A 113,351-nucleotide genomic window follows, 5' to 3' on the forward strand; every position below is an offset into this window, starting at 1 on the left:
GCGTGGGACAACGACCGGCTGCACCTCTCGCCCGAGGGCCACACCCGCGTCGCCCTGCGCGCCGCCCAGGTCCTCGGCCACGACGTGCCCGCCGACCCCGACCAGCTCTGGCCGCCGCAGGCCCAGCGCAGCCCCTTCGACGAACGGCGCGACAACATCCAGTGGGCCCGCGAGTACCTCGTGCCCTGGATCGGCCGACGGCTGCGCGGAGAATCCTCCGGCGACCACGTCGAGGCGAAGCGCCCCGACCTGCTGCCGCTGTAGCGGTCAGGGCTCCAGCAGGGGAAGCGCACGCCGGGACGGGCTCGGCACCACGAGCCCGTCCGGCGGCGTGCCCGCGTCCAGGGGGTGTCCTGCCGGTATCCGCTCCAGGACACCGCCCGCGAACACGTCGTACAACGGCAGCGACTCCAGATGCACATAGCCGATGTGGCAGTCGCACACGGCGAGTGGACAGGCCCGCGGGCCGAGCGCCCGGCGGTAGCTTCCGTCGTAGAGATTGCCCAGCTCCGCCTTGACGAAGTGACAGCGCCGCACCGTGCCGTCGCCGTCCACCGAGATCACCGACTCGCCCGTCCGGCAGGGCAGCCCGGCGGAGCGGTGCGGATCACGGCTGTAGGGGAAGAGCGGATCCAGCTCCGTCCACCGCGCCGCCTCCTCGTCGGTGTACGTGTGCCCCTCGGCGGCGTTGATCCAGAGATAGACCTCCTCCGGCAGCGCCGCCCGCAGCCGACGGGCCTCCTCCAGATGGCCGTCGAACCCCACCACCCCCACGCTGTAGCGGATCCCGAGCCCGGACAGCTCCCGGCACCGGCCGAGGAACCGCTCGTACGGGGTCTGCCCAGGGTGGTACGTGCACCACAGCGCGATCCGCTCAGGATCGGCGTCCGCCAGCCAGCCGGTGCGGCAGCTCAGGTTCGTCTGGATCGCCACCCGGCCGATGTGCGGCAGACGCGACAGCTCGGTCAGCGCCCGCCGGTACCAGGAGCGCACCAGCCCTTCGCCCCACGGGGTGAACAGCACCGACAGCCGGTCGCCGGTCCGCTCCGCCGCCCAGCCCGTGAACCGCTCCAGCGCCTCCCGGTCCGCCGTGAGCTGCGCGCGGCTGTCCCGCCGCTTGGCGAACGGGCAGTACGGACAGTCGTAGTCGCAGGAGGCCAGCGGGCCCCGGTAGAGAATCGTCAGGTCCATGGCCCTGTCACTTCCGCTCGTACGCGGCCATCGCGGCCCGCACCCCGGGGGAGAACAGGGCCGGACCCAGCGCGTCGGAGTGGGCGAGACCCGACGGGGACAGCCGCAGCAGCCCCTCCGGCGCCGATGTGTCCAGCCAGCCCCGGGCCGCGAACCCGGCCAGCTCGGCAGGGAAGTCCGCGCCCGGCTCCGTGCCGAACCGCGCCCGGTAGTCCGCCACCGGCAGCCCCGCCGCCTGGAGCAGCGACTGCAGCAGATGCCGCCGGCGCGCCTCGCCGGCGTCGACGTACCGGCCGACCTCGGCCCGGGAGAAGTCCTCGGTGGCGGTGAAGCGGTCGATGATCGACCGGATCTCCCGCATGTCCACCGCGTAGTCGAAGGAGTAGTGCAGGGCCGCCGTGTACGAACGGGCCCCGCAGCCCAGGCCGATCATGCCGTCGGTCTGGCAGGCGTGGTCCTCCGGCCCGTCCCGCGACTCCCGCGGGGCGTCGGTCCGCCGGAACATCCGCATCGACACCTGCTCGTAGCCGTGCGCCAGCAGATGGTCCCGCCCCACCGCGTAGAGCCGCAGCCGCTGCTCGTCCCAGGCGGCGTCCTCCCGTGCCTGTGCCTCCGCACCGGCCGCGGCACCGAGGCGGTGCAGGCCGGTGAGCGGGCGGACGTACAGCGGATACAGATACAGCTCCTCCGGCCGCCAGGCCAGCGCCGCGTCCAGCGAGGCGCGCCAGCTGCGCTCGGTCTGTCCGTCGATGCCGTAGATCAGGTCGATGTTCAGCACCGGGATCGCCGCCTCGCGGATCCGGCCGAGCGCCGCCTCCACATCGGCCCGGCGCTGCGGTCGGACGGCCGCCCGCGCCTCCTCGTCCACGAAGCTCTGCACACCGATGCTGATCCTGGTCGTGCCCCGGTCGGCCAGCACCGCCAGCCGGTCCGCCGTCGCCGTGGACGGGGAGGTCTCCACCGAGAGCGGCACGGCGCGCAGTTCGGCGCCCATCCGCTTCTCGGCTATGTCGCAGAGCCGTTCCAGCTCCCCTGCGGTCAGGAAGGTCGGCGTTCCTCCGCCGAACGCCGCAGCGGCGAACCGCACCGGCCCCTCGTCGCCCAACGCGCTTCGGGCGGCCACGGCCTGCCGCTCCAACGCGTCCAGGTAGCGCGTCGTCAGCTCCTCGGGCGCGCCGATCCGGGTGAAGAGGTTGCAGAAGCCGCAGCGGACCTCGCAGAACGGTATGTGGAGATAGAGGGAGAGGGCGTCCTTCGGCTCCGCGGCCCACAGCGCGCGCAGTGACGGGCGGTCCTCCAGCGGGCGGTAGGCCGTCTTGTGCGGATAGGCGTAGACGTAACTCTCGTACGGCCGGACGGGAGGAAGCGGGGCGGTGGAGGTGGTCATCGGGCGGCCCCCGGTTCGAGCGGATCAAACTGTGCGGGTGGTGCGAGTGGTGCGGGTGGTTCGAGGAAGAAGTGGGCGTACGGGACGGTCCAGACGGCCGGGTGGCCGAGCCGGTGACCGGTGTAACCGTCGTCACCGTAGGCGGTGCCGTGGTCGGAACAGACGATGGCGAAGCACCGGCGGCGGCTGCTCGCCGCGGCGAAGAGCCGACCGATGTGCCGGTCCACGTACTCCAGGGCGGCCGCGTGGGTTGCGCGGGAGTCGCCCGCCTCACGGGTCGCTCCGGGCAGATGGAACCAGTTCGGCTGATGCAGGGCGGACACGTTGACGAAGAGGAACAGCCGCTGCTCCCGGGGGAGCGCCGCGACGACCTCCTCCGCCCTGGCCACCTGCTCCTCGAACGAGGTGGGCGAGGCGACACCGAAGCCGGGCTCCCAGTGGCTCTCCTGGAACATCCCGGGCAGCACCGAACCGAGCGCCCCCTGACGGTTGAAGAACCCGACCCCGCCGACGCACACCGTGCGGTAGCCCTCGGCGGCCAGTCCCGACACCAGATCGGGGGTGTCGAACACGAACGTGCCGTCCGCCGTCGTCTCACTGCCCGCGAACCGCGCCGCGAACAGCCGCGGATGCGGCCCGGGGGAGGCGGGCGTCGGCAGGAACCCGGCGAACATGGCCTGGTGCGAGGCGTAGGTGAAGCTGCCCGGAGCATGCCGCTCCTCCCAGCCGCCCCCGGGCAGATGCCGGGCGAGGTTCGGGATGCGCCCGGCGGCCGCCAGCTCGACGGCGACGTCGTGGCGCAGGGTGTCCAGGGTGACCAGCAGCAGGTCGTGGCTGCCCACGACCTCGCCCATGTCGGGCCGGCCGGATCCGCCGGGCGCGTGGGACGGGTCGGGGTCAGGAAGCGGTGACGGCACGGTGGTTCCTCGCTCGGTCCAGTACGGCGGCGACCTGCGCCGCATAGGTGTCCAGGCCCTCGGCGCCGCTGCCCGGCAGACCGGTCAGCCCGGGCAGCAGATCGCCGAAGGCGTTGACCTCGCCGACGGCGAAGCGCCGCCAGCCGGCCGTGGGCAGCAGATCCACGCCCACGCAGGGCGTCCCGGGGAAGCAGGCCGCCGCCTGCTCGCACATCGCCAGTGCCTCGCGCCAGCAGCCGCCCGCCGCAGCCACGGCGGCCCGGACCTCGTCGAGGTCACCGCGCGCACCGCCGAGATGCAGATTGGTCATGGGGCTCGTACTCGTCCGCACCACGGCGTGCGTCGCCCGACCGCCGACCACCAGGATCCGCAGATCCGCGGCCCGCCCCCGCTGGGACGCCTTCGGCAGCCAGCGCTCGATGTGCAGCCCGTCCGGGGCCAGCGCGTCCACGACCGCGCCGACCTCCCGCTCCGAGGTGTAGCGCCGGACCCGCAGCGAGTTGAACAGCCGCCCCGACGCGTCCCGTTCCACCGAGGTGCTCGCCCGGACCCGGCCGGGGCCCGCCGTCTCCACCGCCAGCACCCCGGAGGCGGAGGAACCGTGCGCGAGCTTCACGAACACCCGGGGCATCCGGTGCTCGCGCAGCAACTCCCGTACGTCGGACCAGCCGCGCACCGGCGCCGCCCCCGGGCCGGACGTCGGCGAGGCGGGCACGGAGACCCCCGCGCGGTCGAGAAGCCCGTGGCACAGCCGCTTGTCGAAGAGCACGGAGATGTCGCCGGGGGAGCCCAGCACCTCGGCGCCCGCGGCCGAGGCCGCGCCCGCCACCGCGTCCACCGCCGCGGTGAACCGTGCGTACCACCGGGCGGAGCCCTCCACCCGGGTCGGGTCGTCGACCCCGCGGAGCAGCCGCTCCACCTCGGCGTCCTCACCGGGCGAATCGATCCGCACGCTCTCGCCGGCACCGAACACCGCCTCGCCCCGCAGCACCTGGAGCCAGGGCACGACCCGGGCCGGCGGCAGACCGGCGGCCCGCACGGCCGCCTCGAAGAAGGCGACCCGGCGGTTGTCCGGAATGCCGACGACCGCGAAGCGCGGGACCGGCCCGTCGCCGGCGCTATTCACTGACGGCGACATAGCGCTCTGGTTCGTCGTCCGGGTCCCCGTAGTCCTCCTCGGCCTCGCCGCCCTCGACCACGGCCGGAGCGCACGCGGTCCTGATGCGGTCCAGCACCGGGGCGGTGAGGTAGTGGTGGCGCAGGTCGAGTGTGGACAGGTGGTTCAAGGGCTGCCCATGGAGCAGCGCCTCGCCGCCCGCGTCGCTCAGCGTGCCCATGGACAGCGCCAGGGTCTCCAGCTGGGCGACGGCGGGTGCGGAGGCCACGGCGGTGGCGATCTCGTCCTGGATCTCGCTGTTCTGCAGACCCAGATGGCGCAGCCGGGGGAACACGCCGCCCGACAGGACCGGCCGGATGTCGTCGACGGTGGCATCGCCGCCGTACCACGAACTGCCGAACCACAGGTCCAGCCGCTCCAGCGCGGGCAGTTCGCTCGCGGCGACCGCCCGCACCACCTCGCCGGACAGGCCGCCGGACTCGAAGCGCAGCGACTTCAGCGCCGTATGGCGCAGCGGGCGCAGCCCCAGCCCCTCCTGGCCGCAGCCCCGCACGGTGAACTCCTCCAGCAGCGGCAGCGCTTCGAGCACCGGGGTGATGTCACACATGCGCAGCCAGGACACCTCGCACTCCTCGCCCACCACATCGGCGAGGAACAGGGCGCGCAGCGCCGGGAAGCGGTCCGCGTGGGCGACGATCAGCTCCATCACCGGGGCGAACGGTGTGTAGTCGTCATTCCACCAGGGGCCGATGACGAGCGCCCGGACCCGCGCCGTGTCCACCGTGTCCAGGAAGTGCTGCCACAGGGCGGCGAACTCCATGTCCTCGCCGTAGTCGCACTCCAGCCGCCAGGCCACGGAGCCGGCGGCGGGCAGGACCGTGGACGACGGCACCGCAGTGTGCACCGGCAGCCCGTGGAAGACGTCGACATGCTTGATACCGATGGAGGTCATGACGCCTCACTCCGAAACGGCGGTGTAGCGGCCCTCGACGCCGCGGCCGCCCCACGGCTCGTTCCGCTCGGACAGGTCGACCCGCACCCCGTGCGGCTCCAGGACCGAGCGGACACGCTGCTCCATCGCCTCGGAGAGGAAGTGGTGGTGGAGGTCGAGAGCGTCGAGATGGGTGAGCGGCTGTCCTTCGAGGAGCGCGGCAGCGCCCTCGTCCCCCAGCGTCCCGTTCGACAGGTCGAGCACCCGCAACTGGGCGACGACCGGAGCCGAGGCGATGGCCACGGCGATCTCGTTCTGGATCTCGCTGTTGCGCAGTCCCAGGTGGTTCAGCCGGGGGAAACGGGTGCCGGAGAGCAGCGGGGCCAGGTCGGCGACGTCGGTGTTCCCTTCGTAGGCGGACACACCGAGCCAGAGGTCCAGCCGCTCCAGCGCGGGCAGTTCGCTGTCCAGCACGCCGCGCACCACCTCGACGGGCAGCCCGCCCGCCTGAACGGTCAGCGAACGCAGCCGCTCGTGCTTCGTCGGCGGGAACAGCAGGCCGGTGCCGCCGCGCACTCCGAACTCCGTCAGCGCGGGGAACGCGGCCAGCAGCGCCGTCACGTCCGACTGCTCGATCCAGGTGATCTCGGCCTGCTCCGCCTCCAGATCCCCGACGAACACCGCCTCCAGCGAGGTCAGCCGGTCGGCGGCGGCTATCACCAGGTCGATCGGCACGGAGGAGTTCTCCTCGTACGCCTCGCCCCACTGGCCGATGATCAGGGCCCGGACGCCGGCCGGGTCGACCTTGTCGAGGAAGTCGGCGAACTCCTCCTCCCACGGCCGGTCGTCGTCGTACGGGTCGACGGAGACACGCCAGGCCACGGAATCCGCGGCGGGTCGGGAGCCCCCGTCGGTCGTGTGCTGGAAGTCGACGGCCGAAAGGCCGCCGAACTCGTGCAGATGCTGCGCACCGTACATGGCCCTGAGCTCCTGATCCTGGGGACGGCTGATGTCCGCAAGGTCTATCAAGCCGCACTGACAACGCCGCGACCGGGACCCGTCCACGGCCGTCGCGCCGGTCCGTTGTCAGACCCTGCCCTTAGCGTTTTTCCCGTGGCCGGCACAGCGGGTGCCGCGACCGAGGGGAGACGTCTGTGTACCGGCAGGGCGATGTACTGATCATGGAGCTGGAGGAGTCGGCGGTGCCAGACCCCTTCCTGGAGGCTCCGGGCGAACTGCGCGACGGGCGGGGGCGGCTGGTGCTCGCGCTGGGGGAGGTCACGGGACACGCGCACGCGGTGCAGGGCCCCGGCCGGCTGATCCGGGAGGCGGGCCGGTTCGGTCCGATGCTGCTCCATCTCCCCGAGGGCGGACGGGTGGTGCACGAGGAGCACGCGGTGATCCCGCTCCCCAAGGGCTGGTTCCGCGTCGTGCGCCAGCGGGAGTACGCACCCGGCGCGATCCGCATCGTGGCGGACTGACAGCTCCGGCATGCCGAAGCGAGCACAGCCATCCAGAACGAGCAAGCGAACAAGCACCGCAAGCAAACACAGCGGACAAGCACAGCGAATGCGCACAGCAGGGGACGGGGACAACCGATGCAGAACGTGAATTCCTGGCGGAGCGTGGCGGCGGCGACCGGCCGGGCGGACCGGGCGGCGGCCGAGGCCGGTGTGCGGCGGGCCTACCGCACCGCCGGCCTGGCCGAGCCGGACCGGATCATCTGGGCCGCATCGCCCCGGGCCGCCGTCGGGACGGTGGAGAAGCTGGCCGACGCCGGACGATCGGTGCGTGAGGAGGTCCGCACCCGACCGTGGGCCGAGGAACGCCGCCGGATGTACGACGAGCTTGGCCCGGCGGGCTGGTCGGCGCTCTGGTCCGCCACCGGAGCCCAGCTGTGGGAGACCACGGCCGCGCTCGCCGACCGGATACGGGCCGGTGTCGTCGCCGACCTGGCGCCCCGGCCCGAGGACGAGGCGGCCGTGCGGCTGGTGCTCCTGGACGCCGTGCTCGGCCAGCACGACGCCGCCTGGCTCGCTGCCTTCGACGGGCGCGGCGACCGGCTGACGGGCCTCGCGGAGGTGGCCCGCAACGCCGGCTGGTGGTGGCCCTACGAGAACGTCGTGGTCATCAGCGAGCGGCCCGACGTCCTCCACCGCGACGAGGCGGGCCGGCTCGACCACGGCGAGGGTCCGGCCCTCGCCTACGGGGACGGGTTCGCCCTGCACGCCTGGCGCGGCATGCCGGTCCCCGCCGCGTTCCTGGCCGAGCTGTCCTCGCTCACGCCCGAGCGGATCCGAGCCGAGGAGAACGCGGAACTGCGCCGCGTGATGCTGGAGTACTACGGCTACGACCGCTATCTCACCGAGTCGGGCGCCGAGCCCGTCCACCGCGACGAGACGGGCATCCTCTGGCGCATCGCCCTCGACGGCGACGAGGACGTGGTGATGGTCGAGGTGGTCAACTCCACCCCCGAGCCGGACGGCACGCACCGCACCTACTGGCTGCGCGTGCCGCCGGCCACCCGGACGGCGAAGGACGGGGTCGCCTGGACGTTCGGACTGGAGGGGGCGGCCTACGCGCCGGTGCGCCAGACCTGACCCGAAGGGCGGCGGGCCGGGGAGAGGCTGGGGAAGGACCCGGCGCGACCGGTGAGCGGGAGCGTTCGGGTCAGCCGTCAGCCGTCAGCCGTCAGCCGTCAGCCGTCAGCCGTCTGCCGGTCGCGGAAGGGGCGTTCCCTGGGCGGCGGCCGGCGAACCGGTCAGCTCCGCGAGGTCGATGCCCAGCTCGCGGGCGAGCGCCTCGTCGGTCCACCGCAGCATCAGGGTCCGGGAGAGCGGCCCCGCGTACGAGGTCATCTGCACCGCCATCCCGTCCAGCATGGCGGTCAGCCGCCAGGCCACCGACCGGGGGTCCTCGCACCGGAACTCTCCGGCGCCGGTGCCCTCCTCGATGACCTGGGCCAGTTCCGCCTTCCACTGCTGGTCGAGGTCGCCCGCGACCTCACGGAGGGCGGGGTCGCGCAGGGAGGCCGCCCAGCCCTCGATCCACAGCCGCCAGCCCTTGGCCTGCCCCGTCGGCGCGTACCACCGCACGGCCGCCCGCAGCCGTCGTACGGCGGTGGTGCGCCGGGCCAGCAGCTTGCGGAGATGGGCGAGGTCGGCCTCGGCCGCGTACGTGAACGCCGCCGCGACCAGCTTCTCCTTGGTCGAGAAGTGGTAGAGGACGAGCGCGTTGCTCACGCCCAGCACCGAGGCCACGTCGCCGATCCGCACGGACGAGACCCCACGGACCTCGATCTGCCCGACCGCAGCGCGCAGCAGCTCCTCACGCCGCTCCGCCACGTTCAACCGGACCCTTGCCACCGGGCCACCCTAACCACTGCTCCAGGTCAGCGACGGTGGGACGGCGGCCGACGGATACGCGGGGCGGGCGCGGCGCACCGGAATCCCCGGGCCCGCCCGAACGTTGCATCCTGCATGACGCGAATCGAACCCGCACAGGAAGCGCTGCTCCGCCTCATCGGTGAGCACGACGGCGGTGTTCTGGTCACCCTGAAGCAGGACGGACGCCCTCAACTGTCCAACGTCGATCACGCCTTCCATCCCGAGGAGCGGGCGATCCGCGTCTCGATCACCGAGGGCCGGGCCAAGACCCGTAACCTGCGGCGCGACCCCCGGGCGAGCTACCACGTCACCAGCGACGACCGCTGGGCCTGGACCGTCGCCGACGGAACCGCCGAGCTGACCCCGCCCGCCGCGGCGCCGGACGACGCCACGGTGGAGGCCCTGATCACGCTCTACCGGGACGTCAAGGGCAAGCACCCCGACTGGGACGACTACCGGCGGGCCATGGTCGAGGACCGCAGGGTGCTGCTCACCCTGCACATCGACCACGTCTACGGGCGACAGCGTGGCTGACACCGCCACCGGCCGGATCGCCTGCCCCGTTCAGCATCTTCTGGTCGCCCTGTCGCACAGGCTGACCATAATGAGACGACACCGACTCCCTCAGGAGATGTTGTGACCGGCGCTGACTACTTGCTTCCGCTCCGCACGAAACTGCGCTCGATGCGCACCGAGTCCTTCGGGGCCGATCCGGCCGGAGCGCGGATGGAGCGCATCCGCCGCTCGCCCCATTTCGTCGACGGGGTCTTCCAGAACCCGGTGGGGGCCCGCACCAGGCCCTCCGGGTCCACGGTCGAATTCGCCAAGATCTACTTCCATAAGGAGCAGCGGGCCCGCAGGATGCCGACGGGCACCGTGCCCGTCCACGCCACGACCCTCGCCGACCTGGCCGCACCGCCCGCCACCGGGCTCCGGCTGACCTGGATGGGCCATTCCAGCGTGCTGGCGGAGATCGACGGCCGGCGGATCCTGTTCGACCCGGTCTGGGGTGAGCGCTGTTCCCCGTTCCCGTTCGCCGGGCCCAAGCGCCTGCACCCCACTCCGCTGCCGCTGGCCGCGCTCGGACCCGTCGACGCGGTCGTGATCTCCCACGACCACTACGACCACCTCGACCTGCCGACGATCCGCGCCCTGGCCGGCACCGACACGGTCTTCGCCGTGCCGCTCGGCGTCGGGGCCCATCTGGAGCGCTGGGGCGTCCCCGTCGACCGGATGCACGAGCTCGACTGGAACGAGACCGCGACCGTCGCCGGAATCCGTCTCACCGCCACCCCCGCACGCCACTTCTGCGGTCGCGGGCTGCGCAACCAGCAGCACGCCCTCTGGGCGTCGTGGGCCGTCGCGGGGCCGGAGCACCGGATCTACCACAGCGGGGACACCGGCTATTTCCCCGGCTTCCGGGACATCGGGGCCGAGCACGGGCCCTTCGACGCCACCATGATCCAGATCGGTGCGTACTCGGAGTACTGGCCGGACATCCACATGACGCCCGACGAGGGCATGCGCGCCCATCTGGATCTCCAGGGCGGCCGCCCGCACGGCGTGCTGCTGCCGATCCACTGGGGCACCTTCAACCTGGCGCCGCACGCCTGGGCGGAGCCGGGCGAGTGGACGAAGGACGCCGGCGAGGACGCCGGCCAGGCAGTGGCGTTCCCTCATCCCGGCGAGCCGTTCGAGCCGGCCGGAGCCCTTCCCTCGGAGCCGTGGTGGCGACCGCTGTCCCCATCGCTCGCCCGCCCGTGGCGCCGCACCAAGGAGCAGGCGGGCCCCGGCCCGGGCCCCGCAGCGGCGGCACGGGGCGATCTCGACCTGGCCGGAGACCGCTGACCCCGCGCGGAGCGCGGGGGGGCCCGCCGACCGCCCGCGCCGCTCACGGCTGAGTGCCGCCGCCGGGTCGTCCGGCGGCGGCCCGGTCGCGGTCAGGGGTTTGCCCCGTCCTTCCGGCGGTCAGGCGAGCCGGGAGGCCGCGTACGCTTCGATGGCGTCGCGCTGATACGCGGCCAAACCCGGGGCGATGGCCTCGTACGCGGCGTACCACTGCTCGTTGTCCACGCAGGAGCGCCCGATCGCGCGGTACTCGTCGGCGGACACGGGGTGCAGTGCGGTGAGTGCCCGGTACTGCGCGTCGATCTCGGCCTGCACGGGCTCGGCGTCGGCCGGGGCGCCCGCGGCCATGTGCTCCGCCAGCCGGATCATCAGCGCCGTGCGCTCACGCTGTCCGGCCTCGGTCTCGGCCGGGGTCATGGCGGCGGCCCGTCGGCCGGACGAATACCGGCTCGTCGTCATGATCCTTGCTCATGTCCGGGAGCCTAGAGTGTGTCTCGTTCGTGCCCGATGCCGTCCGCGACGCAACGATCGGCCCCCGATGTGCGTCTCATCGGGCGTGATGGATCTTCCCGAGCCCTCGGAACCCGCCGACTCCCATGACGAGGACGCGAGCGTGCGTCCCGGCCCGCTGTGGCGCCATGCGCTCTGGGTGGCGGGCGTCACCGCCGCCGGAGTGGCGCTGGGATGGGTGGGCGCTCTGTTCCGCATCGGCCCCGAGGAGTACGGCATGCCACCCGCCGCTCCGGGAGCGCTGTGGCCCTATCTGACCGCCTGGACCGTGATCGGCCTGGTGCTGGCCGTCCTCCTGCGGTCCGTGGCGAGCCACGGTTGCGGTCTACTACCCGGAAAAGGCCGCCATCGGTCTCGTCCTGATCGGTACGCGCCTCACCCTCGGCTGGCGTCCGGAGCCCCTGGAAGTCGCGGGCCTGGCTGCGGCCGCGCTGCTCCTGGTGGCCGTCTGGTGCGCCGTCGCGCTGCGCGGGGCGGCCGTCGTACGACGGTCCGAGGGCGCTCCCGATGTCGCTTAGGGTGCGCGGCGGGCCGGGAGCGACCGCGTACGACACGCCGCCCGCTCCGGTGCCGGTGCCGGGAGACACGCCCGGCGCGCGGGGCACACTGGGGCAGCCCGGATTCCGTACGAAGGAGTGTGCAGTGGCCCTCACCCGTGAAGAGCGCGAACAGTTCCTCGCCGAGCCCCATGTCGCCGCACTGGCCGTCGCGTCGCGGGACGGTGACCGGGCCCCGCTCAGCGTGCCCATCTGGTACCAGTACGCACCGGGCGGCGATGTGCGCATCCTCACCGGCCGCACCTCGCGCAAGGCCGAACTGATCGCCGCCGCGGGCCGGTTCACGCTGCTGGTCGACCGGCTGGAGCCGACCATCCGGTACGTCTCCGTCGAGGGGCCCGTCGTCGACACCCGCCCCGGCACGCGCGCGGACCTGGAGGAGGTGTCGGCGCGCTATCTCCCGGCCGAGAAGGTCGCCGGTTACGTGGACTTCGCCTGGGAGAACCACGGGGAGCTGGTCGAGATCACCCTGCGCCCCGAGCACTGGGTCAGCTCCGACCTCGGCCAGGTCTGAGCCCCTGCTCCACCACCCACCCCGAGTCATCCGTCCCCACCGGCCCGTCCGGTGGGGGCCCGGCACGTGTGGCGACGCGACCACGGGGGAGGCGTGCCCCCATGCACTCCTGGACTCCTGACGACATGCCCTGCCCCGGCGGCACCACCGCCGTGGTCACCGGCGCCAACAGCGGCATCGGCGCGGTGACCGCCCTCGTCCTGGCGCGCTCGGGCGCCCGTACCGTTCTCGCCCGCCGGGACGAGCCGGCCCGGCCGACGGGACCGGACGCCTACGCCGTGTGACACGTACCGGGGCCACCGAAAACACGTCGTGCGGCCCCGGGGGACGTTGGTAGGAAGGGGCGATGGACACCGATGCGATGGATCCGCCGGAACCCCTGGACCGTCTGATCGCCGAGCGCGCCTGCGAGCGGCTGGTCGTCGAGTTCGTCCGCACCCTCGATCTGGGTGAACCCGGCGACGTGGCCGAGCTGTTCACCCCGGACGGGGTCTGGGTATGGGCCGAGGGGGACCGGCGGATCGAGGGCCGGGACGCCCTGCGCGCGTACTTCGGGGCCCGTCCTGCCGACCGGCTCTCGCGCCGGCTGTGCACCAACATCCTGGTGACCCTGACGTCCGCCTCGACGGCGACCGCGAGCACGTACTTCACGACGTACCGCGTGGACGGTCACACCGGCGGCATGCTGCCGCCGCGCCTTCCCGTGCAGGTCGGGCACTACGAGGACAGGTTCCGGAAGGTCGACGGGCGGTGGCTCCTCGCCGAACGGGCCCTGTTCCTCGACTTCGGCGGACCGACCGAACGACTGGAGCCGGCCGCCCCGCGCTGAGGCAGACGCCGGGTGCCCGGCAGGAGGACCTGCCGGGCACCTGGGACGTACGTACCGAAGAGCGTGCCGGGGTCAGACCGCCGGGGCCGGGTAGGTCGGGTACTCCACCCCGGAGACGTGCTGCACGACGCGGATGACCTGGCACGAGTAGCCGAACTCGTTGTCGTACCAGAGGTAGAGGATCGCGTTGTCGCCGTCGACCTTGGTGGCGCCCGCGTCGACGATCGAGGCGTGGCGCGAGCCGATGAAGTCGCTGGAGACCGCGTCGGGCGCGCTGATGAAGTCGATCTGACGCTTGAGCGGCGAGGCCAGCGACACGTTGCGGAGGTAGTCGAGGACCTCTTCACGGGTGGTCTCGCGCTCCAGCCGCAGGCTGAGGATCGCGATCGAGACGTCCGGCACCGGGACACGGATCGAGCTGCCGGTGATCGGCGCGTCGAGGTCGGGCAGCGCCTTGGCGACGGCCGAGGCCGCACCGGTCTCGGTGATGACCATGTTGAGCGCAGCCGAACGGCCACGACGATCCGAACCGTGGTAATTGTCCAGCAGGTTCTGGTCGTTGGTGTACGAGTGGACCGTCTCCACGTGCCCGCGCAGCACGCCGTACTCGTCCGCCATCGCCTTCAGCGGCGGCACGATCGCGTTGGTCGTGCAGGACGCGCAGGACAGGATCCGCTCGTCCGGCTTGACCGTGTCGTGGTTGACGCCGTGCACGATGTTCGGGACGTCGCCCTTGCCCGGCGCGGTGAGCACGACCTTGGCGATGCCCGGCTGGAGGTGCTTGGAGAGGCCCTCGCGGTCGCGCCACCGGCCGGTGTTGTCGATCAGGATGGCGTCCTTGATGCCGTACGCCGTGTAGTCGACCGTCGTCGGGTCGTCGGAGTAGATCACCTTGATCTCGTTGCCGTTGGCGATGATCTTGCTGTTCGCCTCGTCGACGGTGATCGTGCCCTGGAACTGGCCGTGGATCGAGTCGCGCCGCAGCAGCGAGGCGCGCTTGACGATGTCCTGGCCGGAGCCCTTGCGGACGACGATGGCCCGCAGGCGCAGGCCGTTGCCCGAACCGGCCTTCTCGATGAGCAGACGGGCCAGGAGCCGGCCGATGCGGCCGAAGCCGTAGAGCACCACATCACGCGATGCGCGGCGCTCGATCTTGTTGTCGCCCGTCGCCCCGGCGACGGCCTCCGCGGTGAACTCCTCGACCGAGAGTCCGCGGCCGTCGGCCCGGTACGTCGCGGCCAGCATGCCTATGTCGATCTGGGAGGGGCCGAGATCGAGCGTCGTCAGAGCCCGCAGGAACGGCATCGTCTCGGTGACCGAGAGTTCCTCACCGGCGATCTGCCGGGCGAAGCGGTGGGTCTTCAGGATGCTGACCACCGACTTGTTCACCAGGGAGCGGCTGTGCAGCAGGACATTGACGTCCTGCTCGCGGTGCAGCTTCCCGATGATCGGGATCATCGACTCCGCGATCTCCTCGCGGTGCATCCAGTTGGTGAACGAGTCGTCATTGACAGTCACAAGTTTATCTTTCGAGCTAGGCGGCGCTCATATGGTAACCGGCCGCGTCCGCGCCCCTTCAGGCGGTGCCCTACCTGCGGGTGAACCCGGAGCCGGCGCCCGGTGCGCGACCCCGGCGCGCTCGAAGTGTCCAGCATGTGGGCGGTCGTCGGCGGTGCGGGGCGATTCGGGGTCAAGGCTGCGAAATCGGGCGCACGTGCGAGAGGTCATACCAGAGTGGGACGGATGGCGGGCAAGTTCGACAACTGCCCGTCGCGCATACGCCTTCGACGACTACCGTGTGTGGCCGGTGATCAACGGTGGGCTCATAACGTTCGGGCCTGCCCGACCGATGACCCGAGCCTGACCGACCACCGTAGGGGCCACCGCATGGACGCCGGCACGACCGCCGGCCCCCGGTGCCCCCTGTACCGAGGACGCTGATGTCTCAACTTCGCGCACCCGAAGCGCGACCGGACCGCCGTGAGGGCGGGCGGCACGGCCGCCCCGGTACGCGCGCCCACTCGGCCACGAGCAGGCCGCGTGCCGCAGGGCCTCCCCTCGACGCCCGCATACGCCCCCAGCTGCTGCGGACCGCGCTGCTCCCGGCCATCGCCGCGGTGCTCAGCGGCGCCGCCGCCGTCATCTTCACCGTCCGCGCCGGAGCCGTCGGCTCCTCACCCAGCCTCTGGGCGGCGCTCGGCGGATCGGCCGCCCTGGCCGTCGCCGCCGTCACCGCCGCCTACCTCGGCGCCAACCGCGTGGCGGGCCAGGTGCTCGACCGGGCCCTCGCGCTCCGCCGCGCCAGCGCCCAGGGCCAGGCCGAGCTGCAACGGGTGGTGGAACAGCTCCGCAACGGGGAAACCGTCGCCGCACGTCCACCGGCGCAACCCCCCGCTCCCGGAGCCGACGCCTTCGAGCTGCTCGGGCAGGAGATGGCACGGGCCCAGGAAGCCGCGGTCGCCGCCGTCGTCCAGGCGTCCCAGCTCTTCAGCAGCACCGGCAACGAACAGAAGGTCGAGGTCTTCGTCAACCTCGCGCGACGGCTGCAATCCCTCGTCCACCGCGAGATCCAGATCCTCGACGAGCTGGAACACGAGGTCGAGGACCCCGACCTCCTCAAGGGCCTCTTCCACGTCGACCATCTCGCCACCCGGATCCGCCGCCACGCGGAGAACCTCGCCGTCCTCGGCGGGGCCGTCTCCCGGCGGCAGTGGAGCAACCCGGTCACGATGACCGAGGTGCTCCGCTCGGCCATCGCCGAGGTCGAGCAGTACCCCCGGGTCAAGCTGGTCCCGCCGATAGAGGGCACCCTGCGCGGCCACGCCGTCGCCGACGTGATCCACCTGCTGGCCGAGCTGGTCGAGAACGCCACCGTGTTCTCCGCCCCGCACACCCAGGTCCTGCTGCGCGTCCAGCACGTCACCGCCGGACTCGCCCTGGAGGTGGAGGACCGAGGTCTCGGGATGCCGGACCACGAGCAGAAGCGGATGAACGCCCTGCTCTGCGACCCCGACCAGGTCAACGTCGCCCATCTGCTCCAGGACGGCCGGATCGGCCTGTTCGTCGTCTCGGCCCTGGCGCGCCGCCACGGCATCGCCGTCCGGCTGCAGAGCAACATCTACGGCGGTACGCAGGCGGTGCTGGTCCTCCCGCAGTCGCTGCTCGGGACCGACCCCGACGCCCCGCCGTCGCCCGACGCCGTGCCCGTGCCGCCCCCCGGCGCGGTGCACCGGCCGCCCGTCGAGGCCGGGACCCCCACCGCTCCGCAGCACACCGGCACGACCCGGCCGGCGGCTCAGGCCCGGACGTCCACGGACGGCTCGCACCAGCGGCCCGGCCACGGGCGGAACGGCGGCCCGCGGACGCCGGCGGGCGATCACGGGCAGAACGGCCGGCCGCGACCGCCCGCGGGCGAGGCCCCGCCCCTCCCGCTGCGCGCCGAGCGCATCGACCGCCCCACACCGCCCGCCTCCCCGCCCGAGCGCGGCGGCCGGACCGTGCCGGCACCCGTCCACGAGCGCGGCGACCGTACCGCGCCGGCACCCGTCCACGAGCGCGACCCCCTCCCGGCCCCGTCACCCGCCCGCCCCGAGCTGCCCAAGCGGACGAACCAGGAAAGCCTCGTCCCGCAGCTGCGCGAAGCACCCGCCCCGCGCGTCGAGGACGAGCACGCCCTGCACGACCCGGGACTCATGGCCGCCTTCCGGCGCGGCGTCGGCCTCGCCGAGGCCCGGACCGCCCAGGAGGATGGCCCCGACGGCGGATACGGGAGCCCCGGCGCAACGGGCACCGAGGGGCAGACCGCGCTCGACGCCCCCCTGGAGTCGCTCTCGCCCCTTCCCGTACGCGGAGACACCACCCCGCCCGACCGCCGTGGCCCGGCGCAGACACCGCGGCCGGACCACGCGCTGCCCGCGGCCGGACTGCCCGTACCGGACAGCTACCCGCCCGCCGCGTACCCGCACGACAGCGCCGCCTACCAGCGCGGCACCTACGCCGAGGGCGACCCCGACCGCAGAGCGGGCGAGTCCGGAGCGCTCGCGGCCGAGTCCTTCCTGCCGGGCCGGGCCGTCCCGGAACCCCGAAAAGACACCACCTTCAAGGAGTAGACACCATGACGAGCGATATGCCGTCCGGTCAGGTCTCGGACCTGGACTGGCTGCTGAGCGGGCTGGTCCGACGCGTGCCCTACACACGCAGCGCGGTCCTGCTCTCCGCGGACGGCCTGGTGAGATCCGTGCACGGCATGGACCCCGACAGCGCCGACCACATGGCGGCCCTGGCCGCCGGTCTGTACTCGCTGGGCCGCAGCGCCGGGGCCCGCTTCGGGGACAACGGGGACGTCCGGCAGGTGGTCGTCGAACTGGACTCCACGCTCCTGTTCGTCTCCACCGCCGGCTCCGGTACCTGTCTCGCCGTCCTCTCCGGGCGGGAGGCGGACGCCGCGGTGCTCGGCTACGAGATGGCGATGCTGGTCAAGAGCGTCCGCCCGTATCTGACGACCCCGCTGCGGCAGCCGGCCGGGGCGCCCTTCACCCCGGGGCTGTGAGGATGCCGGCCCCGCAGGACGGGCCCCTGCTCGACGACGCGGCCGGCCGGCTGATCCGCCCGTACACGATCAGCAACGGCCGCACCCGGCCGTCAACCGCGTTCGACCTGCTGTCCCTGGTCATGGCGACCGGCATCGAGCCGGACATCCCGCTCGGCCCGGAGCACACCGTGGCCCTCGGCATGTGCGAAGGGCCGATGTCCGTCGCCGAGATCGCCGCACACCTCCGGCTGCCCGCGGTCGTCGCCAAGGTCATCCTCTCCGACCTGGTCGCCTGCGGCGCGGTCACCGCGCACGCTCCCGCTTTCCACGACATGCCCACCGACCGATCCCTGCTGGAGGCAGTGCTCGATGGTTTACGACGACAGCTCTGACCGCACCGGAACCTCCGAGTTCTTTCCCGTGGCCCTCAAGGTCCTGGTCGCCGGCGGATTCGGCGTGGGCAAGACGACGCTCGTGGGCGCGGTCAGCGAGATCGCCCCGCTGAGCACCGAGGAACTGCTGACCCAGGTCAGTGTGGGGACGGACAATCTGGACGGCGTCGAGTCCAAGACGGCCACCACCGTCGCCATGGACTTCGGTCGCATCACCCTCTCCGAGCAGCACGTGCTCTATCTCTTCGGCACACCGGGCCAGGAACGCTTCTGGTTCATGTGGGACGAGCTCTCCCAGGGCGCGCTCGGAGCGGTGGTGCTGGCCGACACCCGGCGCCTCGCCGAGTGCTTCGCCGCGGTGGACTTCTTCGAACGGCGCGGCATCGGATTCATCGTCGCCGTCAACGAGTTCGACGGCGCCTACCGCTACGAACCGGACGAGGTCCGCGCCGCGCTCGACCTCGGGCCCGAGGTGCCCGTCGTCCTGTGCGACGCCCGGATCGCCAGCTCCGGCACGGGCGCCCTCGTCACCCTCGTACAACACCTCATCAACGCCACCTCGGCGCCCGCCCCACTCCAGACCTTCGGAGCTCACCCGTGACGTCCTTCGCCACCGGCCGGATGCTCCTGACGCCCACCGACCGGCACGGCCCGGCCCGCGCACAGCGGCTGCGCAAGCTGGATCTCGGCGAACGCCCCGACGCCTCCTACGACAACTTCGACGCCTTCGCCGACAAGGTGGCCGAAGTCACCGCCACACCCTTCTCGATGGTCAACTTCATCGACGAGAACCGGCAGTTCTTCGCGGGACTGCACACCCCGGCCGGCAACCGCGGTGGCCGGGACCTCGGTTCGGCCGCGGCTGGCAGCAACCGCAGCAGCCGGTACCTGGCCCGCGACCACGGCTACTGCCCGCACGTCCTCGTCCGGCGCAAGGCCCTCGTCCTGGACGACGTCTGCGACTACCCGCGCTTCGCGGGCAATCCGGTGGTGGACGACATAGGCATCCGCTCCTATCTCGGGGCGCCGCTGATCGACCGCACCGGCATCGCGCTGGGCACCGTCTGTGCCGTCGACACCGTGCCGCGCCCCTGGGGGCGGGCCGGGCTCGACACCATCAAGTCGCTCGCCCATGAACTCGTCCGCCAGATCGGCGACCGGGAGGGCCACCACCCCCTCTGACACCGCCCCCGCCCCGCAGGCGGTGCGGCGCTCAACACCCGGGCGGCACGCCGGTGCCGCCCTGCGGCGGCGCACATCCGCGACCTGCTGGGCGCGGTGTCCGCGCACGACTGAGGCGGCCCCGAAGGGCGAGGAAGCGGTACGTGCCGGCGGGCTCCCCTGCCCGGCACAACCGCGTCGCGGGGAGCGGCCGTGCCGCCGTGGGCCCGGTCACGACCCTCCGGAAGCACCGTGCGGCCGCACCGCTTCGGCCGCGACGCCGACTGCACGCAACCTCCGTGCCAGCAGGTCGATCTCGGGCCCGGTGCCGTGATGGCGACCGCTGACCATCAGCTCCAGCAGCGTCTGCGCCTCGGGGAGCGTGAGCCCGCGGTCGGCCCGCAGGACGCGGAGGATCGGCAGCCGCCGGACAGTGGTGTCCGACAGGGCCAAGCGGGCCGCGCCGTGTTCGGCGAGCATCCGGGTGCGCAGGTGATCGGGAAGGGTGTCGCCGCACACCAGCACCGTCGACCCGCAGCCGGCACACCGGTGCTCCTCGTCCCAGCGCAATCGGTCGCCCACCACGGCCTGCGTTCCCGAGCAGTGCAGAGTTGCCCCGCAGGCATCGCAGGCGGCCGACCAACGGATCGTTGCGACGTTCACCGCGACAGCACCTCTCGACAGGCGGGCTCATTCTCGTCAGGGATTTCAACCGGGGGGACCCGCACCTCACACCTGCGGCCGGAACGCCCCGCCGCAGGTCGCGATGATCACGGTAGGGGCTCCGTCGCGGCAAATCCGGTATCTGTCATGGCAGTTGTGCATACGTCTCCGCGATCGGGCGTCCGCCCGAATGCGGTTCTGCTGTGCGGACTTGAGGGGAGGGGGCTGTCAGTGCCCGACGCCGGCCTGGCCTGGCCTGGCGCTGACATTGCCCGGGTCATGCCCCCAGATCCTCCGTCACGGGCAGGCACTCGGCGAGCAGGTCGACGACGTCGCGCCAGGCGCGCTGCGCGTGCCGCGGGTGGTGGCCGACGCCGGGGACCACAGGGTGGCCGACCGGCGGGTGGTGGAAGGCGTGCAAGGCGCCGCCGTAGACCGCGAGGCGCCAGTCGACGCCCGCGGCCTGCATCTCGGCGGCGAACGCGTCCCGTTGCGCGGGCGGCATGATCGGGTCTTCCGATCCGACCCCGGCCCACACCGGGCAGCGAATGCGCGCGGCCTCGCCCGGTCGGCCCGTGGTAGTCGCGTTGACTGTCCCGATCGCGCGCAGGCTGACGCCGCCGCGGCCGAGTTCCAGCGCGATGGCGCCCCCGGTGCCGTAGCCGACGGCGGCGATCCGGTCGGGGTCGGTCCGTGGTTCGGTGCGCAACACGTCGAGCGCCGCATGGCCGATGCCCCGCATCCGGTCGGGATCAGCGAGCAGCGGCAGGCAACGGGCCAGCATCTCCTCGGGGTCGCCCAGGTAGCGCCCGCCGTGAAGGTCGAAGGCCAGCGCTGTATATCCCAGTTCGGCGAGAGCATCGGCCCGGCGGCGCTCGACGTCGCTGAGCCCCATGCCCTCTGGTCCGAGCAGCACCGCGGGCCGGCGGTCGACGCCGGCCGGGAGTGCGAGGTGCCCGATCATCGTCAGACCGTCGGCCGGATACTCGACCGTACGCGTCGATATCGTCGTCATGAGGCTGGACTGTAGTGATCGTCGAGCCCGGTCCGGCTGGTGTTCTGCCGCTGGCAGAACAGCGTGGGTATCTTTCTGAGAAACGGCGAGGGGCTCACGAGAACCGTCATGAACCTCGTCCCCACGGCAGCGCTATCGGATCACCCGCCCAGGCCACGGCGTTGGCGGCCGACCCTCACAGCAGGATTCCGGGGTATACCGGCCCGCTCCCGTGAAGGGCGTCACCAGCTGGTTCACCTCCCGGTTCAGGCGGCCTGGCCGAGGCCGGGGTGTGGTCAGTTCCTGGGCTCAGGACCCACACCCGGGGGTCGGTGCCGCCCTGGGCCCGCAGCCCCAGCACGGTCCCGACGGCGAGCGGCAGCCCGTGCCCCCGGGGACCCGCTTCCGATCTCCGAGGTGAGCCAGGTCCGGGCGGTCGTGGGCCGGTGCGGTGGTCGTGTTCGTCATGGCACCGAGCGTTCAACGTCAACCGCGCTTGAGGTCAAGTGCGGAATGGTGTTGGTGACCACCTACTGGAGTGCGGTATTGTTCTCATGCGCGTTCAGCCAGGGGAAACCCCAGGTCAGACGGGCAGCGGGACGTGGCGCAGCTTGGTAGCGCACTTGACTGGGGGTCAAGGGGTCGCAGGTTCAAATCCTGTCGTCCCGACTTTTCGAAGTCGCAAGTCAGGGGTCGTTTCAGAGAGATCTGGAACGGCCCCTTGATCGTTTCTGGGGGCCGGTCGGGGGCCGACTCGCCCTGACGGGTCAGCGCGGGCTTCTTCGACGAGCCGAGACGAACCGGACCGGCGGCCGCTGACCACCGTGCCCAGAGTCGGCCCCGTGCCGTCCTGCCGCGCTCGGCGTCACCCGGATCACCAGCTGGGGAATCGTCTACCACGCCTTTCCCGTCCTGCTCTTCCGTATCACCGCCGACACCGGCTGGGCCATCGCGGCGACCACCGGCGCGTTCTCCCTTGCCTTGCTGGTCCCGGCGGTGGTGGGCTCCACGATCGGCCGGTACCACCCACTACGGCCTCGCCGGTGCTGCCGACGGAGGCGCGTGAGCGGACGAGATCTGCATGTCACCGATATGGACGTGGACGAGGGCACGCTCGTGTTCGACCAGTGGCGGCCCCGGGCGACGGCGGGTCAGCAGACGAACCGTGCTCTAGGAGAGGGCGCTGCCGACGGCGGGCAGGGCCTGTTCGGCCCAGATGACCTTGCCTTCCGGCGTGTACCGGGTGCCCCAGCGCTCGCTGAGCTGCGCCACCAGGAACAGTCCGCGGCCTCCCTCGTCCGTGGTGGCGGCGTACCGCAGGTGCGGGGCGGTACTGCTGCCGTCCCACACCTCGCAGGTCAGAGTGCGATCGTGCAACAGGCGAACGCGAACCGGCGCGGCGCCGTACCGGATGGCGTTGGTGATGAGCTCGCTGAGGATCAGTTCCGTGGTGAAGGCGAGTTCCTCCAGGCCCCACTCGTCGAGTTGCTCGGCCGCGAGGCCGCGCATGGCGCCGACCTCGCTCGGGTCGAACGGTACGTCCCACTCCGCGACCCGGCCGGGGCCCAGAGTCCGTGTCCGGGCGATGAGCAGCGCGATGTCGTCGGAGGGCCGGCTGGGGAGCAGGGCGTCGAGTACGGCGCGGCGACTGGCTTGCGGGTCGCGGTCGGGGTGGCTCAGCGCCGTGCGCAGCCTCTCCAAGCCCTCCGAAATGTCCCGGCTCCGCTCCTCGACCAGCCCGTCGGTGTACAGGACGAGCTGACTGCCTTCCGTCAGGCGCATTTCCACGGTCTCGAACGGCATGCCTCCCAACCCCAGCGGGGGACCGGCCGGCAGTTCCGAGATCGTCGTCGTGCCGTCCGGGGCGACCACAAGCGGTGGCACGTGCCCTGCCCGCGCCATGGCGCAGATCTGGGAGACCGGGTCGTAGACGGCGTACAGGCAGGTCGCGCCCAGGACGCCGCCGTCCGAGGCAGCGCTGTCGCCCTCCTGGTCCATGCGCTGGACGAGGTCGTCGAGACGGGCGAGGAGTTCGTCGGGCGGCAGGTCCAAGGCGGAGAAGTTGTGCACGGCCGTGCGCAGCCGCCCCATGGTGGCCGCGGCGTGCAGGCCGTGCCCGACGACGTCTCCGACGACGAGCCCCACGCGGCTGCCCGGCAGCGGGATCACGTCGAACCAGTCCCCGCCCACTCCGGACTGGGCGGGCTGATAGAAGTGCGCGACGTCCACGGCACTCTGCTCGGGCAGCTCCCGCGGCAGCAGGCTGCGCTGGAGCGTCACAGCGAGATTGTGTTCGCGGGTGTACCGGCGGGCGTTGTCCATCATGACCGCGGCGCGGCCGACAAGCTCCTCGGCCAGGGACAGGTCGTCCTCGTCGAACGGTTCCGGCTTCTGCGACCGCCAGAAGTTGACCACCCCGAGCACGACGCCCCTCGCCTTCAGTGGAGCCGCGATGAGCGAGTGGATCCCGTAGCCGACGATCGCCGATGCCCGCGACGCGTCCTGCGCGTGCCAGCCCGGCGCGTCACGGAGATCGGGCACGAGTTCGGGTGTGCCCGTGCCGTATCCGCGGGCCTGCGGCGTGGACGGCAGGAATTCGATCAGGCTGCCGAGCGGGTACAGCGGGTGATCGGAGCGGATGCCGCTGACCGCCGTGCGCCGCATGTCGGCGCCTGGGCCGGGCTCGTCGCCCTTCAGCACCGGGTCGGCCAGGTCGACCGTGACGAAGTCCGCGAACCGGGGAACGGCGACGTCGGCCAGTTCCTCCGCGGTGCGCACCACGTCGAGGGTGGTGCCGATGTCACCTCCGGCGTCGTAGAGCAGCTTGAGCCGCCTGCGGGCCGTCTCCGCCCGGCTGCTCAGGAGCTGCATCTCGGTGGAGTCGCGGATGGTGACCGCCGAGCCCCGTGGCAGGGTGGGCCGCTGATTGACCACGAGCAGCCGGTCCCCGGCCTCCAGCACCTCGTCGGTGGCCACCCGGCCGGACAGCAGCAGTTCCGCCATTCGGCTGTCCATGCCGACTTCGTCGACGGGGTGTCCTTCGGCGTCGTCCGGCAGGCCGAGCAGCCGTCCGGCCTCGTCGTTCGCCAGGAGCAGTCGTCCGTCGCCGTCGGTGATCAGCACCCCTTCCCGGACGGCGTGGAGCACTGCGGCGTGGTGCTCGTACATGCGGGTCATCTCCTGCGTGCCGAGCCCGTGGGTCTGGCGGCGCAGTCTTCGGCTGATCAGTGCCGTGCCGACGGTGGCCAGAGTCAGACCGATGGCGAGGGCCAGGAGGATGACCGGAAGCTGACGGTCGGCGATGCCGGTCACGCTCTCCACCGTCAGACCCGCCGAGACCAGGGCGACGACCTCGCCCTCGGGCGAGGTGACCGGGACGACCGCCTGGATCTCCTTGCCGAGCGGCCCCTCCACGCTCTCGGTGTGCACCTGGCCGGCGAGTGAGGGCTCGATCGTGCCGACGAACCGCTCTCCGATGCGGTCGGGCTGGGGGTGGCTGTAGCGGATGCCGTTCGTGTCCATCACCACGATGAAGTCCACGCCTGCGTCCCTGCGCGTCTTCTCGGCGAGGGGTTGCAGGATCGCGGACGGGTCGGGAGACCTCAGCGCCTCCCGCAGGCCCAGGGAGTTCGCGAAGGTCTGAGCCACGGAAACCGACCGGTTGCGCGCTTCACGGTCGATGTCGTACCGCGACTGCAGGACCAGGGCCAGCAGGGCGCCGGCCGCGAGCAGCACCACGATCGCCACCTGCAGGATGAAGACCTGTCCGGCGACGCTTCCGAATCTTCTGCCTAGGTTCGACCGCACCGGCACGCCGGGCGCGAGAGACGAGACGGGCTCACAACCTCAGTTGTAACACCTTCTCCCGGCTTGGGCTCCCGGCATACACGGTACGCATCGGTGCCAGGACACAACGTCCCCTCCTTGTGGGTCGGGGAGAGGGCTTGATCCATGATCTGGAAGACGAGGGCGTCCAGGCCGAGGTACTCGCCGTCCACCGAGTCACGGGCAGGCGCGGGGTGCCGGGGACGACTGTGGGCCGGTACGGCACTCATGGCACGCGGCGAGCTCTCATGCACGGGTCTGGAACGTGGTCTCCACCTCCAGGCGGAGCGATCGGGCCACTTCCGGGTCGAACGGCTCGGTGCTGGGGGTGAGCATCGCCGCGGCGGCCACGGCCACCCCCAGTGCGCAGGCGTTGACGGGATCGTCGCCGGCCGTCAGCCGTGTGGCGATGGCGGCCACCATGCCGTCTCCCGCCCCGGCGTCGCTCAACGGCTCGCCGGGCAGCGGTGGCGCGTGCAGCTCGGTGTGACCGTGGCCGGTCGAGCACACCGCGCCCAGCGCTCCCACCGTGGTGACGGCGACTTCGGCGGCTCCCGTGGTGAGCAGGTGCTCGTTGACGGCTCGGGCGTCGTCGAGGCTGAGGACGTCCCGGCCGGTCAGGCTCGCGGCCTCTGTCCGGTTGCACCTGAGGAGGAAGACGCCTTCCGCGAGTGCTTCGCCGAGGGCTGGCCCGGAGGTGTCCAGAATCAGCCGGGATCCGGCTTCCTTGAGACGGTGTGCGACGACGGCGTAGAAGTCGGCGGGCAAGCCGCCGGGCAGGCTGCCGCTGGCCACGACGTACGGGCAATTGCCGGCGGCTCGCTCCAGTGCGTCGAGGCACCGCAGTCCCTCGTGTTCGCGCAGTCGTGGGCCGGGCGGCACGATGTGGTAGCAGTGACGCGATGCGGTGTCGAACAGCACGAGTGCTTCGCGGGTCTCGTCCTCGATGCCGACGGCGACATGGTCGACGCCTTCTTCGTCCAGCAGCCGGTTCAGGCGCAGGCCGACCTCGCCTCCGGACGTGTGGACGGCGGTGGCCCGTCCTCCGAGCCGCACCACACCACGGGCGACGTTGATCCCTCCGCCCCCGGCAGCCACCGGTCCCACCCGGGCACGGTTCTTGCCGATGCCCGTCAGATGCTCGACCTCCCAGGCGAGATCGACGGTGGGGTTCGTCGTCAGGGTGAGCACCGACGGCACGGCGGCCGTACTCCGAGGGCCCCTCGCATCGCCGGTCTTCCCGGCTGGGGTGGGGGTCGGTGGCGAGGGCGCGCTCATCGTGGTATCCGGGCGATCGCGCCCATCCGGGCTCGGTGTAGCCGCCTGCTGGACATCGCCTTGCGTCATCGCGCCCACCTCCGCGGACAGGGAGACGACTCGCTTCCCATGCTGGGGCAGCGAGAGGTCACCCGCATGCCGGCCCAGCCCGGTCCGCACCGCCCTGTATCCGGTACTGAGAGCCCCGACCCCGGAGCCGGGAAGGCGGACCGTCGCGGACTGTCGTCCGGGCGGGTGCCGTTCAGGCGCTCGGCCGTGCTGTCGCCGGGCTGGTGGTCGAGCCCGTGGCAGGCGGTCAGTTTGATGCGGTCGTGAAGGGAATCCAGAGCAGCGGGTGGGCCCATACGCCTGCCGCGTGCCCAGCCGAGCGAATGGTCCCTTGGCTCGACGGCGCACAGGTGCTCGAACCGGGGTCGTGTTTCCTGTGACCTGTTCCCCGTGACCGCGTGGCCCGGCGTCCGGCAGCGGATTGCGCTGACCGGTGGAAGCCCGCTGGCCGCCGACGCCATGTCCGGTCACGCTCGACACAGGTGAGGGAGCAGCGTTGAAGCCGCTCACCCACAGCTCACCGTCGACGAGTGGGACGAGACGCGAACCAGGAGACGCCATCATGGACATGCCTGTCGTGAACGAGTGCGTGGTCGAGGACTGCGCCTACAACCGGGATCACGCTTGCCACGCCTTGGCCATCACCGTGGGAGACCCCGAGCCCGGGCACGCACACTGCGACACCTTCTTCACCGCACCGTCCAAGGGCGGAGACCCGACCGCCACCGGCCGTGTCGGTGCCTGCAAGATGTCCGACTGCCGGCACAACGCCGACCTCGAATGCCGTGCCCCGGGTATCACCGTCGGCTACCAGCAGACCGCTGTCGACTGCCTGACCTACGCACCCGCCTGAGCCTGCGACACGGCCGTCGAGATGGAGCGCGGTGCCGATCGGGCCCTCACGGCCTGTGGCTCTGGCTCGTATCGTGAGATGCCTGGGGCGAAGACCCTCTCACCTTGCCCCTGGCGTTCGGGTCGTCCAGGGGCACGAGCGGTCTCCTGGGAAGGGGAAGGAACAGTGGGAGCTCTGATCACCCCTGTCGCCCGACCTCAGGGTCCCTACGGCCGTGAGGCCGAGTGGGACAGGCTTGTCGCATGCGTCGACGATCCGCGTCCCAGGCCGGTGATCGGTGTCGTCCTGGCGACGCTGAGCGTGGGCTCGCTCCGGACGACCCGCCCCGGCCCAGGCCGAGGGAAGAGCGGGGGTGGAAGTCCAGGCGATGAACACCATCCCTGCCCCGAGCCGAACCGGACACGGAGGAAGCGCCATGGTTTCCGTGCGGATCCTGTACGCCTCCGAGCATCACTCCACGCAGGAGATCGCCTCGCGGATCGGCAGTCGGCTGAGAACCCACGGTCACCGTGTCGAGGTGCGGGCGCTTGACTCGGACCCTGGGAGGCCGTGGCTCCATCAGGCTGACGCCCTCGTGCTGGGGAGTGCTGTTCATGACGGGGCTTGGCTGCCCTCTGCGGAAGCCGCCGTCCGTGCCAGGACCGAGCGGTTGCGTGAACAGCCGGTGTGGATGTTCAGTGTCGGCATGTCCGCCGCTCTGCCCAAACCGTTGCGCCTACTGGCCGACCGTGCGGTGCAGCCGCGTATCGCCGCCCTCGTCGACGTCGTCCGCCCCCGGGAGCATCGGCGGTTCTCGGGCGTGATCCGGCGCGAACACCTGGACCGCAGGGGGGCCGTGCTCTTTCGTCTGCTCGGCTGTCGATACGGAGACCACCGGGACTGGGCGGCGGTCGAGGCTTGGGCGGACGACATCGCCGGGCAGCTCAAGGAGCTGCCCGGCCACGGGCCCGTACAGTGACGCCCTTCCACGGCCGTTCCCCGCGGAGGGCAGGCTGCCCTGCACGGCGTCCCGGCCCCTCGCGAGGACGCCGCCTACTCCCAGGACAAGGTACGGGCCGTATCGAGCGTTCGCCCTGGCCTGCCGATCGCCCGAAGAGGCGGCCGACGGACTGGAGACGCTGGACTACGGCTTCGAGCTGCTCTCCGACGCCGGATCGGGCGAAGGGCAGCGACTTGTGCCGCTCGGAACCCGCTGCGGGATACCGGATGGCGTAGGCGCATCCGCGGTCCGACCTGATCGGAAGCCGTCCGGTCGTATCGGGCCGGCAGCCGCAGCCCGGTCCATGGGGGCGAGGAACCGATCGTGGAAGAGACGCAGCAGGTCCTGGCACGGACGGTAGGCGCGGTGATGCGCCCCGCCGTGCGGGGGCACGGGGCTTGCCCGCCTGGTACCGCTCGGGGGCGTCAAGGGATGAGCAGCCGGGCGTCCCGCTGTCATGCCCCGCGTGAGCGGGGGTCCGCAGAGGGCGGCCCGGGTGGTTTTTCCAGGATGCTCCAGGCGACCGGGCCGAGGAGGTCGGCCAACCGCTGGAAGACGTCGATGAGCATGTCGTCCACGGTCAGGACGCCCACGACCCGGTGACCGTCCAGGACGGGGAGGCGACGGAACCCGGACCTGCGGAGGGTCCGGTAGGCCACGTGGATGTCATCGGTGACGTCCACCGTGATCACGGGCGAGGTCATCACCGAATCGATCGTCTCGTCCGCGTCGAGACCCCTGGCGAGAGCGCCCAGCGCGAGGTCGCGGTCGGTGACGATGCCACGAAGGGCGTCGTCCTCGGTGACCATCACGGAACCGACCCCGTACTCGGCCATCTCCCGGGCGACTCGTCCCAGCGGTGTCCCCGTGGGCACGGACACCACCGGACGGCTCATCGCTTCGGAGATCTTCATCAGCCTGGTTCCTACAGTCCCTGGGACAGGAGCAGCTCGTGTGCCAGCCGGGCGCCGCGAGCCGCCTGCTTCTCCCTGTCGGTGTCCTTTGAGGGGATGTCCTCCAGTCCTTCGATCAGCGCTCTCACAGCCTGCGCCAGGACCTGCACCTGAGCCTCCAGGATGCGCAGCCTCTCATGCTCGTTCGGGGCGATGTTCTCGGTCATCACGCGTCCTTCTCGTGGGGGAACGGGGGAGCGGGCTCTCCCGTTCGATGGGGTGAGTCGTGCTGTGGGACGGTCGCGTCGGTGTCTTTCGAAACACGCCCTAACCCGGCTCCATGTAGGGGCGGCGGAAGACGAGGGGTCCGGTGTCGTGCGGGCGTACGGCTGTCAGCGCTTGGGAGACCGCGGCCTCCAGTGGACCGCTGGTGTCGACCGAGACGGCCTCTGTCCATGGCGGCTCCCGCTCTGCCATGGCGAGCGCCACGTCGAGGTCGGCGTCGGAGGGTCCGGCGGTGCGGCTTTCCAGGCGGGCCGCCGTCATCCCGTCCGGGACTCGGCAGTGCAGGGCCACGAGGTCGGCGCTGGTTCGTTCGGCCATATGCCGGGCGGCTTCGCGCTGCCCGGCGTTCGACCAGGTGGCGTCGAGGACGACGGACTCGCCGCGGGACAGCAGGGTGGCTGCGCGTTCCAGCAGGGCCGCGTAGGTCCTGGCGGTCCACTCGGGCGTGTACAGGCCCTCGCCGTAAGGGGCCGAAGCGGGCCGGTCCGCCGGGAGGCCGGCGAGTTCTTTGCGCAGACGGTCGCTGCTGAGCAGTGTGACGCCCAGGCGGTCGGCCAACGCACCGGAGAGGGTGGACTTTCCGCTGCCGGGGAGTCCTCCCACGAGGGTCAGGCCGACGGCGGAGGCCCGCAGGTGACGCAGGGCTGTGCTGATCAGCCGCCGTGCGGCGAGGCCCGCGTCGGGCGCACCCTGGACGGCTTGGATCAGGGAGACCTTGGCACGGACGAAGGCACGGTAGGCGACGTAGTGATGCCGCAGCGAGGGCGGTGCGGGATCGCCGGAGTACTCGCTGTACCGGGCGAGGAAGAATGCCGCCAGATCCGGGGCGTCGAGCTGCTCCAGGTCCATGGCGAGGAATGCGGCGTCGTCGAGACCGTCGACGAAGCGCAGATGGTCGTCGAACTCCAGGCAGTCCAGGACACGGGGCCCGTCGTCGAGGCAGAAGATGTCCTCGGCGAGCAGGTCGCCGTGGCCGTCGACGATCCGGCCCTGCTCGATGCGCGTCTCGAACAACTGCTCACGTCCGGCGAGATAGCGGCGGACCAGCTGCTCGATCTCCTCCACGCCCTCGGCGACATCGCCGTCCTCGGCCAGCGCACGGACCTGCGCGAAGCTCGCCTCCCAGCGCGACGACAGAGCGTCCCGCGTCCCCTGGGCGTCCACGTCCGGGGTGCGGGGCGCGCTCGCGTGACGGGTGGCGAGCAGCCGGGCGACCGACCGCAGGGCGTCGTCGACAGCCGCGCCTTCCCGTACGAGCCGAGACAGGCGGCGCTGCGCCGGCATGCGGCGCATCACCACGAGAGGTTCGTGGGCCTCGGTCTGCGGAACGTGGATCTCGCCCACACCCACGTACACGTCGGGGGCGAAACGACGGTTGAGAGCGACTTCCCGCTCGCATGCGGCCCGCCGTGCCTCCAGGGTCGTGTAGTCCAGGAACGTCATGTCGACCGGCTTCTTGACCTTGTAGGCGCGGTCGCCGAAGAAGAACACGACCGCGGTATGGGTCTCGCACACCCCCGCCCGCGAGAACGGGTGGAGGCCAGGGGTGACCCCCGTCCGGAGCACGGACGCCTCGTCGTGATGTACCGAGGTGATCGGCTCCCCGGGGTAGGCCGGCTCAGTCATGGGGGACGACGGCGACAGGGCGGCGCGCGTGGTGCACGGCGGCATGGGCTACGGGGCCGAGGCGGGGCGCGAGGGCGGGAAGGCGCTTGCGGCGGCCGACGACAGGCAGTTCGGCCCCCTCGGCGGCGCGCACGACAGCCTCTGCAGGGCTGTCGAGGCGGATGGTGTCGGCCGGCTCCACTCCGGGGACCTTCCCGCGCCAAGGGCGAAGGAACTGCCCCAGCTGCTGCGGCGCATCCTCCGTGATCTCCTTGGTGACGCTGTGATCCACGCCCCAGGGAGTGCGCGCATGGATCGGCAGGCTTCGGCCATGGACGACCTGGAGGGGCACGCCGCGCGCTGCGGGGGTCTCGAAGGCGAAGGCGAGCAGGCCGTCGCAGGGGCCGTGCGGTTTCAGCGCCACCACGACGCCCCGGGGCGCGGGGGACCGGCCTCCTTCGCGTCCCTTCGGACGGACCAGAACAACGGACCGCGCGGCCCGTGCCACGACGGCCATGCTTTCGGGTGAGCCGTCGAGGCCGACCGTGACGACTGGCTCCATGGCTGTTGTCTCCGTCTCGTACGACGCCGGTAGGACGGACGGGGATGTCGGCACAAGACGGCCGAAGCTCCCGTTCCTCATCTCCGAGGAGTACCGCAGATCGTCCTGCCTCGCATGCGGGCGGCGTTGCCACCCGGCTCGGAGGCACGGTGGGCCCGATCCCTGCGCCGCCCGAGCCGCGGGCGAGCGGGAACAGTCGCAGCGAGCAGTCGGGTGCTGGGACCGCGCGTCCCGGCAACGCGAGTACCCGGACGAGACCGCCGGCCTCTTCGGTCCCGTTGCTGTGCTGCCTTCCGTGGCGTGCGTGGGTGCCTTCGACTCCGCGCCGCTCGACCCGGCGATGGACCGTTCCGCCCTCGTCGTCGCCTGGTTCCAGCCGGCACCGGAGATACCGGCGGGTGAGTGCGCTGATCTCGCGCTGCGCGGCATTCGTTGGGAGGAACTGGCCCAGGACCACGAGCTGTGGCGACGTGCGCTGATCGCAGCCATCCGTTGTGGGTGTGAGGAGGGCAGAGGCCTCGTGGCGAACCGGGGGGCTTGCCGTACGGGTGGCAGCAGCCCCGGCCGCACGTGAGGTGAGCTCGGTCTGGCTCACGCGCTCGTTGCCGTGAGACGGGGCCACCCCTGGGGTGGCCCCCTGCCATGGGCCCTCAGCTACGACCACCACGCTGCCAGCGCTGGGACGTGAGCGACACCGGCCCGCCGGCGAGCCGGTCCGCCAACGGCTGGACCAGGCTCAGCGCCTCGTCCGGGAGCGCTCGCACGGCCGCGACCAATCCCGTCGTGCGGTCCTGGTCGTCGTCGACCAGGGCGGCCACGAAGCTCGGCCGGCCGTCCGCTTCCGCGGCCGACAGCCACTGCTCGGTGTCGTCCGGCGTGCGGGTCTGCGGGGACCACCGGGCGGTCACGAGCGTGTACAGGACGTCCGCCGCCGGTTCGCGGCGCAGCAGTACCACCACCGGCGCGGCCAGGTACTCCCGGTAGAGACCGGCCCTCCAGAAGGGTTCCTCGGTCGCGAACCGCTCGGCGGCGGCTCGGTCGGCCAGGTCGACGACATGGACGCTGCCCGTGTGTTCCTCCCCGTCGTCGGACACGGTGGGGCCGCGGAGTACCAGCCCGTCGGCGAACCGGTCCATGTAGGACCAGTGCTCCTCGGAGAGTTCGGCCAGCTGGTCCGCGATATCCGGTTTGTCCTGTGCGTGAACGTAGAACGGCATGCCGAAACGGTACCGGGGGCTCCTCACAGCATGTGGGTACTACGGTGGACGGGCGGAGCCCGGCGCCACGTGCGGCGCACGCGTCCGGCGTACGGCCGACGTTAACCGATCGGTCACGGCCTCTTCCGTTCTGTTCGGTTCTCTTGGAACATCCTGTTCGCTTCTGTTCCCCACACTCCAAGAGGCCCCTCACTCATGGCTGATATGAATCGGCGCCGCTTTTTCCGGATAGCCGGGGCGACGGCGGGATTCGCCGCGCTGTCGGGCAGCATCGACCGCGCCGCCGCCATCCCCGCCCACCGCGCTTCCGGGACGATCCAGGATGTCGAGCACATCGTCGTCCTGATGCAGGAGAACCGTTCCTTCGACCACTATTTCGGGGCGTTGAAAGGCGTACGGGGGTTCGGGGACCCGCGCCCCGTGACGCTGCCGAGCGGGAAGTCCGTCTGGCACCAGGCCGATGCGGCGGGCAAGGAGACCCTGCCCTTCCACCCGACCGCCGACGACCTGGGCATGCAGTTCCTCCAGGGCCTCAACCACGACTGGGCGGGCGGCCACCAGGCGTACAACGGCGGGCGCTACGACCGTTGGATACCGGCCAAGACGCCTACGACGATGGCCCATCTGACCCGGGACGACATTCCCTTCCACTACGCGCTCGCCGACCGCTTCACCGTGTGCGACGCCTACCACTGCTCGTTCATCGGGGCGACCGACCCCAACCGCTACTACCTCTGGTCGGGGCACACCGGCAACGACGGCACCGGCGGCGGGCCCGTCCTCGGCAACGAGGAGCGTGGCTACGGCTGGACGACGTACCCCGAGCGGCTGGAGGAGGCCGGGGTCTCCTGGAAGATCTACCAGGACATCGGCGACGGTCTGGACGGCCCCGGCGGCTGGGGCTGGATCGACGACGCCTACCGGGGCAACTACGGCGACAACTCGCTGCTCTACTTCGACAAGTACCGCGACGCCCGGCCCGGGGACCCGTTGTACGACAAGGCGCGCACCGGCACGAACGTGGCCGGAGGCGACGACTACTTCGACGGCATCGCCGCCGACGTCCGGGACGGAAAGCTGCCGCAGATCTCCTGGGTCGCCGCACCGGAGGCCTTCACCGAGCACTCCAACTTCCCCTCCAACTACGGCGCCTGGTACATCGCGCGGCTGCTCGACGCGCTGACGTCCGACCCCGAGGTGTGGAGCCGGACCGCCCTGTTCATCACCTACGACGAGAACGACGGCTTCTTCGACCACGTCGTACCGCCCTACCCGCCGGCCTCCGCCGACCGGGGCCTGTCCACGGCCGACACCTCGACCGAGGTGTACGCGGGCGGCGCCGCGTACGGCCCCGGCGTCTACGGACTCGGGCCGCGCGTCCCGATGCTGGTCGTCTCGCCCTGGAGCACCGGCGGATACGTGTGTTCCGAGACCTTCGACCACACCTCGGTGCTCCGGTTCATGGAGCGGCGCTTCGGTGTGCGCGAGCCGAACATCTCGCCGTGGCGGCGCGCGGTCTGCGGTGACCTGACCTCCGCCTTCGACTTCGCCCGCACCGAGCCCGCCCCGGACGACCTGCCCGACACCGCCGCCTACGAGCCGCCGGACCGCGAGCGGCACCCCGACTACCGGCCCACCCCGCCCGCCGTCGGATCCCTGCCGAAGCAGGAGCCGGGCAGCCGACCCGCCCGCCCGCTCCCGTACGCCCCGTACGTCGACGGCGCCGTCGACGCGGACACCGGGAAGATGACGCTGACCTTCAGCCCGGGGACGGCGGCCGGCGCGCAGTTCTACGTCACCTCCGGGAACCGGACCGACGCCCCGTGGACGTACACCGCCGAGGCGGGCAGGACGGTGGCGGACGCCTGGAACTCCGCCTACTCCGGCGGCACCCACGACCTCACCGTCCATGGACCCAACGGCTTCCTGCGTACGTTCAGGAGCCCGGGTTCCACCGCCGGTCCCGAGGTCACCGCCCGCCACAACGAGGGGAGCGGCAACCTCGACCTGACCCTCACCAACCCCGGTGACACCGAGGTCCGCCTCACCCTCGCCAACGCCGACGCCTACGGGGGCGCGGAGCAGACGGTCACCGTCCGGCCCGGCGCCACGGTGTCGCGCACCATGGACCTGAGGGCGGGGAAACGCTGGTACGACGTGTCCGCCACGGCCGAAGGCGATCCGGTCTACCTGCGCCGCTTCGCCGGTCATGTCGAGACCGGGGCCGCCGGGGTCAGCGATCCGGCAACGGCCACCGGCTGACGACGAACAAGGCCTCAACGGCGAAACGGCGGGCCCGGACCGGATCGCGGGAGTCGGTCCGGGCCCACCGTTCGCCTGCGCCGGGCGGGCCGTTCAGACGGCTCCGCCGGTGCCTCCTCCGGCACCGGAAGCGGTCTTGATCCCGCGGGTGATCTCGTCCAGGACGGACAGCTTCGGCGCGTCCTTGTTGATGTCGAACCCGGACCGGACCACGACGAGCATGTCCTTGGATGCGGGGGAGGGGAACACCAGCGATTCCACGTAGCCGTCGTCGCCCTTCTCCGTCACCACCTTCCAACGCACGACGTAACCCTTGCCGCCCGCCACCGTGACGGCCTCGGACTTCAGCTCCTCGTGCGAGGTGACCTTTCCGTAGCTCTTTCCGCCGTAGGACTCCTCGGCGTTGACGGCGATGTCCTTCTTGGCCGCCTCCTCCGGTGTCCCCGCGGTGAGCTTCATGGCGGCCGCCGGGGCCGAGAACACTCCGCCGCGCACGCAGGTCTCGGCGGTGTCGCCGGGGCAGGCGTGCTCACCAGTCGTCAGGCCGGCGCCGACCGCCCCGGACGTTCCCTTCCACCCCTTGGGCACCGGGAGGCTGATCCCGGCGGCCAGGTCCGTGGCGAAGCCCGGCTCGGTCGGCGGGAGCTGCTGTCCGGGCCCCTGTCCCTCGCCGCCCGTCCCGCCGTCCTTCTCCTCCCCGTCCGGTGCGCCCGGCAGATCGGGGGCGGCGGACGGGGAGGAGGCCGCGGTGTCCGGCCGGCCGTCGCCGTCCTCGCCCAGCAGATACACGCCGCCCCCGATGGCGGCGAGCACCACCGCGCCGACCGTCACGCCGACGCCGACGCGGATCCCGCGTCGCCGCGCCGCGCCGGGCGACGCGCGTACATGGCCGGTCCACTGCACTCCGTCCCACCAGCGTTCCTGAGCGGGGCCTTTGCCTGAGTGCCCGGGGTCTGGATGCCAGCCGGGCGGGGTCATCTGGGTCACGAGGGCACCCTATGCGGACCGGGTGAGAATCACATGAACTGCGAGCACGCTCACCTGGGGCCCGCGCACCCACGGGTCAGGGTTCGATCGGCCCGGGCGCGGATCTCGTAGCGGGTGAGCTCCAGGCGGTCGGCCGTCAGGGGGCCTCCCGCTGCCCGTGAACCATGGTCACCGCCGTCACCGCCGCACTTCCGAACGTGATCCGTGTCCGCGTCCCGTCCTGCGCCCAGCGAACCTCGACCGCCGAGTGCGACGGGGGACCGGGCAGGTCGAGCCGGGCTCCGCCCGGCGTGGCCCACTTCCAGGCGGCGTCCAGCATCCCGTCGGCTGCCGCCTCCCAGTGCGCGCGGGTGTATCCGGTGTACGGGCTCGACGCGCGGTCTTCCGGGGGCAGTCCGAAGAGGCCGGCAGCGGAGGTGGTCATCCGGGAATCCTGATCGACTGATCAAAGAGGGTCAATGGAACGATCAGAAGCGGGGGTGATCGATCAAACGCTCATGGGGAGGGGGCGGGAAGGTGAGGACCTCGGGCCGCCGGCCGGAAGACCGTTGCGCTTACCGTCGGCCGGAGAACCGTTGCGCTTACCATCTTTCCCGACATGGACACCATCAGCCTCTGGCAACTGGCCGCACTCGCGGCGGCATCCACCCTCGTCGGCTTCTCCAAGACGGCCGTCAGTGGTGCCAACACGATCAGCCTCGCGGTCTTCGCGGCCGTTCTCCCGGCCCGTGAATCGACCGGAGTGCTGCTCCCGATCCTCATCGTCGGCGATCTCCTCGCCGTACTCGTCTACCGCCGTCACGCCCACTGGCCCACCCTGCTCCGGCTGTTCCCCGCCGTCGCCGTGGGCGTCGTGGCGGGCACCCTGTTCATGCTGTGGGCCGACGACGCGGCGGTCCGCACCTCCATCGGCGTGATCCTGCTGTCCATGACGGGCGTCACCCTGTGGCGTCGCCGGATCGCGGAGAAGGAGACCGAGACCGAGGACGGCACCGGCCGGACCGCCGCGCGTGGTTACGGCGTTCTCGGCGGGTTCACCACGATGGTCGCCAACGCCGGCGGCCCGGTGATGTCGCTCTATCTGCTTTCGGCCGGCTTTCGCAAGCTCGGCTTCCTCGGCACCTCGGCCTGGTTCTTCCTGATCGTGAACGTGTCCAAGGTGCCGTTCAGTGTCGGCCTCGGCCTGATCGACGCCCGCTCCCTGCTGCTCGACGCCTGTCTGCTGCTTTTCGTCCTGCCCGGCGCCTACCTGGGCCGGGCCTGCGTCGACCGGATCAACCAGAAGGTCTTCGACCGGATCGTCATCGGTGCGACCGTGGTCGGCGGACTCCAACTGCTGCTGATCTGAGCCCGCCCGGCCGCCGGGCCCGTCCGCTTCAGGGGAGCAGCAGCCAGTCCGCTCCCACGGCGGCCAGCAGCCCCGCTCCCAGCAGCCAGCTGGCCAGCCGGGTGCGGCCGTTCCTGCTCAGCTCGATCACCACGCCGCACAGGATGAGCGCGAGTCCGTACACGCCGACGACGAGCACCGACGAGCGGCTCGCGATGCGCAGTCCGAGCACGACGGCCGTCGCCGCCATGCCCACCGAGGAGAGGACGATCCGCAGCCGCCGGGCCTGGCGCGGAGTGAGTCTCTTCCCGTCCTGACCTGCCGGGGCGTCGGTCCCGTCCGCCTCCGTCCCCGCGTCGGCGCCGGCTATCGGGGTGTCGGCGTCCTGGTCCTGGTCGGAGTGCTCGTCGTTCTGCCCGCCCTCGCGCTGGATTTGGTGCTGGTCCTGGTCAGAAGTGCTCATGGAGCCGGATCGTAGTAGCCGCGCGGACCCCCGGCCCCCGGACCCCGGCCTTCCGCACCCGTCCCCGGACCTTCCGCCCACAGCCCCGCCCGCGGACCCCTCGCCGGCGCCGCTCTTCGGGCTACCCCCGCAGGCGCGGCGCCTCGGCCGCCGCGTCCACGGTCGGGCCCGACTCCACCCGGACCGCCAACTCCCGGGCCCAGTCGCACAGTCCGCTGACCGCGATCCCGTGCGGCCCGGACCCGGCGAACGGGACGAGCGCCCCCGCGCCCCGGCGCAGCAGCCGAGCTCCGCCCCCGATGTTGCCCCGAGCGGAATGGGTCAGCCCCACCGCGAGCTGAGCCAGTCCCCGCCAGAGCTCACGTTCGTCCTCCGGCCCCGATTTCCAGGCGTCCTCGAAGACCTCGTGTGCGTGGAACGGCATCCCCGAGTCCAGCAGCCGCTGCGCCTCCCGGAGCGTCTCCTCGGGCGGGCGGACGACCCCCTCGGGCTGTCGTTCGACGCCGGGTGTGCCGTACGGCAGGGGGCGCCCCAGCCCGTCACGGGGGCGCGCGTTACGCGCCCGGCCCTCGGCATCACGGTCTCTGCGCGTCTGGTTCACCACTCGATTGTGCCTCGCACCTGCGGGGAATCATGCGAACCCTGTCGGCGAGCACACGCGCACGACTAGGCTCGACCGTCGAGAAGACTGCCTCTGTGGGAAGGGTGGGCATGAAGCCGTCCCGGCCGTTGTACGAGCGTGAACCGGAACTCGCCGCCGCTGCCGAGGCGGTGGACTCCCTGTGTGGTGCGCAGGCCGTCGGCGGGCTCCTGGTCTTCAGCGGAGAGGCGGGGATCGGCAAGACCGCGCTGCTCGCCGAGATCCAGGTGATGGCCGCCGACCGGTGCACCGTCTGGTCGGCCCGGGGAGGCGAGACCGTCACCTCCGTACCGTTCCATGTCGTACGGCAGTTGCTGCAACCCGCCCTCGACCAGTTCCCGCCCGACGAGACCCGGGCCCTGTTCGGCGACTGGTACGAGACCACCGCGCCGGCCCTGGGACTCGCCGAGCCGAGCGGACCGCGGCCCGACCCGCAGGGTGTGCGTGACGGGCTGGACTTCGTCGTCGGCCGGCTCGCCTCCCGGCTCAGCCACCGGCCGTTGCTGCTCATCGTGGACGACGCCCACTGGGCGGACGGCGAATCCCTCGCCTGGCTGGCCTCGTTCACCGCCCGCCTCGGTGAGCTGCCGCTCCTGGTGGTGCAGGCGCACCGACCGCAGGAGATGGCCGAACGCGACACCAACTACATCGCCGACCGCGAGGCCGAGCGCGGCTTCGGCAGCCAGGGCAGGGTGAACCGGGTCGCCCTGCGGGCCCTGACCCCGGACGCCACCGCCGTGCTCGTCCGCGCGAGCCTCGGCGATCACGCCGACGACCCGTTCTGCCGTGAGGTGTGGGCCGTCACCGGAGGCAATCCGTACGAGGCGGTCGAGCTGGTCGCCAAGGTCCAGGACCGCGAACTGCCGCCGGTCGAGGAATCCGCGGGCGAACTGCGCGAGCTCGGCGCGTCCGCCAGGGGCAGCGGGCTGGTCGCCCGGCTGGAGCGGCTCGGCACGAACGCCAACCGGTTCGCATGGGCCGCCGCGGTCCTCGGCACCGACATCTCCCAGGAACTGGCCGCCACGCTCGCCGGGATGAGCTCGGCGGAGGCCGCCGACTGCACGGCCCGGCTGCGCGACGCCCGTATCGTCAGCGGCTTCGACCCGCTGGAGTTCGTCCACCCGCTGATCGCGACAGCGGTCTACCGCTCGATCCCGCCGGCCACCCGCACCGCCATGCACGGGCGCGCCGCCTGGGCGATCACCCGGGCCGGACTCGGCGCCGCCGCAGCCTCCCGGCACCTGCTGGAGGTCCACCCGGACGACGACCAGGAACTGGTCGCGCAGCTGCGGGAAGCCGCCGGCCAGCACCTCGCCGTCGGTGCGCCGGAAGCGGCCCGGCGCTGCCTGGAACGGGCGCTGGAGGAGCCGCCGCGCCCCAAGGACCGGGCCGCCCTGCTGTACGAGCTGGGCTGCGCGACGCTGCTGAGCTCCCCGCCCACCACGGTCCAGCACCTGCGCGCCGCCCTGGACATGCCGGGGCTCGACGGCGGGCTGCGGGTCGACGCCACCTTCCGGCTCGCGGCCGCGCTCGCCCACAACAACCAGCTCAAGGACGCGGCGCTCTCGCTGGCAGCCGAGGCCGCGCGCACGGCACCCGGCCCCGGGCTGATGCGCCTGCAGGCCGCGCACTTCATGTGGGAGGGCATGCAGGCCGCCGAGGACGACGGACCGACCCGCTCCCGGCGGCTCACCCGCAACGCCGACCACCTCAAGGGCCGCGACAACGCGGAGCGGGCGCTGCTCACGCTCCGGGCCTTCGACGCCATGCTGCGCGGTGAGAACGCCCAGCTCATCGTCGACCTCTGCGAACGCGCCCTGATAGACGGCAGCCCCGCCCGGGGGCTGGGCTGGACCGACTCCGAGTGGGGCTTCGAACTCCCCACCATGGTCGGCATCACCTACACCTTCGTCGACCAGCTGGACCGTGCCGAGAGCCTCTTCGGCGAAGCGGTCCGGGCCTTCGAGATCTCCGGCTGGAGCGGGGCCCACCTGGCGTTCGCCCACACCCTGCTCGGCATGGTCCACCGCCGTCGCGGCCGCCTCGCCGAGGCCGAGGGCTTCCTGCGCGAAGGACTCCGCCTCGCCGACCGTGTCGGCTCCGGACTGCCCGTCCACTGGGACGCGGCCTGCCTGCTCATCGACACCCTGCTGGCCCGGGGCCGTACCGACGAGGCCCGCCGCATCGCCGACCGCTACGACTTCGGCCCGCCCTACCCCAGCGCCATGGTGCTGCCGGACGGACCGTGCGTGCGCGGCCGCCTGCTGCTGGCGGAGGGCCGCAAGGAGGACGCGATCGCCGAGCTGGAAGCGGCGGGCGCCGCTCTGGAGCAGCGCGAACGCTTCAACGGCATCTGGGCTCCCTGGGCCGCCGACCTGGCGCGGGCCCTGGCCGAGGACGACCCGGCCCGCGCGGCCCATCTCGCCGCCCGGAACCGGGTGCACGCCGAACGGCTCGGCACGCCCACCGCCCTGGGCGAGGCCCTGCGCTGCGTCGCCCTCTTCGCACCTCCGGAGCGGTCCGCGCAACTGCTCGCCGAGGCCGTGGGACACCTGGAGAAGTCCTCGTCCGCCTACGAGCACGCGCTCGCCCGGGTCGACTACGGCATCGCGATCGGCTCGCACCGGGAACTGGCCCGCGCCCAGAAGCAGGCGATGGCCTGCGGAGCCGAGGGGCTGGCCGCCCGCGCCCAACAAGCACGGGCGTCGATACGGTCCTCGGAGTGAGGTAATGTTTGTCCTGCGCGGCCACCCGGGACAACCGGGAGGAAACGCGGCGGGACGTGGCGCAGCTTGGTAGCGCACTTGACTGGGGGTCAAGGGGTCGCAGGTTCAAATCCTGTCGTCCCGACTGGAGACAGTCGCAGGTCAGGGCCGGTTTCGGAGCAATCCGAAACCGGCCCTTGATCATTTTTGGGGACCAGTTGGGGACCAGCTGGAGGTCCGGCGTCCTTGACCGGGTCAGCGGGTCAGCGGGTCATGACGATGGGGCTCGGCAGCGAGCGCGGTGCGCGCAGCACGTTGAAGTGGGCCGAGAGCGCCCGGTGAGTCCCTGATGGAACTGATCCGCAGTGGTGCTCAGGGCAAACGCTGGACAACAATCGTCTGCGGAAGCGCCGGTTTGGCTAACCGGCGATGTTCGGCTATGTTGCTCTCATTTTCGACGCGGTGAGCATCACGTACTGAGCCGATTATTGTTTCTCGATGACCCATCATGTGGAGTGCGTTGCGATCCTCGAGCCGGTCGCAAAGGCGGTCTGACCTGCAGGTTTGAATGGTGTGCGTTATGTGCACTAGTTCCAGCAGGTTCTTCGTCCTCTGGTGGTACACGCCTCGCAATGGCCCCTGACCAGCGGAAACGGCCACGATTCGGCCAAGCTGCAGGCGGCTGGTCCGCGTATGGCCCGGATCTTGGTCGGCACGGAGTGAACCCCTGACCGTCGGCCCGTGGCGGCGGCGAGCTGGCACACAAACGAGGGGCGTGCTGACAGGGCTCCACGGAGCGTGCCTCGACGTGACACGCTGGACTGCCGACCGCCGATATAAGTTCACTGGCCAGGAGCGCCGACCTCGTGATCGTCGTACTCGGCGACCGGGCCGGTCTCTTCGGGCGCGGGACGAGCGGGGAGGGCTGCGACGCGGAGAACCTAGCCCGTGCGGCGCCTCATCGGGTACGTACGCCTCGATCTGGATCCGGGGCGGGCGGCCATGGTGCGGATGACGGTCCCGGCGGACCTCGCGTCCTTCTTCGGGGCATGCGCTACCGAACCGCAGACGCTGGCAGCCGGCGCCTGGTTCCAGGCGTTCGAGTTGACCATCGATGGCGCAGGTTGTCCTGCGCATCGGTGCCCATGGCGCTGACTTCGCCAAGGATGAAGTGGTTGCCCGTACCGCCGAGACCGGTCTGCCCGTGCCACCCGTGCTGACCCGGGGCGCGATAGGCTCTTGGCGCTATGCGGTCTCGCCACGCGCGCACGGGACCGCGTTCGACGACCTGTCGGCCGCCGATGCGGAGCTGACGCTGCCGAGCCTGCTGACCACGCTCGACACCATTGGCAGAATCGACCTCGCCGGCCGAGCTGAGCAGCAGGACGAGCGGTCGCACTTCCTCGACACGCTGGCGGAGTACCAGTGGGCGCGCGACGCAGCCGGGCTGATGCCGTCCACGATCGACCAGCTGGTCAAGCCGGTGCTGGAGATCTACGAGCACTATGACCTCGTGCCGTGGCAGCTCTCTCCGACGATGCTGGACCGCTACTTCGCGAGACCGGGGAAGGCCACTTCCCGGGCTCTCCGCGTGGGCTCCATCTGGCTGCGTTATCGGCCCGGACGTCCTGCGGGGCGCCGCCGGGGAACAGCGACGCCCTGCGAGGTGTGAGACGTGAACCGTGCAGCTGTCGAGGGTTGGATGAGTAGGGGTAGTGCCCCTTGGGCGGGCCTCTACTTCTGCCGTGTCCGGCGCAAGGTGAGCAGGCCGTGGCAAGCGAAGAGCACCGCGGTGAAGGCAAGGCCGATACCGGCGGCCTGGCGCATGTCGGGGACCTCCACCGCCGTGGCGGCGACGGTCAGCACCCCGACCACGGCCACGACCGCCAGCTTCCCACCGCCCGGAACGCTGAATCCGGTGAACTCCTCGGGGTTCGCCTTGCGATGGCGTCGGAAGGCGATGTACGAGGCGACGATCAGCAGCCACACCAGTAGGACGGCGAAGATGGCGATCGACATCATGATGTTGAAAAGGCCGCTGACGTCGTAGAAGGCCAGCAAGGCGGCGACGGCGATACCCAGGGACGAGACGGCCAGGGCGATCGCGGGGACGCCGCGCTTGCTCAGCTTGGCCGTCGGCGCCGGGGCCAGGCCGTCGTCTCCGAGCGAGTGCAGCAGCCGGGATGCGCCGTACAGGTGGGCGTTGGCGGCCGACATGGCCGCGATGAGCACGACCGCGTTGGTGAGGGTCGCCGCGGCCGGCACGCCGACCTCGGAGAAGACCCGCACGAAGGGGCTCGTCTCGACGCTCCCGTCACCCTCCGCTAGCTTGCGCCACGGGATCAGCGCGAGGACCAGGGTGATGGCGAGAAGGTAGAAGAAGCTCAGCCGCCAGGCCAGCTGGCGCATCGCGGTACGGATGGTGCGCTGCGGGTCGACCGCTTCCGCGGAGGCGATGGCGACGACCTCGAACCCGGCGTACGCGAACATCACCACGGACATGGCCAGCCAGATGGATTCCAGGCCGTGCGGCATGAAGCCACCGTCGTCGGAGAGGTTGGCGAAGCCGGAAGCCTCCGTGTCAGGCAGACCGAAGAAGACCAGCAGTGCGGCGCAGAGGATGAACACGCAGAGCGCGACCACCTTGATGCTGGAGAGCCAGAACTCCGTGGTGCCGAAGGACTTCACACTGATGATGTTGACCGCGAGGACGATCGCGGCGATCACCAGGATCGCCGCCGACATCGGCACCTCGGGCCACCACCAGCGGATGTAGAGCGCGGAAGCGACGACCTCCGTCCCGATGACGACGACGGCGCTGAACCAGTACAGGTACCGGCTGAGGAACCCGGCCCACGGGCCGAGGTAGCGGTGCGCGATGGTGCCGAAGGAACCCTGGACCGGGTGGGCGGCGGACATCTCGCCGAGCAGGACGGCGATGATGGCGACCAGGACCGCGCCGATCGCATACGCGACGATCACGGCGGGGCCGGCCACGGATATCGCGGTGCTGGAGCCGAGGAAGAGTCCGGTGCCGAGCGCGGAGCCCAGCCCGATCATGGTGGTCTGCCGGTGGGTGAGGGAGCGGACCAGCCCTTCACCGGCGGGCGACGGTCTGGCGCCGTCGGCTTCGGAGGACGGGGCGAGCGGTGCGGAGTCGCTGGGTGCGGCCATGGCAGTGGGGCCCTTCTGGAAGGTGATGGGGGTGGGAGAGGGGCAGCGACTCAGAACTCGCTGGTGCGGAACGGCTCCGCCGGTGCGTTCAGGTCCGGCTTGCCCAAGACCTTCGGCGAGGACAGTGCGTAGATGCCGTGGTTGGTCAGCGTCCATGCGATGTTGCGGTCCCACTCCACGTACACGCCGTGGGTCTGGTTGCCGTACGCGTAGTCCGCGGTGGAGGGGCCGTACGCCTTCGGGACGAAGTACGCCGATATCTCCGGCGACGCGGGCTTGGAGACGTCGAAGAACTGCACGCCCGCGTTGTAGAAGCCGTAGCTCAGGACACCAGGGGTGTGTCGGCCCGGGTTGGTGTAGTAGCCGGTGCGCTTGGGGCCGAAGCTGCCGCGGCGCTGGCAGTAGTCGTTGATGCCGGCGGCCTTCGGCGGGGTCGGGCGGGGAAGGACGCCAACGACGCGGGGCTTCTTCGGGTCCCGTGCGTCGATCTGGTAGATGTCCTTGTAGGGCTCGTAGCAGTCCTCGGTGAGCGGGTAGCCCGAGTAGTAGATCATTCCGGTCTTGTCGTACTGGGAGACGTCGATGTTGTCACCCTCGGTGCCCGCGACGGAGGCCGGCAGGTCCAGGTGGCTGACGGTCTTCATGTTCGAGGGGTTCGAGACGTCCAGTACCGTCAGGCCGTAGCCGCCCATGGCGGCGAAGGCGTAGCGTCCGCCCTTCTCGACGGGCTTGGGGAGGAAGAGCGGCATCCGGGCGCCCATCCAACTGGTCCGGTTCCCGCAGCGCGGGTTGTTCCGGTACGCGGCCTCCTCGCCGGTGCGCTGGCCCGGCAGGTGCCAGGTGTCGAGGAGCTTCGGGCGGGCCGGGTTGGACATGTCCCAGGACTGGTAGCCCGCCGAGTGCAGATTGGTGGGGTACTCGGTGCCTGAGTAGGTGTCGTTCGGTGCGGTGGCGATGAACATGTACTTCTCGCCGGTCCAGTGCGGCACGTCGATCGAGCCGGAGCCCTGCTGTGCCGTGGCCGGGTCGGTGTTCAGGGGGTCGGCCTGGGTGGAGTCGGTGGAAACCGTCGTCAGCAGCTTCCAGTCCTTCTTGCGGGGGCCGTCCAGGCGGAACACCTTGAAGCCCTTGAGCCCCGGCTTGGCCCGCAGCTTCGCGACGCCCTCCGGATTGTTGTACTTGTCCTTGGGCGGGTGGTCGGAGAGTTCCGAGATCTGGCGTCTGCTCTCGAAGCTCTGGACCATGACGTACGCGTTCAGCTTCTTGTTCCACTGGATGGTGGACGCGCCCCAGTAGTCGTGCGCGGCCCAGTCGCCGTTCGCCCGGGTCTCGTCGCCGCCCACGTCCTTGCGGCTCATCCTCTCGACCACCTGGACCTTCTTGACGTCGGTGATGTCGTAGACGCGGCCGTCGGAGCGGCTGTACTGGAAGAGGTAGCGGCGGCCGTCGAAGTCGACGATGTTCTGCCAAGTGTGGAAGTAGTCGGGGGTGAAGTCGGCTCCCTCGTAGGCAGCTTCGACCTTCATGTTCTTGATGTACGAACGGGTGTCGTACTTCTTGTTGCGGCCGGGGAAGGGGTGTTCGTTCTCCTCGTCGACCGGGGTGAGCGCGGGGTGCCGGAAGCTGCCGTCCAGTTGCATGCCGTACGAGCCGGGGTCGGCCGGCCCGGGGCGGCGGTCCTCGCACGCGTCGAGGATGTCGGGGTCGGTGGCGGGGGTGGCCGTGGCGCTGGTGGTGTCCGCGCCGGAGACACCGGGAGCGAGGAGTGTGGCCGTGGTGGCTGCGGCGACCACTGCGGCGAGAGCGGCTTTTCTGCGGAGGGGACGCATCTGACGGTCCAATCGGAGCAGGAAGGGAGCGGGATGTGCCGTGTGCCCCTGGGGCGGGCGCGCGGGCCGAATCAGGTGACGGTGGGGCGCTGCCGGAATTCGGTGCTGTGGTGGTCGCCGTCGGTCACGACGGCGAGCAGTTCGCGGACGGCGTGCAGGACGTCCGCGTGGGTGACGTAGAGGGCGTTGAATCCGAACCGGAGCAGGTCCGGGGCACGCATGTCGCCGATCACACCGCGAGCGGTGAGCGCGGCCACCAGCGGGTATGCCTCCGAGTGGCGCAGGGCGACCTGGCTGCCGCGGCGGGCCGGGTCGCGCGGGGTGGCCATGGTGAAGCCGAGGCCGTCGAGGAGTTCGTCGGCGCACTCCTGGAAGAACCCGGTCAGGGAGAGGCTCTTCTCCCGTACGGCCGTCATGTCCACCCCGTCGAAGGCCGTCAGCGCGGCTTCGAGGGCGAGGAGTGACAACAGCGGCGGAGTGCTGATCCGGGCCCGGCTGATGTCCGCCCCAGGGGTGTACGTACCTGCCATGGCGAACGGCTCCGCGTGTCCGTGCCAGCCGGTGAGGGGGTGGTCGAAGTCCGGCTGGTGCCGCCGGGCGACATAGGCGAACGCGGGCGCCCCGGGGCCGCCGGAGAGGTACTTGTAGCCGCAGCCGACCGCGAAGTCCGCCCCGATGGCGTCGAGTTCGACGGAGAGGGCGCCCGCCGCGTGGCACAGGTCCCAGTGCATCAGGGCACCGGCGGCGTGCGCGGCGGCGGTGAGCGCGGCCATGTCGTACAGCTCGCCGGTGCGGTAGTCCACCGGGGCGTAGGCGGCCACGGCGACGTTCCCGGCTTCGGCGGCCAGCACCGCGGCGGCCTCGCGGGCCGGTATTCGGCGGACGTCGAGCCCGAGGAGTCGGCCCACCGAGTCGGCGATGTACTGGTCGGTGGGGAAGTGGTCGGGATCGGTCAGCAGCAGTCGGCGTCCGGGGCGCATTCGGGCGGCGGCCAGCAGGGTGTTGAAGAGTTGGACGCTGGTGGAGTCCCCGACGACCGTCTGTCCGGGGGCCGCGCCGATCAGTCGGCCGAGTGCATCGCCGGTCCGGGTCGGCGCCTCCCACCAGCCGTTGCCGTTCCAGGAACGGATCAGGTCGGTGCCCCACTGGCGGTGCACGGCGTCCTCGACGACCGCCGGGACGGCGGCGGGGAGGGCGCCCAGGGAGTTGCCGTCGAGGTAGACGATGCCTTCGGGGAGGAGGAAGCGGGCGCGGACGTGGGCGAGGGGGTCGGCGGCGTCGAGTGCTGTGGCGCGTTCGGTCAGCATGGGGTGTCTCCGTCGTCGTGTGAGGCGGCGCGCCTTGGGGCAGGGGCGGCTTCGCGGTCCCTGGCGAGATCGAGCGCGATGTCCCTGAGCAGGTCCTCCTGTCCGCCGACCAGCCGCCGCCGTCCGGCCTCGACCAGCAGGTCACGGGTGTCGAGCCGGTGGCGGAGGGCCGCGTTCTCGGCGTGCCGCAGGAAGCTGGAGTACACCCCGGCGTACCCGAGGGTGAGGGTCTCCCGGTCGACGCGCACGGGCCGGTCCTGCGTCGGTCGTACGAGTTCTTCGGCGGCGTCCATGAGCGGGAACAGCGCGCAGCCGTGTTCCCAGCCCATGAGGTCGAACACCGCCACCGTCGGCTCCAGAGGCGCGTTGCCGGCGCCGGCGCCCTGCCCGGCGAGGGAGGCGTCGACGCGGTACGCCCCTGCTTCCACCGCCACGATGCTGTTGGCCACGCCCAGGCCGAGGTTGTGGTGGGCGTGGATGCCGATCTCGGTGGCCGGATCGAGTGCGTCGCGGTAGGCGCGGACCCGGTCCCGTACGCCGTCCATGGTCAACCGGCCGCCGGAGTCGGTGACGTAGACGCAGTGTGCGCCGTACGACTCCATGAGGCGGGCCTGTGCGGCCAGTTCGGCGGGCGGGGCCAGGTGGGACATCATCAGGAAGCCCGACACGTCCATGCCCAGTTCGCGGGCCAGGCCGATGTGCTGGGCTGAGATGTCCGCCTCGGTGCAGTGGGTGGCGACGCGGACGGAGGTGACGCCGAGGGAGTGGGCGCGGCGCAGATCGTCGGCGGTACCGATGCCGGGCAGCAGCAGGGTGGTGAGCCTGGCGCGGTCGAGCACGTCGGCCGCGGCTTCCAGCCACTCCGCGTCGGTGTGTGCGCCGGGACCGTAGGTGACGGACGAGCCGGACAGGCCGTCGCCGTGGGCGACTTCGATGGCGTCGACACCGGCTGCTTCGAGGGCGGCGGCGATCGCCCGGACCTGTTCGAGGGTGTAGCGGTGCGACACGGCGTGCATGCCGTCCCGCAGGGTGACGTCCTGGACGTAGACCTTGGTCATCGGGCCCGGCTCCGTTCGGCCAGGCGCTCGGCGGTGCGCAGCGCGGCGGAGGTCATGATGTCGAGGTTCCCGGCGTAGGCCGGGAGGTAGTGGGCGGCGCCCTCGACCTCCAGGTAGACGGAGACGAGGAGCCGCCCGCCGAGGCCGAGTGCCGTCAGCGGATCGTCGGACGCCAGGGCGCGGAACTGCGGCTCCTGCTTGAGCCGGTAGCCGGGCACGTATGCGGCGACGGAGTCGACCATCGCGTGGATGGAGGCGGCCACCTGCTGGGGGTCGCAGTCGTCGACGACGCAGTGGACGGTGTCGCGCATCAACAGCGGTGGTTCGGCGGGGTTGAGCACGATGATCGCCTTGCCACGGGTCGCGCCGCCCACCTGTTCGAGGGCGCGGGAGGTGGTCTCGGTGAACTCGTCGATGTTGGCGCGGGTGCCCGGGCCGGCCGACCGGGAGGAGATCGAGGCGACGATCTCCGCGTAGTGGACCGGTGCCACCGCCGACACGGCGGCGACGACGGGGACGGTGGCCTGGCCGCCGCAGGTGACCATGTTGACGTTGGGTGCGTCGAGGTGCTCGTCGAGGTTGACGGGCGGTACGACGTACGGGCCGATTGCCGCGGGTGTCAGGTCGATGATCGTCTTGCCGTACGGCGCGAGGGCTGCGGCGTTGTGGTGGTGGGCGGCGGCGGACGTGGCGTCGAAGACCACGTCGATCTCGTCGAATCCGTCGAGGGCCAGGAGCCCGGTCACTCCGTCCGCGCTGGTGGGCACGCCGAGGCGGCGGGCCCGTGCGAGCCCTCCCGACTCCGGGTCGATGCCGATCATCGCGGCGGCGGTGACGTTCCCCGATCCTCTGATGATCTTGATGAGGAGATCGGTGCCGATGTTGCCCGATCCGATCACGGCTGCCTTCATCGGACGGCCGCCTTCGCCAGCGGGGCCAAACCGAAGAAGCGGACGGCGTTGCCGCCGAGGACGGCGGTCCTCTCCGCCGGGGAGAGTTCGCTCTCCCGTACGAGCCGGCCGATCTCCTCCTCACCGAGCGGGAAGGGGTGGTCGGAGCCGAGCATCACCTGCTCCACTCCCATCACGTCCACGAGGAGCCGTAGCGCGCCTGGGTCGAAGACGGCCGAGTCCACGGAGAAGCGGTCGGTGTAGGACGAGGGCGGGTGCGGACTGTCGGCGCGTACGAGGTCCCGGCGGCGCCAGGCGTTGTCGGCCCGTCCCAGGAGGTACGGGAAGCTGCCGCCGCCGTGGGCGAACATCAGCCGGAGCGATGCCGGGAGGCGTTCGAAGGCGCCGGAAAGGATCAGCGAGAGGATGGTCAGGTGGGTCTCGCCGGCCATGCCCGCGAGCCAGGCCAGCATGTACCGGGAGAACCTCGGCCCGGACGGCAGGTCCCAGGGGTGGACCAGGACGGCCGCGTCCTCTTCGGCGCAGTGGGCGAGAAACTCGATCAGCGCACCGTGGTCGAGGTCGTGATCACCGAGGTGGTTGCCGATGTGGACGCCGCGGAAGCCCTGTCCCATGGCATCGCTGACCATCGCACAGGCGGCTTCGGTGTCCTGGAGGGGCACCTGGCAGAGCGGGGCCAGCCGGTCCGGGGCGTGCGCGGCGTACCGCAGCAGATGCGCGTTGACCGTCCGGCACCACTCCACGGCGCGCTCGGGTTCGAGGTCGTAGCCGAACAACATGGGCGTACTGGACAGCACCTGGACGTCCACGCCGAGCCGGTCCAGGTCGAAGACGCGTTCCGCCGGGTCCCAAAGGGTACGTCTCACCGGCCGGTACTCGGTGGAACCGGCCATCATCATTCCGGTGCCAGGTCCGTCCGTGGTGCGCAGCCAGGGGCCGTCGTCGGAGCCGGTGAGCAGTCGGGATTCGGCGCGGCCGATCTCCGGGAAGACGTGGGCGTGCACGTCGACGACGGTCACGCTCCTGCCTCCTCGTCGCGGCGGGTGCGTGGACGCAGCCGTTCGGGCCAGTCCCGGCCGGGGTGCACGGCGGCGCAGTGGGGGCAGGTGCGCGCGGCCGTGTCGGCGTAGAAGGCGCCGAACACCGGGGGCAGGTCGTCGACGATCGAGGTGACCTGGAGCTCGCTGCGGTGCACCAAGTGGTGGCACTCCATGCAGTACCACTCGAATGCGTCGCGGTGTCCTTGCGGCCGGGCGAACTCGACGACGAGGCCGATGCTGTCCTCCTCCGGCCGCTGCGGGGAGTGCCGCAGGTGCGCCGGGGCGAGGAACACGTCTCCCTCGCGGATGTGGATGTCGCGCGGCGGTCCGCCGTCTTCCTCCATGACGCGAAGCACCATGTCGCCCTTGAGCTGGTAGAAGAACTCCTCGATGGGGTCGTCGTGGAAGTCGGTGCGCCGGTTGGGGCCGCCCACGACCGTCACCATCAGATCGGCGTCCTGCCAGATCTGGACATTGCCCACCGGCGGCTTGAGCAGGTGCCGGTTCTCCTCGATCCAGGACTGGAGGTTGAACGGTCTCATGGTCATCGGTGCTGTTCCTCGCTCTGGTGGAGGTGGCCGTTCCGGGGGAGGTGGGCCACGCCGCTGATCTCGATCAGGAGGTGGGGATGGGGCAACTGGTGGACGGCGACGGTGGTGCGGGTCGGCCCGTGCTCGTCGAAGTACTCGGCGTAGACCTCGTTGTAGCCTCCGAAGTCGTTCATGCTGACGAGGTACGTGGTGACCGACACCAGGTCGTCGAGGCCGCCTCCGGCCGCGGCGAGCAACGCCGCGATGTTGTCGAGCACGGCCCGGGTCTGGGCCCCGACGTCGAGGTCGGTCACGCCCAGCGGGTCGACGTTCGCGCCGACGAAGGTGCCGTCGGGGCGCCGGGAGCTGGTGCCGGAGACGAAGACGAAGTCGCCCGCGCGCCTCAGATGCGGGAAACGGCCGCGGGGCGGCGCGGCGCCGGGGACGATCATGTGCCCTCCTCGGTGATGGTCGAAGCGGTGGTGGCGGTGAACTGGACGGCACCGAGTCCCGTGACCGAAGCCCGTACATGTGCACCGGGGGGCAGCGGTACGGCGGCGGTCGCTGCGCCGGCGAGGATCACGGTGCCCGGCTCCAGCGAACCGGCGAGCCGGGCTGCCGCTGCGAGGGCGCGCAGCGGATGTCCGAGGATCGCCGCGGTGGAACCGGTCTCCACCGGGCGTCCGTCGAGTTCCAGCAGGACGCCCAGGTTGCCCAGTCCGCTCGGGGCGCCCGGTCCGCTCCAGGGCCCCACGGTGTAGGCCGCGGCCGAAGTGTTGTCGGCGATCACCTCGGGCAGGGAGAACCGGAATCCGTCGTACCGGGAGTCGATGACCTCCAGCGCGGGCGCCACGGCCGCGACGGCCGCCAACGGATCGGCGCCCGGACGCAGGGTGTCCCCCAGGAGGAACGCCACTTCCGGCTCGACCCGCGGATGGATCAGCCCCGAGATGTCGTACTGTCCCCCGTCGGGGATCTCCATCCGATCCGTCAGCCGTCCGTGGATCAGATCTGCAACGCCCATCTGCCGCATCTTGGCGAGGCTGGTGAAGCCGAGCTTGAAGCCGGTGAGCCGTTCGCCGCGGTCCAGCCGGCGCACGATCAGGGCGTCCTGGACTGCGTACGCCTCCGCGGTGTCGGCCAGTCCGGTGGCACCGCCCGGCAGCGGACGCGCGTCCAACGCCGCACGGTCGAGGGACTCGGCCAGAGTCGTGATGCTCATCGGACCGCCCCTTCCGTGTCGACGCGCCCGAAGGCCGCGCGCACCGACCCGAGCCCGTCGATCCGGGCCTCGAACACATCACCGGGCTCGACGGCGGCCATGGGACCGAGCGCGCCGGTGAGTACCGTGTCCCCGGCCCGCAGCGGACTGCCGAGCCGGACGAGCGTGTCCGCCAGCCAGACGGCCGCGTGCAGTGGGTTTCCGAGGCAGGCGACACCCGCACCGGTGGAGACGGGCTCGCCACGGCGCTCCAACACCATGCCGGCGGACCGCATGTCGAGTTCCCGCAGTAGCACGGGTCGCGTGCCCAGCACGTACGCACCGCTGGAGGCGTTGTCGGCGATGGTGTCCACGGCGGAGATGTCCCAGTCGCGGATCCGGCTGCCGACCACCTCGATGGCGGGCAGCACGAAAGCGGTCGCGCGGATCACGTCGGCCACCGTGTGCCGCTCGTGTACGAGGTCACTTCCGAGGACCAGGGCGACCTCGGCCTCTGCCCTGGGCTGGAGCACCGAGCCCCAGGGGATCTCGGCGCCGTCCGGTACGGCGGTGTCGTCGAGGAGGGCGCCGAAGTCCGGTGTGTCGACGCCAAGTTGCCGCTGTACCGCGGCTGAGGTGAGACCGATCTTCCAACCCGTGATGCGCCGGCCGCGGGCGAGGCGTCCTTCGGTCAGGAGGGACTGGACGGCGTAGGCGGCCTCCAGGTCACCGGAGGGCAGGAGGTCGCGGACCGGTGCACACGGAACGCCTGTGCGGTGCGCCTCGTCGAGCCGCTCGGCGGCCCCCGTCACCCGTTCGCGTGGGGTGCCCGCCCTGGTCGCGGTGTCGTCCGTCGTGCTCACAGTTTCACACACATTCATCGGTTCGGAGAAGAAGTCGAGGGAGTGGTCGCCGCCCTCACGGCCGATCCCGGACGCCTTCACACCGCCGAAGGGCGTACGGAGGTCACGCAGGTTCCAGGTGTTGACCCAGGCGGTACCGACATCCAGGGCGGGGGCGACGCGGTGGGCGCGGCTCACGTCACCGGTCCACACCGTGGCGGCCAGTCCGTACGGGCCGGCGTTGGCGAGGGCCAACGCCTCGACCTCGGTGTCGAAGGGCGCGAGGTGTACGACCGGGCCGAAGATCTCGTCCCGTACCGCCGGGTGGTCCTCTGGTAGTCCGGCCAGCACGGTGGGTTCCACCCAGAAGCCGCCGTCCCGCTCGTCCCCGAAGCGGGGTACCCCGCCGCCCGCCAGGACCTCCCCGTCGGCGGCGGCCCTCTCCAGGTGGCCCAGCACCTTGTCCCGGTGGGCGGCGGAGACCATCGGGCCGTAGCCGGAAAGTTCCTTCGCACCTGTGGCGAGCGCGGCGGCGAACGCGTCGAAGACGGGCCGTTGCACGTACAACCGCTCGGTGCACAGACAGACCTGCCCGCTGTGGGTGAAGGCGGAGCGGAGAGTGCCGGCGACCGCCTGCTCAAGATCCGCGTCGGCGAAGACGAGTCCGGCGTTCTTGCCGCCCAGTTCGAAGGAGACCGGCGCCAATCGCTCCGCAGCCGCCCGCATGATCATCGATCCGGTGCGCGACTCGCCCGTGAAGGCGACGGCGTCCACCTCGGGGTGCTCGGTGAGCCACTGGCCGGCCGCGTCCGCGCCCGGGCCGTGCACGAGGTTGAAGACTCCTGGCGGAACCTCCGCCTCGGCCAGCACCTCGGCCAGCAGACAGGCCGTGCCGGGGGTGAGTTCGGACGGCTTGGCCACCACCGTGTTGCCGGTCGCGAGGGCGGGCGCGACCTTCCAGCTGAGCAGGAGCAGCGGCAGGTTCCACGGCGAGATCACCGCGACGACGCCGAGCGGCTTGTGGACGGTGTAGTTCAGCGCGCCGCGGCCGTCCGGGGTGGCGGTGTGCCAGGACCGTTCGCCGCGCCCGGCCAGGAGCCCCGCGTAGGAGCGAAAGTTGGCCACGGCCCGGGGGATGTCGACCGTCGAGGCCAACGCGCGCGGCTTGCCGGTGTCGGCGCACTCGGCCGCGACGAACTCCTCGAAGCGCCGCTCGATCCCGTCGGCGATCCGGTGCAGCAACCGCGACCGCTCGGTCGGGCTCCATACCGCCCACGGCCCGCGCAGCGCCTCCCGGGCCGCACGAACCGCCTGGTCGACCACCTCCCGGGACGCCTGCGGTACCTCGCCGGCAACACGCCCGGTGACCGGGTCGACGAGCGGGAGCGGCACGCCGGACGCGTCGAACCCGCCTCCTACGTAATGCCGTACGGGTGAACTCACGCTGTGGACCTCCGTCATCCAGCCGGGGCGTGTCCGAAAGTCGCCCCCGGGTGTGCCGGTATAGTGCACCCACCCAGCTATGCCGATCCAATGCCAATCGGCGCGTCAGCTATAACAATCCTGGTATGGCAGGGTGTAGTCGCCCTCCGTACCCGGAAGGAGCCCGCTGCGATGGACCTCATGGACGGCCGGTTGAAGTTCCGGCACCTGATCCTGCTCATCGCGGTGTACGAGCACGGGAGCGTCGTACGGGCCGCGGAATCGCTGCACCTCACCCAGCCGGCCGCGACCCGCACCCTCCACGAGCTGGAGGCCATCGCGGACCTGCCGCTCTTCGTCCGTGTACCGCGCGGGATGCGGCCCACCGTCTACGGCGAAGCCCTGACGGAGCACGCCCGCGCCGTGGTCGCCGAGATTCGCCGGGCCGGGGACCACCTCACCGGACTCCGTCAGGGACTGGACGGCACCGTGACCGTGGGCACCCTGCTGGCCGGAGCCAATGTGCTCCTGCCCCGGGCGGTCGCGGGGCTCAAACGGGAACGGCCCCGGCTCACCGTCGTCGTCCGGGAGGGGACCCCGGACGTCCTCCACCCGGCACTGCTGGCAGGCGAACTGGACGTCATCGTGGGACGGGTGGGATCGGCCCCCACGGAAGGGGACGGGCTGCGTCAACGGAAGCTCTACCGGGAGCCGATCCGGCTCGCCGTCCGCTCGGGCCACCCGCTCCTCGACGCCGTGGACGTCACGCTCGCGGACACCCTCGGATTCCCCTGGATCCTGCCCGTCGAGCAGACCGCCCTGCGCCAGGAACTCGGTGCCGTCTTCGTAGACCGGGGCCTCACACCGCCCGCGGACCGCGTCGAGTGCACGTCCATCCTCACCATGCGGGCGCTGCTGCTCCAGACGGACATGGTGGCGCTCCTGCCCGAACTGGTCCTGCGCGAGGACGAGCACCTCGCCGCGCTCCCGGTCGAACTCCCTTCAGTGGGGCGTACGGTGGGCACCACCGAAGCAGCCCACCGGACACCCACCCCCGCTCTCCAAGCGCTGCTCCACCACCTCGACCAGGAAGCGGTCCGACTTCGCGAGACACTCGACGGGACTCCGGTGGTCCGTTGAAGAGCGTTTTGTCCTGGCGGGAGTGTTGGGGAACGCAGTGCCGTCGTGGATGATTGCGGGGTGTTGGTCCAGGTGGAAGCGGTGGGGCAGATCTCAGACGGGCGCGCGACGTTTCGGGTGCGCTCGAAGGCGGGTGCCGCCGCGGCGTTCTGGTGCGGCGGTCCGACGGGAGTGGGCCGCGAACATCATGTGGAGTGGACTGTTGAAGAGGACGTGTCCTGGGGCAACGACCCGCTACCGCGAGTCCGTTCGGCGGCGGCCAGGGCGTCCATGACGAGGCCGGTGCGCATGTGGTCCGCGATCGCCCATCCGGCCAGGCGGCGTGAGGCGAGGTCGATGACGGTGGCCAAGTACTGGAACTTCCCGCCGTCCAGCGAAAGATAGGTGATGTCGCCGACGTACTCCGTATTCGGCTCACGCGCGGTGAAGTCGCGGCCGATGAGATCCGGGGCCTTCGCCCCGGCCGGGTCCGCGCCCGTGGTGCGGTGCCTGCGGCGCAAGCGCACGCCCGCGAGACCGGCAGCCCGCATCAGCCGCGCTATCCGCTTGTGGCTGACGCGCTCACCGTCCTCGCGGAGCTCGGCCGTGATCCTGGGAACGCCGTAGGTGCCGTCCGACTCGCGGTGCACGGCTCGTATCCGGGCAGCGAGGCGGGCGTCGGCCGCCTGCCGGGCGGCCCGATCCGCGGCCGTCCGACGCCAGTAACAGAAGCTGGAGCGGGCGACGCCCACGATGGTGCACAGCCGCTTCACGCCGTAACGGCGCTGATGGTCGGCGACGAACTGGAAGCGGTCCACCAGCGCGTCTCCCCGGCGAAATACTTCGCCGCCTTCCGCAGTCCAGGATCAAGGGTCAAGGCCCCGTGCCGCATGCCATTGATCGGTGCTCATCCGTCATTACGTCGAAGTATCCCAATTTCAGATTCGAGCCTGTCGGCATCCGTCGGGAGATCTATAATCCCGACGGAAAGCAGCGAGCTGCGGATTCCCGGTTCCCGGCCGAGGACTCGGCATTCGAAGCGGTTGCGATGGTGGGTCTCATCAGTCATCTGCTCCGCCCGAGTCGGACAACTATCTGGCCGAGGCGGCCCGTACGCCGCCTCCCGGTGGCAGGTGCTTCGCGACGGCATTTCTGGTCGACGACAAGGTGGCCGAAAATATCGCTCAGGGGCGTACCGCGTTCACCTTCACGAACAATCATGGCGAATGCTGCGTACATTCGAAGGAAGAGCCGACCTGCGCTATCGCCTATCGGGTCGAGTATTCGCGCGCCGCAGCCGCACGATATGGTCTGCACCTGCGTCGAGAGCCGAAGCCGGGTACGTGGGGCACCTCCAACGAGAGGCCGGCCACCATGGACCTGCTCATCCTTCGAACGCGGCTGAGCGCACAGGGCGCAGAATTCCCGTGCGGGCCATGCGGTCGGCGCGACCGAGTACACGAGAGAGGAAGCACTTCCCCAATGGCCGACAACAATCCGGGTGACGGGGGCAGCAGGGGTGTCCTCGTCCTGTCGGGCATCTCCGCGGCGGGCAAGTCGACCGTCGCGCAGGCTCTGGCCGAGCGGTTGGACCGATCTGTTCACGTGCGGGGGGACTTCTTCCGCCGCATGATCGTCAACGGCCAGGTCAACATGACCGCCGACCCGGAGCCGGAGGCCCTCGAGCAGCTCCGTCTCAGGCACAGGCTGGCAGCGGCGTCCGCCGACGCGTACTGCCAGGCGGGCTTCACCGCGATCCTCCAGGACATCCTGCTCGGCGAGCATCTCCAGGAGATCACCGAGACGATCAAGAGCCGGCCGCTGGCCGTGGTCGTCCTGGCTCCGAACCCCGACGCCGTGCTGGCGCGGGAGGAGAAGCGCGCCAAGACCGGGTACGGCCCGGACTGGCAGCCCAAGGACCTCGACGCGGTGCTTCACGGAAGCACCTCGAAGGTCGGACTCTGGCTGGACACCTCCGACCTGACCGTGGACCAGACCGTGGACGAGATCCTCGAGCGGGCCTGGATCGAGGGCGCCGTTTCCTGAACGTCCGGGGGCCGGTTGGTGTCCACCACCGAGGTGGTGGACACCAACCGGCCCCTCTCTGGCACCTTCAATTGCCTGGACCTGGCATTGCCCAGTTCGCGGAACTCTATGGGAAGCAGCGAGCGCACATTCGGAGACGGCCGCCGCCGGCCTTGCCCCGTACCGCCCTGGAGCCCGGTCTCAGGCCAGCAGCTTCGCCTTGGCCCGTTCGTACTCCTCGGCGTTGAGCGCGCCCTTGTCCTTGAGCTCGGCGAGTTTCGCCAGATCGTTCACATGGCCGCTGCTGCGGCCGGTTCCGCCCTGGCCCGCGGCGGCGTCGCGCACGTAGCTGCGGAACGCGGCCTCCGAGTCCTTGGCCAGTTTCTCGTCGCGTTCGTGCATGCTGCGCCCGCGGACGACGAGATAGATCAGCACGCCCAGGTACGGCAGCAGGATGACGAGGACCAGCCAGCCCGCCTTGGCCCAGCCGTTCAGCGAGTGGTCCCGGAAAAGGTCGGTGATCACCTTGAACAGCAGGAAGAACCACATGACCCACAGGAACAGGTACAGCATGGTCAGGAAGACGTCGAGGAGCGGGTAATCGTCCATGGGCCTACTCCGATCGCACGGATGATCCCTCATTCATACAGTGAGTCCGATTGGTCCGCATCTGAAGGCGTGAGAGGAACGGGAGAGCGGCGCGTCAGGCGCGGTCCCCGTCCGGGGCGATCCGCAGCGCATGCGCGGGCGGGTGGGTGATGCCCAGCTCCGGTCGCCAGGCCGCCAGGATCTGTGCCGACGGATCGAACAGCGGGGCCGGCAGTTCCTCGGGAGCGGTCCACCGCCAGGCGCTGATCAGGTGCGGCTCGGTCACCTCCGGGACCCCGGAGGCGAGCTGTACGACGGCCGCCATGCTGATGCGGTTGATCCCGCCGATCACGTCGTGGACCATCGCGATGACGTCCACGGACGCCTCGTCGACCACCAGGCCCGTCTCCTCGCGCAGCTCCCGCGCGGCCGCCGCGGCGATCGACTCGTGCGTCGCGTCGACCTTCCCGCCCGGCAGCTCCCACGTACCGCTGTGGTGCCGGCCCAGCAGAACGCGCCCCCGGCCGTCCTCGACGATCACTCCGACCCCGAGGGCCGCCTGTGCCGTGGGCGGGCGGGTGTTGCGGGCGGGCTCGGTTACGGGGTCGGCCGACATGGTGCTGGTTCTCCGCTCTCCGGTACGCGTACGGGTACGGACCACCGTAGCGAAACGGCCCGGCCGGGCGCGCTCACGTCACCAGGCGTAGCGACCTCTCCGCGATGCCGAGCCGTACGCTCTGCCCCCAGGTCAGCTCCAGGGCGTCGGCCTCCATCCCGTCCCCGAAGACCACGATCCGGTCCGACTCCACGGTCAGCCGCAGCCCCTGGCCCCGCCCCAGTTCGCCCGCCACCCTCGACGTCCCGGTCGCCGGGGAGGGCCAGGCCTCACGCACGAACCACAGGAGCCGCGCGTCGCACGGCGCGGGCAGCGGCACGCTGCTGCCGCGCTCCAGCCAGAGCGAGCGGAGCCAGCCGGTGGCGCCCGTGCCGGTGCCGACCAGCACCCCGGAGGAGGCCTGGGCTTCGCCGGGGGCGCTCTCGCCGTCGGGGGCCAGGCGGTAGCGGGCCGTCTGGTGGCCGGGCGGGCCGAGGTAGATCTCGTTCAGGGCGAGAAGGCGCTGCGTGTCGTCGGCGACGGCCTCGACCATCGTCAGCTCCTCCGCCCCGCCCCCGGCTGCGGTCGCGGCGCGCAGCAGGGCGGCCGCGTCGGCGTGGCGGTGGCGGACCAGGACGCCGGGGTTGCGCCCCGGGGCGGTGTCGATGCCCACCACCGGCTGCCCGGACAGGTACTTCGCGGTGTTGGCGACCAGCCCGTCCTGGCCGACCACGACCACCACGTCCTCCGGGGCGAACAGGAAGCGGTCCAGGTCCGCCCGCTCCACCCGGGAGCTCCGCCAGGTGAGCGGCACAGCCGCCGCCACCTCGCGCAGCGCCTGCCGGGTGTCCTCGTGGCGGCGGGCCACCTCGTCGATCGAGCGGCCCCGGCTGGACAGGAAGAAGGCGGCCTGCCCGTGCGTACCGTGCCGGGCGAGCAGCTCCTCGTACTCCGTCCGCCGGTGGACGAGCACCGCCCTGGGCGCCAGGCTCACGCGCCCGCACCGCCCGCCGGACGACCGAGCCTGGTGAGCAGCCCGGTGAGGACGTCGGGGGAGAGGGTGAGGCTCTCGACGCGCGGCAGGTTCTCCGCGAGCCGGGTCGCCGCCAGGGCGTGCAGCGTGGCCGGATCGACCTCGCCGTGCACCCGCAGCCAGGCGGCCTGGGCCTCGGCCCGCGCCGCGCCCGTCTCGCGTGCCGCCTCGGCCTCGGCGCGGGCCAAACGCACCTTCCGGGAAGCCTCCGCCTCGGTCCTTACGCCGTCGGCCCCGGCCTTCTCCTCGGCCTCGCGACGGGCGTTGGTGCCGCGCTGGTCGACCAACTGCTCCTCGCGCCGCGCCAGTTCGATCTGGCTGGCGAGCTCGTTCTCGGCGATGGCGCGCTCGCGCTCGACGGCGACGGCCCGCCGTTCGTAGGTCGCCCGGTCCGCCTCCTGCTGGATCTGCTCGCGGGCCGGGGTGCGCAGGGCGCGCTCGACCTCGGCCTCGGGGCGGATCGCGACGACGCGCACGGCCACCACGTCGATGCCGGTGGCCGGGAGCCGGGGCTCGGCGGCGAGACCGGTGGCGACCCGCTCGCGTACGGACGCGACACCGTCCACCAGGGCCGCCGCGAGCGGGGTGCGGGCCAGCACGTCCAGCGTGTGCTGCTGCGCGGTCTCGGTGAGGAGGGTGGCGATCTGTTCCAGCGGTGCGCCGCGCCAGCTGCCGGTGTCCGGGTCCACGGAGAAGTCGAGCCGGTTCGCCGCCTCGGCCGGATCGCTGATCCGGTAGGTGACGGTGGCCTGCACGGTGACGTCCTGGAAGTCGGCCGTACGGGCGTGGAACGCCATGGCCAGCTCCCGGTCGTCGACCGGCACTTCGGAGAGCGCCGCCGACAGCGACCGGTACCAGAAGCTGAGCCCCTGGCCGTCGTGGGCGAGCCGGCCGCGCTTGTGGTGGCGGATGTGGGCGGTGGGTGCGGAGCGCAGGTGGCGCCAGCCGAAGCGCCGGGTGATGTCGGCCATGGGGACCCCCTCGATTTCGTCATGGCGACGATAAGCGGTGAGGATTGATAGTGTCAAGGTGACGAAAAGGGGGTGCGGTCGCCCGGTGGATCGTGTGTCTGGCCGGCATCTCGCCGCCCCCGTGTACGGCGAGATCGGCGCCGTTGACGTACGAGGAGAGGTCGCTCGCCAGCCAGAGGCAGGCCCGCGCCACGTCGTCCGGCTCCGCGAGCCGCCCCATCGGGACGATGCCCGCCACCGCCGCCCCGCCGTCGTCGCCGTACAGCGCGGTGGCGTTCTCGGTGCGGACGAGGCCGACGGTGACGTGGTTGACCCGGACCCGTGGCGCCCATTCGAGGGCCAGTGCCCGGGTCAGCCCGAGCAGGCCCGCCTTGGCCGCGGAGTAGGCCGCGGTGCCCGGCTGCGGATCGTGGGCCGAGACGCTGCCGATGTTGATCACGGCGCCGCCGTCCGGCTGCTCCCGCATCACCAGATTCGCCGCCTGGGCCGTGTAGAAGGGGGCGAGGAGGTTGAGTGCGACCACCTTCTCGACGAAGCGCGGCGAGACGGTCGCCGCATCGGCGTCCGGGGAGCCGCCGGCGTTGTTCACGAGAGCGTCGAGCCGCCCGAACCGCTCGACGGTCGCGGCGACGAGATCCGCCGCCGCCACCGGATCCCGCAGGTCCGCGGCCCGGAACGCGGCCTCGCGCCCGCCCGCCGACGGTGGCGCGGCCGGCGCCCCGCGCCCGCAGACCATGACGTCCGCGCCGCTCGCGAGGAAGGCCCGTGCCGTCGCGGCCCCCAGGCCCCTGGTGCCGCCGGTGACCAGTACCGCCCGCCCGGTGAAGTCCATCGCGTGGGACAGGTCCATGATCCGCCCTTCGCCCGTGGTTCCGGAGCGTCACCGGGGCCGTCCCCGCGCCCGCCTCCGTCCGGAATCTATCAAGCGCTTGTTAGGTATGGGTAGGGCCGGGTCTTCAGGGAGAGGGTGCGGACACACGGGCGGCCGGTGGCCTCCACGGAGGCCACCGGCCGCCCGTGCGGTGCGCCGCCCCCGTCCCCACGGTGCGGCGCGGGTGGACCGTCCCCATCCGCTGGGACGAGCGGTCCACGTCTGTCTAGGACTCCGGCACTCCCGCCGTGAGTCCGAGGCTCGGGAGGATCGCCATCTCCACGAACCGCGTCAGATACGCCGCGTCGGCGTAACGGCCCTCCAGCAGCGGCCGGGCGCGCATCACGCCGAGCAGCTGGGCCGCCACGAACTCGGCCCCCGGGAGGTCCACCGCGATCTCACCGCGCTCCTGGCCCCGCCGGACCATCGCGTCGATCGCCGCGACCTCCGGCAGGATCAGCGCCTCGCGCAGCGCGCACAGCAGCTCCGGGCTCTGCAGCGCGGCATGGCTGAGGGCGTGCATCAGCGGGGTGTCGCTCCCCGAGGCCTCGCCGATCGCCCGCGCGGCCTCCAGCAGGTCCCCGGCCAGCGTCCCGGTGTCGATGTTCGGGAGCCGCATCCGCCGGGTGCCGCGCAGTGCGGCCACGACCAGCTCCGGCTTGGAGCCCCACTGCCGGTACAGCGTCGACTTCCCGCACCGCGTGCGCGAGGCGACGCCCTCCATCGTCAGCGACTCGTAACCGCTCTCCCGCAACAGTTCCAGCACCGCCGCGTAGAGCTCCTGCGCCCGCTCCGGTGTGATCTTCGACCGGCGGGACGTGAGGGCTGACTCCCGTGCGGAATCGGGCGATGGCATGGGCCGTACCTCCTGCGGCGGTGCGGTGAGGTTTCTCGGTACGCCAGTGTACCGATACGCACGTGTACCGATACGCCGACGTATCGGTACACTGGCGTATCGATACGGCGTGGATCTCACCGGGCCGTCCTGACACCGCTTCGCATCCCAGGGGGCACCGGGTGACACACGCCCGCACCGAGCCCACGGACCAGGAGCCGGACATGCGTGCCCGACCGCCCCTCGTCCGCGAGTTCCTTCTCGTGGCCGGACTCTTCCTGGCGTACAAGTTCGGCCGCCAGGCCGCCAACGGTCACGCCGAGGAGGCGTTCCGCAACGCGGGGAACGTGTGGGACCTCGAACGGGCCCTGCACCTCCCCGTGCGGCTGCCCCGGCCGGGTGCGTGGAGGAGTGGTGAGGGGATTCCCGCACCGGCGTACGCGAGTGGCGCGGCAGGGCCCGGAGCCTTCGCGGCGGCCGGCCCGTCGTCGTCCGTCGGACCCGCGGACGGGTCCGCCGGGCCCGCTCCCGGTGTGGATGCCGGGCCGCAGGCGCGTACCCGGGCCGGAGCCGTGCGGTGAACGCCACCCTGATCGCCGTCGCGCTCTCCCTCATCTCCGCCGGCGCCTACGCGGCAGCCGCAGTGGCCCAGTCCCGGCTCGCCGGCCGCACCGACCCGGCCACCGGAGTCCTGCGACTGCTGGGCCGGGGCGCCTGGTGGTCGGCGGTCGGCCTCAACGCCGCGGGCGCGCTGCTGCACGTCGCCGCGCTCAACTTCGGCCCGCTGACCCTGGTCCAGCCGCTCGGCGCGCTCACCCTCGTCGTCGCCGTACCGCTCGGGGCGCGCGCGGCCGGACGCCGGGTCGGCCGCGTCGAGTGGCGGGGCACCGCCCTGACCCTGCTCGGCCTCGGCGCGCTGCTCCTGACCGCGGGCGGCTCCGCCCCGCACGAGACCCTCAGCCTCCCCGAAGCGCTCGGCGTCGGCGCGGCCACCATGGCGGTCGTCGCCGGTCTCAGCCGGCCCGGGGCCCGCCCGGGGCTGCGGCACGCGGCGGCCTCGGGCATCACCTCCGGTGTCGCCTCCGCGCTCACCCAGACCCTCACGGTCGCCGTCACCGACCACTCCGGCGGCCCGCTGCTCAGCTGGCGGCTGCTGACGGTGGCGCTGCTGGTCTCCGCCTTCGCGATGGGCGGTCTGCTGCTGTCCCAGACCGCGTACCGGGGTGGGCTCGGCGCCCCGCTCGCCGTGGTCACCCTCGCCAACCCGGTCGCCGCCGCCGCGATCGGTCTGGCCCTGCTCGGCGAGCGCCTCCATGGCGGGCCGGTCAGCCTGGTGCTCGCGCTCCTCGGTACGGCGGCGGCCGTGCGCGGGGTGATCCTCCTCAGCCGGGCCCAGGCGCGGAACACGGAGCTGGGCGACGCCCCCGGGGAACCCGCCGCCACCTCGGCGGACCCGGTCCCCTCCCGGGTCGTCATCGGCAGCCCCCGGCACGCGGACACCGCGCCTCCCGCCGCCGGACCCCTCCCCGCGCACGCGAGCGGCTGACCGGTCACGCGGGCGGGAGGGGTGTCCGGCCGGACCGACTGCTCAGCCGTCCAGGTCGGCGATGGCCCGGTTCAGCCAGCCGGTCCAGAACGTCTCCAGGTCGATACCGCCCCGCAGCACGAGGTACCGCAGGCGGTCCTCGTCGGTCGTCGGCGCGGGGGTGAAGTTCCGCTTCTCGATCTCCCGGTACTCAGCCAACTGGCGTTCGTGCAGTGTGAGGTGGCGGCGCAGTTCCGCGCCCATGCCGTCCGCCCCGACGACCGCCGCCGCCCGCATCCGGAGCAGCAGCGGATCGCGGACCGGACGGGGATCCTCGGGGAGCGCGACCCAGGCCGCCAGCTCCTCGCGGCCCGCGGGCAGTACCTCGTACTCCTTCTTCTGCCCCCGGGCCGGCACCGCCGTGGGCAGGGCCCTGATCCGGCCGGCCTGCTCCAGTTTCCCCAGCTCGCGATAGATCTGCTGGTGCGTCGACGACCAGAAGTAGCCGATCGACCGGTCGAACCTGCGGGTCAGTTCCAGACCCGAGGAGGGCTTCTCCAGCAGAGCGGTGAGAATCGCGTGCGGCAGTGACATGGGGTGCATCCTAAGGACGTACGGAGACCGGGGGCCCGCGGTCCTGCGTCGGCGCCCCGGCCCCGGGCGCTCACAGCGCGGCGGCGAGCTCCGTGCCCTGGCGGATGGCCCGCTTGGCGTCCAGTTCGGCCGCCACGTCCGCGCCGCCGATCAGATGGACGGGGGCGGACCCCGCGCGCAGCAGCTCCTCGTACAGCTCGCGGCGCGGTTCCTGACCCGCGCACAGCACCACCGTGTCGACCGGCAGCACCCGCCGCTCGCCGTCGACGGTGAGGTGGAGGCCCTCGTCGTCGATGAGGTCGTAGGAGGCGCCGGCGATCATCTCGACGCCCCGGTGGCGCAGTTCGGTGCGGTGGATCCACCCCGTCGTCTTGCCGAGCCCCGCGCCGACCTTGGTGGTCCTGCGCTGGACCAGGTGGACCGTGCGCGGCGACTTGGGACGCTCGGGGGCGCGCAGCCCGCCGCGCTCCGCGTAGGCCGTGTCGACGCCCCACTGCCGGAAGAACGTGTCCGCGTCCAGGCTCGCCGCGTCGCCGCCGTCGGTCAGGAACTCCGCGACGTCGAAACCGATGCCGCCCGCGCCGACGATCGCGACCCGGTCGCCGACCGGCGCCCCGTCGCGCAGCACGTCCAGGTAGCTGACGACCTTCGGGTGGTCCGTGCCGGGGATCGCCGGGGTACGCGGCTCGACGCCGGTGGCGAGCACGATCTCGTCGAAGCCGTCCAGCGTTCCGGCGTCCGCCCGGGTGGACAGCCGGACGTCGACGTCCAGCTCGGCCAGCCGCGTACGGAAGTAGCGCAGCGTCTCGTCGAACTCCTCCTTGCCCGGCACCCGGCGCGCCACGTTCAGCTGGCCCCCGATCTCGTCGGCGGTGTCGAACAGGGTCACCGCGTGCCCCCGCTCGGCCGCCGTGACGGAGCACGCGAGACCCGCCGGACCGGCGCCGACCACGGCGACGCGTTTACGGGTCCGGGTCGGGCTCAGGACCAGCTCGGTCTCGTGGCAGGCGCGCGGGTTGACCAGACAGGAGGTGATCTTGAGGCTGAAGATGTGGTCGAGGCAGGCCTGGTTGCAGCCGATGCAGGTGTTGATCGCGTCCGCGCGGCCCGCCGCCGCCTTCGCGACGAACTCCGGGTCGGCCAGGAAGGGGCGGGCCATGGAGACCATGTCGGCCCGGCCGGAGGCGAGGATCTCCTCGGCGACCTCGGGGGTGTTGATGCGGTTGCTCGTCACCAGCGGTACGGAGACCGCGCCGCGTACCTTCTCGGTCACCCAGCTGAACGCGCCGCGCGGCACGGAGGTGGCGATGGTCGGGATCCGCGCCTCGTGCCAGCCGATGCCGGTGTTGATGATCGTCGCGCCCGCCGCCTCGATCTCCTTCGCGAGCGTCACGACCTCCTCCAGCGTCGAGCCGCCCGGCACCAGGTCCAGCATGGAGAGCCGGTAGATCAGGATGAAGTCGTCGCCGACCCGCTCGCGGACCCGGCGCACGATCTCGACGGGCAACCGCATGCGGTTCTCGTACGAGCCGCCCCAGCGGTCGGTGCGGTGGTTGGTCGCGGAGACGATGAACTCGTTGATCAGATAGCCCTCGGAGCCCATGATCTCGACGCCGTCGTAGCCCGCGAGGCGCGCGAGGCCGGCGGCCCGGACGAACTCCTCGATGGTCTCCTCGACCTGGTCGTCGGTCAGCGCGTTCGGGGTGAACCCGCTGATGGGAGCCTTGAGTGCGCTCGGTGCCACCAGGTCGGGGTGGTGTGCGTACCGCCCGAAGTGCAGGATCTGCATCGCGATCCGGCCGCCCGCCGCGTGCACCGCCGAGGTGATCTCCCGGTGCTGCTCCGCCTCCGCCTCGGTCGTCATCTTGGCCCCGCCGGGGAAGGAGCAGGCCCGCTCGCTGGGGGCGATGCCGCCGGTGACCATGAGGCCGACGCCGCCCCGGGCGCGCTCGGCGTAGAACGCGGCCATCCGCTCGAAGCCGCGCTCGGCCTCCTCCAGACCGATGTGCATCGATCCCATGAGCACCCGGTTGGGAAGGGTGGTGAACCCGAGGTCCAGCGGGCTCAGCAGGTTCGGATACAGGCTCATGGGGTCTCCTCCGCACAGGGTCGTCGGGTCAGTTGTAGACCACCGCCAAGCTCTTATGCAACAAGTTGCACAATGATCTGCGTCGCACCCCGGCCCTTGGGGCGCCCGGCCGCGCCTCGTACGGCGTACTCGGCCGCGCCCGTCCGCCACCCGCCGACGAGAGTGGGTCCGTACCGGAACCCACCTCACCCCGGGAGCCCTCATGGTCTGCGTCAACCGGCGTGATCTCGGTCTGCTCGCCCTGCGCGTCGGCACCGGCGCGGTGCTCGCCGCCCACGGCAGTCAGAAGCTGGCCGGCTGGTTCGGCGGTGGAGGCATCCAGGGCACCGCGGCGGCGATGGAGGCGATGGGGTTCCACCCGCCCAGGCCCAGCGCCGTGGCCGCCGGACTCGGCGAGGCGGGCGGCGGCACGCTGCTGGCGCTGGGGCTCGCCACCCCGGCGGCGGGCGCCGCGGCCGCCGCGGCCATGGCGGGTGCGGTGGCCGTGCACGTCCCGGCGGGCTTCTTCGCCGCGGGCGGCGGCTACGAATACCCGGCGCTCCTCGGCTTCACCGCCGCGGCCATCGGGCTGACCGGCCCCGGGCGCTACTCCCTGGACCACGTCACCGGACAGGTCCTCGACCGTCCGTGGATGGTCGCGCTGTCCTTCGCGGGCGCCGCGGTCGCGGCCGCCACGGTGGTCGGCAGGCGCACGAGGGCGCGGGCCGGCCAGGCGAAGGAGGAGTCCTGACGGGCGAGGACCCCTCCCGGCCGCCCGGCGGCCCCCTGCCACCGACCGGGCCCGGCCGGGGGACGCGCCGTGGCAGCGCGGCGACGGCCCGGCCTGGCGGCCTACCGGGACCCGGACCCGGCCTCGGCGACCGTGCCGCGCCGGCCGTCCGACCCTTCTCGGCTGAGGGCGCCCGGCCACCACGCCTTCGGCCCGATGTCCCGCACCAGCGCCGGGACGAGGAGCGACCGGACGACCAGCGTGTCCAGCAGGACGCCGAAGGCCACGATGAACGCGATCTGGAGCAGGAACGCCAGCGGGATCACGCCCAGCGCGGCGAAGGTGGCCGCCAGGACGACGCCCGCCGATGTGATGACCCCGCCCGTCGTGGTGAGCCCGCGCAGGATGCCCTCCCTGGTGCCGTGCCGCAGAGACTCCTCCCGGACCCGGGACATCAGGAAGATGTTGTAGTCGACACCCAGGGCGACCAGGAACACGAATCCGTACAGGGGCACCGACGAATCCGTGCCGCTGAAGCCGAACACATGGGTGAAGACCAGCGAGGAGATGCCCAGCGTGGCAAGGAAGTTCAGCGCCACGGTCGCCACGAGCAGCACCGGCATCAGCAGTGACCGCAGGAGGAAGACCAGGATCACCAGGATGATCGCCAGCACCACCGGGACGATCAGCACGCGGTCGTCCTCCGCCGTCCGCTGGGTGTCGTACTGCTGGGCGGTGTAGCCGCCGACCAGGGCGTCCGATCCGGGTACCGCGTGGACCGCGGTGCGCAGCGCGGCCACCGTCTCCTTGGCTCCGTCGCTGTCCGCCGCGTCCTTGAGGGTCGCGTCGATGCGGACCTTGCCGTCGACGACGAGGGGTTCGCCGCCCGGCCGCCCGCTCGCGCTCACCGGCGCGACGGAGGCCACCCCGTCGGTACGGCCGGCGGCCTCGCTGACCTCGGTCAGCCGGTCGGCCGCCGAGATGATCACCACCGGGTTCCCCGAACCGCCGGGGAAGTGCTCGCTCAACGTCTGCTGGGCGGCCACGGACGGGGCGTCGTTGACGAAGATCTCGTCGAGCGGAACCCCCTTGGAGGTGAGCGTGGGGGCGAACGCGGCACAGGCGATCAGGCCCGCCAGGGTGATCGCCCACACCTTGCGGGGCGCCCGGTCGACGAGGGACGCGACCTTGTGCCAGATGCCGTGGCCCTCGTCGTCCGCGGGCCTGGGCTTCGCCGGCCAGTAGGCCTTGCGGCCCAGCAGCACCAGGGCGGCGGGCAGGAAGGTGAGGGCGCTCAGGACCGAGCAGACGATGCCGATCGCACCCACCGGCCCGAGGGCCCGGTTGTTGGTGAGGTCGCTGAGCAGCAGGGCGAGCAGGCCCGCCGCCACCGTCGCGGCGCTGGCCGTGATCGGGCCGAAGGACTCGCGCAGCGCGATGCGCATCGCGGTGAACCGGTCGCCGTGGACGGCGAGTTCCTCCCGGAACCGGGCGGTGAGCAGCAGCGCGTAGTCCGTCGCCGCGCCGATCACCAGGATCGACAGAATGCCCTGCACCTGACCGTCCACGCGCACGATGTCGTGGTCGGCGAGGACGTAGACGATCGCACAGGACAGGGCGAGGGCGAAGACGGCGCCGAGGATGATGACGAAGGGCAGCAGCACGCTGCGGTAGACCAGCAGCAGGATGACGAGCACCGTGATCAGGGCGACCCCGAGCAGCAGCCCGTCGATGCCCGCGAAGGCGTCGGACAGGTCGGCCTGACTCGCGGCCGGCCCCGCCAGTTGGACCGTCGTGCCGGGCACGGATGCGCCGGCCTCGTCGATCCTCTCCAGCACCGTCGGCAGTTCGTCCCCGAGACCGGGGCTCAACTGCACGATGCCCTGGAGCGCGAGGCCGTCCTGCGAGGGAAGTGCGGGGGACGGGGCTCCGACGATGCCGTCGCTCCCGGCGAGCGAGGCGAGGGCGCCGGTGGCGGCCTTCCGCTGCTCGTCGCTCACCGGCGCGTCCTTCTCCGTCGACGTCCAGACGACGATGGCCGGCAGGGTCTCGTTCTGCTGGAACGCCTTCTGCGCTTCGATGACTTGGGTGGACTCGGCGTTCTGGGGCAGGAAGGAGGCCTGGTCGTTGGTGGCTACCTCGCCGAGCTTCCCGGCGTAAGGGCCGAGTCCGCCGCCGATGCCGAGCCACGCGATCAGCAGCACGACGGGGATCAGCCAGCGGATCGACCGTGCAGGGGTGGACATGTCTCTCCCGGGGTGGAGATATCTCAGTAGTGAACAATCTCAATCGTTGAAATACATTACGGGACCGCCTCACGCGGGCAGCCGCAGGGGGTGGGTCCGGCGGCCCGTCTCCTCATGGACGCACCCGGCCGTTGAAAATCTCAGCGACGCGCCGGGGGAACCTCGCCCAGTTCCTCGTTCATGGCGGCGAGGAAGCGCAGGACGGTCGCCAGTTCCGTCTCGCTGAAGCGTGCCCTGGCCCGGGCCGTGGCCTCGGCCAGCGGCATGAAGTAGTCGCGGGCGGCCGTCCGGGCGCTCGCCTCGTAGTACACGTGCACCACCCGGCGGTCGGTGCTCTCCCGGGCCCGGCGGACGTGACCGGCCCGTTCCAGCCGGTCCAGGCAGGCGGTCACCGCGCCGGAGGTGAGACCCAGATGCTCGCGCAGCACCCCCGGAGTGAGGGGCGACGGGGCGTCGAGGATGGCCGCGAGCGCGCTCACGTCCGTGGGGTGCAGCTGTTGGTTCGCCGCGAAACCGTGGGTCATCCGGTTGATCTCGCCGTTCATCCGGCGGAGCTCGACCGCGAACGCCTGGAGGTCCGCGAGCGGCGCCTCGGGTTCCGAGGCGCCGCTCCGGGTCGGTCGGTCGTCGGCGCTGGTCACGCCCTCAGCGTATAGAACGGACGCGCGGTGGGCCGTGCCGGGCACGGGGTCCGCTGTGCGCGGGGGCGGCGGCGGCAACCGTCACTACGACGGCACTACGACGGCGGCATGAGCACCGTGTCGACCAGATTCACCGTGGCGTTGGCCGTCGGCACATTGCCGCAGACGATCTTCGAGGAGTCGTTCACCGTGAACTCGGTGCCCGAACCCTTCGTCGTGAGGTCGCTGCCCTCCAGTGTCTTGAAGGTGCCGTCCTCCATCTGCTGGGTCGTGACCTTCTCGCCCACCACGTGGTACGTCAGCACCTTGGTGAGCTCGGCCTTGTCGTTGAGGAGTGCGTCCAGATCGGCCTGCGGGATCTTCTCGAAGGCGTCGTTGGTCGGCGCGAACAGCGTGATGTCCTTCGCGTTGTTGAGCGTGTCGACCAGGCCGGCCTTCTCCACCGCGCTGACGAGGGTGGAGAGCTCGGGGTTGTTCGACGCGGCGGTGGCGACCGGATCCTTCGCCATGTCCTCCAGGCTGCCCGCGCCCTCCTTCGGAACGGAGGAGCATGCGGGGCCGTAGGGTTCGGCAGGCGCCCCGGCCTGGGCCTGTGGGGCGAAGAACGCCAGAGAGGCGGGGAATGCCAGTGCCGCGGCGGCCGCCGCGGTGCGCTGCAGGCGGGTGATCGTCATGATGTCTCCTCCGGCGAGCGAGGGTGGGTCTTCTCCTTCTCTCCCACGCTGACGCGCATGCGCTCGGACCGCCCGCCGCGTCGTTTCTGCGTCGAAAGTCACGTTCCGATGCGCTCATGACATCGATCCACCAGGCCGGGGCAACCGGGATGCATGAGTACCCGTTCAGTGACAGCACAGGGACGCGGCCAGGCCAGAAGAGCCGCGAACAGCACCGCGATGGAGGCAGGGGCCCGCGCGGGCTTCGTGGCCCGTGGGGTGATCTACGTCCTCGTGGGCGCCCTCGCCCTGCGGATCGCACTGTCCGGAGGCGGTGGGCAGGCCGACCGGGGCGGCGCGATCGGCGAGATAGCCGAGAAGCCCTTCGGGAAGATCCTGTTGTGGGCGCTGGGCATCGCCCTGGTGGGGATGGCGCTGTGGCGGCTCTCCGAGGCGCTGTTCGGCGCGGCCGGGCCCGACGGTCACAAGCCCACCAAGAGGGCCATGGCGGCGGGCCGTTCCGTCTTCTACGGATTCGTCGCCTATTCCGTACTGTCCTTCGCCGCCGGTGATTCGGGAAGTGGGGGCGGATCGTCGGACCAGCAGTCGAAGGACATCACCGCCAAGGCGCTCGGCTGGCCCGGAGGTGAGTGGATCGTCGGGGTGGCGGGAGTGGGGGTGGCATGCGCCGGTGTCTGGATCGCGGTCCGAGCGCTCCTGCGGAAGTACCGGAAGCACCTGAAGATGTCCGAGATGTCCCAGCGGGTGCGCCAGGCGGTCGACTTCACCGGAGTCTTCGGAGGTACGGCGCGCGGCATCGTGTTCGCCACGGCGGGAGGCTTCGCGGTGGCCGCGGCGATCGAGCACCAGCCGGACAGGTCCAAGGGTATGGACGACACCCTGCGCTCCTTCGCCGACACCCCCGTCGGCCCGTGGCTCCTGGTGGTCGTCGCCCTCGGGCTGGTCGCCTTCGGTGCGTTCTCCTGGGTCAACGCCCGCTACCGCAAGGTCTGAGTGCCGCCCTGTCCGAGCTGCCCGCGCGCCGCCGCACTCCTGCGGGCGGCGGCGGCCTCGCGTTCGGCCTGCCCCGGGTGGCGGCGACGCCAGTAGGGGTTGTCGTGCGGCAGGCCGCCGCTCACCCGTCCGTACATGCCGAACGTGAGGATCAGCAGCCCCATGACGAAGCTGAAGACCACGTTCGACATCCCGAAGCCCAGGATGTTCGCGGGCCGGTCCAGGATGAAGAGGTGTACGAATCCGCTCAGCAGGAAGAGCGAGCCGATCGTCATGCTCAGGGTGGAAGCGATGTTTCCGCCCATCACGGCCCCGGCGATCAGCAGCCCGCCGACGACCACCGAGATCAGGCTCAGCAGGCCGTTGGTCGACAGGCCGGCGATGCTATCGCCGCTGGTGTCGAAGAAGCTCAGCCGACTCATGAAGCCGAGGATGCCGAAGGCGAGCAGGATGGCGCCGCAGAGGCCCGCGCCGATGCGGTACACGTTCGCCAGCCGGTGATCGACGGGGAGCTCGTCGCTCAGTTTCATGACCATCTCCTGTCCGTACCGCTGCGGTTCGGGGCGAGGGTGCCGTGATGGCTGAGGGCATCGCACAGGTCCCCGGTGCCTTCAGCGAACCGCGCAGCGACATAACGGGCAACATGCATCGATTTTGCATCGTATGGTGTGATTCATGGACCCCATGGCGGACCCCGTGACGGCCCCCCTGGCGGACTCGGCGACGGGCCCGGCGTGCCACCGCGCCGGTGGTCGACCCCCGCGCAATCCGGCCGGCGGAGGACTGACCACAGGTGCGGTGGCCCGTCTCCTGGGTGTCGCGCCGACGACGCTGCGCTCGTGGGACCGCCGCTACGGCATCGGCCCGGCCGCCCGGGAGGACGGCCGGCACCGCCGCTGGACGGGGGCGGACATCGCCGCTCTGCGGCACATGTGCCGCCTGACGAGCGCGGGCCTGCCGCCGGCCGAGGCCGCTCGCGCCGTCCTGGCGGGGCCCTCCTCCGCCACGGCCGCGCCACGGCCCGCGCGCACTTCCCGGGCCCCCGGGGCACTTCCGCTCGGCAGCGCCCGCCGTGAGTGCCGCGGCCTGGCCCGGGCGGCGCTCCGGCTGGACGCTCCGGCCATGGAGGAACTGCTCACCGAGGTACTCGACCGCTACGGGCTCCCGGCCGCTTGGGACGAGGTGATGGTGCCGGCGCTGCACGCGGTGGGCCACAAGTGGGAGACCGCGGGGGAGCGGTACATCGAGGTCGAGCACCTGCTGTCCTGGCACGTCTCCGGCGCGCTGCGCGGTGTCCCGGCCGCGCGGCCCCCCGCCCCCGGCGCGGTCCTGTCACTGCTGGCCTGCGCGCCCGGTGAGACCCACACGCTGGCCCTGGAGGCACTCGCCGCCACGCTCACCCACCACGGTCTGCCGGTCCGCATGTTCGGCGCCGCCCTGCCCGCAGAGGTGCTGGAGGAGGCGGTCCGGCGCACCGGACCCGACGCGGTGGTGCTCTGGGCGCAGTCGCACGGCACGGCGAGCCGTGCGACTGCGGCCCGGGTGGGGGCGATCGAGTGGGGCGTACGAGGCGCGCGCAGGCGGCCTGTCGTCTTCGCCGCCGGACCCGGCTGGGCCGGGCGGCAGCCCCCGGGAACCCGGCACCCGCGCTCTCTCGCCGACGCGGTGGACGCACTGGCCACGCTCGGCGCGCGGTGACGTCACCCGCCGCCCCGCGGTCAGCGCCCCGCCGTCAGCGCAGCCAGTCCGACAGTCCCGTCAGAAGGCGCTCCACGTCGTCCGTGTCGTTGTACGCGCAGAGTCCGACGCGCAGGCCGCCGCTGTCGCCGAGCCCCAGGTGGCGGGAGGCCTCCAGGGCGTAGAAGGAACCGGCGGGCGCGTGCACCCCGGAGCGGGCGAGGGAGCGGTAGGCGTCCGCCGAGTCCCGGCCCTCGAAGGTGAGCAGCAGGGTGGGGGTGCGTTCGGCGGAACGGGAGTGGACCGTCACCCCGCCCAGTTCGGCCACCGCCTTCTCGATGCTCTCCCGCAGCGCCGTCTCGTGGGCGTCGATCGCCGCGTACGCCGACCGCAGTCGCTCGCGACGCCCGCCCGCCCCGTCCGCGCCGGCGCCCAGACCCGCGAGGAAGTCCACCGCCGCGCGTGTCCCCGCCATCGACTCGTAGGGGAGAGTGCCGAGTTCGAAACGCTCCGGCACGGCGTCGGAGGACGGCGCCAGCTTGTCCGGGCGGAGGGCGCCGAGCAGTTCGGGCCGGGCGGCGAGCACCCCGTGATGGGGTCCGAAGAACTTGTACGGGGAGCAGACGAAGAAATCCGCCCCGAGCCGCTCGACGTCCACCGGGTGGTGGGCCGTCAGATGGACCCCGTCCACGTACAGCAGGGCGCCGGCCCCGTGTGCGAGCCGGGCGATCGCCGGGATGTCGGGCCGGGTGCCGATGAGGTTGGACGCGCCGGTCACCGCGACGAGCCGGGTCCGCCCGGTGATCTGCGCGCCGACGGCCTCGGGGGGAAGCTCGCCGGTCGACGGGTCGAAGTCGGCCCACCGCACCACCGCCCCCGCCCGCTCGGCCGCGTGCACCCACGGCCGGATGTTGGCGTCGTGGTCCAGCCGGCTGACCACCACTTCGTCCCCCGGGCTCCAGGCCCTGGACAGGGTGCGCGAGAAGTCGTACGTGAGCTGGGTGGCGCTGCGGCCGAACACGATCCCGCCCGGGTCCGCGCCCAGCAGATCCGCCATCGCCTGCCGGAACCCGCGGACGATCTCCTCGGCGTTCACCTCCCCGGGCAGGGCGGAGCCCCGGATCGACAGGGGCCCGCTCATCGCCTCGCCGATCGCGGCGATGACGGAGGCCGGGGTCTGTGTGCCGCCCGGCCCGTCGAAGTGCGCCGTACCGGACCGCAGGGCGGGGAACTGCGCGCGCACCGCGCCGACGTCGTACGACAAGGAGGCTCCTCGATTCACTGATGTGCTGCCGGACTCCGCTGGGATCATCGCAGGGCGGGTCCTTTGGCGGAAGGCGTGGGGCCGGCAGGGGCGCTTTCCGGGGTGCTCGCTCCGTCGGAAACCCGCGCCGGGCGGGGCCCGCGTCCGGAACCGGCCGCGCGGAACCCGACGGGACACCACGGTTCGAGCTGGACGACCATCTGCGCGGAACCGTCGGGACCCGCCGTAGCGGAATCCGCAGGTCCTGCTCGGCGACCTCGTACGGCAACCGCGCCAGGAAGCGGGCCACTGTCGCCAGGACAGCGACGGTCACGTCCTCCCGTGGTGGCCGGTCGGCGGGGCGGGGCCGTCATGCCGCTCCCTGGAGCGCGTCCTCGCGCAGGCGGTCGCAGGACTGGCTGAGCAGGCGCGAGACGTGCATCTGGGAGATGCCGAGGCGTTCTGCGATGCTCACCTGGGTCATGTCACGGAAGAAGCGGAGGTAGAGGATCGTCCGCTCCCGCTCCGGCAGCTTGCGCAGCCCCGGCTTCACGGCCTCCCGGTCGACGGCGACGTCCAGGGCCCCGTCGGTGGACCCCAGCCGTTCCGAGAGAGGGCTTCCGCCGTCCGCGCCCGCGGGTTCGGCGTCGAGGGAAAGGGCGCTGTAGCTCTCCAGAGCCTCCATGCCCAGCGTTACGTCTTCCTCGCTGAGCCCGGCGGCGGAGGCGATCTGGGCACGGGTGGGCGCGCGCCCACCTGCGGTCTGACCGAGATCGCGCCGGACCGTCCGTACCTGGTTGCGGAGGTCCTGGACCCGGCGCGGTACGTGGACATCCCAGGTGTGATCCCTGAAGTGCCGCTTCAGCTCACCGGTGATCGTCGGAACCGCGTACGTCTCGAACGCCTTCGCGCGCAGTGGATCGAAGCGGTCCACTGCCTTGACGAGGCCCAGGGCGGCCACCTGCCGAAGGTCGTCCATCGCCTCCCCGCGGTCACGGAACCGCGACGCTATCCGGTGGGCCATCGGCAGCCACGCGCAGACCAGCTCGCTGCGCAGCATCTCCCGCTCTCGGCCGGGAGGCAGCTCGCCCAGCCTCCGGAAAGCCTGGTGCGTGGACGAGTCGTCCCCGTCTGCGCTTCGTTCGTGGCCAGATGCACCTGCATCCTGCATGCGAGTTCACTCCTCGACGACGGTTACGTCGGGTCGCCGTAGGAGTGCACGCGGCCGGACACGGACCGCCCGGGACTCCCACGGGCGCCTCATGTCCGAAGCACACACTTCGCATACCCGTACTAATGGGCGCTAAACGGGTGAATTCCGAGATGGCCCAGAACTTGCCGCTCCGTCCGTTCGTAGAGTCGCGGCCCTGGTGGGGAGAGGGCCGGGCCGCAGGCAGAGCCCCTGAATCCCGTGCTCCGCGGCCCGACACCTCGGCCGGCCAGCAGGGTTCCGGCGCGGTGACCCCGAACAGGATCGAACCGGATCCGACTGTGCATCGGCGGAGGCCACGGCGTACGCCTTCCCGGGCGGCGGGGCGGCGTGACTTGCGGGAACGGCGCCACGGTGGGAAAAGTGATGGAGGAGACCAGGAAGCGTCCCGTGCGGACCCGCTGTCCTCCCCCGAGGGTGTGCCGTGAGGCTGCCGAGTCACCCCGGTCCCTTCTTCGCGAATCCTGCTCTCCTCTGCCGTGGCGCAGTCCGGCCGCGTCCCGAAGACGTTCGCGGTGCCGGTCTCCCCTGGTCTCCCGGTTCCCGCCGTCATCCCGTTGCGAGAGAATGGCCGAGTGCGATGCTGATGGCCCACCCCGCAGTGCTCGAAGAGCTTCTGCGTCGTTACGACGAACTGAAGGCCGAACGCGGAAAGGACGCCGGGGAGGTCACCCGGTGCCTCGAGGACGTGAGCTACACACTGTGCGTGACCACCGGCACCCGGGACATCGGCTCTGCTCTCGCAGCCGCTCGTGAGCAACTGCGTCGCCTGGTACCGGAGAAGGCGTCCGCAGTCCTTTCCTGAAGAGCCGGCAGCTGCTGGGCCCGGGCAGTGCTGCCGACCGGGCCGTCAGCCAGGCGCCGCGAGCCGAAGCAACTCCCCTGGAGGCTTGCCGAGGGGACCGGCCCACCCCTACGTGCCTCGTCATGCGAAGAATCAGGTGCGGGGTGAGGATCGAGGTACGGGCGGCGGCCCGGCTGCGCCAGGCTGGCGCGGTACGGCTCGCCTCCTGACGACTGAGCCCGCAGGGGCATGGAGGTAGGTATGCCGAGGCCTTTGTGGACCGGCGCGATCAGCTTCGGCCTGGTCACCATCCCGGTGAAGGTCGTGTCCGCGACCCAGGACCACTCGATCCACTTCCGCCAGGTCCACCTGAAGGACCTCGGCCGGGTGCGTACCCGGAAGGTATGCGAGCTGGACGGCAAGGCCCTGTCGCAGGACGAGATCGGCAAAGGCTACGAGCTCTCCAAGGAGGAGACGGTTCCGGTCACTGACGAGGAACTGGACCGGATTCCGCTGCCCACCGCGAAAGCCATCGAGATCGTCGCGTTCGTCGACGCCGACAGCATCGACCCGATCCGGATCGGCGACTCCTACTTCCTGGCGACCGACGGCCAGGTCGCCGCGAAGCCCTACACGCTGCTGCGCCGGGCGCTGGAGCGCTCGGACAAGGTCGCCGTGGCGAAGTTCGCCTGGCACAACCGTGAGCGCCTGGGCCTGCTGAGGGTCCGGGAAGGGGCGATCGTGCTGCACTCGATGCGCTGGCCGGACGAGATCCGCAGCCCGGAGTCCCTGGCTCCACGGGAGGTGGAGCTGCGGGAGGACGAGATCGAGCGGGCTGTGCAGCTGACCGACACCATGGCTCTGGACAGCATCGCCGGGTTCCGGGACGCGTACCGCGACGCCCTGGAGGAGCTGCTCACGGCGAAGTCGGAGGGCAAGGAGCTTCCGGGGCCTGCCGAGGGCGGGGAACGCGAGGAGGGGAAGGTCGTCGACCTGATGGCCGCGCTGAGCGCGTCGGTCGAAGCGGCGAAGGAGAGCCGTGGTGAGGACGGGGGAGGGGAGGCCACCGTGCACGAGATGCGGCCCGGGAAGAAGACCGCGCCCAGGAAGGCGGCCGCGTCCGGGAAGACCACCGGCCAGAAGGCGGGCGGCAGGAAGACGGCCGCCGCGAAGAAGACGACCGGCACCAAACGTACGGCGAGGAAGCAGAGCGCCTCCTGACCGGGGACGGAGGCGGCTCCGTGGTGCGCCTGCCCCGCATCGCACCGATGCTCGCGACCCCCGGGCGGCTCCCCCCGCCCTCGGAGGACACCTCCTACGCGTACGAGGTGAAGCAGGACGGGCAGAGGTGCGTGGTCTACCTCCCCGGCGACGGGTCGGTGCAGCTGCGCGCCCGGTCCGGCGCCGACATCACCCCCGCCTACCCCGAGTTCGCGAGCCTGGGAAGGGTGCTCGGCGCCCGCCCCGCTGTGCTGGACGGGGAGATCGTCGCACTGGACGAGGAGGGACGCGGCGACTTCCAGCGGCTGCAGTCCCGGATGGGGCTGGCCGGCTCCCGAGCCCGGGCGGCCCGCATGGCCGCGAAGGTTCCCGCGCATCTGATGTTCTTCGACGTGGTCTTCCTCGACACGAGCCGGCTCGTCCGCACCCCGTACTCCGAGCGCCGCGCCGTCCTGGAGTCCCTGGGCCTGGGCGGGGCCGACTGGTCGACCCCGACGGCGGTCGTCGGGCACGGTGAGCAGGCGCTGGAGATGACGCGGACCGCCGGTTTCGAAGGCCTCGTCGCCAAGCGGCGCACCTCCCTCTACGAGCCCGGCGTCCGCTCCCGGGCATGGATCAAGATCCGGCACGTGCGGACCGAGGACATCGTCGTCGGAGGCTGGCTGCCCGGCCACGGCCGCCTCGCCGCTCTGCCGGGCGCCCTCCTCATGGGCCGACCGGACCCCGGCGGAGGACTCCGCTACGTCGGCGGCGTCGGCACCGGCTGGAGCGATGCCGAACGCACCAGCCTGGCCGGCCTCCTCCACGCCGCGGAGACCGCCACCTGCCCATTCGCCGAGCGGCCCGCGGTGCGCGGGGCCCGGTGGGTGGAGCCCCGACTGGTCGGAGAGGTCCGCTACACGACCCGTACCAACGCCGGGCGCCTGCGGCAGCCCTCCTGGCACCGCCTGCGCCCCGACCTCACACCCGATGACCTCCGTTGAGTCGCGGACGGATGTTCGTTCCGATGGGGACGCGCGGCCCACGGCCGGAGCCCTGGGGCGTGACCCCCGTTCACCGAGGAGTGCCCGGGGCCGCGGAACACGAAATGGTGAGGGCTACCGGTCGGGTGGGGGAGAGGAGCGGGAGGCCCGGTGGGAGTTCCAGTCGGCTTCCCCTCCGGCACCCAGGACCTCGACGGGGGAGGGCATCGTTTCGCTGGGGCGGGCCCGCAGTTCGCGGCGGGTGATCCGGGCGACGAGCGCGGGGAACAGCGGGCGCAGAGGCTGGCACCAGCGGAGCCAGGGCGGGGAGTAGATGTTGGAGGAGCGGTGGGTGATGCCCCGGGTGAGCCATCGGGCGACCTGGGCGGGGGAGTGCACACGGCGGGCCGGGCGGGGCTGGTTGCGGCGCAGGGCTTCGAGGACGGGATGGTCGTCGATGCCGGTGAGCATGTCGGTGCCGGTCCAGTGCAGGTAGGCGATGCCGACCTGGACGCCGTCCGGTTCGACCTCGCCGCGCAGCGCGAGGGCGAACGACTCCACCCCTGCTTTGGAGGCGCAGTAGGCGCTCATCATGGGCGCGGCGCCGAACGCGGCGGTGGAGGCGATCTGGAGGAAGTAGCCGCGGGTCGCGGTGAGCTGGGGCAGGAACGCGCGGGCGGTGTTGGCGGAGCCGGTGAGATTGACGTCGACGACACGTTGCCAGAGTTCGGCGGCGGTACGGTCGAACGGGCCGCTCACCGCGATGCCCGCGTTCGCCACGACCACGGAGGCGGGCCCGAGGCCGGCTTCCACACGGCGTGCGGCGTCCGCGAGCGCGGTGCGGTCGGTGATGTCGCACTCGACGCAGATGCTCGGGCCGGGGAGCTGCGCGGCCGCTTCCTCCAGGGCCGCCCTTTCCCGCCCCAGCAGGGCGACGCGCATCCCGGCCTCGGAGAGGCTGCGGGCGAGCGCTTCGCCGATGCCGCGAGCAGCACCGGTGACGACCGCGACCCGGCCGTGCAGGGGACGGGCGGGAGCACGGCGGATCCTGCGCCCGCACAGGCTGGCGTACATAGTTCCTCCTCGGCCGCTGACTTCTTTCCCGCTGACCTTTCGGTCGCCGGCCGCGCGGTTGTGGGGCCGCCGCCCCGCACCACCGTCACGCCTCGAGCCGGCCACCGCAACCGGGCCCGGCCGCCGGCCTGGGCCGGCGTGGGCGGGACCGGGGCCGGAAGGGAGTCGGCTCAGGGACGGCAGGTTTGCGCGGTGAGAGAGCGGTCAGGCGGGGGGAGACCGTGATGTCGAGCAAAGCAAGGTGTGAGTTTCATGAGTGCCGACGAGAAGGCCCAGGCCAAGACCGAGCAGACCAAGGGCAAGATCAAGGAAGCCGCCGGGCGCACCGTCGGCAACGAGCGTCTCACTGCCGAAGGCCGGGCCGACCAGGCCAAGGGCGACGCCCGCCAGGCCAAGGAGAAGATCAAGGACACCCTTGACGACTGAGGTCGTTGCGACCCGGCCCCGCCGAGCTCGGCTCCGGCGGGGCCGGGCCGTGCCCGTGGTCGCGGAGTGCCGCCCCGAGGCGGCCAGGCCGGCGGACCGTACGGCCACTCAGGTGCGGGCAGCGGATATGACCGGGTCCGGGAGCGGACAGCGGGATACGGTCGCGAAGCACGTACCTCGCGCGGTGTTTCGGTGCGGAGGGCATCGACTCTCGCCCGCAGCGGTGGTCCGTACCTGTCCGACCGGGAGGGAACCGTGCCTGCTGACTTCGACGTCGTCATCGTGGGGGCCGGAGCTGCCGGGCTGAGCCTGGCGTACCACCTCTGCGCGCCGGACAGCCCCGTACCTTTGTCGGTCGCCCTCGTCGACGCCCCGCCGGGACCTCTGCGGGCGCCCCCGCGGACCTGGTGCTTCTGGGAGCCGCCGGGCGGGGACCACGACCCGATCCTGGCCGCCTCCTGGTCCCGGCTGCGGGTCCGGACGGCAGACGGGGCCCCCACGGTGACCCGGCTCTCCCGGCTGCACTACAAGATGTTGCGCTCGGACGCCTTCGAGGCGCTGGTCGCGCGGCGGTTGTCCCGTACAGCGGCCCTGCGCAGGATCGAGGCGGCCGTGAGCGCCGTACGCGACGTTCCGTCCTGCGGCGGGGAGGTCCTCACGCGGGACGCCCGCGGCGAACACGTCCTCGTACGTGGCCGCCTCGTCTTCGACTCCCGTCCGCCCCGCCGCCTGCCGCCGGCCCGGACCACCCTGCTCCAGCACTTCACCGGCTGGTTCGTCCGCGCCGAGCGGCCCGTGTTCGATCCGACGACCGCGGACCTGATGGACTTCCGTACCCCACAGCCCGCCCACGGGCTCTCGTTCGGCTATGTCCTGCCGCTCGACCCGCACACGGCGCTGGTCGAGTACACCGAGTTCTCGCCCCTCCCGCTGGACACCGAGGGCTACCGGCGCGCCCTGCGTCACTACACCCACGACGTCCTGGGACTGGGCCGATTCCGGGTCACGGCACAGGAGCACGGCGTGATCCCCATGACGGACGGTCGCTTCCCGCACCGCGAGGGCCGTTCGGTGTACCGCATCGGCACCGCCGGAGGCGCGACCCGTCCCTCCACCGGTTACACGTTCGCCGCCGTGCAGCGACAGAGCCGGACGATCGCCGCCCAGCTGCGCGCCGGGCGACCGCTGCGCATGCCCCTGCCGTACGGGCGACGGGCGCGGATGATGGACGCGGTCATGCTGCGAGCCCTGGACAGCGGCCGGGTGGACGGCGCCGACTTCTTCGGCCGCCTCTTCCGCGGCGTCCCCGGCGAGCGGCTGCTGAGCTTCATGGACGGCAGTTCGCGGGTGCACCAGGACCTGCTCATGGGCCTGCGGACACCGGTGGGGCCCATGCTGCGAACCGTCGTCGAACTCCCCTTCAGAACCCGGCGTGAACGCCGCCCGGCTTCCTTTCCCCCTCCCCGACCGACCACGAAGAGAGCACCCCATGACCCTGCTGCGCGGTGACGCACTGTCCGCGGCATTCGACCACGGCTCCGCCGCCTACGACCGCCTCGTCGCGGCCAGCCCCGGGTACCACGCGCACCTGCGCCGCTCGGCACGCCGACTGGGCCTGCCGGACGGGGGACGCGGGCTGCGCGTGCTCGACCTGGGATGCGGCACGGGTGCCTCCACAGCCGCGCTTCTCGCCGCCGCCCCGCACGCCCGGATCACCGGAGCCGACGCGTCCGCGGGCATGCTGGACCGCGCGGTCGCCAAGAGCGGGCTGGCCGGCGTCGACTTCGTGCACGCACCGGTCGAGCAACTGGCCGACCGGCTGCGCCCGGGCTCGTACGACGCGGTGTTCGCCGGCTACCTCTTCCGCAACCTCGACGACCCCGACAAGGCGCTCACCCTGGTCCGTGACCTGCTCGTCCCGGACGGCCGCCTCGCCGTCCACGAGTACACGCTCGGCGGATCACCCGTCCACCGTGCCGTCTGGAACGCGGTCTGCTCGGTGATCATCCATCCCGCCGGACGGCTCGCCGGGGACGCGGAGCTCTACCGCCACCTCCGGGACAGTGTCGCCGACTTCGATACGGCGCCCGCGTTCGCCCGGCGACTGCGCCGGGCCGGCTTCGCCGACGTGCGCGTCCTGCCGCTGCCCGGCTGGCAGACCGGAATCACCCACACCTTCGTCGGCCGTTCCGCCCCCGGCGCGGGGGAGCGGCCGTGACCATCCTGCGGGACAGCGGTAAGGGCCACCGGCACGGCCGGGACCGGCAGGCGGCCGTCGTGCCGGCCCCGGCCGGCCGCGCCCGGTTCACGGGCGGGGCCCCCGCCGTTGCGGTCGTCGGCGGTGGCATCGCCGGGATCGCGGCGGCCACCCTCCTGGCCGAGCGCGGCGTGCGCGTCACCCTCTACGAGCGTGAACCCGGCCTGGGGGGAAGGCTGTCGGGCTGGCCCACCGAGCTCGCCGACGGCACGACCGTGACGATGAGCCGCGGTTTCCACGCCTTCTTCCGGCAGTACTACAACCTCCGCGGCCTGCTCCGCCGGGTCGACCCGGACCTCGGCTCGCTGACCGGGCTGCCCGACTACCCGCTGTGGCACAGCTCCGGCCTGCGCGACAGCTTCGCCCGGGTGCCGCGCACGCCTCCGCTCAGCGCGATGGGATTCGTCGCCCTCAGCCCCACCTTCGGTCCGCGCGACCTGATCCGGATGAACCCGAGGGCGGCCCTGCCGTTGCTCGACGTGCGGGTGCCCGAGATCTACGACCGGATCGACGGCATCAGCGCCACCGAATTCCTCGACCGCATCCGCTTTCCGGAAGCCGCCCACCACCTGGCGTTCGAGGTGTTCTCCCGCAGCTTCTTCGCCGATCCGCGTGAACTGTCGGCGGCCGAACTGGTGCTGATGTTCCACATCTACTTCCTCGGATCCAGCGAGGGCCTGCTCTTCGACGTTCCCGCCGAACCGTTCCCCGCCGCCCTGTGGGACCCGCTGCACCGCTACCTCGAAAGCCACGGCGTCGACGTGCGGACCCGGACGCCGGTCCGGCAGGCGCGACCCCGGCCGGACAGCGGTCTCGACATCGCCACCGACGACGGCACCACGCGCTACGACGCCCTCGTACTCGCCCTGGACAGCGGCGGCCTGCGCCGCGTCGTCGCCGCCTCACCGGACCTGGGCGACGCCGGCTGGCGCGCACGGATCGCACGGCTCCGCGCCGCGCCGCCGTTCCTGGTGTCACGGCTCTGGCTCGACCGGCCCGTGTCGCGGGACCGGCCGGGCTTCCTGGGCACCAGCGGCTACGGGCCGCTGGACAACGTGAGCGTCCTGGACCGCTGGGAGGGGGAGGCCGCCCGCTGGGCCCGGCACACCAGGGGTTCGGTCGTCGAACTGCACGCCTACGCCGTCGCACCGGACGCCGACCGGTGGGCCGTACAGGACGAGGCCCTGCGGCAACTGCACCGGATCTACCCGGAGACCCGGAGCGCCCGCGTCATCGACGAGCGTCACGAATGGCGGTCGGACTGCCCGATGTTCCCCGTCGGCGGCTACCAGGACCGGCCGGGCGTGCGCAGCCCCGACCCCGCCGTCACCGTGGCCGGGGACATCGTCCGCACCGGGCTGCCGGTGGCCCTGATGGAACGCGCGGCCACCAGCGGATTCCTCGCGGCGAACGCCCTGTTGGAACGGTGGGGCGTGCGCGGGCAGACGCTCTGGACCGTGCCGCGCGCGGGACGCTCGGCCGTTCTGCGCCGGTTGGCGGCGCTGGGGGCGAAGTGAGCGCCGTGCGGGGCGCCTGGCTCCTGCCCCCGGCGCCTGTCAGCCCGGGAACCTCCCGCTGTCGCGCAGTTCCCAGCGCCTCTCCGCGTACGCCAGGTCGTCCCGCCACAACCGGCCGGCCGACGCGCGCATCAGAGGGCGCAGCAGGGGCGCGGCCGCCCGGGCCACGGCGAACCCGCGCCGGTCCGACGCCGCGACCAGCGCCTCCGTCACGGCCGTTCGGGGCCGCCCCCGCTCGTCCGGAGCGAGGGGAGTGGCGTGCGTCTCCACCACGGACCCCGCCCCCTCGCCCTCGACGATGTGCATGACGACCGTTCGGGGCTCGGGAGCCGAGAACCGGGCCCGGACCGGCACCACCAGGCGGCCGGCGACCTTGAAGGACACGTCGACGGTGAACCCGTCGCCGTCCGCCGGATCGACCGCCGTGCCGTCGGCGGGCGTCCCTGCCACCGTCAGGTCCACGAAGGAGTACGGATGGAACCAGGCGCCGTGCCACGGGTCGAGGCGGTTGGCCACCACGTCCTGCGGCTCGCAGCGGCCGACGCCGGAGTAGACCGCCTCCACGGCGTCCCGGACCCCGGGCCGGACGGGCACGTACGGCCGTTCCGAAGGAGGCTCACCGCCCATGCGGTCGAGCCGCACCCAGAGAAGGATCCCGTCGTCGAAGGCGGGGTAGGGCTCCCACCCGGCGAACGGCCCGCCGTCCAGAGCCAGTCCGTGCCAGTGGCAGACCAGCGTGCCGCAGCGGACGGGGCTGTCGCGCAACGGCGCCCCCAGATGCGGGCACGCCCCCGGACCTGCGCGGAGCTTCCCCGCCCCGTCACGCCACGCCACCACCTCGGTGGAGCCGACCGTGACCCCGAGGGTCCGCCCGGGCGGCAGGTCGCGCGAGGCGCCGATGACGTACCAGTTGCCCGAAGGCCTGCTCCGCGCCCGCTTGAGGGCCTCGGCGATCAGCGCCGGTTTCGCGTCCCGCCACGTCGGCGCCTGCCGCTCCCACGGGACGGGCGCGCGCCGCAGCCGCAGCGGTATGCGCCGGCGGCGTCCCGCCGCGGGGCTCACACCGCCTCCTTCCGTACCGCGCGTGCGGTGCCCGCCGCCCGTGGTCGGGAGGCGGCACAGACCTGCTCTCCCGCGACCGGCCTCTCCCGGAGCCGGCTCACCGCGCGTGCGGTGACCGCCCGGGCCAGCCCGTCCAGCGCCACGGCGGCCCGTCGACGGCGCGGGACGACCGCCCGGCGGTGCAGGACCGCGTACCCGTCCGCCTCGATCGCGTCGAGAATGCCGCTGTACAGCACGAACGCCGTACGGATACAGGGCCGCGACACCGGGGCCAGCATCGAGATTCCGGGCAGGGCGGTGCGGTAGACGCCCCGGTTGTGGGCTGCGGCGGCCCGCAGGACGTCGGTGATCCGACCGTCCCGCGCCCCCGTACTCCGGCTCCACTCGAAGCGTTCCCGGTCCACCCCGTGGGCCGCCAGCAGATCGGCCGGCAGGTAGAGCCGGCCCCGGTCCAGGTCCTCGCCCACGTCCCGCAGGAAGTTGGTCAGCTGGAAGGCGACGCCGAGGGCGGCCGCGTGCACAGCCGCCTCCTCGCGCGGCACCACCGTCCCGAGCACCGGCAGCATCTGAAGGCCGATCACCGCGGCCGAGCCGTGCATGTACCGGCCGAGCTCCTCGTACGAGGCGTACCCGCCGACCGTCAGATCGCTGCGCATGGAGGACAGGAAGTCGGTGAAGTGCCGGGATTCGATGCCGTACCGGTCCGCCGTGTCGGCGAGCGCGCGGATCACGGGCTCGGTGGCCCGGCCGTGTCGCAGTCCCGCCTCCAGCTGGGATTCCAGCTCGACCAGGGCGCGGGCGCGCTCCCCGGCGGTGGCCGTGCTGTCGAGGTCGTCGACGATGTCGTCGGCCCGGCGGGCGAAGCCGTACAGGGCGTGGACGGCCGGCCGCCGGTCGACGGGAAGGAGCCGGGTGGCGAGGAAGTACGTCCTGCCGTGCCGTGCGTTGAGGCCGCGGCAGCGGGTGTACGCGGCCCGGAGCGCGGGGTCGTCGATGCCTGCTGCGTCGAGTTCGCGGACGGTCATGCGCTGGTACCTCCCGGGGCAGGGTGCGGCGCGGCCCGGGTGAAACGAGGGCCGGTGATCCTCTCCGCCGCCAGCTTCCCGGAGATCAGGACGGTCGGCACGCCGACGCCGGGCGTGGTGCCGCAGCCGGCGAGGACGGCGTTGACCGTGCCCCGCACCAGGTTGCGCGGGCGGAAGGGCCCGGTCTGGGGGAAGGTGTGCGCCACGGAGAACGGGGTGCCCGCCGCATGGCCCTGGGCGGTCCAGTCGACCGGTGTGACCAGGCCCTCCTCCTCGATCGCCGCGCCGAGGCCGGGCATCTCGCGGCGCTCCAGCTCGGCCAGGAGCTCGTCCCGGTAGCGGGGCCCCAGCTCGTGCCACTCCCGTACACCGGGCCCGACCTCGGTGTTCGGGCAGGGGGCGAGGACGTAGTGGAGGTGCTTGCCCGGCGGAGCGAGGGAGGGGTCGGTCGCGGTGGGCCGGGTGATGAGGAGGGAGGGGTCCGACATCAGCTCTCCGGTGCGGGTGAGTTCGTGGAAGGTGCTCTTCCAGGCCGCGCCGAACGAGATGGTGTGGTGGGCCAGATCCGGCCACGTGCGGTCCGTGCCCGCGTGCAGGATCACCGCGGACGGCGAGTGCCGCAGGGGGAGGGGCCGGTGCGGGGCGCGGCCGAGCAGCCGATAGCTGATGGGCAGATCGGGTGTCAGGACGACCGCGTCGCAGGGGATGCGCTCCTGGTCGGTGACGACGGCGGTGACCCGGTCGCCCGAGCGCTCCAGCCGGGTGACGCTCCGCCCGTAGCGGAAGGAGGCCCCCGCGTCGGCGGCCGCGTCCGCCATCCCCCGGGGCAGTGCGTGCATACCGCCCCGGGGGAAGTACACCCCGGCCACGGTGTCCATGTAGGCGATGACGGCGTACGCGGCCAGAGCCCGCGCCGGCGGCACACCCGCGTACAGCGCCTGGAAGGAGAAGACCCTGCGCAGCCGTTCGTCCGAGACGAAGCGCCCGATCCGCGCGTCGAGCCGGCCGAAACCGCCGAGCGCGGCGAGCCGGACGAGGTCGGGGTGGGCGAGCTGGAGCGGCGAGTCGAAGTTGGCGTCGATGAAGCGGCGCATCTGCACCCGGTACAGCCGCTCCAGCCAGATCCGCAGCCGCCGGTAGCCGACCGCCTGCCGGGAACCGGCGAACTGCTCGACGGCGGCCTCCATCGCCGCGCCGTCGGTGTGCACGTCGAGCTGGGACCCGTCGGCGAACCGGGCCCGGTAGGCGGGGTCGAGCCGGATCAGCTCCAGCCGGTCGGACGTGCGCTCCCCGACGGCGGCGAAGGCCTCCTCCACCAGATCCGGCATGGTCAGTACGGTCGGCCCGGTGTCGATGCGGAAGCCGCCCGACTCCAGCAGCCCGGCCCGGCCCCCGGGCGCGGCCTCCCGCTCGACGACCGTCACACGGCGGCCCGCGCCCAGCAGGTGCAGGGCGGCGGCCAGTCCTGCCAGACCGGCGCCGACGATCACCACGTGGTCGACGGGCCCCTTGACGGTGATCACCGGGTGATGCCTCCTTCGGCCGCGGTCAGGGCCGGAGCCGTCACCCTCCCGGCGTCGTGCCCGGGTGGTTCGTCGGCGGCCGGCGAGCCGGGGGACCGGCCGCCCGAGACCGTGCACAGCAGGTCCAGCAGCCGACCGCCGCCCTGCGCGTCGACGTCGACTGCCTCGCCCAGCCGGTGTACGGCCTGCTCGCGGAGACGCTCGGCCTTCCACTCCACATGGGCACGCGCGCCCGTCGCCTCGAAGACGCCGCGTACGTCCGCCAGATCCTCTTCGGTCAGCGCGTTGTTCCCGACGGCCCGGCCCAGTACGTCCAGCGCCCCGTGGTCGCCCGCCGTCTCTGCCCGCGTGCGGGCGACGGCCAGGAGATAGGTGGGCTTGCCCTCGCGGATGTCGTCGCCCGAGGGCTTCCCGGTCACCCCCGGATCGCCGAAGACCCCGAGGAGGTCGTCCCGCAGCTGGAAGGCGATACCGGCGCACCGGCCGGCGGAGCGCAGTGCGCCGGTGGTCCGCTCGTCGGCATCGGCGAGGGCGGCACCGATCGCCAGGGGCCGCTCGACCGAGTACAACGCGCTCTTGAGGCAGGCGGCCCGCAGGGTCTGCTCCTCGGAAGGACAACCACCGACCTGGCCCCGCAGATCCAGGTACTGTCCGGCGACCATCTCGGTGCGCATGGCGCGCCAGAGGCCGCCGATCCGACGGCGCTGGACTGCGGACAGCGTGGTCTCCGCCACCGTGTCGTCGGCCCAGACGAGGGCCAGATCCCCCGCCAGCACGGCCGCCGACGTGCCGAACGCGGAGCCCTGCCCGGAATCCGGCGAGAGGCCCGCGCCTTCGGCCAGGGAGATGTGCACGGCGGGCTTCCCTCGGCGTAGCCGGGAGCGGTCCATCACGTCGTCATGGATCAGCGCGCAGGTCTGGATCAGCTCCAGCGCCACGCCGAGCCGCAGTGCGGCCGCGGTCTCCGCCGCACCGCAGGCCCGCATCCCCCACCACAGGAGGCGGGGTCGCAGCCGCTTGCCGCCGTCGAGTGTGAAGTCGGCGACCCGCCGAGCCAGCTCCTCGGAGAACGACGCGTCGCTCCCGGCGGCCTCGGCGACCCGTTCGGTCAGCACCGCCCGTGCGGTGTGAAGGAAGGCGCGGGTCACATCCGCATCGACGGCCTGTGGGCCGGGGGGCGGCGGTGAAGCGTCGCGAGGGCACCCGCCCCACGCGGAGGCCGGTTGCGGAGACTCGGCGGACGAGTGGTGGTCCTTGGGCTCAGGACGGCCCATCTCACGCCCTTTCGACGAGTGCGGTGACGACCGGTTCGCCACTTCGCACAGACGCGCGTACCCCGTTCGCCTCCGTCTGCGCACTACCGAGTGCGCGCCGCGCGACAGCGGGCACCGATCAGAGACGATCACGACCGTCGTGCGCTACCGAGGGAGAAACACCCCCGGACACGCCAAGACGGCGGTCAACACGCCCGTTCGGCCCAGGAGAACGGTGTCCGTCGCGGGTGCCCTCGACGACGGACCCTCACCGCACGCGCGGAGTGCCGCCCGCGCGGCCGCACCCCTCACCACCGCAATCCTCCTCGTCGTTGTCTCCGTGCCGCGGCGGATTCCCGGCCGTTGAGTCAGTCGTGGGCGGCGGCGCCGGTGACGCGGTGATCGGCGTGGCTGAGGGCCTCGATGACGAGTCGGCGCAGGTGCCCGTCCGTCAGCCGGTAGACGACGTGTCGTCCCTCCCGGCGCGTGTCGACCAACCCAGCCAGTCGCAACTTCGCCAGATGCTGGCTCACCCCGGTCCGCGATGCGGCACAGAGCTCGCTGAGGGTGCCGACGTCGGCCTCCTCCTGGGCGAGCAGCCACAGGAGGTGCAGGCGGGTGGAGTCCGCGAGAAGCGCGAACACCCCGGCGGCCTCGGACAGCCGCCTCTCGTCAACTGCTTGCTGGTGCGCAGAGGACGCAGATGAAGGTTCCTTGCTGATGGGCACTCCCACACCCTAGGCCGCGCCCGGCCTTGCGCCGCCCATCCCGTCATCATGTGCACAACTGCGCACATGATTGGTACGTTGGTGAGGCGGGGGACGCTCCTCGCAGCGAGGGGGACCCTCATGCTCACAGTGCTGCGCAACCGCGCCTACCGGCACTTGTTCGCCGCGCACGTCGTCGCCCTGGCCGGCACCGGGCTCGCCACGGTCGCGCTCGGACTGCTCGCCTACGACATCGCCGGACCGCGCGCGGGATCGGTGCTCGGTACGGCGCTGGCCATCAAGATGGCGGCCTACGTGGGCCTGGCGCCGGTGATCGCCGCGCTGGCCGAGCGGGTGCCTCGCCGGGCCGTCATGGTCTGGTCGGACGTCGTGCGCGGGGGTGTGGCGCTCGCCCTGCCATTTGTGGATCAGGTCTGGCAGGTCTACGTGCTCGTCCTCGTCCTGCAGGCGGCCTCGGCCGCGTTCACGCCGACGTTCCTGGCCGTCGTCCCCGATGTTCTGCCCGACGAGCGCGACTACACCCACGCGCTCTCTCTGTCGCGGCTCGCCTACGACACCGAAAGCCTCTTCAGTCCGGCCCTCGCCGCGGCTCTGCTGACCGTCACCACGTACAACTGGCTGTTCCTGGGGACTGCGGTGGGATTCGCGGCCTCCGCGATCCTGGTCCTCTCCGCCCTTCTGCCCAAGGGCGCTTCGGCGGCCGACAGGCAGCACCAGGGAGGAGTCCAGGACAGGGTGACGGCGGGGATCCGGCTTCTCTTCGAGGCGCCGGCACTGCGTTCCCTGCTCTGGATGGATCTCGCGGTAGCGGCGGGCGGCGCGCTCGTCCTGGTCAACACCGTCGTCTACGTGCGCGGTCACCTGGCTCTGACGGCGGGTGACGTGGCCCTCGCGCTTGGCGCTTACGGCGGCGGCTCCATGGCAGTGGCCCTGTTCCTCCCGCGCGTCCTGAAGCACGTTCCCGACCGAAGGGCGATGCTCACAGGGGTTCTCGCTCTGCCGGGCGTCTTCGCAGGAGCCGCCCTGGTCACCGCAGCACGCACCGGGGACTGGCGCTGGCCCGCCCTGCTCACGGTCTGGGCCGCGTTCGGCGCTGCCGGCTCTCTCGTCCTGACCCCGGCCGGCAAGATCCTCAAGCGGTGCACGTCCCCCGAGCACCGCACGGCCGCCTTCGCGGCGCACTTCTCCCTCTCGCACGCCTGCTGGCTCGCCACCTACCCACTCGCCGGATGGCTCGGCGCCGCCGCCGGCCTTCAGGCGGCCGTGCTGGCCCTGGCCGCCGTCGTGCTGGCAGCCGCGGTCCTCGCCGTCCGCTCCTGGCCCGCCGACGCCGCAAAGGCCCCGGCGCCCGTTGCGCACGGCGAGGGCGTGCACGTCCACGCCAATCTGCCCGCGACACACCCGCACCTGGCGGATGCCGTGCTCGCCCCCGGCGGCTTTCGCCACCACCACGCGCCCCGGGCAGATCATCTCCATACCGTGTGAGCGCGATGCTCCCGCCCCGAGCAAAGGGGCACCGCGGCCCCGGGTCACAAAGGGGACAGCAGCATGAGCACCTCGTCACGGTCATCGTCCGAACCGAGCCGGAGAGCCCCGGGCCGTCCGATCTTGGACAGCACCCCGTCCAGGCCGTTGCCTGCCTGCCCCGGGGTTGAGTCGCCGCGCGCCATGGCCTGCCGGTCAGGCGTGATGCCCGCCGGGCAGGCGGTCGTGCGGGACCGGGCCTGCTGTGCAGGTCGAACACCTGGGCCCTACGCACCGCTCGGCGATGCCGGCATGGCCTTCGCGTTGCGTGTGCCGGCTTCTCAGAGCGTTTGCCGGACCCGGGTCAGCGACGACGTGGTGAGGACCTGGTCCGGACTCCCCTGCCCGGCGAGGCGGCCGTCCTGGAGCAGGAGGCAGGCGTCCGCCGCGCGTGCCACCTCAAGATCATGCGTGGCCTGGACGATCGTCACCCCGTCGGCGACCAGCGCCGTCAGCAGCGCCCCGATCCGCTCCCTCGCCTCCGGATCCAGGCCGGTGGTCGGCTCATCGAGGAGCAGCAGGTCCGACTCCTGCGCCAGCCCCTGGGCGATGAGCGCACGTTGACGCTGCCCGCCCGACAACTCGCCCAGTTGGCGTGAGGCGAGGTCGCCGATGCCGAGCCGGTCGAGCACCGCGTCCACGGTCGCGTGGTCCCGCGCGGTCAGCCGGCGCCACGGACCGCGCTCGCCCCAGCGTCCCATCTCCACGGTCTGCCGAACGGTGAGGGGAAGAGTGTCGCCGACCGCTCCCCGCTGCGGCACGAAGGCCGGAGGCCGGTCACCGGCGCGGAGGAGGTCGCCGGATGTCGGCTTGATCACACCGGCGAGCACGCCGAGCAGGGTCGACTTGCCGCTCCCGTTCGGGCCGACGAGCACTGTCATGGTCAACTCGGTTATTTCACCGCTGACTTGATGGAGTACTGGGCGCCCTGGATAGCCGGCGCACAGCCCCGAGAAGCGGAGGGAGGTGGTCCGGTCGAGGGGCGGGGTGCATGAGGGGTGCTGCGTTTTGAACATGATTTTCATTGTAGTGTCCTGGGCATGGAATGGTTGACGGTCCCGTTCGAGGTGACTTTCGTGCAGCGGGCCCTGTGGGGCGGGATGCTGGTATCCGCCATCTGTGCGCTGGCGGGCACCTGGGTGGTGCTGAGGGGGATGGCCTTCCTCGGTGACGCCATGTCCCACGGGCTGCTGCCCGGGGTCGCGGTCGCCGCGCTTCTCGGGGGCAATCTGATGGTGGGCGCGGTGGTCAGTGCCGCCGTCATGACGGCAGGCGTCACCGCACTGGGCCGTACGCCGAGGCTGTCTCAGGACACCGGTATCGGGCTGCTGTTCGTCGGCATGCTCTCGCTCGGCGTGATCATCGTGTCGCGCTCGCAGTCCTTCGCGGTCGACCTGACCGGGTTCCTCTTCGGGGACGTCCTCGCCGTCAGGCAGCAGGATCTCCTCGTGCTCGCGGCGGCGCTGCTCGCGGCGCTGGCGGTGTCGGTCCTCGGCCACCGCGCCTTCCTGGCCCTGGCGTTCGACTCGCGCAAGGCCCACACCCTCGGGCTGCGGCCGCGCCTGGCCCACGCTGTGCTCCTCGGCCTGCTCGGCCTGGCGATCGTCGCCTCGTTCCACATCGTGGGAACGCTGCTCGTCCTCGGACTGCTCATCGCACCGCCGGCGGCCGCTCTTCCCTGGGCTCGCTCCGTGCGCGGGGTCATGGTGCTCGCCGCCCTGCTCGGCACCTTGGCCACGCTCGGAGGGCTGCTGCTGTCCTGGCATCTGAGCACCGCGGCCGGTGCGACCGTCGCGGCCCTCGCGGTGGGCCTGTTCTTCCTCTCCCACGTGCTTTCCGGCCTGCGGGACCGCCGTACGCGCCAGGTCCACTCCGCGGCGCCCCTGCCCGAAGCCAACTGAAAGAAGCCGGAGGCGATCATCATGACTGTCCGCAGAAACGTCACTCCGTGGGCATCGGCCGCACTGGTGCTCACCGCGCTGCTCGCTACGAGTTGCGCGGGGGAGAAGCGCGACGCCGCACGGCCCGACGCGAGTCCCTCGTCCGCCACTCCGCACGGATACGTCGAGGGAGCCCAGGAGGCCGCCGAGCAGCAGTCCCGGCTCCTCCTGAACGACCCCGGCAGCGGGAACACCAGGGTTCTCGACCTCGTCACCGGCAAGGTGCACAGGACGGCCGAGGTGAAGGACGCCGTTCGACTGGGCACGGACGGCAGGTTCGGCTACCTCCACGCGCCCGACGGCACCCATCTCCTCGACAGCGGCGCCTGGATGGTGGACCACGGCGACCACATCCATTACTACAGCGCGGCGACGCGGGACGTGGGTGAGCTTCCCGCGGGCAGCCGAGCCCAGATACGCAGTGATGCCGCCGTGACCGCGGTGACCGACGAGAACGGCCGCACCGTCCTCTACGACCGAGGCAAGCTGGAGAAGGGGCAGATCACCACCTCGCCGACGCTGCGCGGCACCTACACCGGCGCCGTCGTGCCGTACGAGGAACACCTGCTCGCCTTCGCGAACAAGGGCGGCAGCACGGAACTCGTCGTCCTCGACCGCAAGGGCGAACGCGTGGCTTCCCCGGACGTGACGTGCGAGGCACCCCGGGGAGACGCCGTCACCCGGCGCGGCGTGATCCTCGGCTGCGCCGACGGCGCCCTGCTCGTGCGTGCGCAGGGCGGCGCCTTCACCGCGGAGGAGATCCCGTACGGAACGCACGTCCCGGCGCGGGACCGAGCCACCGTCTTCCGCCATCGACCCGGCAGCGACACCCTCACCGCCCCGGCCGGAGACGACGCCGTCTGGGTCCTCGACGTCACCGAGCGGACCTGGAAGCGGGTGGACACCGGACCCGTCGTCGCGGCCAACACGGCAGGCGAGGGTTCCCCGTTGCTCGTTCTGGAGACCGACGGCTCCGTGCACGGCTATGACATCGCGACCGGAAAGCAGACCGCACGGACCAAGGCGCTGCTGACAGCAGGGAAACGGGACGTCTCCGACGGCAGCGCCCCTGTCATCGAGGTCGACCGCAGCCGCGCCTACATCAACGACCCCGAGGGCAAGAAGGTGTTCGAGATCGACTACAACGACGGCCTGCGCATCGCGCGCACCTTCGACCTGGACGTCAAGCCGGTCCTCATGGTGGAGACCGGACGATGAGCCGAACCGAGGTGAATCATCGCGCGCGGGTGGGCACCGCTCGCCTGCGACACCTGATCGCGGGTCTGCTCACCCTCGTGACAGCCGTGACCGCCACCGCCTGCACCACCGGCGAGGACCGGCCCAGCATCGTCGTCACGACCAACATCCTCGGCGACGTCACTCGCGAGATAGTCGGCGACGAGGCCGACGTCACCGTCCTGATGAAGCCCAACGCCGACCCGCACTCCTTCGGTCTGTCGGCGGTGCAGGCCGCCGAGCTGGAACAGGCCGATCTGGTCGTCCACAACGGCCTGGGCCTGGAGGAGAACGTACTGCGGCACGTGGACGCCGCCCGAGAGTCCGGGGTCGCCACCTTCGCGGCCGGCGAGGCGGCCGGCCCGCTCACCTTCCACACCGCCGACGACGGCGGCCCCGAGGGCGAGGAAGGGCAGCCCGACCCGCACTTCTGGACAGACCCCGACCGGATGCACAAGGTCACCGGCCTGATGGCCGACCAGGTCATCGAGCACGTCGACAGCGTGGACCCCGGCACGATACGGGCCAACGCCGACCGCTACGCGAAGGGCCTCACGGACCTCACCACCTGGATGGAGAAGTCCTTCGACCGAGTTCCCGCGGACCAGCGGGCCCTGGTCACCAACCACCATGTCTTCGGCTACCTCGCCGACCGCTTCGGCTTCGAGGTGATCGGCGCGGTCATCCCCAGCGGCACCACGCTGGCCTCACCCAGCTCCTCGGACCTGCGCTCGCTCACCGAGGCGATGGAGGGAGCAGGCGTACGCACCGTCTTCGCCGACTCCTCCCAGCCCAAACGGCTCGCCGAGGTGCTGCGAACGGAAATGGGCGGCGGGGTTCGCGTCGTCGAACTCCACTCGGAGTCCCTGACCGCCAGGGGTGCGGGCGCCGACACCTACCTGCGGATGATGCGCGCCAACACCACCGCCATGGTCACCGGCCTGACCGGCGACTGACCCTCCGAGCCTCCCGGCACCCCCGCCCGTCGGGCGCCGGCTCGTCGTACCCCCATGCCGCCACCGCGCGGTGCAGAAAGGAACAGACCCATGAACAAGTCGATACGCGGCAGAGCCCTCACGGGCACGGCACTGGCCCTGGCCATCTCCACGGTCCTGACCGCCTGCGGCGGAGAGACCTCCACCTCCACCGACGCCAAGTCAGACGGAGCCGCGAGCGCCACGCCCGCGGTGGCGGTCGAGGAGCCGTTGGTCGCCACCTTCGACGGTGGCCTGTACATCCTCGACGGCGAGAGCCTGAAGCTCGCCAGGACCATCGACCTGCCCGGCTTCAACCGGGTCAACCCCGCAGGCGACGAGGACCACGTCGTCGTCTCCACCGACAGCGGATTCCGCGTCCTGGACGCCACCGACCAGGCCCTCACCGACATCGAGTACAAGGGTGCCAAGCCAGGCCACGTAGTCCGCCACGCCGCGAAGACCGTGCTCTTCACCGACGGTACCGGGGAGGTCAACGTCTTCGACCCCACCGCACTGAGCAGCGGCAGGAAGCCGGCAGGGCGTACCTACACCTCCGCCGAGCCGCACCACGGTGTCGCCATCGAACTGGCCGACGGCAAACTCGTGAGCACCCTGGGCACCGAGGAGAAGCGCACCGGCGCGCTGGTGCTGGACCGGCACAACAAGGAGATCGCGCGCAACGAGGACTGCCCCGGGGTCCACGGAGAGGCCGCGGCCAAGAACGAAGCCGTCGGCGTCGGCTGCGAGGACGGCATTCTGATCTACAAGGACGGCGAGTTCACCAAGATCGACTCCCCCGATGACTACGGCCGCATCGGCAACCAGTCCGGCAGTGACGCCTCGCCCGTTCTGCTGGGCGACTACAAGAGCGACCCCGAGGCCGAGCTGGAGCGACCCTCCCGCGTCTCCCTCATCGACACCGAGAAGAAGAAGCTGCGCCTGGTCGACCTGGGCACCAGCTACTCCTTCCGCTCGCTGGCCCGCGGCCCGCACGGCGAGGCCCTGGTCCTCGGTACCGACGGCGCCATCCACGTCATCGATCCGAACACCGGCAAGATCGAGAAGAAGATCCCCGCCGTGGGCGACTGGCAGGAGCCGCTGGACTGGCAGCAGGCCCGGCCCACCTTGTTCGTGCGCGGACACGTCGCGTACGTCTCCGAGCCCGGCAAGAAGGCGCTGCACGCCATCGACGTGGAAACGGGGAAGAAGATCACCTCCGTCACCCTGCCGAAGAGCACCAACGAGCTGTCGGGCGTCGTCGCCGGACACTGACCGCGCTTGCGCCCTCGCCGCCACGGCTTGATGCCACGGCGGCGAGGGCACACGCCCCGTCGGCTACGTGGCGACGCAGCCGATCGAACCGACCGGGAAGTCGTTGCCGGTCGATGTCGCGGTGAACCCGAAGGTGACGCTGCCCTCCGGTGCGATGGTGCGGTTGTGGTCGAGGTTCCTGACCGTGAGCGTGCCGTCGGACTCCGTGGTCAGCGCTCCGTTCCACACGCTGCTGATCTCGGCGCCCACGCCGGGCTTCCACTGCACGGCCCAGCCCTCACGCGCCGTCGTGCCGTGGTTCATGACCTCCACGGAACCCTGGAAGCCACCGCTCCAGGAGTTGGTCACGCTGTAGACGGCCATGCATCCGGTGTGCGGGTCGGTGGGTGTCGGAGTCGGGGTCGGAGTGGGCGTGGGCGTGGGCGTGGGAGTGCCGCCCGAGCCGCGGATGCCGGTCACTTCGCCGTTGCCGCCGTCGAAGACGACGTCGGAGCACGAGAAGAAGTTCTCCTGGCTGTCCGAGCGCACCCACTGGATGAACATGACCGCGTCACCCGAACGGCCCGAGGGCAGGTCCAGGTCCCAGTAGTAGTGGCCGCCGTCCGTGCCCGGCCCACCCGCCTGCGGCGGGTCGGAGACGGTCTCGATCAGTTCCAGGTCGTCCCAGCCCAGCTCGGTGCTGGGCGAGTAGCCGGGCTTGGACAGGTACACCCGGAAGGAGCCCGGGTGCGCCGCCCAGTTGCTGTGCTTGACCTGGATCGTCTTCCCGGATGTCAGGTGCGTCCGGGGCCAGTCGGAGCGGGGGGCGTTGTAACCGGTGAAGTTGTACGGCGACCGGTCGCCGGCACTGCACAGCTTTCCGTCCGGGACGTAACCCGCACCCCTTCCGCCCGCGTTGGAGTCGAGCACGGCGAACCAGTTGTACAGCGCGGTCGCGCCGCTCTCGTCGAGCGCGGCCTTGCACGCCGGGTTGGTCGGGTCCAGAGCGCCGGTGCCGGTCCTGGCGTCCAGCATGCAGAGGTAGGTACGCGATCCCGGTGTCATCGTGACGCCGTGCGCCTGCGCGTCGCCCTGGCCCATCAGTGTCAGGCCGATTCCGCCGAGCAGTGTCGCGAGCACCGCAGCCAGGAACGTGAACAGCTTGTTGCGTCGGGCCATGAGGTCTCCTGTGCCTGTGTGGGGATGGTCTTCCGGTTGCGCTTCTTCTCCTGCGGCCACCATCGGGCGAGGAGTCTGGGGGGCACCTGGGGCAGGGGGCGCTGTGCCGGGCGAGCGCGGTGGCGAGGCAGGTGGGAAGGCCGTGGCCGGTGCGCGGCCGTAGTCGTCGGTTCCGCACGGGCGGGTTCCGACGTCCACCGGGCTTCGTCGGGCCGACGCCGACCGGAGTGCTGAGCAGGCTGCGCGTGGTACCGGGGGAGTGCGGTGACGGTGACGCTCGCATGCGGGGCCTCTCCGGGAGGGATGACCGGATGGGGCGATCACGGAATCGGAAGCCCCGGCCAAGCATCTGGGAGCGCTCCCACCCGTTGGTACCTGAAACTGTAAGAGCGTTGCTATGTCCCTGACAACCCATGGTGGGGGAAGTGTCGAGCGGATCGATGAATGCGGAGGCCGGGGCTGGGCGGCCGTCGCGTTCCGGCGAGTCGCGGTCCGGGCGGCCCGGTGCGCGCCGGGGGGCAGGAGGGTCGGGGTGGCCGCCGGCCCGCCCGGCTGACCGGCCGGACGGCCTGACGAGGTGGCGGAGAACGTATGGTCGAGTCCGGTCGGGCCGAAGTCGCGTGGCGTCCTCGGCCCGGACGGTCGTCTCCCACGAGGCAAAGCGGCGAATCCTGTCCAACCGCTTGACTGCGCGTCTCGCGACCCCGACTTTGGGAGCGCTCCCACTTCGTCCCGGCGCTCCACCGTGCGCAATGCCGATGCCTCCGGCCCTGTGCGCCTCATGTGACCTTCCCCCTCCCGTAAGGACTTCGATGTGCCGCTGCATCAGCCACAAGCTCCCCGCCCGTCCCGTACGTTCCGCCGACAGGACCGCTCCCGACGCGTCCGCGTGTTAGTGGGCGTCGCAGCCATCGCCGGGCTGCTGGCCGGCGCGCTTGCCGCACCCGCCGGTGCGGCCCAGCCCCTCGATGACGCCCACGAGGTCATCGCCAACGGGGACTTCTCCGCGGGCACCGCCCCCTGGTGGTCGACGGCCAACAGCCCCGTCGCCGTCTCGGACGGACGCCTCTGTGCCGACGTCCCCGCGGGCACGGCCAACGCGTGGGACGCCATCGTCGGGCAGAACGGGCTGGCCCTCACCGCAGGCGAGGGGTACACCCTGAGTTACACGGCGACATCCACCGTGCCGGTCACCATCCGCACCAACGTCCAGATGTCGACCGATCCCTGGACCACGGAACTCACCACCGCGCAGCCGGTCGGGGCGAACGCCGAACGCGTCACAGAGACCTTCACGGCCGGAGCCGACCACGACGCGGCCCAGCTGGTCTTCCAGATCGGGGGCGGCGCCGAGCCCCTCACCTTCTGCATCGACGACGTATCCCTGCGCGGCGGGACCGCGCCGCCGCCCTACGAACCGGACACCGGGTCCCCGGTCCGGGTCAACCAGGTCGGCTACCTCACCCACGGCCCCAAGGCCGGCACGGTCGTCACCGGCGGTACCGACCCGCTGTCCTGGACCCTCGACTCCGCAGCCGGGACACGCGTGGCCGCCGGCACCACCACTCCGGCAGGCGTGGACACCGCCTCGCGGCAACACGTTCACACCTTCGACTTCAGCGCGGTGACCACCCCGGGCGAGGGGTACACCGTCACGGTCGCGGGGGAGAAGAGCGAGCCGTTCGCCATCGGCGACGACCTCTACGCGTCCCTGCGCACCGACGCGCTCGCGTACTTCTACCACAACCGCAGCGGCATCGAGATCGACGCGGACATCGTGGGCGAGCAGTACGCGCGGCCGGCCGGCCATCTCGGCGTGAGCCCCAACCAGGGCGACAACGACGTGCCCTGCCGGCCGGGCGAGTGCGACTACCGTCTCGACGCGGCGGGGGGCTGGTACGACGCCGGCGACCACGGCAAGTACGTGGTCAACGGCGGTATATCGGTGGCCCAGTTGATGTCCACGTTCGAGAGGACCCTGTACGAGGAGACCGCCGACGGCGGGCCGCTCGGTGACGGCGCGCTCCGGTTGCCCGAGCACGGGAACGCCACCCCTGACATCCTCGACGAGGCGCGCTGGGAGCTGGAGTTCCTCATGCGGATGCAGGTGCCCGCAGGGGAGCCGCTCGCCGGTATGGCCCACCACAAGCTGCACGACAGGGCGTGGACCGGACTGCCGCTCCGGCCGGACCGTGACCCCCAGCCCCGGGAACTGCATCCGCCGACCACGGCGGCCACCCTCAACCTGGCGGCCACCGCCGCCCAGTGCGCCCGCCTCTTCCAGGTCTACGACGCGGACTTCGCCGCGCAGTGCCGGTCGGCCGCGCGGTCCGCGTGGACGGCGGCCAAGGCCCACCCGGACATCCTCGCCGATCCGCAGGACGCCACGGGCGGCGGCGCCTACAGCGACGACGACGTGCGGGACGAGTTCTACTGGGCGGCGGCGGAACTCCTCCTCACCACCGGCGAGGACAGCTACCGCCAGGAAGTCCTCCGCTCCCCGCTGCACGGTGACACCGACGCGGTCTTCCCGCGAGGCGGCATGTCCTGGGGCTCGGTCGCCGGGCTCGGCGCCCTGAACCTCGCGAGTGTGCCGGGCAAGCTGTCCGCCGACCAGCTCGCCACGGTGCGCGGCATGGTGACCGAAGCCGCCGACGGATACGCGGCCGACTCTGCCCGCGCCGCGTACGGCCTCCCGTACGCCCCCGACGACGGGCACTACGTATGGGGCTCGAACAGCCAGGTCGCCAACAACATGGTCGTCCTGGGCTCCGCGCACGACCTGACCGGCAGGACCGTCTACCGTGACGCCGTACTGCGCGGACTCGACTACCTGCTGGGCCGCAACGCGCTGAACCAGTCCTATGTCACCGGGTACGGTGAGCGGGACTCGCGCAACCAGCACCACCGGTTCTGGGCCGACCAGCTCGACCCGGCCCTGCCGAATCCCGCTCCGGGTTCCCTGGCCGGCGGTCCGAACGCGTCCATCGAGGACCCGGTCGCGCAGGAGAAACTGAAGGGCTGCGCACCGGCGATGTGCTACATCGACGACATCGAGTCCTGGGCCACGAACGAGATCACCATCAACTGGAACGCCCCGCTCGCGTGGGTCGCGTCCTACGTGGACGATCTGGGCGGCGGGGAGCCCGTGAAGGCCCGGTGCGAGGTGACCTACACCTCGCAGCGCTGGAGCGACGGCTTCTCCACCCACGTCGCGCTGAAGAACACCGGCGACCGCCCCGTCCAGCCCTGGCGGCTCGACTGGACGTTCGCCGACCGGCAGCAGGTGACCGACACCTGGGGCGCGGACATCGGGCAGGCCGGCCCCCGGGTGACCGCCGACGCCCTGAGCTGGAACGCCGCTCTCGCGCCCGGCGCCACCGTGCGGTTCGGCTTCAACGGCCGTCCCACCGGCCTCGTGGACGACCCCCGGGTCTTCAGGCTGAACGGCGAGGTCTGCGGGACCGCATCACGACGATGAGCGGCCGGCCCGTCCTGCTGCGTACGAGGGGCGTCTCCCGGTTCGGTGATCCTCGCTACGTCGACACAGGCGATCGGAGTCCGACGGTGTGGAACGTGTGGCGAGCAGCTCTTCCTCTGCGAGGGGTCTTTCCGGGAGCAGTAAAAGGCCGCTGATGTTGTTGACGTCGTCAACGAATGTCCGCGTTGATAGTGGAGGTCGCCCTGTGTACGGTTGCTCGTATGACGGACACCCCCGCCCGACAGGCCACCCCGCTGGTCACCGGGTCCGAGATCGCCAGGCTGGCGGGCGTCACCCGCGCCGCCGTCTCGAATTGGCGGCGACGTTACGACGACTTCCCCACGCCGTCCGGCGGTGGTGTCAACAGTCCGCTGTTCGACCTGGCCGAGGTGCGGGCCTGGCTGGACAGGCAGCGTAAGGGGCAGGAAGTCTCCGCGGAGGTACAGCTGTGGCAGGTGCTGCGCGGAGCGTACGGCGACGACATGCTCGGCGGGCTCGTGGATGTCGCCCGTCTCCTCGACGAGGGAGTGGCACGTGAGGAGCTTCCGGCGGATGTCGTCCGCCTCGCGCGGGAACTGGCCGAGAGCTGTGGCGCGGCAGAGGCGGTGAGCGTCCTCGCGGAGCGCTTCACCGAATCCGTACGCCGGGCAGGGTCGGACCAGATCACCGCACCGCGCGTCATCCGTGCCGTACGCCACTTCGCCGGTGAGGTGGCACCCGGCACGACCCTCTTCGACCCGGCCTGCGGTATCGGCTCCCTCCTGCTCGCCATCGGCCCCGAGCAAGGCGCCAGGCGCTGCGGGCAGGAGTCCGACGCTCGCAGGGCCGTGTTCGCGCAACTGAGGGCCGGCCTCACCGGGCGCACCGGGGTCGGCATCGTCACGGGGGACTCCCTGCGGAACGACCGGTGGGCGGACCTCAGGGCCGACCTGGTCGTCTGTGATCCCCCGGTCGGTGAACCCGACTGGGGGCGCGAGGGCCTGTTGCTCGACCCGCGCTGGGAGTTCGGCACACCGTCTCGTGCCGAAGGCGAACTCGCCTGGCTGCAGCACGCCTACGCGCATACCGCGCCCGGTGGTCGTGTCCTCATGGTCCTGCCCGCCTCGGTCGCCTACCGCAAGGCAGGCCGCCGTATCCGCGCCGAGCTCGTACGACGGGGCGTCCTCACCCAGGTCACCGCCCTTCCGTCCGGCACGGCGGCCTCGCATGCGCTTCCGGTCCACCTCTGGCAGTTGCGTCGCCCGCGGACCCTGGGAGATGCCGCCACCCGTGTCCGCATGGTCGATCTGACGGCGGGCGATCCGGACGGCTCACTGGAACCGGCTGCCGAGCAGACGGCTGACGTTCCCCTGGTCGATCTGCTGGACGACGCCGTGGACCTCACGCCCGGCCGCCACGTCGAGGATTCCCATCGCGACTACGCGGTGGAATACCGGACCTTGCGACGGGAGCTGACCGAGCAGGCGAGGCTGCTGGCGGAGTTGCTGCCGGCGTTGGTCGCGGGCGACGGCCCCGGCCTTCCGGACGGACCTACCGTCAGCGTGGCTGACCTCGCGCGCGCGGGGCTCGTCGAGTACGGCGATCGGGAACCGGTCTCGATCAGCGACCAACTCGACACCGACTACCTTCAGGGCTTTCTGCGCAGCGCGGCCAACACGCGGCGCTCCACGAGCAGCAGCGGCACCTTCCGCCTCGACGGCAAGGGCGCCCGCATCCCGCAGATGGACATCACCGGGCAACGGCGGTACGGGGCGGCCTTCCGCGCGCTTCAGGAGTTCGAGGAGCGAGCGCGCAGAGTGGTGGAGCTGAGCCGGGACGCGGCGACCCTGGCAAGGGACGGGCTCGGCAACGGCGCGCTCGCCCCGGACAGCTGACGGCGCGTGTCACGCGGATGGTCCGCATGCGTGCGTCCCGCGCGTTCTGCACGGACTCGAGGTGGAGCCCTTTGTCCGCGTGCAGTTCGGGCACGGTCAGCAGCTGGAACTTCTGCATCGCCTTGCGTACGCCGGCCTTGACGGGCCTCTCCAGGACGTCGTAGCCCTCCCAGAAGCTGTTGGCGGACGCGAGCTGCGGCACGAGGTGAACTCCCCGCCCTGGAGGGACACTCCGCAGTCGATCATATGCGTGGGGTGTTCGCCAGCCGCTGGGCCACCTCCTCGATGTCCGTGAGCAGTCCGGAGGGTTCCTGGTCCAGGTCGAGGGCGTGCTGATGGAGGACGACACCCGCGTGGCGCACCTGATGGGCGGCGTGCCGGTCATTGCCCTTCGCGTACACCAGGTGCCCTTCGCGCAGGCCGAGGGCCGTGCAGTACGCCAGCATCTGGTACAGGTCGGCGTCGGGATAGCCGCCCGGTCGCCCGGACTTGTACTTGGCGTCCGCCACCGCGCACGGGGTGCCGTCCGGCCCGTACAGCACGAGGTCGGGCTTCATGCGGATCGTGGCGGCCTCGTCGAGGTGGTGGGAGTCCTGGAGTCGGACGGTGTGGCCGTCCGAACCCCGGCCCCGGCCGTGGAAGGTATCCCGTAGGGCGGTTGTCACGAAGTCCTCGAAGAGCTTGTTCATGTCGAAGAGGAAGCCGTCGATGCGCAGACCGCCGGGGCCGTGCTCGGCGGAGGCGCCGTCCAGGACGACGCGCGAGAGACGCAGGGCCTGGTGGTAGCGGGAGTTGAGGCGGGTGGGACGCCAGTCGGGGACCGGTTGTCCGCGCGCGATCGCCGTGACGTCTCTCAGGCGGGCGCGCTGGTGCAGCAGCCTGCGGCGTACGTCGCGCGGTATGCCGGGCAGGCGCAGGAGACGTTCGACGGCCGCACGGAGGATGCGGTTCTCCGCGATGTCGGTGGTGAACTCGTCGTACGCCACCTCGATCGGCAGCATCGCCCCGAACCGCCGCCGTATCTGTTCGGTCTCCCTGACCCGGCCGCGGACGACGAGCGCGGCTTCCTCAGCCGCCCGGTAGCCCTGCGACAAGCCCTGCCGCAGGGCCCGGTCCACCTGCCGTTCCACGGCGTGGGCGAGCGCGGGCAGCAGATCGCGGTGCTCGGCGACCTCGACCTCGCCGTCCCGCCAACTCCTTCCCGGATCGAGGCTGTAGCTGAGCAGGAAGAAGAGCCGGACGATGGGCACCTTGGGTGTGACGCGTACGGTGACCGGTTCGCCGCCGCCCGGCGCCGTGACGGCCACGGCCCCGACCTTGCTGCCGGCCTTCAGCGACCAGAGCCCGGGCGCGTACGGGTCGGGGGCCGCGTCCACGATGCCGGAAGCGGCGAGGGCACGGCCGACGGCGTCCGGCAGGGCGATACGGGTCGCCGGCGCGTGCTCGACCAGCTCGACGGAGTACGGGGCGTCGACGGCGGACGTCACTGCAGGGACTCCCGCAGTGCCGCCAGCCCGTACCGCGTCTCGATGTCCACGCCCTCCCCGTAGTGATGCTCCTCCAGCAGGGGCAGGATCTTCGTCCGCCAGGTCCGCTCCAGGCCGCCCTCCCGGTACACGCCCTTCTTCATCAGGTACGAGGGCCCGATACGGAAATCGGGATCGTCGATACGGGAGTTCAGCGCATCGAGCAGGTCGGCGGGCTCCGCGCCCCTGCCCTCCTCGGTCAGCCAGCGGCGCAGCAGACCGCGTGTCGGCTCGGTGCGCGGCGACAGTTCGACGAAGGCGAAACGGCGGCGCATCGCCGCGTCCACGAGGGCGATGGAGCGGTCGGCGGTGTTCATCGTGCCGAGGACGAACAGATTCGGCGGCAGCGCGAAGTCGTCGCCGGAGTAGGTCAGCCGAACCGACTTGTTGCGGTACTCCAGCAGGAAGTACAGCTCGCCGAAGACCTTCGCCAGGTTGGCCCGGTTGATCTCGTCGATGATCAGGAAGTGCGGGATGTGCCGGTTTCCCTCGCGAGAGGCCAGGTCGGCGAGTTCGCGCAGCGGGCCCGCGGTGAGGCGGAACGCGACCTCCCTCGTCTGCGGGTCCTCCTGGGGCCGGAAGCCCTCGAAGAAGTCCTCGTAGGCGTACGACGGGTGGAACTGCACGAGCTTGACCTGCTCGGGCCCGCCGCCGAGGAACTCGGCGAGCTTCATTGCCAGGTACGTCTTGCCGGTGCCCGGCGGGCCGTAGAGCACCAGTTGCCGGTCGTCGGCCAGGAGATCGCGCACTTCGCGCAGCCACGCCGTCTCGTGCACGAGGAGTTCGGCCGCCAGCTGATCCGTCGGGTCGGGCAGCTCCGGCTCACGGCGGGCGGTGATCGCCGGGATCTCCAGGCTCGGGTCCCGCTCCATGGCCTGGGCCTCCTGCGCCAGTTCCTCGTCGCTCCGTCCGAGTCCCTCGACGAGTGCCAGCACGGCGGTCAGGTCGACGACATCGTGTTGCACGGACAGCTTCTGCTGGAGGGCCTCGGGCAACTCGTCGTACGGGATACCGGGGGACCGCCACTCGGCCTTCCGGCGCAGATTCGACAGCCCGCCCTCGGACTCGGTCTGCTCCGCGTCTCCCGTGAGCTTTCCGATGTACATCTGCCCGTCCGAGATGGTGCAGACGGTGTCGCCCTGCCGCATCTGGGACAGGAAGTAGTGCAGTTCGTCGGCCATCACCTGCTTCTGGCTGTACGAAGTGGTGGCGTCGTATCCCTCCTGCACGTACCGCCGCAGGACGCTCTTGGTCGGCGCGGCCTCGTCCACGTGGGGCAGGTGCGTGGCCGCGAGAGTCACCCAGCCCTCGGTCACCCACAGTCGCTTGACCAGATCACGCCCGGAGACGTTCGAGCCCCGCACCAGCCAGGCCTTGTGCGGGGTGCGCCATGAGGCGCCGAGGTAGTCGACGAGGGGGAAGCCCTCTTCCGTGCGCCACTCGGAGAGCCCGTCGGAGCTACGCCCGGTCACCACCGAGGCCGCTGCGGAGGGGGAGTTGCACTCGATGTCCCGGGTCGTCTCCCCATAGCCGGGCCACCGGTCCGACGCCGTCCCGATGCCGCCGTCCGCGAGCAGCCGTTCCCGCTGCGCCGACGGATGGGGCCCTATGCCGGGCATCGTCTCCACACGCACCGGCGAGCCGGCGAGGATGAGGAACTTCAGGCTTCCGTTCATCCCCTTCTCGGGCAGGACCCGACCCCGGGCCCGCGGTCCTCCGCCCGGCAGGCGCAGCAGGAACTCCGGGTACACCGTGGCGACCCCGGCCTGAACCGCCTCGGGGCGGGCCTCGTCTCGCTCGTTCACTCCCACTCCTCGCCCCGGCGCCCAGCGGCGCACGGCCCTCCCGATCCACTCCGCCCACTCCGCCCACTCCACGCGACCCTACCCGCGGGGTACGACAACCCCGGTGCCCGAGGGCACAGCGCTCCTGCGACAGCTCCGCCCGCTCCTCCTACGGAAACTGGGACACACCTGCTGGCGCTCGTCCTCGGCAGCCGACTCGGCGTCCGTCACGGCGGCCCGGTCGAACTCGGCCGCGGCTGTGCGCACATCCATCGCGTTCGTCATGGAGGCCATCGTGCCGGAGGGCGAGGCGGCGTCCCCCACGATCGGTGAGGTTGGGCAACTTCCTGCGTGAGGGGCAGGCGGGCTGGCACGATGCTCAGCAGGGCGAGGTCGTCCCTGGGCACCGGGACCATGGCGACGGGGGAGACCGTGCAGGACTGGATCTACATTCTCAATCCGAGCAAGGACACCCTCGACGGTGAGCCCTCAGACAAGGACACGGTGCGTCGTCTCGCCCACAAGGACCCCGAGCGCGACTTCTGGCTCAGCCGACGCAACCGCATGAACCCGGGCGACCGCCTGTGGTTCTTCTTCACCTCGCCGGATTCGGAGGTCGCCGCGGTGGCCGACGTCATGGGTGAGCCGTACGAGGCGGACCCGCCGGATCCCGAATTCGCCTACCGGGTCGACGTCACGCTGCTGTCCGGGCCCACGGACGCGTTGCACGGCGATCCGGTGGGCCGGGACGAGCTGGAACTCGGCCAGGTGAGGTCGGTGCAGAAGGTCAAACCAGGGGCGTTGAAGATCCTGCTGGGGCGGGCCGGTCTGTGATCCGTCCTCCGCGGGCAGGACGGCTACCAGGGCGCCAGCCCACGCTCGGCCGGGTCCGTGTGGGGCAAGAGCGCCTCCCGGGCACGTGAGTTCAGGGCCATGAGCTTGTCCGCCGTGCGATCGACGAAGAAGACGAACGCTTTGGCGGTGTCGGCGAAGGCCGCTGCCGGGCGACTGATACCGGCTGTCGTGATGACGATGAGCCGCTTGGGTACGTCCTCACCTGCCGCCGCGGCCAGGCCGTTCATCCGCTGAACCTCGGAGGTGGACAGGTTCTTGGCCCTGTCGTGCCACTCGATGTGGAACGCGTCGGACCGGATGGGCTGTTCGGCGTCCCCTTCTTCGAGGTCCCCGAAGCCGAATGCCGTCAACTGCTCGAGAGCCGTGTCCGTGATGTGCTGAGGGCTGGGCGAGCGCCGCGAGGTCTTCGGCTCGGCTTCCTCGTCGAGCTGACCGACATCGGCGCCGGCGTCCCCCAGCCACTGGGGCGGAGCGGCTTCGTCTGCGAAGAGCGACTCCTGCCACTCGGACCGGTGCCCGGCGGGATCCGGTTCCCCGCGACCGGCCGGCTCGCACGACACCTCCACGTCCCAGGCCTTCAGGCCCCTGCCGAGTACGTCGGCGATGTCCGCCACCGACACGTCCGCGCGGGGTACCCCTGGCGTGGGCTTCGTGCTGCGCCACAGGTTCCGGGCCAGATCGACGCGGCCCCAAGCTCCGCATTCCGCGAGGTGCACATCCACCAGCCAGCCGAGGGCGGGCTTGAGTGAGACGCGGACGAACGCGTCGGGGAACTCGGCCTCGACGAAGCTGCCGTCGCGTCCGCCCACGATGTCGAGTTTCGGCGAGTGGCGGGGGCCGTACGGGAAGTAGCCGTTCCCCGCCGCCACGCGCCGCACTCGCACACCCCGGGCGTCCAGGAGGTCGGCCAGCTCGGTCATGTCGGACGGCTCGCTCTCGTTCCAGCGCCACGGCGAGGGAACCGGTACGTCGGTGAGGTGGGCCGACGCCATGGCGTGCAGGGCGTCGACGAGTACCTCGTCGGGCGTGTCCAGCGGCCAGACGGACGGCTCACTGTTCAGTACCGGGTCCAGCACCGCCCAGACGATCGTGTAGCCCATGCGCACCTGCGCCAGCACGACCGAGCGTTTGCCGGACAGCGTGACCTTCAGATGCATTAGGCGGTTCGCGTCGTCGAACTGCACCCGGTCGGCAAGCTCGGGATGACGCTCGCACAGAGCCTGTTCCAGGCTCTTGAAGTGCAGGTGTCTGCCGAAGGCGGCGACCATGTCACCGGGCGGGAAAGGCAAGGGAAACACTCCTGTTGAGTAGCGGCGGCGTCTGGCGCGGCCGGGGACGCCGTGATCCGTTGACGGAGCGTAGGTCGACCGGATGCCGTCGCTCAAAGCGTTTGGCTGTCCTCAACGGCATTGGCTGCCGGATTGACCGGAAATCGCTTCAGACCTCTCGCCGTGCTGGTCGATCTCCGCCCAGACGGTCTTGCCGGAGGGCGGGCGCGGGTCCGTGCCCCAGCGGTCGGCCAGAGCGTCGACCAGGAGCAGGCCGCGGCCCGACTCGTCGTCCGGGCCCCGATCCGGGGGGATCGCGGGGCGGTACTCACCCCGAGTGTCGCTCACGGCGATGCGCAGGGTGCCGGCCGTCCCGTCCAGCGTCAGTGCCACCAGGAAGTCGCGGCCCTGGACGCGGCCGTGCAGCGCCGCGTTGGCGGCCAGCTCCGCGACGACGTGTTCCGCTCTCTCGATGACTCGCGGTGACATCTCCCATGCGATCAGCCGTTCCACGGCCAGGAGCCGGGCGAGACGGGCGCCGCGGCGGGTGGAGGAGAGTTGCTGCGCGAACGTGTGTACGGTGGCGCGGGATTGGGGCGTGGAGGTGTGCATGGGGAAACCGTGGCGGGCGTGCGGGGGTGTGTTCCAGTAGCGCGGCCCGTACGCTGCGTCAGCGTACGGGCACGTTTTGTGGACAGTACGGGGATCTTTCCGTCACCGTGGGTGAGTCGATCGCGGGGATGCCGCAGAGGACGTACGCACCTGGAGGTGGCCGCGTATGACGGACAGCACTGACGTGACGGCTTGCGACTGGGAGCGCGAGCCCGACCCTTCCGACAGTCTGCGGACCTTCGGAGCCGTCGTCCAGGCCCTGCGCGAGCATGCCGGGCTCAGCCGGGTCGATTTCGGGGCGAGGGTCAGGTTCTCCAAACACACGGTGGAATCGGTGGAGTTGGGGCGGCGGATGCCCGACGACTCCTTCGTGGAGCGGGCGGAGGAGGCGCTGGGCAACACGGGGGCGTTACGGAAGGCGGCCGGGCATCTGACCCGGGGTGAGGCGGGGCTGGCGGCCTGGTTCCGGCGATGGGCTCGGCTGGAGAAGGTGGCGGTGAGCCTGTGCACGTACGAGTGCAGGCTGGTGCCGGGGTTGTTGCAGTCGGAGGGGTATGCGCGGGCGGTGTTCGACAACAGCATTCCGCCGCTGTCGGATGAGCAGTTGGAGGCCCAGGTCGTAGCCAGGATGGAGCGACAGAAGATGTTCTACGAGCGGCCGAACGTGCCGTTCAGCTTCATCGTCGAGGAGCACCTCTTCCGGCGTCGGCTTGGTGGGCTTGAGGTGACGCGGGGGCTTCTCGACCACGTGCTGGAACTGACCGCGCCACGGAATGTGACGCTTCAGGTGATGCCGCTGGACGCTGAGTTCCATGCTTGCCTGGATGGTCCCGTGCAGTTGTTGGAGACCCCTGAGCGGCGGCGGCTCGCGTACTCCGAAGGACAGCAGAACGGCCGCCTGATCAGCGACGCGAAAGAGGTGAGCCTCCTCTACCAGTGCTATGACACACTGCGCTCGCAGGCCCTGAACCCCAAAGACTCGCGGGGTCTGCTGGAGCGACTGCGAGGAGAGCTATGAGTACGACAGAACTCGCCTGGTTCAAGTCCAGCTACAGCGGCACCCAGGGCGACAGTTGCGTGGAGGTCGCTGTCACCGAACAGGCCATCTGCGTACGGGACTCCAAGGACGTGACTCGCCCGCACTTCGCCGTCAGGCGTGAGGAGTGGTCGCGGTTCGTGGGGTTCGCGGCGGAGGCCTGAGCGGAGCGGCGTGCGCGGTGGCGCTCAGACGATTTTGCAGAGCGTCATCGCACGCATGTAGGCATCGCCCGGTGACCCGAGGGCGGAGCTGCGGCCCACGTAGATGGTGTCCCACTGCGAGGTTCCGACCGGGCACGTGGCGGGACTGATGAGCAGGCCGCCGGAGAGATCGGGACTCGTCGTGGTGGCGTCCGGTATGCCGGGGGTGGCTGGTTCGGCCGAGGCGCCGGGCTCTCCCTCGTCGCCCTTGGCGCCGCGTTCGCCTCGTGACCCCTGTTCGCCCTGAACCCCCCTGCGATCCCCGTGCCCCTTTCTGCCCCGCCGGGCCCCGCGCGCCGGTCGGGCCGGTCGCGACGAAGTAGACGCCGGCTACTGCTCCCGCCGCACCGGACAGGGTGACGACGGCTGCGGTGGCGGCGATGCCGATCGCGAGGCGGCGACGGTTCGGTCTCATGGCCTCTCCTTCGGGGCATCGGCGGTGTGGGCGGCAGCACTGTATGTCGCGAACACTCGGGCCTGTTCCGTCTTCCGGAGCCGGCCCAGTTCGATGGGGCGCAGGCCGTAGGGCCGTCCGAGGCGTTTGAGGATGGCGTCGAAGTACGGCACGGGGGTGTGCTCGGAGGCGACCACGAGGGAGGACAGCAGCACTCCATAGGCGGGCGGGCTGTCAACGGCTACGAGGATCGATTCCCTGGCCTTGGCGGACAGGTCCGATGGCTTGAGCCCGGCGGCAGCGGCAAGCGTGTGCCAGCCCACGCAGACCTGGCGTTGGGCAGCGTCGATCAACGCCCGGCGAACGGCTACGGTCACGGCCGCCTTGGTAGTCCCGAGCTTGGACCAGTGCACGCGGTCCTCTTTTGCGGACGGAACGGCTGGGCTGCTCTGAGCCGTTGGTGCGGACCGTCTGCTGTGCGCGTATGCGCGGTCCAGGGCAACCCGCCAGGCCGCCTCCACTGTCGGCATGGCGGCGTCAGGTTCCCAGCCCAACTCGGCCAGTACGTCGCCGAAGAACGGTGCCGGGCCCGAGTCCTGGCGATCCGCCTTCACCAACGCCGACAACAGGCCACGGCTCGGTACGTAGGGCTTGTCCACTGCGGCCAGCAGCCTCACTTGGTCCTTCGCTGACAACGTGGAGTGCGAAATGCCCTGTCTGTTGATCAATGTTCTCCACTTGATGCGACTGCGCCCGTTGGCGACCTGGTTCAGATGTGCGCGGATCCGGCCCACGAGCTGGGCGTCGTTCCATAGACGGGTGGCGCTCTCCTTCAGAGAGGTGTTCAAGGACTGCTGTAGTTCCGGCGTTAACGCGTTCTGCGCAAGGGCGTACGCGGTCCTCCGTTCACGCTCCCAGACCTCCGCAACCTTTGCCTCGGACAGGTCGGACCTCCAGCCGAGACCCGCGAGGACCTCGGCGAAGTAGGGAGCGGGTGCCTCCGGGGTGTGTGCTGGCTTGACGAGTGCCGAGAGCACTGGTTTGCCGTCGGCCCGGGGATGGTCCACCTCGATGAGGAGGCGCACGCGTTCGTCCGGGGTGACGTCGCCGGGCGCCGCTCCGGCGTGGCTGATCAGCGTCTCCCAGTTGATGAGGCCGCGGGCGCGGGCGACGATGCCGAGCCTTGAGCGGAAGACGCGGATCGTCTCGGCCTCACCGAGGGGAAGTGGGCTGGGTGTTGAGGCGGCCGGTTCGGTCGTCGCGGGGGTGGCCGGGGGCGACTCGGGACGCGGAGATGCGGGGCGCAAGTCCGGCCAGCGGGAGTCGGTCTGCTGAGGTAGGGGCGACGCGCCGTCGGCGCGTATCAGCCAGGCGGGTCCGGAGGGGGGCGCTTCGGTGAGCGGCAGCAGGTGGGCTGAGGAGTAGATGATGTGCAGTTGGTGGGGAGAAGGGGCAGGGTGGGCATGCGGCAGGGTGATCCGGGCCCGAATGGCGGCCGAGCCGAGCGGCTGCAGGTCGGCCTCGTAGAGGCGTACGGCGGTGCCGTCCGGGTCAGTGTGCGATGCCGGGAGCTCGGTCGCTGCGGTGAAGGCGATGGTGCCCGGAGCCAGCGGGAAGGCCACGGGCGTAGGAGCCGGAACGGGCGTGCTGCTCGCGGGCGGTTCGGCGTCGAGGCTGGGCGTGATGACCCCCTCGTTCGACAGGCGGCACTCGGTGAGGGCCGACCACGCGAGGCTGTTGTCCGAGTACTGCGCGCCGACGTACACCTCGCGGGTATTGCCCTGGGTGCGGCAGGAGATGCGGATGGCATGTCCGGCGGCGTCCACCTCGTTGTGCGAGAGCCCGCAGTAGGGTCCGTACGCCCAGTGGACGTGGGTGTGCCGGTCGGCGAGGCGTTCGCGTGTCTCCTGCCACTCGCGGAGGGAGAGGCGGGCCAACTGGACCCGGATGAGCCGGGACCGGCCCTGACCGAACCGGACCTCGACGGCTCCACCGTGGACCGAACCGGGGTCCAGGTACGTGATGTCGGCGTCCTGGTACCCCTGGCGCAGTAGCCAGCGCCGTAGCGCCTGCCCGATGTACAGGTGATCTGCGCTGGCCTCACCGGTTTCCGTGCGGCGGCAGTGCACGGGCGGCCGGTGCGCGTAGTGGCACTTCTTCCCCGTGTACCGCTTCGGAGTCAACTTCTTGCCGCAGCCTCCGAGCAGGACGCCGCAGTAGAAGTCGTGGCGGGTCCGGCCCTGCATGAACGTGTCGAAGTCGTCGTGGTCGTAAGGGAGGAAGACCGGTACATCGGACCCTGCACGTCCGATGACGGCGGTTTGGACTTTGCGGGTGTCTCCCTCGTCGGGGAACGATGTCATTACGCGCCTCCGGGTGGGCGGTGAGTCAGGGCTGACAGCAGGAAGCGGTGCCGGCGATCGTCACGGCGGCCAGGTCACCCCGGCCCCGCCTCGGAAGCCGGAGAACGCCCGCTGGGCCGGCGCGCGTGAGCGGAAGGCTCGGTCAGCCTTCCGCTTCGCGTTCCTCCTCGTCGCCGCCCCCACCCCGGCGGCGCACTCGCTCAGCGA

99 protein-coding genes, 2 tRNA genes and 9 pseudogenes (2 of these 110 cut by a window edge) are annotated in these 113,351 nt (G+C 71.5%); 47 read left to right on the forward strand and 63 right to left on the reverse strand.

Translation table 11 applies throughout. The features are described 5' to 3' along the window. Positions 1–264: the end of an SGNH/GDSL hydrolase family protein gene (locus tag IG90_RS0122300; protein WP_030587268.1), read on the forward strand. It extends 564 nt beyond the left edge of the window; 264 of the gene's 828 nt are visible here — the last part of the coding sequence; the start codon falls outside the window, past its left edge; the stop codon is at positions 262–264. 3 nt (positions 265–267) lie between these two features. Here IG90_RS0122300 and IG90_RS0122305 read toward each other — a convergent pair whose 3' ends face one another. Genes IG90_RS0122305 through IG90_RS0122330 form a run of 6 tightly spaced genes read right to left on the reverse strand, consistent with a single transcriptional unit; the run spans position 268 to position 6,521 of the window. Beyond that, positions 268–1,191 carry an STM4011 family radical SAM protein gene (locus IG90_RS0122305; RefSeq protein ID WP_030587271.1) on the reverse strand — a complete coding sequence of 308 codons (924 nt, stop codon included), beginning with the start codon at positions 1,189–1,191 and terminating at the stop codon, positions 268–270. A 7-nt stretch (positions 1,192–1,198) separates the two neighbouring features. Next, the gene (locus IG90_RS0122310; RefSeq protein WP_030587274.1) at positions 1,199–2,578 is read right to left on the reverse strand and encodes an STM4012 family radical SAM protein; all 1,380 of its coding nucleotides are present in this window, start codon (positions 2,576–2,578) and stop codon (positions 1,199–1,201) included. Then, positions 2,575–3,432, reverse strand: a complete 858-nt coding sequence (locus IG90_RS0122315) for an STM4013/SEN3800 family hydrolase (RefSeq protein WP_030587277.1) — start codon at positions 3,430–3,432, stop codon at positions 2,575–2,577. Before IG90_RS0122315 ends, IG90_RS0122310 begins: the two co-directional genes overlap by 4 nt. 43 nt (positions 3,433–3,475) lie before the next feature. After that, entirely contained in the window at positions 3,476–4,633 is a 1,158-nt protein-coding gene (locus IG90_RS0122320; RefSeq protein ID WP_030587280.1) for an STM4014 family protein, read from the reverse strand. Further along, positions 4,614–5,564 (reverse strand): STM4015 family protein, encoded by a 951-nt coding sequence (locus IG90_RS0122325; RefSeq protein WP_030587283.1) that lies wholly within the window; start codon positions 5,562–5,564, stop codon positions 4,614–4,616. Before IG90_RS0122325 ends, IG90_RS0122320 begins: the two co-directional genes overlap by 20 nt. 6 nt (positions 5,565–5,570) lie before the next feature. Then, positions 5,571–6,521 (reverse strand): STM4015 family protein, encoded by a 951-nt coding sequence (locus IG90_RS0122330; protein ID WP_030587286.1) that lies wholly within the window; start codon positions 6,519–6,521, stop codon positions 5,571–5,573. A gap of 176 nt (positions 6,522–6,697) precedes the next feature. On the opposite strand from IG90_RS0122330, the gene IG90_RS0122335 reads away from it, so the two are divergent. Further along, complete coding sequence (locus IG90_RS0122335) at positions 6,698–7,024, forward strand: hypothetical protein (RefSeq protein WP_030587289.1); 327 nt, start codon at positions 6,698–6,700, stop codon at positions 7,022–7,024. Positions 7,025–7,141: 117 nt separating this feature from the next. Continuing rightward, positions 7,142–8,143: a DUF6745 domain-containing protein gene (locus tag IG90_RS0122340; RefSeq protein ID WP_030587293.1), complete on the forward strand. Its 1,002-nt coding sequence runs from the start codon at positions 7,142–7,144 to the stop codon at positions 8,141–8,143. Positions 8,144–8,248: 105 nt separating this feature from the next. Here the strand turns inward: IG90_RS0122340 and IG90_RS0122345 are convergent, their stop codons facing one another. Continuing rightward, the gene (locus IG90_RS0122345) at positions 8,249–8,908 is read right to left on the reverse strand and encodes a TetR family transcriptional regulator C-terminal domain-containing protein (RefSeq protein WP_051860254.1); all 660 of its coding nucleotides are present in this window, start codon (positions 8,906–8,908) and stop codon (positions 8,249–8,251) included. Positions 8,909–9,022: 114 nt separating this feature from the next. Here IG90_RS0122345 and IG90_RS0122350 point away from each other — a divergent pair, with 114 nt between their 5' ends. Then, entirely contained in the window at positions 9,023–9,463 is a 441-nt protein-coding gene (locus IG90_RS0122350; protein ID WP_030587298.1) for a PPOX class F420-dependent oxidoreductase, read from the forward strand. A gap of 102 nt (positions 9,464–9,565) precedes the next feature. Further along, positions 9,566–10,777 (forward strand): MBL fold metallo-hydrolase, encoded by a 1,212-nt coding sequence (locus IG90_RS0122355; protein ID WP_030587301.1) that lies wholly within the window; start codon positions 9,566–9,568, stop codon positions 10,775–10,777. A 120-nt stretch (positions 10,778–10,897) separates the two neighbouring features. On the opposite strand, the pseudogene IG90_RS0122360 reads toward IG90_RS0122355, so the two are convergent. Next, positions 10,898–11,215: pseudogene (locus IG90_RS0122360) on the reverse strand (TipAS antibiotic-recognition domain-containing protein); the annotation flags it as partial. A 121-nt stretch (positions 11,216–11,336) separates the two neighbouring features. Here IG90_RS0122360 and IG90_RS46040 point away from each other — a divergent pair. The 4 genes and pseudogenes from IG90_RS46040 (at position 11,337) to IG90_RS0122375 (ending at position 13,187) form a co-directional block, all read left to right on the forward strand. Then, positions 11,337–11,805 (forward strand): annotated as a pseudogene (locus tag IG90_RS46040) (hypothetical protein). A 124-nt stretch (positions 11,806–11,929) separates the two neighbouring features. Beyond that, positions 11,930–12,358 (forward strand): pyridoxamine 5'-phosphate oxidase family protein, encoded by a 429-nt coding sequence (locus tag IG90_RS0122365; RefSeq protein ID WP_030587309.1) that lies wholly within the window; start codon positions 11,930–11,932, stop codon positions 12,356–12,358. 101 nt (positions 12,359–12,459) lie between these two features. After that, positions 12,460–12,600 (forward strand): annotated as a pseudogene (locus tag IG90_RS0122370) (short-chain dehydrogenase); the annotation flags it as partial. Between the two features lie 104 nt (positions 12,601–12,704). Beyond that, on the forward strand, positions 12,705–13,187 hold the full coding sequence (locus tag IG90_RS0122375; protein ID WP_030587315.1) for a nuclear transport factor 2 family protein: 483 nt from the start codon (positions 12,705–12,707) through the stop codon (positions 13,185–13,187). Positions 13,188–13,259: 72 nt separating this feature from the next. On the opposite strand, the gene IG90_RS0122380 is transcribed toward IG90_RS0122375, so the two are convergent. Beyond that, on the reverse strand, positions 13,260–14,705 hold the full coding sequence (locus tag IG90_RS0122380; RefSeq protein ID WP_030587319.1) for a glyceraldehyde-3-phosphate dehydrogenase: 1,446 nt from the start codon (positions 14,703–14,705) through the stop codon (positions 13,260–13,262). Between the two features lie 422 nt (positions 14,706–15,127). On the opposite strand from IG90_RS0122380, the gene IG90_RS0122385 reads away from it, so the two are divergent. Genes IG90_RS0122385 through IG90_RS0122405 form a run of 5 tightly spaced genes read left to right on the forward strand, consistent with a single transcriptional unit; the run spans position 15,128 to position 19,292 of the window. Then, a complete protein-coding gene (locus tag IG90_RS0122385; protein WP_030587322.1) occupies positions 15,128–17,296 on the forward strand; it encodes a sensor histidine kinase in 2,169 nt (722 codons plus the stop codon). Between the two features lie 5 nt (positions 17,297–17,301). Further along, positions 17,302–17,736, forward strand: a complete 435-nt coding sequence (locus IG90_RS0122390) for a roadblock/LC7 domain-containing protein (protein ID WP_030587325.1) — start codon at positions 17,302–17,304, stop codon at positions 17,734–17,736. Positions 17,737–17,738: 2 nt separating this feature from the next. Beyond that, a complete protein-coding gene (locus IG90_RS0122395; RefSeq protein WP_030587327.1) occupies positions 17,739–18,110 on the forward strand; it encodes a DUF742 domain-containing protein in 372 nt (123 codons plus the stop codon). Continuing rightward, positions 18,088–18,711 (forward strand): GTP-binding protein, encoded by a 624-nt coding sequence (locus tag IG90_RS0122400; RefSeq protein WP_030587330.1) that lies wholly within the window; start codon positions 18,088–18,090, stop codon positions 18,709–18,711. The genes IG90_RS0122395 and IG90_RS0122400 overlap by 23 nt, the downstream gene beginning before the upstream one ends. Then, the gene (locus IG90_RS0122405; RefSeq protein ID WP_030587333.1) at positions 18,708–19,292 is read left to right on the forward strand and encodes a GAF domain-containing protein; all 585 of its coding nucleotides are present in this window, start codon (positions 18,708–18,710) and stop codon (positions 19,290–19,292) included. Before IG90_RS0122400 ends, IG90_RS0122405 begins: the two co-directional genes overlap by 4 nt. Positions 19,293–19,502: 210 nt before the next feature. Here IG90_RS0122405 and IG90_RS0122410 read toward each other — a convergent pair whose 3' ends face one another. The 3 genes and pseudogenes from IG90_RS0122410 to IG90_RS46045 form a co-directional block, all read right to left on the reverse strand. Further along, a complete protein-coding gene (locus IG90_RS0122410; protein WP_033894551.1) occupies positions 19,503–19,934 on the reverse strand; it encodes a hypothetical protein in 432 nt (143 codons plus the stop codon). A 277-nt stretch (positions 19,935–20,211) separates the two neighbouring features. After that, positions 20,212–20,949, reverse strand: a complete 738-nt coding sequence (locus IG90_RS0122415; RefSeq protein WP_030587338.1) for a dienelactone hydrolase family protein — start codon at positions 20,947–20,949, stop codon at positions 20,212–20,214. A gap of 289 nt (positions 20,950–21,238) precedes the next feature. Then, positions 21,239–21,344 (reverse strand): annotated as a pseudogene (locus tag IG90_RS46045) (transketolase); the annotation flags it as partial. Positions 21,345–21,523: 179 nt separating this feature from the next. On the opposite strand from IG90_RS46045, the gene IG90_RS0122420 reads away from it, so the two are divergent. Beyond that, positions 21,524–21,597 (forward strand) — tRNA-Pro (locus IG90_RS0122420). A 501-nt stretch (positions 21,598–22,098) separates the two neighbouring features. Here IG90_RS0122420 and IG90_RS0122425 read toward each other — a convergent pair. Together IG90_RS0122425 and IG90_RS44355 are read right to left on the reverse strand one after the other, a co-directional pair. Then, positions 22,099–24,675, reverse strand: coding sequence for a SpoIIE family protein phosphatase (locus IG90_RS0122425; RefSeq protein ID WP_324604307.1), 2,577 nt, complete (start codon positions 24,673–24,675; stop codon positions 22,099–22,101). 324 nt (positions 24,676–24,999) lie between these two features. After that, positions 25,000–25,953, reverse strand: coding sequence for a 1-phosphofructokinase family hexose kinase (locus tag IG90_RS44355; protein ID WP_030587343.1), 954 nt, complete (start codon positions 25,951–25,953; stop codon positions 25,000–25,002). A 688-nt stretch (positions 25,954–26,641) separates the two neighbouring features. On the opposite strand from IG90_RS44355, the gene IG90_RS0122440 reads away from it, so the two are divergent. After that, positions 26,642–26,932: a DUF1540 domain-containing protein gene (locus IG90_RS0122440; protein ID WP_030587346.1), complete on the forward strand. Its 291-nt coding sequence runs from the start codon at positions 26,642–26,644 to the stop codon at positions 26,930–26,932. Between the two features lie 415 nt (positions 26,933–27,347). Then, positions 27,348–27,890, forward strand: coding sequence for a flavodoxin domain-containing protein (locus IG90_RS0122445; RefSeq protein WP_030587349.1), 543 nt, complete (start codon positions 27,348–27,350; stop codon positions 27,888–27,890). Positions 27,891–28,366: 476 nt separating this feature from the next. Here the strand turns inward: IG90_RS0122445 and IG90_RS0122450 are convergent, their stop codons facing one another. The 4 genes from IG90_RS0122450 to IG90_RS42255 all read right to left on the reverse strand — a co-directional run bounded on the left by IG90_RS0122450 (position 28,367) and on the right by IG90_RS42255 (position 31,256). After that, positions 28,367–28,825 carry a CBS domain-containing protein gene (locus IG90_RS0122450; RefSeq protein ID WP_030587351.1) on the reverse strand — a complete coding sequence of 153 codons (459 nt, stop codon included), beginning with the start codon at positions 28,823–28,825 and terminating at the stop codon, positions 28,367–28,369. An 11-nt stretch (positions 28,826–28,836) separates the two neighbouring features. Then, entirely contained in the window at positions 28,837–29,031 is a 195-nt protein-coding gene (locus tag IG90_RS39610) for a hypothetical protein (protein WP_033894553.1), read from the reverse strand. Positions 29,032–29,131: 100 nt separating this feature from the next. Further along, positions 29,132–30,604, reverse strand: a complete 1,473-nt coding sequence (locus tag IG90_RS0122460) for a bifunctional aminoglycoside phosphotransferase/ATP-binding protein (protein ID WP_030587353.1) — start codon at positions 30,602–30,604, stop codon at positions 29,132–29,134. Between the two features lie 103 nt (positions 30,605–30,707). Next, positions 30,708–31,256, reverse strand: coding sequence for a universal stress protein (locus tag IG90_RS42255; protein WP_324604308.1), 549 nt, complete (start codon positions 31,254–31,256; stop codon positions 30,708–30,710). A 238-nt stretch (positions 31,257–31,494) separates the two neighbouring features. Between IG90_RS42255 and IG90_RS42260 the strand changes: the two are divergent. Then, positions 31,495–31,719, forward strand: a pseudogene (locus IG90_RS42260) (hypothetical protein); the annotation flags it as partial. 187 nt (positions 31,720–31,906) lie between these two features. Here the strand turns inward: IG90_RS42260 and IG90_RS0122470 are convergent. After that, positions 31,907–32,473, reverse strand: a complete 567-nt coding sequence (locus IG90_RS0122470) for a YciI family protein (RefSeq protein WP_030587356.1) — start codon at positions 32,471–32,473, stop codon at positions 31,907–31,909. 195 nt (positions 32,474–32,668) lie between these two features. Here IG90_RS0122470 and IG90_RS0122475 point away from each other — a divergent pair, with 195 nt between their 5' ends. Further along, a complete protein-coding gene (locus tag IG90_RS0122475) occupies positions 32,669–34,735 on the forward strand; it encodes a phosphocholine-specific phospholipase C (RefSeq protein WP_030587357.1) in 2,067 nt (688 codons plus the stop codon). Between the two features lie 93 nt (positions 34,736–34,828). Here the strand turns inward: IG90_RS0122475 and IG90_RS0122480 are convergent, their stop codons facing one another. Together IG90_RS0122480 and IG90_RS42265 are read right to left on the reverse strand one after the other, a co-directional pair. Next, complete coding sequence (locus IG90_RS0122480) at positions 34,829–35,713, reverse strand: DUF2510 domain-containing protein (RefSeq protein WP_078585407.1); 885 nt, start codon at positions 35,711–35,713, stop codon at positions 34,829–34,831. A 199-nt stretch (positions 35,714–35,912) separates the two neighbouring features. Beyond that, positions 35,913–36,146: pseudogene (locus IG90_RS42265) on the reverse strand (DUF2264 domain-containing protein); the annotation flags it as partial. A gap of 174 nt (positions 36,147–36,320) precedes the next feature. On the opposite strand from IG90_RS42265, the gene IG90_RS0122490 reads away from it, so the two are divergent. Continuing rightward, complete coding sequence (locus IG90_RS0122490; RefSeq protein WP_030587363.1) at positions 36,321–37,070, forward strand: sulfite exporter TauE/SafE family protein; 750 nt, start codon at positions 36,321–36,323, stop codon at positions 37,068–37,070. Between the two features lie 28 nt (positions 37,071–37,098). Here IG90_RS0122490 and IG90_RS0122495 read toward each other — a convergent pair whose 3' ends face one another. Then, positions 37,099–37,512 carry a hypothetical protein gene (locus tag IG90_RS0122495; protein WP_030587365.1) on the reverse strand — a complete coding sequence of 138 codons (414 nt, stop codon included), beginning with the start codon at positions 37,510–37,512 and terminating at the stop codon, positions 37,099–37,101. A 121-nt stretch (positions 37,513–37,633) separates the two neighbouring features. Beyond that, positions 37,634–38,113 carry a DUF309 domain-containing protein gene (locus IG90_RS0122500; protein ID WP_030587367.1) on the reverse strand — a complete coding sequence of 160 codons (480 nt, stop codon included), beginning with the start codon at positions 38,111–38,113 and terminating at the stop codon, positions 37,634–37,636. A 110-nt stretch (positions 38,114–38,223) separates the two neighbouring features. Between IG90_RS0122500 and IG90_RS0122505 the strand changes: the two genes are divergently transcribed. The 3 genes from IG90_RS0122505 (at position 38,224) to IG90_RS45255 (ending at position 42,529) form a co-directional block, all read left to right on the forward strand. Then, the gene (locus IG90_RS0122505; RefSeq protein ID WP_030587369.1) at positions 38,224–40,878 is read left to right on the forward strand and encodes an ATP-binding protein; all 2,655 of its coding nucleotides are present in this window, start codon (positions 38,224–38,226) and stop codon (positions 40,876–40,878) included. A 50-nt stretch (positions 40,879–40,928) separates the two neighbouring features. Beyond that, a tRNA-Pro gene (locus IG90_RS0122510) sits at positions 40,929–41,002 on the forward strand. Positions 41,003–41,971: 969 nt separating this feature from the next. After that, complete coding sequence (locus tag IG90_RS45255; RefSeq protein WP_051860195.1) at positions 41,972–42,529, forward strand: hypothetical protein; 558 nt, start codon at positions 41,972–41,974, stop codon at positions 42,527–42,529. A gap of 62 nt (positions 42,530–42,591) precedes the next feature. On the opposite strand, the gene IG90_RS0122520 is transcribed toward IG90_RS45255, so the two are convergent. The 10 genes from IG90_RS0122520 to IG90_RS46700 all read right to left on the reverse strand — a co-directional run bounded on the left by IG90_RS0122520 (position 42,592) and on the right by IG90_RS46700 (position 54,192). After that, positions 42,592–44,031, reverse strand: a complete 1,440-nt coding sequence (locus tag IG90_RS0122520) for an amino acid permease (protein WP_030587374.1) — start codon at positions 44,029–44,031, stop codon at positions 42,592–42,594. A 50-nt stretch (positions 44,032–44,081) separates the two neighbouring features. Next, positions 44,082–45,860 carry an LVIVD repeat-containing protein gene (locus tag IG90_RS0122525; protein WP_030587377.1) on the reverse strand — a complete coding sequence of 593 codons (1,779 nt, stop codon included), beginning with the start codon at positions 45,858–45,860 and terminating at the stop codon, positions 44,082–44,084. 71 nt (positions 45,861–45,931) lie between these two features. Further along, entirely contained in the window at positions 45,932–47,167 is a 1,236-nt protein-coding gene (kynU, locus tag IG90_RS0122530) for a kynureninase (RefSeq protein WP_030587380.1), read from the reverse strand. Further along, positions 47,161–48,225: a 4-hydroxy-2-oxovalerate aldolase gene (dmpG, locus tag IG90_RS0122535; protein ID WP_030587383.1), complete on the reverse strand. Its 1,065-nt coding sequence runs from the start codon at positions 48,223–48,225 to the stop codon at positions 47,161–47,163. The genes kynU and dmpG overlap by 7 nt, the downstream gene beginning before the upstream one ends. After that, positions 48,222–49,136 carry an acetaldehyde dehydrogenase (acetylating) gene (locus tag IG90_RS0122540; protein WP_030587386.1) on the reverse strand — a complete coding sequence of 305 codons (915 nt, stop codon included), beginning with the start codon at positions 49,134–49,136 and terminating at the stop codon, positions 48,222–48,224. The genes dmpG and IG90_RS0122540 overlap by 4 nt, the downstream gene beginning before the upstream one ends. Beyond that, on the reverse strand, positions 49,133–50,155 hold the full coding sequence (locus IG90_RS0122545) for an amidohydrolase family protein (RefSeq protein ID WP_030587389.1): 1,023 nt from the start codon (positions 50,153–50,155) through the stop codon (positions 49,133–49,135). Before IG90_RS0122545 ends, IG90_RS0122540 begins: the two co-directional genes overlap by 4 nt. After that, positions 50,152–50,724 (reverse strand): 3-hydroxyanthranilate 3,4-dioxygenase, encoded by a 573-nt coding sequence (locus IG90_RS0122550; RefSeq protein WP_030587393.1) that lies wholly within the window; start codon positions 50,722–50,724, stop codon positions 50,152–50,154. Before IG90_RS0122550 ends, IG90_RS0122545 begins: the two co-directional genes overlap by 4 nt. Continuing rightward, positions 50,721–51,158: a RidA family protein gene (locus IG90_RS0122555; protein ID WP_030587396.1), complete on the reverse strand. Its 438-nt coding sequence runs from the start codon at positions 51,156–51,158 to the stop codon at positions 50,721–50,723. The genes IG90_RS0122550 and IG90_RS0122555 overlap by 4 nt, the downstream gene beginning before the upstream one ends. Then, complete coding sequence (locus IG90_RS0122560) at positions 51,155–51,928, reverse strand: 2-keto-4-pentenoate hydratase (RefSeq protein WP_030587399.1); 774 nt, start codon at positions 51,926–51,928, stop codon at positions 51,155–51,157. The genes IG90_RS0122555 and IG90_RS0122560 overlap by 4 nt, the downstream gene beginning before the upstream one ends. After that, positions 51,925–54,192, reverse strand: a complete 2,268-nt coding sequence (locus IG90_RS46700) for an aldehyde dehydrogenase family protein (RefSeq protein ID WP_280922315.1) — start codon at positions 54,190–54,192, stop codon at positions 51,925–51,927. Before IG90_RS46700 ends, IG90_RS0122560 begins: the two co-directional genes overlap by 4 nt. 171 nt (positions 54,193–54,363) lie before the next feature. Between IG90_RS46700 and IG90_RS0122570 the strand changes: the two genes are divergently transcribed. Continuing rightward, positions 54,364–55,311: a LysR substrate-binding domain-containing protein gene (locus tag IG90_RS0122570; protein ID WP_030587405.1), complete on the forward strand. Its 948-nt coding sequence runs from the start codon at positions 54,364–54,366 to the stop codon at positions 55,309–55,311. A 233-nt stretch (positions 55,312–55,544) separates the two neighbouring features. On the opposite strand, the pseudogene IG90_RS0122575 reads toward IG90_RS0122570, so the two are convergent. Further along, positions 55,545–56,129, reverse strand: a pseudogene (locus IG90_RS0122575) (IS3 family transposase); the annotation flags it as partial. Positions 56,130–56,772: 643 nt separating this feature from the next. Here IG90_RS0122575 and IG90_RS0122580 point away from each other — a divergent pair. Further along, a complete protein-coding gene (locus IG90_RS0122580) occupies positions 56,773–57,336 on the forward strand; it encodes an AAA family ATPase (RefSeq protein WP_030587410.1) in 564 nt (187 codons plus the stop codon). A gap of 180 nt (positions 57,337–57,516) precedes the next feature. Here IG90_RS0122580 and IG90_RS0122585 read toward each other — a convergent pair whose 3' ends face one another. The 6 genes from IG90_RS0122585 to IG90_RS0122610 all read right to left on the reverse strand — a co-directional run bounded on the left by IG90_RS0122585 (position 57,517) and on the right by IG90_RS0122610 (position 62,229). Further along, entirely contained in the window at positions 57,517–57,924 is a 408-nt protein-coding gene (locus IG90_RS0122585) for an SHOCT domain-containing protein (protein ID WP_030587413.1), read from the reverse strand. A gap of 94 nt (positions 57,925–58,018) precedes the next feature. Next, positions 58,019–58,519, reverse strand: coding sequence for a nucleotide triphosphate diphosphatase NUDT15 (locus IG90_RS0122590; RefSeq protein WP_030587416.1), 501 nt, complete (start codon positions 58,517–58,519; stop codon positions 58,019–58,021). Between the two features lie 73 nt (positions 58,520–58,592). Next, positions 58,593–59,492: an inorganic polyphosphate kinase gene (locus IG90_RS0122595; protein WP_030587420.1), complete on the reverse strand. Its 900-nt coding sequence runs from the start codon at positions 59,490–59,492 to the stop codon at positions 58,593–58,595. Next, the gene (locus IG90_RS0122600; RefSeq protein ID WP_030587423.1) at positions 59,489–60,502 is read right to left on the reverse strand and encodes an SPFH domain-containing protein; all 1,014 of its coding nucleotides are present in this window, start codon (positions 60,500–60,502) and stop codon (positions 59,489–59,491) included. The genes IG90_RS0122595 and IG90_RS0122600 overlap by 4 nt, the downstream gene beginning before the upstream one ends. A gap of 19 nt (positions 60,503–60,521) precedes the next feature. Further along, positions 60,522–61,352 (reverse strand): SDR family oxidoreductase, encoded by an 831-nt coding sequence (locus IG90_RS0122605; RefSeq protein ID WP_030587426.1) that lies wholly within the window; start codon positions 61,350–61,352, stop codon positions 60,522–60,524. Between the two features lie 247 nt (positions 61,353–61,599). Next, positions 61,600–62,229, reverse strand: coding sequence for a TetR/AcrR family transcriptional regulator (locus IG90_RS0122610; protein ID WP_030587429.1), 630 nt, complete (start codon positions 62,227–62,229; stop codon positions 61,600–61,602). A gap of 161 nt (positions 62,230–62,390) precedes the next feature. Between IG90_RS0122610 and IG90_RS46055 the strand changes: the two are divergent. Together IG90_RS46055 and IG90_RS0122620 are read left to right on the forward strand one after the other, a co-directional pair. Then, positions 62,391–62,588: pseudogene (locus IG90_RS46055) on the forward strand (phosphatase PAP2 family protein); the annotation flags it as partial. A 197-nt stretch (positions 62,589–62,785) separates the two neighbouring features. Then, positions 62,786–63,754: a DMT family protein gene (locus IG90_RS0122620; RefSeq protein ID WP_030587433.1), complete on the forward strand. Its 969-nt coding sequence runs from the start codon at positions 62,786–62,788 to the stop codon at positions 63,752–63,754. A 42-nt stretch (positions 63,755–63,796) separates the two neighbouring features. On the opposite strand, the gene IG90_RS0122625 is transcribed toward IG90_RS0122620, so the two are convergent. Together IG90_RS0122625 and IG90_RS0122630 are read right to left on the reverse strand one after the other, a co-directional pair. Continuing rightward, positions 63,797–64,327 (reverse strand): PadR family transcriptional regulator, encoded by a 531-nt coding sequence (locus IG90_RS0122625; protein WP_030587436.1) that lies wholly within the window; start codon positions 64,325–64,327, stop codon positions 63,797–63,799. A 70-nt stretch (positions 64,328–64,397) separates the two neighbouring features. Further along, positions 64,398–66,416: an NADPH-dependent 2,4-dienoyl-CoA reductase gene (locus tag IG90_RS0122630; RefSeq protein WP_030587439.1), complete on the reverse strand. Its 2,019-nt coding sequence runs from the start codon at positions 66,414–66,416 to the stop codon at positions 64,398–64,400. 202 nt (positions 66,417–66,618) lie between these two features. Here IG90_RS0122630 and IG90_RS0122635 point away from each other — a divergent pair, with 202 nt between their 5' ends. Next, positions 66,619–67,146: a DoxX family protein gene (locus IG90_RS0122635; protein WP_030587441.1), complete on the forward strand. Its 528-nt coding sequence runs from the start codon at positions 66,619–66,621 to the stop codon at positions 67,144–67,146. Between the two features lie 101 nt (positions 67,147–67,247). On the opposite strand, the gene IG90_RS0122640 is transcribed toward IG90_RS0122635, so the two are convergent. The 3 genes from IG90_RS0122640 to IG90_RS0122650 form a co-directional block, all read right to left on the reverse strand. Next, complete coding sequence (locus tag IG90_RS0122640; protein WP_030587444.1) at positions 67,248–69,371, reverse strand: MMPL family transporter; 2,124 nt, start codon at positions 69,369–69,371, stop codon at positions 67,248–67,250. Positions 69,372–69,511: 140 nt separating this feature from the next. After that, positions 69,512–70,012 (reverse strand): MarR family winged helix-turn-helix transcriptional regulator, encoded by a 501-nt coding sequence (locus IG90_RS0122645; RefSeq protein ID WP_030587447.1) that lies wholly within the window; start codon positions 70,010–70,012, stop codon positions 69,512–69,514. 95 nt (positions 70,013–70,107) lie between these two features. After that, positions 70,108–70,686, reverse strand: a complete 579-nt coding sequence (locus tag IG90_RS0122650) for a fasciclin domain-containing protein (protein ID WP_030587448.1) — start codon at positions 70,684–70,686, stop codon at positions 70,108–70,110. A 153-nt stretch (positions 70,687–70,839) separates the two neighbouring features. On the opposite strand from IG90_RS0122650, the gene IG90_RS0122655 reads away from it, so the two are divergent. Further along, positions 70,840–71,679, forward strand: a complete 840-nt coding sequence (locus tag IG90_RS0122655; protein WP_164493932.1) for a DUF1206 domain-containing protein — start codon at positions 70,840–70,842, stop codon at positions 71,677–71,679. On the opposite strand, the gene IG90_RS0122660 is transcribed toward IG90_RS0122655, so the two are convergent. Continuing rightward, positions 71,664–72,209, reverse strand: a complete 546-nt coding sequence (locus IG90_RS0122660; RefSeq protein WP_030587454.1) for a DUF4383 domain-containing protein — start codon at positions 72,207–72,209, stop codon at positions 71,664–71,666. The two genes, IG90_RS0122655 and IG90_RS0122660, sit on opposite strands and share 16 nt — an antisense overlap. Positions 72,210–72,363: 154 nt before the next feature. On the opposite strand from IG90_RS0122660, the gene IG90_RS0122665 reads away from it, so the two are divergent. Beyond that, positions 72,364–73,377 carry a MerR family transcriptional regulator gene (locus tag IG90_RS0122665; protein WP_106972971.1) on the forward strand — a complete coding sequence of 338 codons (1,014 nt, stop codon included), beginning with the start codon at positions 72,364–72,366 and terminating at the stop codon, positions 73,375–73,377. A gap of 34 nt (positions 73,378–73,411) precedes the next feature. On the opposite strand, the gene IG90_RS0122670 is transcribed toward IG90_RS0122665, so the two are convergent. Beyond that, positions 73,412–74,620 carry a cysteine desulfurase-like protein gene (locus IG90_RS0122670; protein ID WP_030587460.1) on the reverse strand — a complete coding sequence of 403 codons (1,209 nt, stop codon included), beginning with the start codon at positions 74,618–74,620 and terminating at the stop codon, positions 73,412–73,414. 349 nt (positions 74,621–74,969) lie between these two features. After that, on the reverse strand, positions 74,970–75,770 hold the full coding sequence (locus IG90_RS0122675) for a SigB/SigF/SigG family RNA polymerase sigma factor (RefSeq protein ID WP_030587462.1): 801 nt from the start codon (positions 75,768–75,770) through the stop codon (positions 74,970–74,972). 619 nt (positions 75,771–76,389) lie between these two features. Between IG90_RS0122675 and IG90_RS0122680 the strand changes: the two genes are divergently transcribed. From IG90_RS0122680 to ligD, 3 genes are all read left to right on the forward strand, one after another. Further along, positions 76,390–76,614 carry a DUF5133 domain-containing protein gene (locus IG90_RS0122680; RefSeq protein WP_030587464.1) on the forward strand — a complete coding sequence of 75 codons (225 nt, stop codon included), beginning with the start codon at positions 76,390–76,392 and terminating at the stop codon, positions 76,612–76,614. A 240-nt stretch (positions 76,615–76,854) separates the two neighbouring features. After that, entirely contained in the window at positions 76,855–77,814 is a 960-nt protein-coding gene (gene ku / locus IG90_RS0122685) for a non-homologous end joining protein Ku (protein ID WP_030587466.1), read from the forward strand. A gap of 20 nt (positions 77,815–77,834) precedes the next feature. Beyond that, positions 77,835–78,797: a non-homologous end-joining DNA ligase gene (ligD, locus tag IG90_RS0122690; protein WP_078585365.1), complete on the forward strand. Its 963-nt coding sequence runs from the start codon at positions 77,835–77,837 to the stop codon at positions 78,795–78,797. 114 nt (positions 78,798–78,911) lie between these two features. Here ligD and IG90_RS0122695 read toward each other — a convergent pair whose 3' ends face one another. Then, a complete protein-coding gene (locus IG90_RS0122695; protein WP_030587470.1) occupies positions 78,912–79,850 on the reverse strand; it encodes an SDR family oxidoreductase in 939 nt (312 codons plus the stop codon). Between the two features lie 252 nt (positions 79,851–80,102). On the opposite strand from IG90_RS0122695, the gene IG90_RS42285 reads away from it, so the two are divergent. The 4 genes from IG90_RS42285 (at position 80,103) to IG90_RS0122715 (ending at position 84,050) form a co-directional block, all read left to right on the forward strand. Next, positions 80,103–80,276, forward strand: a complete 174-nt coding sequence (locus IG90_RS42285; protein WP_078585366.1) for a CsbD family protein — start codon at positions 80,103–80,105, stop codon at positions 80,274–80,276. 255 nt (positions 80,277–80,531) lie between these two features. Then, positions 80,532–81,785: a lycopene cyclase family protein gene (locus IG90_RS0122705; protein ID WP_233436056.1), complete on the forward strand. Its 1,254-nt coding sequence runs from the start codon at positions 80,532–80,534 to the stop codon at positions 81,783–81,785. Then, positions 81,766–82,494: a class I SAM-dependent methyltransferase gene (locus IG90_RS0122710; protein ID WP_030587474.1), complete on the forward strand. Its 729-nt coding sequence runs from the start codon at positions 81,766–81,768 to the stop codon at positions 82,492–82,494. Before IG90_RS0122705 ends, IG90_RS0122710 begins: the two co-directional genes overlap by 20 nt. After that, a complete protein-coding gene (locus IG90_RS0122715) occupies positions 82,491–84,050 on the forward strand; it encodes an FAD-dependent oxidoreductase (protein WP_030587476.1) in 1,560 nt (519 codons plus the stop codon). Before IG90_RS0122710 ends, IG90_RS0122715 begins: the two co-directional genes overlap by 4 nt. Positions 84,051–84,089: 39 nt before the next feature. Here the strand turns inward: IG90_RS0122715 and IG90_RS0122720 are convergent, their stop codons facing one another. The 5 genes from IG90_RS0122720 to IG90_RS0122740 form a co-directional block, all read right to left on the reverse strand. Next, positions 84,090–85,112, reverse strand: a complete 1,023-nt coding sequence (locus IG90_RS0122720; protein WP_030587477.1) for a Rieske (2Fe-2S) protein — start codon at positions 85,110–85,112, stop codon at positions 84,090–84,092. Next, the gene (locus IG90_RS0122725; RefSeq protein ID WP_030587479.1) at positions 85,109–86,137 is read right to left on the reverse strand and encodes a phytoene/squalene synthase family protein; all 1,029 of its coding nucleotides are present in this window, start codon (positions 86,135–86,137) and stop codon (positions 85,109–85,111) included. The genes IG90_RS0122720 and IG90_RS0122725 overlap by 4 nt, the downstream gene beginning before the upstream one ends. Further along, on the reverse strand, positions 86,134–87,660 hold the full coding sequence (locus tag IG90_RS0122730) for a phytoene desaturase (RefSeq protein ID WP_030587481.1): 1,527 nt from the start codon (positions 87,658–87,660) through the stop codon (positions 86,134–86,136). Before IG90_RS0122730 ends, IG90_RS0122725 begins: the two co-directional genes overlap by 4 nt. Further along, the gene (locus IG90_RS0122735; RefSeq protein ID WP_030587484.1) at positions 87,657–88,934 is read right to left on the reverse strand and encodes a polyprenyl synthetase family protein; all 1,278 of its coding nucleotides are present in this window, start codon (positions 88,932–88,934) and stop codon (positions 87,657–87,659) included. Before IG90_RS0122735 ends, IG90_RS0122730 begins: the two co-directional genes overlap by 4 nt. A 347-nt stretch (positions 88,935–89,281) precedes the next feature. Beyond that, a complete protein-coding gene (locus tag IG90_RS0122740; RefSeq protein ID WP_030587486.1) occupies positions 89,282–89,641 on the reverse strand; it encodes an ArsR/SmtB family transcription factor in 360 nt (119 codons plus the stop codon). Positions 89,642–89,761: 120 nt separating this feature from the next. Here IG90_RS0122740 and IG90_RS0122745 point away from each other — a divergent pair, with 120 nt between their 5' ends. Continuing rightward, the gene (locus tag IG90_RS0122745) at positions 89,762–91,126 is read left to right on the forward strand and encodes an MFS transporter (RefSeq protein ID WP_030587489.1); all 1,365 of its coding nucleotides are present in this window, start codon (positions 89,762–89,764) and stop codon (positions 91,124–91,126) included. A gap of 320 nt (positions 91,127–91,446) precedes the next feature. Here the strand turns inward: IG90_RS0122745 and aztA are convergent, their stop codons facing one another. Then, positions 91,447–92,190, reverse strand: a complete 744-nt coding sequence (gene aztA / locus IG90_RS0122755) for a zinc ABC transporter ATP-binding protein AztA (RefSeq protein WP_078585367.1) — start codon at positions 92,188–92,190, stop codon at positions 91,447–91,449. A gap of 15 nt (positions 92,191–92,205) precedes the next feature. On the opposite strand from aztA, the gene aztB reads away from it, so the two are divergent. From aztB to aztD, 4 genes are all read left to right on the forward strand, one after another. Then, complete coding sequence (aztB, locus tag IG90_RS0122760) at positions 92,206–93,066, forward strand: zinc ABC transporter permease AztB (RefSeq protein ID WP_030587493.1); 861 nt, start codon at positions 92,206–92,208, stop codon at positions 93,064–93,066. Positions 93,067–93,087: 21 nt separating this feature from the next. Continuing rightward, complete coding sequence (locus tag IG90_RS0122765; protein WP_030587494.1) at positions 93,088–94,323, forward strand: hypothetical protein; 1,236 nt, start codon at positions 93,088–93,090, stop codon at positions 94,321–94,323. Beyond that, positions 94,320–95,297 (forward strand): zinc ABC transporter substrate-binding protein AztC, encoded by a 978-nt coding sequence (aztC, locus tag IG90_RS0122770; protein WP_030587497.1) that lies wholly within the window; start codon positions 94,320–94,322, stop codon positions 95,295–95,297. Before IG90_RS0122765 ends, aztC begins: the two co-directional genes overlap by 4 nt. 90 nt (positions 95,298–95,387) lie before the next feature. Continuing rightward, positions 95,388–96,590, forward strand: coding sequence for a zinc metallochaperone AztD (aztD, locus tag IG90_RS0122775; protein ID WP_030587499.1), 1,203 nt, complete (start codon positions 95,388–95,390; stop codon positions 96,588–96,590). A 63-nt stretch (positions 96,591–96,653) separates the two neighbouring features. Here aztD and IG90_RS0122780 read toward each other — a convergent pair whose 3' ends face one another. Beyond that, complete coding sequence (locus tag IG90_RS0122780) at positions 96,654–97,748, reverse strand: lytic polysaccharide monooxygenase auxiliary activity family 9 protein (protein WP_030587501.1); 1,095 nt, start codon at positions 97,746–97,748, stop codon at positions 96,654–96,656. Positions 97,749–98,643: 895 nt separating this feature from the next. Between IG90_RS0122780 and IG90_RS0122785 the strand changes: the two genes are divergently transcribed. Both IG90_RS0122785 and IG90_RS0122790 read left to right on the forward strand, forming a co-directional pair. Beyond that, positions 98,644–101,229 carry a glycoside hydrolase family 9 protein gene (locus IG90_RS0122785; RefSeq protein ID WP_233436057.1) on the forward strand — a complete coding sequence of 862 codons (2,586 nt, stop codon included), beginning with the start codon at positions 98,644–98,646 and terminating at the stop codon, positions 101,227–101,229. Positions 101,230–101,450: 221 nt separating this feature from the next. Further along, on the forward strand, positions 101,451–103,103 hold the full coding sequence (locus tag IG90_RS0122790) for an N-6 DNA methylase (RefSeq protein ID WP_030587505.1): 1,653 nt from the start codon (positions 101,451–101,453) through the stop codon (positions 103,101–103,103). A 10-nt stretch (positions 103,104–103,113) separates the two neighbouring features. On the opposite strand, the pseudogene IG90_RS46060 reads toward IG90_RS0122790, so the two are convergent. From IG90_RS46060 to IG90_RS0122800, 3 genes and pseudogenes are all read right to left on the reverse strand, one after another. After that, positions 103,114–103,305: pseudogene (locus tag IG90_RS46060) on the reverse strand (hypothetical protein); the annotation flags it as partial. 40 nt (positions 103,306–103,345) lie between these two features. Beyond that, on the reverse strand, positions 103,346–104,590 hold the full coding sequence (locus IG90_RS0122795) for an McrC family protein (RefSeq protein WP_030587507.1): 1,245 nt from the start codon (positions 104,588–104,590) through the stop codon (positions 103,346–103,348). Continuing rightward, positions 104,587–106,434, reverse strand: coding sequence for a DUF4357 domain-containing protein (locus IG90_RS0122800; protein ID WP_233436058.1), 1,848 nt, complete (start codon positions 106,432–106,434; stop codon positions 104,587–104,589). The genes IG90_RS0122795 and IG90_RS0122800 overlap by 4 nt, the downstream gene beginning before the upstream one ends. A 354-nt stretch (positions 106,435–106,788) precedes the next feature. Here IG90_RS0122800 and IG90_RS0122810 point away from each other — a divergent pair, with 354 nt between their 5' ends. Further along, on the forward strand, positions 106,789–107,247 hold the full coding sequence (locus IG90_RS0122810) for a hypothetical protein (RefSeq protein ID WP_233436059.1): 459 nt from the start codon (positions 106,789–106,791) through the stop codon (positions 107,245–107,247). Between the two features lie 23 nt (positions 107,248–107,270). Here IG90_RS0122810 and IG90_RS0122815 read toward each other — a convergent pair whose 3' ends face one another. Then, positions 107,271–108,557 carry a hypothetical protein gene (locus IG90_RS0122815; RefSeq protein WP_030587517.1) on the reverse strand — a complete coding sequence of 429 codons (1,287 nt, stop codon included), beginning with the start codon at positions 108,555–108,557 and terminating at the stop codon, positions 107,271–107,273. 111 nt (positions 108,558–108,668) lie between these two features. Continuing rightward, positions 108,669–109,148 (reverse strand): ATP-binding protein, encoded by a 480-nt coding sequence (locus IG90_RS0122820; protein ID WP_051860198.1) that lies wholly within the window; start codon positions 109,146–109,148, stop codon positions 108,669–108,671. Between the two features lie 166 nt (positions 109,149–109,314). Here IG90_RS0122820 and IG90_RS0122825 point away from each other — a divergent pair, with 166 nt between their 5' ends. Continuing rightward, positions 109,315–110,166, forward strand: coding sequence for a helix-turn-helix domain-containing protein (locus tag IG90_RS0122825; RefSeq protein WP_030587523.1), 852 nt, complete (start codon positions 109,315–109,317; stop codon positions 110,164–110,166). Beyond that, positions 110,163–110,348 (forward strand): DUF397 domain-containing protein, encoded by a 186-nt coding sequence (locus tag IG90_RS0122830; RefSeq protein WP_030587526.1) that lies wholly within the window; start codon positions 110,163–110,165, stop codon positions 110,346–110,348. Before IG90_RS0122825 ends, IG90_RS0122830 begins: the two co-directional genes overlap by 4 nt. Before the next feature lie 450 nt (positions 110,349–110,798). Here the strand turns inward: IG90_RS0122830 and IG90_RS40770 are convergent, their stop codons facing one another. After that, the gene (locus IG90_RS40770; RefSeq protein ID WP_051860199.1) at positions 110,799–113,144 is read right to left on the reverse strand and encodes a competence protein CoiA family protein; all 2,346 of its coding nucleotides are present in this window, start codon (positions 113,142–113,144) and stop codon (positions 110,799–110,801) included. A 142-nt stretch (positions 113,145–113,286) separates the two neighbouring features. Next, positions 113,287–113,351: the 3' portion of a hypothetical protein gene (locus tag IG90_RS0122840; protein WP_030587529.1), read on the reverse strand. Its footprint extends 1,192 nt past the window's final position; 65 of the gene's 1,257 nt are visible here — the last part of the coding sequence; its start codon lies beyond the right edge, outside the window; the stop codon is at positions 113,287–113,289.

Source organism: Streptomyces anulatus (assembly GCF_000721175.1).
GTDB lineage: Bacteria > Actinomycetota > Actinomycetes > Streptomycetales > Streptomycetaceae > Streptomyces > Streptomyces anulatus_C.

Bases quoted from the DNA above. Each gene is read 5' to 3' on its own strand.
- IG90_RS0122305 (WP_030587271.1), bottom strand. From the start codon at position 1,191: ATGGACCTGACGATTCTCTACCGGGGCCCGCTGGCCTCCTGCGACTAC.
- IG90_RS0122310 (WP_030587274.1), bottom strand. From the start codon at position 2,578: ATGACCACCTCCACCGCCCCGCTTCCTCCCGTCCGGCCGTACGAGAGT.
- IG90_RS0122315 (WP_030587277.1), bottom strand. From the start codon at position 3,432: ATGGGCGAGGTCGTGGGCAGCCACGACCTGCTGCTGGTCACCCTGGAC.
- IG90_RS0122320 (WP_030587280.1), bottom strand. From the start codon at position 4,633: ATGTCGCCGTCAGTGAATAGCGCCGGCGACGGGCCGGTCCCGCGCTTC.
- IG90_RS0122325 (WP_030587283.1), bottom strand. From the start codon at position 5,564: ATGACCTCCATCGGTATCAAGCATGTCGACGTCTTCCACGGGCTGCCG.
- IG90_RS0122330 (WP_030587286.1), bottom strand. From the start codon at position 6,521: ATGTACGGTGCGCAGCATCTGCACGAGTTCGGCGGCCTTTCGGCCGTC.
- IG90_RS0122340 (WP_030587293.1), top strand. From the start codon at position 7,142: ATGCAGAACGTGAATTCCTGGCGGAGCGTGGCGGCGGCGACCGGCCGG.
- IG90_RS0122350 (WP_030587298.1), top strand. From the start codon at position 9,023: ATGACGCGAATCGAACCCGCACAGGAAGCGCTGCTCCGCCTCATCGGT.
- IG90_RS0122375 (WP_030587315.1), top strand. From the start codon at position 12,705: ATGGACACCGATGCGATGGATCCGCCGGAACCCCTGGACCGTCTGATC.
- IG90_RS0122385 (WP_030587322.1), top strand. From the start codon at position 15,128: ATGTCTCAACTTCGCGCACCCGAAGCGCGACCGGACCGCCGTGAGGGC.
- IG90_RS0122390 (WP_030587325.1), top strand. From the start codon at position 17,302: ATGACGAGCGATATGCCGTCCGGTCAGGTCTCGGACCTGGACTGGCTG.
- IG90_RS0122395 (WP_030587327.1), top strand. From the start codon at position 17,739: ATGCCGGCCCCGCAGGACGGGCCCCTGCTCGACGACGCGGCCGGCCGG.
- IG90_RS0122400 (WP_030587330.1), top strand. From the start codon at position 18,088: ATGGTTTACGACGACAGCTCTGACCGCACCGGAACCTCCGAGTTCTTT.
- IG90_RS0122415 (WP_030587338.1), bottom strand. From the start codon at position 20,949: ATGACGACGATATCGACGCGTACGGTCGAGTATCCGGCCGACGGTCTG.
- IG90_RS0122440 (WP_030587346.1), top strand. From the start codon at position 26,642: ATGGACATGCCTGTCGTGAACGAGTGCGTGGTCGAGGACTGCGCCTAC.
- IG90_RS0122445 (WP_030587349.1), top strand. From the start codon at position 27,348: ATGGTTTCCGTGCGGATCCTGTACGCCTCCGAGCATCACTCCACGCAG.
- IG90_RS0122450 (WP_030587351.1), bottom strand. From the start codon at position 28,825: ATGAAGATCTCCGAAGCGATGAGCCGTCCGGTGGTGTCCGTGCCCACG.
- IG90_RS39610 (WP_033894553.1), bottom strand. From the start codon at position 29,031: ATGACCGAGAACATCGCCCCGAACGAGCATGAGAGGCTGCGCATCCTG.
- IG90_RS42255 (WP_324604308.1), bottom strand. From the start codon at position 31,256: ATGGAGCCAGTCGTCACGGTCGGCCTCGACGGCTCACCCGAAAGCATG.
- IG90_RS0122470 (WP_030587356.1), bottom strand. From the start codon at position 32,473: ATGCCGTTCTACGTTCACGCACAGGACAAACCGGATATCGCGGACCAG.
- IG90_RS0122475 (WP_030587357.1), top strand. From the start codon at position 32,669: ATGGCTGATATGAATCGGCGCCGCTTTTTCCGGATAGCCGGGGCGACG.
- IG90_RS0122480 (WP_078585407.1), bottom strand. From the start codon at position 35,713: ATGACCCCGCCCGGCTGGCATCCAGACCCCGGGCACTCAGGCAAAGGC.
- IG90_RS0122490 (WP_030587363.1), top strand. From the start codon at position 36,321: ATGGACACCATCAGCCTCTGGCAACTGGCCGCACTCGCGGCGGCATCC.
- IG90_RS0122495 (WP_030587365.1), bottom strand. From the start codon at position 37,512: ATGAGCACTTCTGACCAGGACCAGCACCAAATCCAGCGCGAGGGCGGG.
- IG90_RS0122505 (WP_030587369.1), top strand. From the start codon at position 38,224: ATGAAGCCGTCCCGGCCGTTGTACGAGCGTGAACCGGAACTCGCCGCC.
- IG90_RS45255 (WP_051860195.1), top strand. From the start codon at position 41,972: ATGGCGCAGGTTGTCCTGCGCATCGGTGCCCATGGCGCTGACTTCGCC.
- IG90_RS0122520 (WP_030587374.1), bottom strand. From the start codon at position 44,031: ATGGCCGCACCCAGCGACTCCGCACCGCTCGCCCCGTCCTCCGAAGCC.
- IG90_RS0122525 (WP_030587377.1), bottom strand. From the start codon at position 45,860: ATGCGTCCCCTCCGCAGAAAAGCCGCTCTCGCCGCAGTGGTCGCCGCA.
- kynU (WP_030587380.1), bottom strand. From the start codon at position 47,167: ATGCTGACCGAACGCGCCACAGCACTCGACGCCGCCGACCCCCTCGCC.
- dmpG (WP_030587383.1), bottom strand. From the start codon at position 48,225: ATGACCAAGGTCTACGTCCAGGACGTCACCCTGCGGGACGGCATGCAC.
- IG90_RS0122540 (WP_030587386.1), bottom strand. From the start codon at position 49,136: ATGAAGGCAGCCGTGATCGGATCGGGCAACATCGGCACCGATCTCCTC.
- IG90_RS0122550 (WP_030587393.1), bottom strand. From the start codon at position 50,724: ATGACCATGAGACCGTTCAACCTCCAGTCCTGGATCGAGGAGAACCGG.
- IG90_RS0122555 (WP_030587396.1), bottom strand. From the start codon at position 51,158: ATGATCGTCCCCGGCGCCGCGCCGCCCCGCGGCCGTTTCCCGCATCTG.
- IG90_RS0122560 (WP_030587399.1), bottom strand. From the start codon at position 51,928: ATGAGCATCACGACTCTGGCCGAGTCCCTCGACCGTGCGGCGTTGGAC.
- IG90_RS0122570 (WP_030587405.1), top strand. From the start codon at position 54,364: ATGGACCTCATGGACGGCCGGTTGAAGTTCCGGCACCTGATCCTGCTC.
- IG90_RS0122580 (WP_030587410.1), top strand. From the start codon at position 56,773: ATGGCCGACAACAATCCGGGTGACGGGGGCAGCAGGGGTGTCCTCGTC.
- IG90_RS0122585 (WP_030587413.1), bottom strand. From the start codon at position 57,924: ATGGACGATTACCCGCTCCTCGACGTCTTCCTGACCATGCTGTACCTG.
- IG90_RS0122590 (WP_030587416.1), bottom strand. From the start codon at position 58,519: ATGTCGGCCGACCCCGTAACCGAGCCCGCCCGCAACACCCGCCCGCCC.
- IG90_RS0122600 (WP_030587423.1), bottom strand. From the start codon at position 60,502: ATGGCCGACATCACCCGGCGCTTCGGCTGGCGCCACCTGCGCTCCGCA.
- IG90_RS0122605 (WP_030587426.1), bottom strand. From the start codon at position 61,352: ATGGACCTGTCCCACGCGATGGACTTCACCGGGCGGGCGGTACTGGTC.
- IG90_RS0122610 (WP_030587429.1), bottom strand. From the start codon at position 62,229: ATGCCATCGCCCGATTCCGCACGGGAGTCAGCCCTCACGTCCCGCCGG.
- IG90_RS0122625 (WP_030587436.1), bottom strand. From the start codon at position 64,327: ATGTCACTGCCGCACGCGATTCTCACCGCTCTGCTGGAGAAGCCCTCC.
- IG90_RS0122630 (WP_030587439.1), bottom strand. From the start codon at position 66,416: ATGAGCCTGTATCCGAACCTGCTGAGCCCGCTGGACCTCGGGTTCACC.
- IG90_RS0122635 (WP_030587441.1), top strand. From the start codon at position 66,619: ATGGTCTGCGTCAACCGGCGTGATCTCGGTCTGCTCGCCCTGCGCGTC.
- IG90_RS0122640 (WP_030587444.1), bottom strand. From the start codon at position 69,371: ATGTCCACCCCTGCACGGTCGATCCGCTGGCTGATCCCCGTCGTGCTG.
- IG90_RS0122650 (WP_030587448.1), bottom strand. From the start codon at position 70,686: ATGACGATCACCCGCCTGCAGCGCACCGCGGCGGCCGCCGCGGCACTG.
- IG90_RS0122655 (WP_164493932.1), top strand. From the start codon at position 70,840: ATGAGTACCCGTTCAGTGACAGCACAGGGACGCGGCCAGGCCAGAAGA.
- IG90_RS0122660 (WP_030587454.1), bottom strand. From the start codon at position 72,209: ATGAAACTGAGCGACGAGCTCCCCGTCGATCACCGGCTGGCGAACGTG.
- IG90_RS0122665 (WP_106972971.1), top strand. From the start codon at position 72,364: ATGGCGGACCCCGTGACGGCCCCCCTGGCGGACTCGGCGACGGGCCCG.
- IG90_RS0122675 (WP_030587462.1), bottom strand. From the start codon at position 75,770: ATGCAGGATGCAGGTGCATCTGGCCACGAACGAAGCGCAGACGGGGAC.
- IG90_RS0122680 (WP_030587464.1), top strand. From the start codon at position 76,390: ATGCTGATGGCCCACCCCGCAGTGCTCGAAGAGCTTCTGCGTCGTTAC.
- ku (WP_030587466.1), top strand. From the start codon at position 76,855: ATGCCGAGGCCTTTGTGGACCGGCGCGATCAGCTTCGGCCTGGTCACC.
- IG90_RS0122695 (WP_030587470.1), bottom strand. From the start codon at position 79,850: ATGTACGCCAGCCTGTGCGGGCGCAGGATCCGCCGTGCTCCCGCCCGT.
- IG90_RS42285 (WP_078585366.1), top strand. From the start codon at position 80,103: ATGAGTGCCGACGAGAAGGCCCAGGCCAAGACCGAGCAGACCAAGGGC.
- IG90_RS0122710 (WP_030587474.1), top strand. From the start codon at position 81,766: ATGACCCTGCTGCGCGGTGACGCACTGTCCGCGGCATTCGACCACGGC.
- IG90_RS0122725 (WP_030587479.1), bottom strand. From the start codon at position 86,137: ATGACCGTCCGCGAACTCGACGCAGCAGGCATCGACGACCCCGCGCTC.
- IG90_RS0122735 (WP_030587484.1), bottom strand. From the start codon at position 88,934: ATGGGCCGTCCTGAGCCCAAGGACCACCACTCGTCCGCCGAGTCTCCG.
- IG90_RS0122745 (WP_030587489.1), top strand. From the start codon at position 89,762: ATGCTCACAGTGCTGCGCAACCGCGCCTACCGGCACTTGTTCGCCGCG.
- aztA (WP_078585367.1), bottom strand. From the start codon at position 92,190: ATGAAAATCATGTTCAAAACGCAGCACCCCTCATGCACCCCGCCCCTC.
- aztB (WP_030587493.1), top strand. From the start codon at position 92,206: ATGGAATGGTTGACGGTCCCGTTCGAGGTGACTTTCGTGCAGCGGGCC.
- IG90_RS0122765 (WP_030587494.1), top strand. From the start codon at position 93,088: ATGACTGTCCGCAGAAACGTCACTCCGTGGGCATCGGCCGCACTGGTG.
- aztC (WP_030587497.1), top strand. From the start codon at position 94,320: ATGAGCCGAACCGAGGTGAATCATCGCGCGCGGGTGGGCACCGCTCGC.
- aztD (WP_030587499.1), top strand. From the start codon at position 95,388: ATGAACAAGTCGATACGCGGCAGAGCCCTCACGGGCACGGCACTGGCC.
- IG90_RS0122780 (WP_030587501.1), bottom strand. From the start codon at position 97,748: ATGGCCCGACGCAACAAGCTGTTCACGTTCCTGGCTGCGGTGCTCGCG.
- IG90_RS0122790 (WP_030587505.1), top strand. From the start codon at position 101,451: ATGACGGACACCCCCGCCCGACAGGCCACCCCGCTGGTCACCGGGTCC.
- IG90_RS0122810 (WP_233436059.1), top strand. From the start codon at position 106,789: ATGCTCAGCAGGGCGAGGTCGTCCCTGGGCACCGGGACCATGGCGACG.
- IG90_RS0122820 (WP_051860198.1), bottom strand. From the start codon at position 109,148: ATGCACACCTCCACGCCCCAATCCCGCGCCACCGTACACACGTTCGCG.
- IG90_RS0122825 (WP_030587523.1), top strand. From the start codon at position 109,315: ATGACGGACAGCACTGACGTGACGGCTTGCGACTGGGAGCGCGAGCCC.
- IG90_RS0122830 (WP_030587526.1), top strand. From the start codon at position 110,163: ATGAGTACGACAGAACTCGCCTGGTTCAAGTCCAGCTACAGCGGCACC.
- IG90_RS40770 (WP_051860199.1), bottom strand. From the start codon at position 113,144: ATGACATCGTTCCCCGACGAGGGAGACACCCGCAAAGTCCAAACCGCC.